This is a genomic window from Sphingobacterium faecium (assembly GCF_003054045.1).
Taxonomy (GTDB): Bacteria; Bacteroidota; Bacteroidia; order Sphingobacteriales; family Sphingobacteriaceae; genus Sphingobacterium; species Sphingobacterium faecium.
In genome coordinates, this window is sequence record NZ_QBKH01000004.1 from 461,373 (window position 1) to 563,141 (window position 101,769).

General features: G+C 36.4%; 94 protein-coding genes and 3 tRNA genes (1 of these 97 cut by a window edge). 45 read left to right on the forward strand and 52 right to left on the reverse strand.

Features of this window, described 5'->3' with window-relative positions; all coding sequences use genetic code 11:
* From C8N37_RS13625 to surE, 5 genes are all read right to left on the reverse strand, one after another.
* Window positions 1-235, reverse strand: partial view of an SPOR domain-containing protein gene (locus tag C8N37_RS13625; protein ID WP_108159389.1) — the 5' portion only. 224 nt of this gene lie to the left of the window's left edge; only the first 235 of its 459 coding nucleotides appear in the window; the start codon lies at window positions 233-235; its stop codon lies off the left edge, out of view.
* Window positions 236-258: 23 nt separating this feature from the next.
* Window positions 259-3,555, reverse strand: coding sequence for a preprotein translocase subunit SecA (gene secA, locus C8N37_RS13630; protein WP_108159390.1), 3,297 nt, complete (start codon window positions 3,553-3,555; stop codon window positions 259-261).
* Window positions 3,556-3,696: 141 nt separating this feature from the next.
* Window positions 3,697-4,569, reverse strand: a complete 873-nt coding sequence (locus C8N37_RS13635; protein WP_108159391.1) for a menaquinone biosynthesis family protein — start codon at window positions 4,567-4,569, stop codon at window positions 3,697-3,699.
* Window positions 4,566-4,826: a hypothetical protein gene (locus C8N37_RS13640; RefSeq protein WP_108159392.1), complete on the reverse strand. Its 261-nt coding sequence runs from the start codon at window positions 4,824-4,826 to the stop codon at window positions 4,566-4,568. Before C8N37_RS13640 ends, C8N37_RS13635 begins: the two co-directional genes overlap by 4 nt.
* 1 nt (window position 4,827) lies before the next feature.
* Entirely contained in the window at window positions 4,828-5,598 is a 771-nt protein-coding gene (gene surE, locus C8N37_RS13645) for a 5'/3'-nucleotidase SurE (protein WP_045754207.1), read from the reverse strand.
* A 397-nt stretch (window positions 5,599-5,995) separates the two neighbouring features.
* Between surE and C8N37_RS13650 the strand changes: the two genes are divergently transcribed.
* From C8N37_RS13650 to C8N37_RS13665, 4 genes are all read left to right on the forward strand, one after another.
* The gene (locus tag C8N37_RS13650; RefSeq protein ID WP_108159393.1) at window positions 5,996-6,907 is read left to right on the forward strand and encodes an AEC family transporter; all 912 of its coding nucleotides are present in this window, start codon (window positions 5,996-5,998) and stop codon (window positions 6,905-6,907) included.
* Between the two features lie 87 nt (window positions 6,908-6,994).
* Window positions 6,995-7,840 carry a 5-dehydro-4-deoxy-D-glucuronate isomerase gene (gene kduI / locus C8N37_RS13655; RefSeq protein WP_108159394.1) on the forward strand — a complete coding sequence of 282 codons (846 nt, stop codon included), beginning with the start codon at window positions 6,995-6,997 and terminating at the stop codon, window positions 7,838-7,840.
* Window positions 7,841-7,846: 6 nt separating this feature from the next.
* The gene (locus tag C8N37_RS13660; protein ID WP_108159395.1) at window positions 7,847-8,971 is read left to right on the forward strand and encodes a DUF4861 family protein; all 1,125 of its coding nucleotides are present in this window, start codon (window positions 7,847-7,849) and stop codon (window positions 8,969-8,971) included.
* Window positions 8,971-9,741 (forward strand): SDR family NAD(P)-dependent oxidoreductase, encoded by a 771-nt coding sequence (locus C8N37_RS13665; RefSeq protein ID WP_108159396.1) that lies wholly within the window; start codon window positions 8,971-8,973, stop codon window positions 9,739-9,741. Before C8N37_RS13660 ends, C8N37_RS13665 begins: the two co-directional genes overlap by 1 nt.
* A 38-nt stretch (window positions 9,742-9,779) precedes the next feature.
* Here the strand turns inward: C8N37_RS13665 and C8N37_RS13670 are convergent, their stop codons facing one another.
* Both C8N37_RS13670 and C8N37_RS13675 read right to left on the reverse strand, forming a co-directional pair.
* Window positions 9,780-10,601, reverse strand: coding sequence for a formylglycine-generating enzyme family protein (locus C8N37_RS13670; RefSeq protein WP_211322256.1), 822 nt, complete (start codon window positions 10,599-10,601; stop codon window positions 9,780-9,782).
* Complete coding sequence (locus C8N37_RS13675) at window positions 10,598-11,356, reverse strand: hypothetical protein (protein ID WP_146171072.1); 759 nt, start codon at window positions 11,354-11,356, stop codon at window positions 10,598-10,600. Before C8N37_RS13675 ends, C8N37_RS13670 begins: the two co-directional genes overlap by 4 nt.
* A gap of 173 nt (window positions 11,357-11,529) precedes the next feature.
* Between C8N37_RS13675 and C8N37_RS13680 the strand changes: the two genes are divergently transcribed.
* Window positions 11,530-12,057, forward strand: coding sequence for a DUF2314 domain-containing protein (locus C8N37_RS13680; RefSeq protein ID WP_108159398.1), 528 nt, complete (start codon window positions 11,530-11,532; stop codon window positions 12,055-12,057).
* A 38-nt stretch (window positions 12,058-12,095) separates the two neighbouring features.
* Here C8N37_RS13680 and nadD read toward each other — a convergent pair whose 3' ends face one another.
* The 7 genes from nadD to dnaN form a co-directional block, all read right to left on the reverse strand.
* A complete protein-coding gene (gene nadD / locus C8N37_RS13685) occupies window positions 12,096-12,671 on the reverse strand; it encodes a nicotinate (nicotinamide) nucleotide adenylyltransferase (RefSeq protein WP_108159399.1) in 576 nt (191 codons plus the stop codon).
* 2 nt (window positions 12,672-12,673) lie between these two features.
* Entirely contained in the window at window positions 12,674-13,243 is a 570-nt protein-coding gene (gmk, locus tag C8N37_RS13690; RefSeq protein WP_108159400.1) for a guanylate kinase, read from the reverse strand.
* A gap of 2 nt (window positions 13,244-13,245) precedes the next feature.
* Window positions 13,246-14,121 (reverse strand): YicC/YloC family endoribonuclease, encoded by an 876-nt coding sequence (locus C8N37_RS13695; protein ID WP_108159401.1) that lies wholly within the window; start codon window positions 14,119-14,121, stop codon window positions 13,246-13,248.
* Between the two features lie 58 nt (window positions 14,122-14,179).
* The gene (locus tag C8N37_RS13700) at window positions 14,180-14,749 is read right to left on the reverse strand and encodes a CAP domain-containing protein (RefSeq protein ID WP_108159402.1); all 570 of its coding nucleotides are present in this window, start codon (window positions 14,747-14,749) and stop codon (window positions 14,180-14,182) included.
* Between the two features lie 42 nt (window positions 14,750-14,791).
* A complete protein-coding gene (locus tag C8N37_RS13705) occupies window positions 14,792-15,439 on the reverse strand; it encodes a DedA family protein (RefSeq protein ID WP_108159403.1) in 648 nt (215 codons plus the stop codon).
* 111 nt (window positions 15,440-15,550) lie between these two features.
* Entirely contained in the window at window positions 15,551-16,210 is a 660-nt protein-coding gene (locus tag C8N37_RS13710; protein ID WP_108159404.1) for a DedA family protein, read from the reverse strand.
* Window positions 16,211-16,221: 11 nt separating this feature from the next.
* The gene (dnaN, locus tag C8N37_RS13715) at window positions 16,222-17,346 is read right to left on the reverse strand and encodes a DNA polymerase III subunit beta (RefSeq protein ID WP_045754195.1); all 1,125 of its coding nucleotides are present in this window, start codon (window positions 17,344-17,346) and stop codon (window positions 16,222-16,224) included.
* Between the two features lie 224 nt (window positions 17,347-17,570).
* Here dnaN and C8N37_RS13720 point away from each other — a divergent pair, with 224 nt between their 5' ends.
* The 6 genes from C8N37_RS13720 to C8N37_RS13745 all read left to right on the forward strand — a co-directional run bounded on the left by C8N37_RS13720 (window position 17,571) and on the right by C8N37_RS13745 (window position 22,772).
* Window positions 17,571-18,713, forward strand: a complete 1,143-nt coding sequence (locus C8N37_RS13720; RefSeq protein ID WP_108159405.1) for a DNA polymerase III subunit — start codon at window positions 17,571-17,573, stop codon at window positions 18,711-18,713.
* Window positions 18,714-18,719: 6 nt separating this feature from the next.
* Complete coding sequence (locus C8N37_RS13725; protein ID WP_108159406.1) at window positions 18,720-20,105, forward strand: PSP1 domain-containing protein; 1,386 nt, start codon at window positions 18,720-18,722, stop codon at window positions 20,103-20,105.
* Window positions 20,106-20,168: 63 nt separating this feature from the next.
* The gene (locus C8N37_RS13730; RefSeq protein ID WP_108159407.1) at window positions 20,169-20,633 is read left to right on the forward strand and encodes a gliding motility lipoprotein GldH; all 465 of its coding nucleotides are present in this window, start codon (window positions 20,169-20,171) and stop codon (window positions 20,631-20,633) included.
* 2 nt (window positions 20,634-20,635) lie between these two features.
* Complete coding sequence (gene lpxK, locus C8N37_RS13735; RefSeq protein ID WP_108159408.1) at window positions 20,636-21,691, forward strand: tetraacyldisaccharide 4'-kinase; 1,056 nt, start codon at window positions 20,636-20,638, stop codon at window positions 21,689-21,691.
* A 93-nt stretch (window positions 21,692-21,784) separates the two neighbouring features.
* The gene (locus C8N37_RS13740; RefSeq protein WP_146171073.1) at window positions 21,785-22,165 is read left to right on the forward strand and encodes a hypothetical protein; all 381 of its coding nucleotides are present in this window, start codon (window positions 21,785-21,787) and stop codon (window positions 22,163-22,165) included.
* 193 nt (window positions 22,166-22,358) lie between these two features.
* Window positions 22,359-22,772 (forward strand): hypothetical protein, encoded by a 414-nt coding sequence (locus tag C8N37_RS13745; RefSeq protein ID WP_108159410.1) that lies wholly within the window; start codon window positions 22,359-22,361, stop codon window positions 22,770-22,772.
* Between the two features lie 94 nt (window positions 22,773-22,866).
* On the opposite strand, the gene dnaA is transcribed toward C8N37_RS13745, so the two are convergent.
* A complete protein-coding gene (gene dnaA, locus C8N37_RS13750; RefSeq protein ID WP_038695013.1) occupies window positions 22,867-24,291 on the reverse strand; it encodes a chromosomal replication initiator protein DnaA in 1,425 nt (474 codons plus the stop codon).
* Window positions 24,292-24,725: 434 nt separating this feature from the next.
* Complete coding sequence (gene dxs, locus C8N37_RS13755; protein ID WP_108159411.1) at window positions 24,726-26,654, reverse strand: 1-deoxy-D-xylulose-5-phosphate synthase; 1,929 nt, start codon at window positions 26,652-26,654, stop codon at window positions 24,726-24,728.
* A gap of 167 nt (window positions 26,655-26,821) precedes the next feature.
* Between dxs and C8N37_RS13760 the strand changes: the two genes are divergently transcribed.
* Entirely contained in the window at window positions 26,822-27,613 is a 792-nt protein-coding gene (locus C8N37_RS13760; protein WP_108159412.1) for a segregation and condensation protein A, read from the forward strand.
* 55 nt (window positions 27,614-27,668) lie between these two features.
* Here C8N37_RS13760 and thiL read toward each other — a convergent pair whose 3' ends face one another.
* Together thiL and nadA are read right to left on the reverse strand one after the other, a co-directional pair.
* Window positions 27,669-28,715, reverse strand: coding sequence for a thiamine-phosphate kinase (gene thiL, locus C8N37_RS13765; RefSeq protein ID WP_108159413.1), 1,047 nt, complete (start codon window positions 28,713-28,715; stop codon window positions 27,669-27,671).
* Between the two features lie 19 nt (window positions 28,716-28,734).
* Complete coding sequence (gene nadA, locus C8N37_RS13770) at window positions 28,735-29,730, reverse strand: quinolinate synthase NadA (protein ID WP_108159414.1); 996 nt, start codon at window positions 29,728-29,730, stop codon at window positions 28,735-28,737.
* 1,913 nt (window positions 29,731-31,643) lie between these two features.
* On the opposite strand from nadA, the gene nadB reads away from it, so the two are divergent.
* Together nadB and C8N37_RS13780 are read left to right on the forward strand one after the other, a co-directional pair.
* On the forward strand, window positions 31,644-33,236 hold the full coding sequence (gene nadB, locus C8N37_RS13775) for an L-aspartate oxidase (RefSeq protein WP_108159415.1): 1,593 nt from the start codon (window positions 31,644-31,646) through the stop codon (window positions 33,234-33,236).
* 6 nt (window positions 33,237-33,242) lie between these two features.
* The gene (locus C8N37_RS13780) at window positions 33,243-33,752 is read left to right on the forward strand and encodes a gamma carbonic anhydrase family protein (protein ID WP_108159416.1); all 510 of its coding nucleotides are present in this window, start codon (window positions 33,243-33,245) and stop codon (window positions 33,750-33,752) included.
* Here C8N37_RS13780 and C8N37_RS13785 read toward each other — a convergent pair.
* The 4 genes from C8N37_RS13785 to apaG form a co-directional block, all read right to left on the reverse strand.
* On the reverse strand, window positions 33,749-35,323 hold the full coding sequence (locus tag C8N37_RS13785; RefSeq protein ID WP_244914432.1) for an Ig-like domain-containing domain: 1,575 nt from the start codon (window positions 35,321-35,323) through the stop codon (window positions 33,749-33,751). The two genes, C8N37_RS13780 and C8N37_RS13785, sit on opposite strands and share 4 nt — an antisense overlap.
* Window positions 35,324-35,509: 186 nt before the next feature.
* Entirely contained in the window at window positions 35,510-37,369 is a 1,860-nt protein-coding gene (gene mnmG, locus C8N37_RS13790; RefSeq protein ID WP_108159418.1) for a tRNA uridine-5-carboxymethylaminomethyl(34) synthesis enzyme MnmG, read from the reverse strand.
* Window positions 37,370-37,467: 98 nt separating this feature from the next.
* Window positions 37,468-39,327, reverse strand: a complete 1,860-nt coding sequence (locus tag C8N37_RS13795) for an ABC-F family ATP-binding cassette domain-containing protein (protein WP_108159419.1) — start codon at window positions 39,325-39,327, stop codon at window positions 37,468-37,470.
* Window positions 39,328-39,782: 455 nt separating this feature from the next.
* Window positions 39,783-40,169: a Co2+/Mg2+ efflux protein ApaG gene (gene apaG, locus C8N37_RS13800; RefSeq protein ID WP_045754833.1), complete on the reverse strand. Its 387-nt coding sequence runs from the start codon at window positions 40,167-40,169 to the stop codon at window positions 39,783-39,785.
* 126 nt (window positions 40,170-40,295) lie between these two features.
* On the opposite strand from apaG, the gene C8N37_RS13805 reads away from it, so the two are divergent.
* The 9 genes from C8N37_RS13805 (at window position 40,296) to C8N37_RS13845 (ending at window position 50,206) form a co-directional block, all read left to right on the forward strand.
* Window positions 40,296-41,003: an SAM-dependent methyltransferase gene (locus tag C8N37_RS13805; protein WP_108159420.1), complete on the forward strand. Its 708-nt coding sequence runs from the start codon at window positions 40,296-40,298 to the stop codon at window positions 41,001-41,003.
* A 558-nt stretch (window positions 41,004-41,561) separates the two neighbouring features.
* Window positions 41,562-42,062 (forward strand): hypothetical protein, encoded by a 501-nt coding sequence (locus C8N37_RS13810; protein WP_108159421.1) that lies wholly within the window; start codon window positions 41,562-41,564, stop codon window positions 42,060-42,062.
* Window positions 42,052-43,152, forward strand: coding sequence for a Nif3-like dinuclear metal center hexameric protein (locus C8N37_RS13815; RefSeq protein ID WP_108159422.1), 1,101 nt, complete (start codon window positions 42,052-42,054; stop codon window positions 43,150-43,152). Before C8N37_RS13810 ends, C8N37_RS13815 begins: the two co-directional genes overlap by 11 nt.
* On the forward strand, window positions 43,152-43,904 hold the full coding sequence (locus C8N37_RS13820; protein WP_108159423.1) for a zinc ribbon domain-containing protein: 753 nt from the start codon (window positions 43,152-43,154) through the stop codon (window positions 43,902-43,904). Before C8N37_RS13815 ends, C8N37_RS13820 begins: the two co-directional genes overlap by 1 nt.
* Before the next feature lie 151 nt (window positions 43,905-44,055).
* On the forward strand, window positions 44,056-47,367 hold the full coding sequence (locus C8N37_RS13825) for a S41 family peptidase (RefSeq protein WP_108159424.1): 3,312 nt from the start codon (window positions 44,056-44,058) through the stop codon (window positions 47,365-47,367).
* 233 nt (window positions 47,368-47,600) lie between these two features.
* Entirely contained in the window at window positions 47,601-48,530 is a 930-nt protein-coding gene (locus C8N37_RS13830; RefSeq protein ID WP_108159425.1) for a CPBP family intramembrane glutamic endopeptidase, read from the forward strand.
* Window positions 48,505-48,720 carry a putative signal transducing protein gene (locus tag C8N37_RS13835; RefSeq protein ID WP_108159426.1) on the forward strand — a complete coding sequence of 72 codons (216 nt, stop codon included), beginning with the start codon at window positions 48,505-48,507 and terminating at the stop codon, window positions 48,718-48,720. Before C8N37_RS13830 ends, C8N37_RS13835 begins: the two co-directional genes overlap by 26 nt.
* 1 nt (window position 48,721) lies before the next feature.
* Complete coding sequence (locus C8N37_RS13840) at window positions 48,722-49,522, forward strand: phosphatidate cytidylyltransferase (protein WP_108159427.1); 801 nt, start codon at window positions 48,722-48,724, stop codon at window positions 49,520-49,522.
* Between the two features lie 12 nt (window positions 49,523-49,534).
* Complete coding sequence (locus tag C8N37_RS13845) at window positions 49,535-50,206, forward strand: DUF2461 domain-containing protein (RefSeq protein ID WP_108159428.1); 672 nt, start codon at window positions 49,535-49,537, stop codon at window positions 50,204-50,206.
* Between the two features lie 2 nt (window positions 50,207-50,208).
* Here C8N37_RS13845 and C8N37_RS13850 read toward each other — a convergent pair whose 3' ends face one another.
* Window positions 50,209-51,405 (reverse strand): anhydro-N-acetylmuramic acid kinase, encoded by a 1,197-nt coding sequence (locus C8N37_RS13850; protein ID WP_108159429.1) that lies wholly within the window; start codon window positions 51,403-51,405, stop codon window positions 50,209-50,211.
* Between the two features lie 107 nt (window positions 51,406-51,512).
* Here C8N37_RS13850 and gcvH point away from each other — a divergent pair, with 107 nt between their 5' ends.
* Window positions 51,513-51,893, forward strand: coding sequence for a glycine cleavage system protein GcvH (gcvH, locus tag C8N37_RS13855; protein WP_108159430.1), 381 nt, complete (start codon window positions 51,513-51,515; stop codon window positions 51,891-51,893).
* A 62-nt stretch (window positions 51,894-51,955) separates the two neighbouring features.
* Here the strand turns inward: gcvH and C8N37_RS13860 are convergent, their stop codons facing one another.
* The 3 genes from C8N37_RS13860 to mqnB form a co-directional block, all read right to left on the reverse strand.
* On the reverse strand, window positions 51,956-52,699 hold the full coding sequence (locus C8N37_RS13860) for a DUF6263 family protein (RefSeq protein WP_108159431.1): 744 nt from the start codon (window positions 52,697-52,699) through the stop codon (window positions 51,956-51,958).
* Window positions 52,700-52,788: 89 nt separating this feature from the next.
* The gene (locus C8N37_RS13865) at window positions 52,789-53,775 is read right to left on the reverse strand and encodes a pyruvate dehydrogenase complex E1 component subunit beta (protein ID WP_045753152.1); all 987 of its coding nucleotides are present in this window, start codon (window positions 53,773-53,775) and stop codon (window positions 52,789-52,791) included.
* Between the two features lie 139 nt (window positions 53,776-53,914).
* Window positions 53,915-54,544: a futalosine hydrolase gene (gene mqnB, locus C8N37_RS13870; protein WP_108159432.1), complete on the reverse strand. Its 630-nt coding sequence runs from the start codon at window positions 54,542-54,544 to the stop codon at window positions 53,915-53,917.
* A gap of 106 nt (window positions 54,545-54,650) precedes the next feature.
* Here mqnB and C8N37_RS13875 point away from each other — a divergent pair, with 106 nt between their 5' ends.
* The 8 genes from C8N37_RS13875 (at window position 54,651) to C8N37_RS13910 (ending at window position 60,728) form a co-directional block, all read left to right on the forward strand.
* The gene (locus tag C8N37_RS13875; protein ID WP_108159433.1) at window positions 54,651-55,064 is read left to right on the forward strand and encodes a 6-pyruvoyl trahydropterin synthase family protein; all 414 of its coding nucleotides are present in this window, start codon (window positions 54,651-54,653) and stop codon (window positions 55,062-55,064) included.
* A gap of 27 nt (window positions 55,065-55,091) precedes the next feature.
* Window positions 55,092-55,721 carry a GTP cyclohydrolase I FolE gene (gene folE / locus C8N37_RS13880; RefSeq protein ID WP_045753149.1) on the forward strand — a complete coding sequence of 210 codons (630 nt, stop codon included), beginning with the start codon at window positions 55,092-55,094 and terminating at the stop codon, window positions 55,719-55,721.
* A 212-nt stretch (window positions 55,722-55,933) separates the two neighbouring features.
* Window positions 55,934-56,590 carry an O-methyltransferase gene (locus tag C8N37_RS13885; RefSeq protein ID WP_394342484.1) on the forward strand — a complete coding sequence of 219 codons (657 nt, stop codon included), beginning with the start codon at window positions 55,934-55,936 and terminating at the stop codon, window positions 56,588-56,590.
* A 22-nt stretch (window positions 56,591-56,612) separates the two neighbouring features.
* Window positions 56,613-57,140: a glucosaminidase domain-containing protein gene (locus C8N37_RS13890; protein ID WP_108159434.1), complete on the forward strand. Its 528-nt coding sequence runs from the start codon at window positions 56,613-56,615 to the stop codon at window positions 57,138-57,140.
* A gap of 13 nt (window positions 57,141-57,153) precedes the next feature.
* Complete coding sequence (locus C8N37_RS13895) at window positions 57,154-57,981, forward strand: glucosaminidase domain-containing protein (RefSeq protein ID WP_108159435.1); 828 nt, start codon at window positions 57,154-57,156, stop codon at window positions 57,979-57,981.
* 58 nt (window positions 57,982-58,039) lie between these two features.
* Entirely contained in the window at window positions 58,040-58,798 is a 759-nt protein-coding gene (locus tag C8N37_RS13900; RefSeq protein ID WP_108159436.1) for a hypothetical protein, read from the forward strand.
* 29 nt (window positions 58,799-58,827) lie between these two features.
* Entirely contained in the window at window positions 58,828-59,853 is a 1,026-nt protein-coding gene (locus C8N37_RS13905) for a DUF3078 domain-containing protein (protein WP_108159437.1), read from the forward strand.
* Window positions 59,854-59,933: 80 nt separating this feature from the next.
* Complete coding sequence (locus C8N37_RS13910) at window positions 59,934-60,728, forward strand: N-acetylmuramoyl-L-alanine amidase (RefSeq protein WP_244914428.1); 795 nt, start codon at window positions 59,934-59,936, stop codon at window positions 60,726-60,728.
* A gap of 1 nt (window position 60,729) precedes the next feature.
* Here the strand turns inward: C8N37_RS13910 and C8N37_RS13915 are convergent, their stop codons facing one another.
* The 6 genes from C8N37_RS13915 to C8N37_RS13940 form a co-directional block, all read right to left on the reverse strand.
* Window positions 60,730-62,430, reverse strand: a complete 1,701-nt coding sequence (locus C8N37_RS13915; RefSeq protein WP_108159439.1) for a sodium:solute symporter — start codon at window positions 62,428-62,430, stop codon at window positions 60,730-60,732.
* A gap of 105 nt (window positions 62,431-62,535) precedes the next feature.
* Complete coding sequence (locus C8N37_RS13920) at window positions 62,536-62,736, reverse strand: hypothetical protein (RefSeq protein ID WP_045753143.1); 201 nt, start codon at window positions 62,734-62,736, stop codon at window positions 62,536-62,538.
* A 13-nt stretch (window positions 62,737-62,749) separates the two neighbouring features.
* Window positions 62,750-65,203, reverse strand: a complete 2,454-nt coding sequence (locus C8N37_RS13925; RefSeq protein WP_108159440.1) for a PIG-L family deacetylase — start codon at window positions 65,201-65,203, stop codon at window positions 62,750-62,752.
* Window positions 65,204-65,501: 298 nt separating this feature from the next.
* A complete protein-coding gene (locus C8N37_RS13930) occupies window positions 65,502-65,756 on the reverse strand; it encodes a DUF6952 family protein (protein WP_021189266.1) in 255 nt (84 codons plus the stop codon).
* A complete protein-coding gene (locus tag C8N37_RS13935; RefSeq protein WP_108159441.1) occupies window positions 65,737-66,051 on the reverse strand; it encodes a thioredoxin family protein in 315 nt (104 codons plus the stop codon). Before C8N37_RS13935 ends, C8N37_RS13930 begins: the two co-directional genes overlap by 20 nt.
* 95 nt (window positions 66,052-66,146) lie before the next feature.
* Window positions 66,147-66,779, reverse strand: a complete 633-nt coding sequence (locus C8N37_RS13940; RefSeq protein ID WP_021189264.1) for a peroxiredoxin — start codon at window positions 66,777-66,779, stop codon at window positions 66,147-66,149.
* A 239-nt stretch (window positions 66,780-67,018) separates the two neighbouring features.
* On the opposite strand from C8N37_RS13940, the gene C8N37_RS13945 reads away from it, so the two are divergent.
* Window positions 67,019-67,099, forward strand: a tRNA-Tyr gene (locus tag C8N37_RS13945).
* 92 nt (window positions 67,100-67,191) lie between these two features.
* Window positions 67,192-67,263 (forward strand) — tRNA-Arg (locus C8N37_RS13950).
* Window positions 67,264-67,340: 77 nt separating this feature from the next.
* On the opposite strand, the gene C8N37_RS13955 is transcribed toward C8N37_RS13950, so the two are convergent.
* Entirely contained in the window at window positions 67,341-68,519 is a 1,179-nt protein-coding gene (locus tag C8N37_RS13955; protein WP_108159442.1) for an MFS transporter, read from the reverse strand.
* 254 nt (window positions 68,520-68,773) lie between these two features.
* On the opposite strand from C8N37_RS13955, the gene C8N37_RS13960 reads away from it, so the two are divergent.
* Window positions 68,774-71,956 carry a S41 family peptidase gene (locus C8N37_RS13960; RefSeq protein WP_108159443.1) on the forward strand — a complete coding sequence of 1,061 codons (3,183 nt, stop codon included), beginning with the start codon at window positions 68,774-68,776 and terminating at the stop codon, window positions 71,954-71,956.
* Between the two features lie 152 nt (window positions 71,957-72,108).
* Here C8N37_RS13960 and C8N37_RS13965 read toward each other — a convergent pair whose 3' ends face one another.
* The 11 genes from C8N37_RS13965 to C8N37_RS14015 form a co-directional block, all read right to left on the reverse strand.
* Window positions 72,109-72,702, reverse strand: a complete 594-nt coding sequence (locus tag C8N37_RS13965; RefSeq protein ID WP_108159444.1) for a LutC/YkgG family protein — start codon at window positions 72,700-72,702, stop codon at window positions 72,109-72,111.
* Complete coding sequence (locus C8N37_RS13970; RefSeq protein WP_108159445.1) at window positions 72,699-74,084, reverse strand: lactate utilization protein B; 1,386 nt, start codon at window positions 74,082-74,084, stop codon at window positions 72,699-72,701. The genes C8N37_RS13965 and C8N37_RS13970 overlap by 4 nt, the downstream gene beginning before the upstream one ends.
* Before the next feature lie 11 nt (window positions 74,085-74,095).
* The gene (locus C8N37_RS13975) at window positions 74,096-74,839 is read right to left on the reverse strand and encodes a (Fe-S)-binding protein (RefSeq protein ID WP_108159446.1); all 744 of its coding nucleotides are present in this window, start codon (window positions 74,837-74,839) and stop codon (window positions 74,096-74,098) included.
* A gap of 207 nt (window positions 74,840-75,046) precedes the next feature.
* Window positions 75,047-75,427, reverse strand: coding sequence for a hypothetical protein (locus C8N37_RS13980; RefSeq protein ID WP_108159447.1), 381 nt, complete (start codon window positions 75,425-75,427; stop codon window positions 75,047-75,049).
* Window positions 75,428-75,584: 157 nt separating this feature from the next.
* A complete protein-coding gene (gene bioA / locus C8N37_RS13985; protein ID WP_108159448.1) occupies window positions 75,585-76,853 on the reverse strand; it encodes an adenosylmethionine--8-amino-7-oxononanoate transaminase in 1,269 nt (422 codons plus the stop codon).
* A complete protein-coding gene (gene bioB / locus C8N37_RS13990; RefSeq protein WP_108159449.1) occupies window positions 76,838-77,830 on the reverse strand; it encodes a biotin synthase BioB in 993 nt (330 codons plus the stop codon). Before bioB ends, bioA begins: the two co-directional genes overlap by 16 nt.
* 16 nt (window positions 77,831-77,846) lie before the next feature.
* Window positions 77,847-78,458 (reverse strand): dethiobiotin synthase, encoded by a 612-nt coding sequence (bioD, locus tag C8N37_RS13995; protein WP_108159450.1) that lies wholly within the window; start codon window positions 78,456-78,458, stop codon window positions 77,847-77,849.
* Between the two features lie 62 nt (window positions 78,459-78,520).
* The gene (locus C8N37_RS14000) at window positions 78,521-79,627 is read right to left on the reverse strand and encodes an aminotransferase class I/II-fold pyridoxal phosphate-dependent enzyme (RefSeq protein WP_108159451.1); all 1,107 of its coding nucleotides are present in this window, start codon (window positions 79,625-79,627) and stop codon (window positions 78,521-78,523) included.
* Between the two features lie 9 nt (window positions 79,628-79,636).
* Window positions 79,637-80,245 carry a hypothetical protein gene (locus tag C8N37_RS14005; protein WP_211322257.1) on the reverse strand — a complete coding sequence of 203 codons (609 nt, stop codon included), beginning with the start codon at window positions 80,243-80,245 and terminating at the stop codon, window positions 79,637-79,639.
* Window positions 80,246-80,401: 156 nt separating this feature from the next.
* Window positions 80,402-81,496 carry a hypothetical protein gene (locus C8N37_RS14010; protein WP_108159452.1) on the reverse strand — a complete coding sequence of 365 codons (1,095 nt, stop codon included), beginning with the start codon at window positions 81,494-81,496 and terminating at the stop codon, window positions 80,402-80,404.
* 11 nt (window positions 81,497-81,507) lie between these two features.
* Complete coding sequence (locus C8N37_RS14015) at window positions 81,508-82,320, reverse strand: RNA polymerase sigma factor (protein WP_108159453.1); 813 nt, start codon at window positions 82,318-82,320, stop codon at window positions 81,508-81,510.
* A 1,559-nt stretch (window positions 82,321-83,879) separates the two neighbouring features.
* On the opposite strand from C8N37_RS14015, the gene C8N37_RS14020 reads away from it, so the two are divergent.
* The gene (locus C8N37_RS14020; protein WP_170114528.1) at window positions 83,880-84,356 is read left to right on the forward strand and encodes a helix-turn-helix domain-containing protein; all 477 of its coding nucleotides are present in this window, start codon (window positions 83,880-83,882) and stop codon (window positions 84,354-84,356) included.
* 35 nt (window positions 84,357-84,391) lie between these two features.
* Here C8N37_RS14020 and C8N37_RS14025 read toward each other — a convergent pair whose 3' ends face one another.
* The 4 genes from C8N37_RS14025 to C8N37_RS14040 form a co-directional block, all read right to left on the reverse strand.
* A complete protein-coding gene (locus C8N37_RS14025) occupies window positions 84,392-85,141 on the reverse strand; it encodes a LytR/AlgR family response regulator transcription factor (RefSeq protein WP_108159455.1) in 750 nt (249 codons plus the stop codon).
* Complete coding sequence (locus C8N37_RS14030; RefSeq protein WP_108159456.1) at window positions 85,138-86,184, reverse strand: sensor histidine kinase; 1,047 nt, start codon at window positions 86,182-86,184, stop codon at window positions 85,138-85,140. Before C8N37_RS14030 ends, C8N37_RS14025 begins: the two co-directional genes overlap by 4 nt.
* 10 nt (window positions 86,185-86,194) lie before the next feature.
* A complete protein-coding gene (locus tag C8N37_RS14035; protein ID WP_108159495.1) occupies window positions 86,195-86,812 on the reverse strand; it encodes a tetratricopeptide repeat protein in 618 nt (205 codons plus the stop codon).
* A gap of 95 nt (window positions 86,813-86,907) precedes the next feature.
* Entirely contained in the window at window positions 86,908-89,052 is a 2,145-nt protein-coding gene (locus tag C8N37_RS14040; protein ID WP_108159457.1) for a TonB-dependent receptor, read from the reverse strand.
* A 227-nt stretch (window positions 89,053-89,279) separates the two neighbouring features.
* Between C8N37_RS14040 and C8N37_RS14045 the strand changes: the two genes are divergently transcribed.
* The 8 genes from C8N37_RS14045 to C8N37_RS14080 all read left to right on the forward strand — a co-directional run bounded on the left by C8N37_RS14045 (window position 89,280) and on the right by C8N37_RS14080 (window position 96,490).
* Window positions 89,280-89,352 (forward strand) — tRNA-Lys (locus C8N37_RS14045).
* Between the two features lie 215 nt (window positions 89,353-89,567).
* Complete coding sequence (locus C8N37_RS14050; RefSeq protein ID WP_108159458.1) at window positions 89,568-90,866, forward strand: hypothetical protein; 1,299 nt, start codon at window positions 89,568-89,570, stop codon at window positions 90,864-90,866.
* A 263-nt stretch (window positions 90,867-91,129) separates the two neighbouring features.
* Window positions 91,130-91,606, forward strand: coding sequence for a hypothetical protein (locus C8N37_RS14055; protein ID WP_108159459.1), 477 nt, complete (start codon window positions 91,130-91,132; stop codon window positions 91,604-91,606).
* 8 nt (window positions 91,607-91,614) lie between these two features.
* Window positions 91,615-92,073, forward strand: coding sequence for a hypothetical protein (locus tag C8N37_RS14060; RefSeq protein WP_108159460.1), 459 nt, complete (start codon window positions 91,615-91,617; stop codon window positions 92,071-92,073).
* Window positions 92,074-92,161: 88 nt separating this feature from the next.
* Window positions 92,162-93,208, forward strand: a complete 1,047-nt coding sequence (locus C8N37_RS14065; RefSeq protein ID WP_108159461.1) for an aminotransferase class I/II-fold pyridoxal phosphate-dependent enzyme — start codon at window positions 92,162-92,164, stop codon at window positions 93,206-93,208.
* Between the two features lie 277 nt (window positions 93,209-93,485).
* A complete protein-coding gene (locus tag C8N37_RS14070) occupies window positions 93,486-93,770 on the forward strand; it encodes an HU family DNA-binding protein (protein ID WP_021189241.1) in 285 nt (94 codons plus the stop codon).
* An 18-nt stretch (window positions 93,771-93,788) separates the two neighbouring features.
* Window positions 93,789-94,619: a tetratricopeptide repeat protein gene (locus tag C8N37_RS14075; protein WP_108159462.1), complete on the forward strand. Its 831-nt coding sequence runs from the start codon at window positions 93,789-93,791 to the stop codon at window positions 94,617-94,619.
* A gap of 317 nt (window positions 94,620-94,936) precedes the next feature.
* Window positions 94,937-96,490 (forward strand): Rne/Rng family ribonuclease, encoded by a 1,554-nt coding sequence (locus C8N37_RS14080; RefSeq protein ID WP_094771799.1) that lies wholly within the window; start codon window positions 94,937-94,939, stop codon window positions 96,488-96,490.
* 60 nt (window positions 96,491-96,550) lie between these two features.
* Here C8N37_RS14080 and miaA read toward each other — a convergent pair whose 3' ends face one another.
* From miaA to C8N37_RS14095, 3 genes are read right to left on the reverse strand one after another with little or no spacing between them, the layout of a single operon-like run.
* Window positions 96,551-97,453 carry a tRNA (adenosine(37)-N6)-dimethylallyltransferase MiaA gene (gene miaA, locus C8N37_RS14085; RefSeq protein WP_244914429.1) on the reverse strand — a complete coding sequence of 301 codons (903 nt, stop codon included), beginning with the start codon at window positions 97,451-97,453 and terminating at the stop codon, window positions 96,551-96,553.
* Window positions 97,450-98,622, reverse strand: a complete 1,173-nt coding sequence (locus tag C8N37_RS14090) for a Gfo/Idh/MocA family protein (protein ID WP_108159463.1) — start codon at window positions 98,620-98,622, stop codon at window positions 97,450-97,452. Before C8N37_RS14090 ends, miaA begins: the two co-directional genes overlap by 4 nt.
* Before the next feature lie 56 nt (window positions 98,623-98,678).
* Window positions 98,679-99,314, reverse strand: coding sequence for a hypothetical protein (locus C8N37_RS14095; protein ID WP_146171074.1), 636 nt, complete (start codon window positions 99,312-99,314; stop codon window positions 98,679-98,681).
* Between the two features lie 245 nt (window positions 99,315-99,559).
* Here C8N37_RS14095 and def point away from each other — a divergent pair, with 245 nt between their 5' ends.
* Complete coding sequence (gene def, locus C8N37_RS14100) at window positions 99,560-100,141, forward strand: peptide deformylase (protein WP_108159465.1); 582 nt, start codon at window positions 99,560-99,562, stop codon at window positions 100,139-100,141.
* Window positions 100,142-100,179: 38 nt separating this feature from the next.
* Here the strand turns inward: def and C8N37_RS14105 are convergent, their stop codons facing one another.
* Complete coding sequence (locus C8N37_RS14105; protein WP_045755165.1) at window positions 100,180-100,791, reverse strand: trimeric intracellular cation channel family protein; 612 nt, start codon at window positions 100,789-100,791, stop codon at window positions 100,180-100,182.
* Window positions 100,792-101,769: the final 978 nt, after the last annotated feature.

Sequence of the window (101,769 nt, forward strand, 5' to 3'; positions counted from 1 at the left end):
GAACCCTAAAACCGCGCACGGTAGTGCGCGTAGCCGCACTGCGTACAGGTGCTTTAGTTGGAACTGCAACAGGTTTGCTTTCGATAGGATTGATACCCATATTTGCCCGATAATGTTGTAAAATTGTAATTAATGTATCTTTGACAATCACTACATTATCGTTTTTCTGCGCTTTCACTTTCAAAAAAGTACAAGCAACTAAAGCAAAAACAACTATCAATCCTTTCTTAAGCATTCTTTTATTATTTTAAATCCCGCCTAGCTATTAGCGCCATGGCAGTTTTTGTATTTCTTTCCTGAACCACAAGGACAATCATCATTGCGGCCAATTGCATTTTCATTACGAATAGGCTGTGTAGGTCCTAGGTCGCGTGTATCTACATCTTCAGCACTTACGCCTATTGGAGATTCTAATTCTGCTTTTGTCGCTTTCACCTGAACAGGAGGTGCCTGTACCAAACGCTCAGGGACACTTTGCATATTTTGTCCCGGAATCTCTCCTTTAAAAATAAAGCTGACGATATCCTTATTCATCACCGCTAACATCGATTTAAATAAGTTAAATGCCTCCATTTTATAGATAATGATCGGATCCTTTTGCTCGTAAACAGCATTTTGAACAGATTGTTTCAAGTCATCCATTTCACGTAAATGCTCTTTCCATGCTTCATCAATTAAAGCTAAAACAATTCCTTTTTCAAATGATTTGAAAACTTCTCTTCCGCCAGTTTCAATTGCTTTCTTCAAGTTTGTAGCAACTTGGATGCCACGAAGACCATCAGAGAAAGGAATAACAACATTTTCAACAACATTACCACGTTCTTCAAACACATTTTGCAAGACAGGCATCGTATGAGCCGCTACCGTGTTTAATTTAGTATGATATGCATTAATGATCTGCTCAAACAAACGATCGGTCAATGCTTCAATCTTTAAGTTGGTAAACTCCTCTTCCGAAATCTCTGGATTGACAGCAAACACACGGATCACCTCAATTTGAAAATCTTCATAAGAACCACCCTCTTTACCATCAACCACGATTTCTTCCACAACATCAAAAATCATGTTGTTCAAATCTACATCTAGACGTTCTCCGAATAAAGCATTTTTACGTTTTGTATAGATAACCGTACGTTGTGAGTTCATCACATCATCATACTCCAAAAGACGCTTACGAATACCAAAGTTGTTTTCTTCCACTTTACGTTGTGCACGTTCGATTGATTTGGTCAGCATGCTGTGTTGCATCACTTCACCTTCTTCAACTCCCATCTTAACCATGATGTTAGAGATACGCTCCGAAGCAAATAGACGCATCAAGTTATCTTCCAATGAAACGAAGAATTGCGATGATCCTGGATCCCCTTGACGACCAGCACGACCACGTAACTGACGGTCAACACGACGTGACTCGTGACGTTCTGTACCGATGATCGCTAGACCACCAGCAGCTTTAACTTCGTCCGTTAACTTAATATCCGTTCCACGACCAGCCATGTTTGTTGCAATCGTTACTTGACCAGGTTGACCTGCTTCAGCAACAATATCAGCTTCTTTCTGGTGTAGTTTTGCGTTTAATACATTATGTTTAACCTTACGCAACTGAAGCATTCGGCTCAATAATTCGGAAATCTCTACAGAAGTTGTACCCACCAACACAGGTCTTCCTGCTTCGGTCAATTTTTGAATTTCTTCTGCAACAGCATTGTATTTTTCACGAGCAGTACGGTAAATAAAATCTTGACGGTCATCACGTAAAGCAACGCGATTGGTCGGAATTTCGACAACGTCCAATTTATATATTTCCCAAAGCTCACCAGCCTCAGTAGAAGCTGTACCCGTCATACCTGCAAGCTTGTGGTACATCCGGAAGTAATTTTGTAAAGTAATGGTTGCATAAGTCTGTGTAGCATCTTCTACCTTCACATTCTCTTTAGCTTCAATCGCTTGGTGCAATCCATCTGAGTAACGACGACCATCCATGATACGTCCTGTTTGCTCATCTACAATTTTGACTTTTCCTTCGTCAACAATGTACTCAACATCATTTTCAAATAAAGTATATGCTTTTAATAATTGGTTGATCGAATGAATACGCTCCGCTTTGATCGAATAATCACGTAATAACTCCTCTTTACGAGTCGCTTTCTCTTCTAAAGGAATTTCAGCTTTTTCAATATCAGCAATTTCAGAACCGACATCTGGTAGGATAAAGAATGAAGGATCCTCTCCTGAAGCCGTGATTAATTCAATACCTTTTTCTGTTAATTCTACTTGATTGTTTTTCTCATCGATCACAAAGAATAATTCTGCATCAGCTTTAGGCATATTTTTATTCTGCTCTTGCATGTAGTAGTTTTCTACTTTTTGCAAAATCTGACGATGATTATCTTCACTTAAGTATTTAATTAAGGCTTTATTTTTAGGCAATCCGCGGTAAGCTCTAAATAAGGCCAAGCCACCTTTTTCTGGATCGATATCTCCAGCCTTAACCGCTTTCTTAGCTTCATTCAATACCGTGTTGATATAGGCTTTTTGTGCATTTACCAAACGTTCGATGCGCGGTTTTAATTGGTAGAATTCATGTTGATCACCACGAGGAATAGGACCTGAAATAATCAAAGGTGTACGAGCATCATCAATTAAAACTGAATCGACCTCATCCACCATCGCAAAATGCAGCTTACCTTGCACTAATGCTTCAGGAGTCTGCGTCATATTATCACGTAAATAATCGAAACCAAATTCGTTATTGGTACCATAGACGATATCAGAAGCATAAGCTTTACGTCTTTGTGGTGAGTTTGGTTGATGTTTATCAATACAATCTACACTTAAACCATGGAATTCGAATAATGGTGCATTCCACTCCGAGTCACGACGTGCTAGATAATCATTGACCGTTACAATATGTACACCATTACCTGCTAATGCATTTAAATAAGTCGGTAGCGTACCTACCAAAGTCTTACCTTCACCAGTAGCCATCTGCGCAATTTTACCTTGATGTAATACAATACCACCAATTAACTGCACATCATAATGTACCATGTTCCAAGTTACCTCAGTCCCCGCTGCTAACCACACATTTTTCCATGTCGCTTGATCACCTTGGATCACTACATTTTGTTTTTGTGCAGCGATTTCTCGATCAAAATCGGTTGCTTTAACGACTAATTGTTTATTTTCTGTCAGACGTCTTGATGTTTCTTTTACCACAGCAAATGCTTCAGGTAAAATATCCATTAAAACTTCTTCTAATTTTTTATCACGATCTTTGGATAACTTATCCACGTTTTCATATATCGCAGTTTTCTGCGACATATCCAAGTCATCAGCATCAGCTTCTGCCTTTAGAGTAGAGATCTCGGTATCAATATCTGCTAAATATCCTTTTATTCTATTTTTGAAATCAGCCGTTTTGCCACGCAATTCATCGTCAGTAAGTGACGAAAGCTGCTCGTATTCCGATTTGATTTTTTCTACAATTGGTTGAACTCCCTTAATATCTCGCTCGGATTTACTTCCAAATAATTTACTTAAAAATTTTAACATAATATTCTTTTCTATCTCAATTTATGACTTTCATTCAATAATGACTCCAAACTAAAATTGCAGACAAATTGACACTAATCGGGCAAATTTAGTTATTAGATATCATATCTAACATACGATATCTATATTTTTTACTCTTTTTTATGACAAAAATAAATTCTTGTCCGTTTTCGGGATAAAGCCCATATCCTGAGCCTTATTAAACATGATTTCAATTGCTGAACGTCCTTCTTTTCCAAGCGATACAGAATACTTATTGACATAAAGATCGATATGTTTATACATTACTTCAATACTCATCTCCTGCGCATGTGACTTTATAAACTCCAGACCTGATGTAGGATTAGCAAAAGCATATTCCACACTTGCTCGTAAAATACGATTCAGTTTTTCCTTAATATCGCCAGGAATACTTCTTTTCACTACAATACCGCCCAATGGAATAGGACAATTTGTCGTTTTCTCCCAATAATCTCCCAAATCAACCACTTTAAAAAGTCCCTTTTCTTGATAGGTGAACCGGTTTTCATGAATAATTAAGCCCAAATCGATATCACCAGCCAACAAAGCTCCTTCGATCTCTGAAAAGACAAGCTCTTTTTTATTCTTCAATTCGGGAAAAGCCAATCCTAATAAAAAATTAGCAGTCGTATACTTACCGGGATAGCCAACACTCAATTGTTGCAATGCAGTCGTAAGTGAGGCCTGAGCAGATAATTTGTCTTGAAGTTCTTTAGCCAAATGTTCATCTTTGGTAATTAACATCGGTCCAACTCCAAAGCCTAATGCGCTACCGGCATCCAAAAGCTCATAATCCTCTACTGCGTAGGCAAAAGCATGGTAACTCAATTTCGTTATGGCTAAGTCGCCCTTAAAAGCTCTTAGATTTAATGTTTCGACATCTTCATAAACAATGTCAAATTCTAATCCTTCTGTATCTATTTTATGATGAATAAGTGCATCAAAAATGAAGGTATCATTAGGACAGGGGGAAAAACCCAATGTCAATTTCATATGGATAATTTATGTGTGAGTATATAAAGTATTGTCGCTATACAAGTTGCAGCCAATACTCCTTTTGCTAAGGCTTCTTTCTCTCCTTTGAATAAAAAACGTATCGCCAATAAGTTGATAAATACCGCAACAGCATATATTAACATCGGCTTTTCAGCAATCGTTTTCTCAAAAAGTGTGGTATAAGTAGAAATTAAATAAGCGATTAAGGGTGCAATAGCACCCAATAGAATCCCTATGCCTAATTTTTTTTTCATATTAACTATCGAATGCCCAAGAATTTAATTGAGGGATGACGTGGTGAGCGGTCATATCAAACTGCGTTGGAACTATAGCTACATATCCTTTACTTAAGGCGTATGAATCTGTATCCTCGCCCCGATCTTCCAACTCAAATCTACCTGTCATCCAATAATAATCGCGATCTCTAGGATCGACACGCTCATCAAACTCTTCGACATAATGTCCACCTGCCTGACGACAGATTTTAATTCCTTTGGCTTCATCTTTAGGAAAATTGACATTTAATAAAGATCCTTTAGGAAGACCATTTGCCAGTACTTGTTTGGTAATCGAAAGGAGATAAGGTCTACAATGTGAAAAATCAGCATCGTAATCAAAATTATCCAAAGAAAATCCAATGGATGGAATTCCTTCAATCGCTCCCTCAACCGCAGCAGACATCGTACCCGAATATAATACATTGATGGAATGGTTTAATCCATGATTGATACCGGAGACACATACATCTGGTTTACGACCTTTAAATATCTTATTCACGGCGAGTTTAACACAATCGACCGGAGTTCCTGAACATTTATACATCTCAACACCATCATACAAGTCAATACGATCTAAACGCAAAGGTCGACCGATCGTAATGGCATGCCCCATACCCGATTGTGGACTATCAGGAGCGACGACAACCACATGTCCGATTTTTTGCATCTCTTCAATCAAAACTTTGATACCTGGCGCAGTAATGCCGTCATCATTCACGACCAGTATGGTTGGTTTTTTCTTTGTCATGACGCTAATTTAGGAAGAAAAAAAGAAAAGCATTGGTTTTTAAGACAATGCTTTTTCTTTTTATACATTAAAAAGACCTAAGCTCATTTTTTATTAAGGCTAACTGAAGGAGAGATAGGAAGCAGATTAGATATTAAGCCTGATTTTCAACAGATGTAAGCTAGATTTAGTACAGCATTTCTATAGCTTTACCTATAGGAACCCTATAGAAACCCTCTAGTATACCTCTATTAAAGCTTAATGATATATTAATATAATAATAATCTGAATACAATCTTATTCGTATAGTTCCTGAATCAAAAACAGGCAGATTTTTTATGATTAAAATCCCAAAAAAGCAACAAGTAAATTTCTGTTTTCAGTAACTTCGTCCGTTCATCCTGTTTTCCAATTCAAAATGGTCAATTTTATCCTTATCATATTCTGCATATGCACCGGAATGCTGTTTAAGCATTTCAAACTCATTCCTGAAAATGCCTCTAAAAGCATCAATATTTGGGTATTGTACATCGCCTTGCCTGCAGTATCTTTTAAATATATTCCACAGATCAGTTGGAGCACTCAACTGATATTTCCGGTGTTATCTCCGATAATAGTTGTTGCAGGAAGTTGGATATTTATGGAATTGTATTGTCGTTATAAAGGCTATAGCCAACGTTCTCGGAGTACCTTAGAATTATCTTCAGCGTATAGTAACACCTCTTTTATTGGGTTTCCATTGATCATTGCTTATTACGGGGAGCAAAACCTCAGCATTGCTATTATTTGTGATCAGGTCAATTTTATGCTTTTATCTACCGTAGGAATTATCTGTGCCATCAAAGGAGACCGCAGCAATAATGGAGGAATTAAAGTAAGTGCTTTATTAAAAAGGCTTGTCACATTTCCTCCTTTTATAGCGTGTATTCTCGCTCTTGTACTATCGCCATACGTTGACTTGAGTATAAGCGAACCTTTCTTTGATAAAATTGCACCCACAGTTGCACCCTTAGCCTTATTCTCTGTCGGTCTACAACTCCAGTTTAAGGGAATCAAACGGGAGATCTCCCAGATCTCCATGACGTTATTATATAAATTAATGTTGGCTCCTGCGCTGGTACTGCTAGCTGCTCTGTCGCTGGGTATTAAAGGAGACATCGCTCGCGTTAGTATCATGGAGGCAGCAATGCCTACCTTAATTACAGCAAGTATGGTCGTACAACAATTCAGATTAAACACCAAGCTAATCAACTTGATTATTGGCTTGGGAATTATCCTAAGTTTGTTTACAACTGCCCTCTGGTCTTATATCATTTCTATTTTCATTTAAATTTTTCCGATATCGATTGCGAAGATTATTGTGGCTTATGATCTATTAATGTCTTATTTTTAACATATTTCTTAAATACGCTAAAATATGAAAACGAATTATGAGTCGCGCTACGCAATTAGCCCTAATGAATGTAAAACACTTGACACCAAGTCTTTAAGAGAGAACTTTTTAATTGAAAATATTTTTGAAGCAGACCAGATCCATTTTACCTATTCACACTATGATCGTTACATGGCAGGAGGCGCCATGCCTATTGCTGAGAAACTAAAATTGGAAACGATACCTGCCCTATTGAAAGAGCCCTATTTCCTCAGCAGAAGAGAATTGGGGATCATCAATGTTGGAGCAGCTGGGCAAGTTGAAGTCGATGGAACCATCTACGATCTAGCGAATAAAGAAGCTTTATATATCGGTAAAGGAGTTGAAGAGGTGTATTTCAGTAGCAAAGATGCATCAAATCCTGCAAAATTTTACCTGAATTCAACACCTGCTCATCATGCTTTTCCGACGAAAAAAGTGACAAAAGAATTGGCGAATAAAATCGAGCTTGGCACTCTCGAAACAGCAAACCATAGAACAATCAACCAAATGCTTTTGAATAAGATTGTCGATACCTGTCAGCTGCAAATGGGAATGACAGAGCTCAAGCCAGGTTCTGTTTGGAATACGATGCCCGCTCATACGCATGACCGTCGTATGGAAGTTTACTTTTATTTTGAAGTTCCAGAAGGTCAAGCAGTCGCCCACTTTATGGGACCAGTAGAGGAGACCCGTCATATTTGGATGAAAAATGAAGAAGCTGTCATTTCTCCCCCTTGGTCTATACACTCAGGAGCTGGAACGAGTAATTATACGTTTATCTGGGGTATGGCGGGAGAAAATTTAGATTACGATGATATGGACAAGTCTGCAATAACTGATTTAAAATAAAAAGGAATGAGATCATTACTATCAGCTGTCTGTATACTTGGGACTACATCAAGCTTATTTGCTCAAAATACTAGCTCTTTAATTATTCAGAATCCATCAACTTTCGAAAGAAAAGAAGTCATTAGCATTCCTTTCGAAAATTTTAAAAAGCATTTTGAATTAAAGGATACTATTTTCTCGATTACAGATCAAGAATCAAAAAAACCACTCATATTCCAATTGGAAAAAAGAGGAAAATCAACACCACAAAATGTATTGATTGCTGTAGATATTGCTCCTAAAGGAAAAATAGAACTGACAGTTTCTTCCGCTATTCCATCAAAAACAGCGAATAAAGTTTTTGCTCGCTATGTTCCCGAACGAAAAGATGATTTTGCATGGGAAAACAATGTGGTTGCCTTCAGAGCTTATGGGAAAACATTGGAAGGTACTTCTGAAGATGCACAAGGGTTTGATTATTGGGCTAAACGTACTGATGAGTTAATTATTGACGAATGGTATAGAACTGGGGATTATCATGCAGACCACGGTAAAGGCCTAGATTACTACTCTGTCGGTCAAACCTTAGGTGTTGGAGACATGGCTCTCTATTTTGACCAACAAATTCAATATACCAAACACTATCGCAAATATGAAATTCTTGACAACGGGCCTATACGGGCTAGCTTCAAATTAATCTATGAGCCTCAAGAAATAAGTGGTCAAAAGATTGCCATAGAAAAAGAAATCTCCATCGATGCAGAAAGTCAATTGAGCAAAATTAATGTTTATATTCATAATACGACAGCTGCCACGACACCTATTGTTATCGGTATTACTAAACGAAAAGAAGCTAATCCAACTATTGCAATTGATAAAAAAGCAAATTTCTTCGCGTATTGGGAACCAGAACAAAATGGAAACATAACCGGCACTGCCTTGGTGTTACCTCACGTTAAGAAAGATTTTATTGACACTCCAAATCAGTTTTTATGGAGCGTAAAGGCAAAAAATAATCAACCGCTGACCTATTACATGGGAGCCGCATTTAACAAGGCGGGCAAAATCACATCCATGGATGCTTGGAAAACTTATTTAAAGCAGGCATCAGAACAAATTCAAAAACCTTTAACCATTAGCTACAAAAAATAATGTCTATACTACAATCATTTGATTTAACAGGTAAAGTTGCCCTGGTTACAGGGTGCAAAAGAGGAATTGGTAAAGCAATGGCTGAGGCATTAGCAGAAGCTGGTGCGGATATTATCGGTGTTTCAGCTTCGTTGGAACTTGATAACTCTGCTATTCAAAAATCGGTGGAATCTCTCGGTAGAAAATTTTACGCATACCAATGTGATTTTTCAAAGCGAAAGGATCTATACGCATTTATCACAAAGGTAAAAGAGCAACATCCTATTATTGATATATTGGTCAACAATGCGGGCAATATCTTGCGCAAACCAGCTGCTGAGCATCCGGATGAATACTGGGATGAGATCATCGAAATCAATCAGAATGCACCATTTATTTTGACTAGAGAAATAGGTAAAGATATGATTTCACGTGGAACAGGAAAAGTTATTTTCACCGCATCTTTACTTTCTTTTCAAGGGGGAATCAATGTGCCGGGATATGCCGCATCAAAAGGTGCAATTGCCTCAATGACAAAAGCTTTTGCCAATGAGTGGGCTTCTCTTGGTGTCAATGTTAATGCTATTGCACCAGGATACATTGCAACAGACAATACAGAAGCCTTACGAGATGATCCCGAAAGATCTGCTTCTATTTTAGGTCGTATTCCTGCTGCAAGATGGGGACAGCCTCAAGACTTCAAAGGACCTATCGTATTCTTAAGTTCTGAGGCGTCTAACTACGTACATGGAACCATACTTACCGTTGATGGTGGCTGGATGGGACGATAATAAAAATATGCAGAGAGGCTTTCCTCTGGTCAGTCTCTCTACTTTTTCTTCGCGACTCGAAGACCTAGATTACTAAAAGATGCATTGGGGTTGACCGAACCTATATATTGCGAATTGAAGGAAGCACAACTGTTTTTACTGCACCACCATGAGCCACCGCGCGCATGCGCTACTTTTCGCCCTTGATCTCGAACTAGAGATCCTTCGCAAAATTCAAAAACATTGCCGTATACATCATATAAACCCCATGGATTTGCTTTAAATGTTTTAACAGGTGAAGTATATAGAAAACCATCTGTCGTATCGGCGACTAAATGATTTCTTCCGTGCCATATATTAGCATAATCCATGATGTTATCTAACTCTACACCTTCAAAATATTTGGTTTGCGAGCCCGCTCTTGAAGCTACTTCCCATTCCTCTAATGATGGTAGACGAACTCCTGCCCATTCGCAATAGGCTAATGCATCACGATAGGATATGCAGGTAACGGGATGATTCATTTTATCTTCAATGCCCCCCCTACTTGTACCATTTGGAAATCGCCAATAGGCCGTACTATCCTGCAACCATCGAAATTCTGCTAACCCGGGCTCAAAGACCATGGCATTGTGAAATCGTTCTGCCAGCGTGATATAATCGGTCGACGCTACAAATGCCGCAAATGCTTCATTGGTTAATTCGGTCTCAGCAATTGAAAAGTGAGAAAGCGTAACTGCTCTCCTTGGGTTATCTAAACTGAGTGTATCGCCTAAGATATATGTACCTGCTTCTATATCAATAAACCTTTGCACTTGCGCAAATGAATGACTGGTGCAAATAACCATTCCAAGCAATAAAATCCAGAAGTTCTTGATCATTTCAAAGTCTTTTCTTTATAATAACGACTAGCGCGTTCACAGATTAAAACTTCATTTGCTTTATTATAATTCAGGAAGGAATAATAATTAGCATCAGGACCATATAATTTCTGGTAAGAAGTTGATTTCATAAACTCATCAAACTCTCCTCGTTTCATTAAAAGCATCAGTAAGGTCAATGCATCCTTATCTTGAGCTGTGCTTTTGATATAACTAATGATAAAGGGAATCATTTCCCAAGCATTCATTTCTAAGATTGCTTCTTTATAATTTACACCCATACGTTTACTCCGGACGACCGATTCTTGAATGAGTTTCATCACAGAATCGCGGTTTCCCATTAGAAAATCGGCTTGTCTTTGACTCCAGCTCGCTTCATTAAATCCTGTTTCCAATTGACTGAAAATCCTTTTTTGAATATCGTTTTGATATTCTGGAATAGCACAATTCTGTTGGCTAAGCTCTGCATGAATCATGACATAGGTAAACTTTTCTCTTAAACTTAATGATTTAAATTGTGTTGCACTTATAGCTTCTATACCACCGTCCGAACTGCCCAATGGATCTTCTTTAAATGTAATGGTTTCAATCATTTTTTTTACTTTGGCTAACCCATAAGGCGGTATAGTCATTTTAGTGCGCAATTCGTAACCTTTTTCATCTCTGCTATAAGAACTGCCATCAACCTCATTCGATTGAGCAAAGGCGTTTATAAAGCCAAATAATAAGATAAGTAATAGTACGTGAGTTCTCATCGTTTTTTCTTTAAAAATAATCAAAACTGTTGAATTAAATGTTTGTTGAAGATATGAATAAACGGTTAGAGGAAAACTGCTTACTGATGGCGGTATCATCGAGCACATATTTCAATTTTTTTTAAAATTTATTATCTTGGGTTTTCATCTTTAAAAAAATATAAATAAATAACATGATCCAACAATCAAAAAACAGATCGATTTCAAACAGCATTATCCTAATTTTAATATGTTCACTTTTCTTATCTTCTTGTCAAAACGGGATTAAAGAAAAGATCAAGAATGATGATATCATTGAGTTCCAAAAAGATGATGAAATCATGAATCAAGCTATCGCTGAAGCCAATAAGACTTTTAAAAATTTTGATGACGCATTTAAACAGCCTCAGGAAGGATATGAAAGTTTTGCTATTAAGGTGAAATTTGATACCGAAGATGGAGGTGGTGAACACATCTGGATTGGTGATTTAACTTCTGATGGGAAATCGTACAGTGGTACTGTAAATAATGAACCTCAATTGACAAAGGCCGTAAAATTTGGAGATCGAGTTACCATAGACCCTAAAACAATTTCTGACTGGATGTATTTGGATAAAGGAGTTTTACGAGGAGGTTATACGATTCGCGTGATGAAAAATAACCTGTCAGATGATGAAAAAAAAGCTTTTGACCAAGAGGTCGGTTTTATCATTGAAGATTAGTATTCATAAAAAAGAGCGAAACTGGGTTTCGCTCTTTTTTATGAATATAAGCCTTTTTTCTCGATAAAATCTAAGACTTTGTCTGGAGTATAAAATTTGATATTTTTACCTTCTTTGATCGATTTTCTTAGAAAAGTTGAAGATAGTTCCATCATAGGTGTCTGAGTCATCGTGATGGATGGATGCTCTTTCATGGTATTGCCACTATATCCTGGTCTTGGATAGACGTAGATGTGATAATCTCTTAATATGACATCACTGTTCTTCCATTTGGAAAAGGTTTCCAAGTTGTCCTCCCCCATAATCAAAACAAAATCATGTGAAGGATATTTCTCCGCTAGATGCGTTAAGGTATCAATGGTATAAGAGGGTTGCGGCAAACCAAACTCGATAGCACTCACTTTTAAGTTGTCGGTATCTTCTATCGCTAGATTGACCATCTCCAGCCGATCGTACATATTTCCTAGGCTTTCCTTCTTCTTAAACGGATTTTGTGGAGAAACCACAAACCATACCTCGTCCAATTCTGTATAATTAGCCATATAATTAGCAATTATTAAATGACCTACATGCACGGGATTAAAAGATCCAAAGAATAAACCAACTTTAGCCATGACTATTTGTTCAGAAATTCCATCACTAATTTTTCTGCCTCAACCACAGCGACGTCTAAGTCATAATTTTTTAATATGACATCGAATTTATCAGCATATGATAATTCTGATTCTGCTTTTGCAAATCGTTCCTGCAATTTTTCTTCTGAATCGGTTCCTCTTCCACGAAGACGTTCTTTTAATACTTCCAAAGATGGAGGTTGCACAAAAATAGATAAGGCTTCATCTGGAAACTTAGAACGTAATCGTAATCCACCGATCACATCAATATCAAAAATAACATGCTTACCTTTTGCCCAGATGCGTTCTACTTCCGAACGCAGTGTTCCATAAAAGGTGCCAGAGTACACTTCTTCAAATTCAATAAATTCTTGTTTGGCAATTTTATGCAAAAAGTCTTCTTTCGAAATAAAGTAATAATCTTTACCATCTATTTCTTCACCGCGAGGCTCTCGTGTACTTGCTGAAATGGAAAATTCCAACTTATCACCATGTTTACCTAATAAACTTTTTACTATTGTTGTTTTACCTGCGCCCGATGGTGCGGAGAATATAATTAACTTACCTGCCATTCCTATAATACGTTGAGCAATTGCTCTTTAATTTTTTCTAATTCTTCTTTCATTTTTACCACGATCTGCTGAATTCCAGCGTGATTTGCTTTTGATCCCAAAGTATTAATCTCTCTACCCATTTCCTGAGATATAAATCCAAGTTTCTTACCGTTGGAATCCGATGCGGTCAATGCTTTTTGAAAATAACGACAGTGTGAACGTAAACGTACTTTCTCTTCTGTGATATCTAATTTATCGATATAATAAATCAACTCCTGCTCAAAACGATTTTTATCTACGTTTTCCTTGCCTACTGTATCCTCCAGATAATGTCCGATACGTTCTCTGATTAAAGGAATACGATCCATCTCCACAGATTCGACTTCTGTTAAATAAGTTAAGATCAATTCAACACGATCAGTTAGGTCCTGCGATAATACTGCGCCTTCGTCTGCTCGGAAAAGATTAAAGTGGTCTACTGCGGCATAAAATGCTTCTAATAATAATTTTGATTCTTCTTCATCAACTTCATTATCATTATTGGCAATTACCTCCGGCATATTAAGAGCTAATTCGAAAAGAGAAACTTGTTTATCCCCCAATTCAAAAGCAATCTGTTGTAATTGTGTATAGTATTTTTTTAGCAAATCTGCATTTATAGTGGATGCTTTTGCTGTTTGATCAGTATATTCAACATTCACATACAGGTTTACCTTACCTCTTTCGATCAGTTTACTACACTCTGTACGTAATGTCAATTCCTTATCTGAAACCGCTTTGGGTAAGCGAAGATTCAATTCAAGAAATTTAGAATTCAAGGATTTAATCTCGACACTGTACTTAACTTTTCCATTGTCTTTTACAGCAGTGCCGTATCCTGTCATTGATTTTATCATATGCAAAGGTAAGAAACATTCCAATAATGCATAATATCAAGACTATAAATTGATTAATTTACCAATCATGCTTGGCAATAATGACACATAAATAGCTTTTTTGATTACCTTTCTTGCCTACTGTGACATAGCCAATACCAATATCATATAATGATGCATTCCAATCATCCATGCCCAATAAGTGTTTTCGATGATGATATCCGGGTGCTTCTTTACCAATGATGAGGCCTTTTATCGCTTCACTAGCACTTGGCCAATTCCAGGCGATAGATTCGAAATTATTTGCTTTTTTATTTTTCAGCCAGCTTGCATTTAAATCATAACCTGACTTTTGAATGTAATAATTGGGACCTATTCCGTCTGGATTGACGTGGTCAAAATAATTTCTTCTGGCCATGTCCTCGGCACGATCTTCCGCAACAGCAGCTAGCTTTTTATTCCAATTCAATGGTTTTCTGGTCACCTTATCCAAATTGAATAATCCGAGTTTCTTTTTATACCGTTCGGGATGCCGACGGATATCATTTAGAAGTTCAAATGCTGCTTTAGCCTGTTTTTTTTCAACTCGAACTTGCGCCGATGAAAAAGTAAACACGAAACTGAGAAAGATAAAAAGTAGATACTTCATACACATATTTAGATAAAGCAGACTCAAAAAAGGGTAATTGGTTTAGACCTTTATTGATTTTTTAGTCTTCCATACCTGTATAAGCATGGGAAACAGGCTAATAAAAATAATGACGAGTACTACGATCGAAAAATGGTTTTTAAAGAATGGAAGTTGACCAAAGAAATAGCCTGCGAATAGAAATAAGGTTACCCAGAGAAAACCCCCAAGCATATTATAAGTTCCAAATTGGGGATAGGGCATCTTACTTATCCCCGCAACAAATGGGGCGAATGTGCGTACAATCGGAACAAATCGTGCATAGATAATCGTTTTGGAACCGTGATTTAAATAGAAGGATTGAGTTCGCTCCAAATATTCGGGTTTAAAAATTTTAGATCCCGTTTTGAATACACGGAGCCCTAAATATTTTCCGATTTCATAATTGACAAAATCACCTAGAATAGCTGCAAATATCAAAAAAAGCCAAAATAAAAGTAATGATAAACCGCTCTCAGGAATGGCAATGATAGCCCCTAGAGCAAATAAGACAGAGTCTCCTGGCAAAAATGGAGCAACCACTAATCCTGTTTCTGCAAATACAATTAAAAATAAAACGAGATAGGTCCATCCTTCATACTCATGCACGATCTGCACTAAGTGTCTATCGATATGAAAAATAAAATCAACAATATTGGTCAAGATCTCCATACATCGAATTCTTTTGAATAAACTGCTAGGTATATATTACGGTATCTTTCTATCCAGTAATTGATCCGTTGCTACTATGATCATAATCGGGTATATAAAAAAAGGAAGCTTTTAAGCTTCCTTTTTCTTTTTAAATTTTTCTTTTACGACTTCAAAGACAATCGGTAGTATGGATAATAGAATAATCAATAATACCACTTTTGAAAAATTATCTCTAATAATCGGTATGTTTCCTAAGAAATAACCTGCTAATGTAATTCCAACTACCCAAAGAACTGCTCCAATAACATTATAGGTTATAAAAGTACCATAATGCATTCTGCCAATACCTCCGACAAATGGTGCTAAAGTTCTTACAATAGGTACAAAGCGTGCAATAACGATTGTCTTGCTTCCATACTTCTCATAGAATGCATGAGTTTTCTGAATCTGCTCATCCTTAATGACCTGTTTTCCAAAAAGTTTAAACTTGGTCATCTGCATACCAAAACGTTTCCCGATCGAGTAATTAAGCGAATCTCCCGATATCGCAGCTACCAATAGGATGACAATCATCAACCAAACATTCAATTCGTTGGGCTGTGCTGCAAGCATACCAGATGCAAAAAGTAAGGAATCTCCTGGTAAAAATGGCATTACGACTACTCCTGTTTCGACAAAAATAATCAAAAACAAAATGAGGTAAGTCCAAGTATTATAATCATTTACAATTTCTAGTAAATGTTTATCAATATGCAGAATAAAATCAATAATATGCGTTATAACTTCCAAAGCAATCTGAATTAACCTATGTTATTTAACATAACCGGCATAACCAGCATTAAAATATCTTCATTTTCTTCTGCTACTGCTGGAATTAATAATCCGGCACGGTTTGCTGTACTCATTTCGATCACAACTTCTTCACTCGCCAAATTATTCAACATCTCTACTAAAAATTTAGCGTTGAAACCAATCTCCATATCTTCTCCTTCAAACTGACAGCCTAAACGCTCATGAGCTTCGTTAGAAAAATCTAGATCTTCTGCTGAGATATTTAATTCGCTACCTGAGATTTTCAAACGTACTTGATGGGTCGTTTTATTGGCAAAAATAACGACACGACGTAGCGTATTTAAGAATAATAAACGATCAACAGTTAATTTGTTTGGATTCACTTGCGGAATGACAGCTTCATAATCTGGGTAACGCTCGTCAATCAAACGACAAATTAAATTGATGTTACCAAAACTGAAAAAGGCATTAGTAGAATTATATTCAATCGATACATTAATATCTTCAGATGGTAAAGAAGATTTCAGTAAGGATAACGCTTTTTTAGGAAGGATCAATGAAGCCGGTTTTTCTACACCTATATCAGATCTTCTATAACGAACTAATTTATGTGCATCTGTGGATACAAATGTAATCGCTTTATCTCCCAATTGAACTAAAACACCTGACATCGCGGGTCTCAATTCATCGTTACTGACAGCAAAGATGGTTTTACTGATTGCTTCTGCCAATATTGGAGCAGGCATGTTTACCGTATGAGCATTATCAATAACAGGAATTTTAGGGAAATCTTCAGGATTTTCACCACTCAACTTGTATTTACCATCACCAGCGCTTATTTCAATCGCTAATGTATTGTTGTCAACAAAAAAAGCAACAGGCTGATCCGGCAATGTTTTTAAAGTCTCGATTAAAATTTTAGAAGGCATCGCTACTTTTCCTTCTTCTTTAGCCTCAATTTGCAATGACGTAACCATGCTTGTTTGCAAATCTGTTGCAGAAATTGTTAACGTATTGTCTTTTATTTCAAAAAGAAAGTTCTCTAATATGGGTAGAACTGTACTACTACTTGAAGCGCCATTAATAGCTTGAAGTTGTTTTAATAAAATCGATGTGGATACTATAAATCTCATTTCCTAAAATTATGAATTATATCTGCAATATTACGCAAAAGAATCTACATTTTTTAATCAGCGGTATGCAAATCATGCAAAAGCGGCTTTCAAAACAAAATCAATATCAAAGACTCTAAATCATTGGATTTCAATAAAATTAATCCCATTTAAGCCAATTATATTTTGTTTATAAATAAATGCTGTCTATTATTTATTACATTTGTATAGACTAGCAGTAGTATATGCAATTTAAAGAAATAATTGGACATGATTTAGTTAAAGCACATCTGATCAGCACAGTTCGTGATAACCGTGTTAGTCATGCTCAACTATTTCTTGGCCCAGAAGGATCTGGTTCTTTAGCTTTGGCTTTGGCTTATGCGCAATTAATCAATTGCGAAAATAAATTAGAGGATGATAGTTGTGGTCAATGTGCTTCTTGTCGAAAATACAGTAAGCTTATCCACCCCGATTTACATTTTTCATATCCTTTCATTGCCAAGCATAAAGATGATCATGCTGCTACATTCATGGACAATTGGCGTAAGGCTTTTTTAAATAATCCTTATTTGGGTTTAGAAAATTGGCGACAACAACTTGATGCGGATAATAAGCAAGTTAATATCAATATTGCAGAAGCACATGAAATTATTAAAAAACTGAGTCTAAAATCTTTTGAAGCAGAATATAAGGTGCTAATTATGTGGCTCCCTGAATATTTAGAAAAAGAAGGCAATGCATTACTAAAACTGATTGAAGAACCACCGGAAAAAACATTGTTTCTTTTGGTTGCTGAAAATCAAGATAAAATATTAAATACCATTATTTCGAGAACGCAGCTTGTCAAAATCAATAAGTTGAGCCATCAGGCTATTACTTCTTATTTAACTGAAAGTAAGCATCTTGAAGAATCCGAAGCGAGAGAGATTGCTTTTATAGCAGATGGCAATGTCCAGGAAGCTATAAATATGATTGATCTACACACCAATAATCATTTTGAACTTTTGGTCAAATGGTTGCGTTTGGCCGTTCAAGATTCGGGCTTAAATATCATTAGCATTTGCGAGGATGAATTAGCTAAATTAGGTCGAGAGAATCAAAAAACTTTTTTGATGTATGCCATTAACATCATGCGTCAAATTGTTTTAATTAAACAAGACCTATCAAGCCTAGTATTCCTTCCTGCGCATGAACTTGATTTTGTCAACAAGTTTGCTACTCATTATACCCTTGAACAGATTGAAGAGACAATCAATTTGTTTGAAACAACACATTATAGTGTAGAAAGAAATGCAAATCCTAAAATATTATTTTTAGATTTATCTTTGCAATTAGTATTAATGTTTAAATACAAAACGTTTCCGAAAGGAACTCAATATATATAGAAAACTATGGGATGTGGCAGTTGCTCATCCGGCGGAGGTTGTGGAAGTACGACGACAGTGGGCGGTACTCCAGCAGGTTGCCAAAATAATGGCTCTTGCATGACTAGCGGATGTAATAAATTAGATGTATATGACTGGCTATCTGATATGGATATGCCATCCAACTATAAACCTTTTGACATTGTAGAAGTTCGATTTAAGGGATCGAGAAAGGATTTCTTTATCAATTCTGACAATTTATATTTAGAAATTGGTGAAATGGTTGCTGTAGAACCTACTACAGGCGGATATGATATAGGACATGTTTCTCTAACAGGAGAACTGGTTCGCTTACAATTGAAGAAAAACAATGTAAGTTTAGAAAGTGTAACCAAGAAAATTTATCGTAAACCTACAGAGTTAGATGTTGAAAAATTCAACATCGCAAAAGATTTGGAATGGGAAACCATGCATAAAGCTAGAAATTTGGCTTTGGAATTGGGTCTTTCTATGAAAATATCGGATGTGGATTATCAAGGCGATAAAACCAAGGCAACTTTCTATTATACGGCAGAGGGCCGTGTCGATTTCCGTGAATTAATCAAAAGAATGGCTGAATCATTCCGGATCCGGATTGAAATGAGGCAAATTGGTATGAGACAAGAAGCAAGTCGCCTCGGCGGAATAGGTTCTTGTGGTCGAGAATTGTGTTGTTCTACGTGGTTGACAGATTTCAAAACAGTCTCCACTTCGGCAGCAAGATATCAAAATCTATCGCTGAATACCTTAAAATTAGCAGGACAATGTGGCAAATTAAAATGCTGCTTAAACTACGAACTGGATAGCTATATGGATGCCCTAAAAGACATTCCAAATAATATAGACCGCATCGAAACAACCAAGGGTAATGCATATTTGCAAAAAACCGATATTTTCAAAAAAATGATGTGGTTTTCTTATCCTGGAGCAGAAAGCTGGATTGCCATACCGGTCGATCAAGTAAAAGAATTGATCGAGAAAAATAAACAGGGAATTAAAGTGGACGAATTGGTCACAACTATTGAAGTTGAGATCAAAGAAGAAAAAATTATTAATTACGATTACGAAAATGTGGTAGGACAAGATAGCCTGACACGTCTAGACGAAAAAAATAAAAGAAAACGTAATAGTAAAAGTAAAGCTAAGCCCAATAATCGGACAAGAGGTACTTCCGAACAAGTCGTAAAACCACAGGTAGTAAAAACCGAAAAACCTCAACAGAAGCAAGATAAAGCTCCTAAAGCAGCTGCTGCGGATAAAAATACGACAGCACCACAAAATAAAGAGGGAACAACAAATAGACCCAAAAGAAGATTCAATAAGAATCGAAATAACAGAAATAAGGGCAATAATTCGGCTCCTTCTACAGAATAATAAGTTTATGACAACAATTGGCGAGAAGTATGATTCTCGCCAATTTGATATACTTAAATAAGCATGAAAACATATACTTTTCTAATTGGTTGTATCCTATTATCTCTATTTGTGTCATGTGATTCCAATACAATTATTGATGAAAATGTAAGTATTCCTAAAAAAGCATGGGATCATACTAATAAACCAACCTTTAAAGTTCATATTACAGATATTTCTAAAAAGTATAATATGTGGTTAAATGTTCGACATACTGCAAATTATCCCTATGCTAATCTTTTTATTTTGGTATATGAGAAAGGCCCTCATACAAAGGAATATATTTTTAGAAAAGAGCTTAAATTAGCGCAATTAGATGGTAAATGGACTGGTAAGAGTGCTGGATCTCTCTATACCCAACAAAGTCTTATCCACAAAGATTATGTATTTCCTGATACTGGAGTATATCACTTCACTATTGAACAAAACATGCGTGACAATCCATTAATGGAAATTTCTGATGTAGGCTTGAATATTATAGGTCATTGATCATGAAGATTTTTCGTTTACTTTTATTTCCGTTCTCCATACTGTATGGGATGGTGATCTGGATTAGAAATAGATTATTTGATCTGCAGGTACTGAAATCTAAGTCTTATTCCATTCCAACGATTGTGGTCGGAAATCTGGCTATTGGAGGAACAGGGAAAAGTCCAATGACCGAATTTATCGTCAAACTCCTTCAAAATAAACTTCAGGTCGCTACTTTAAGCCGAGGATATGGTCGCAAAACTAAAGGCTTTAAATATGTTGAGGTATCATCAATGGTTGATGAAGTTGGTGACGAACCACTACAATTTAAAAATAAATTTCCAGACCTTACAGTAGCTGTTTGTGAAGATAGATGTTTTGGTGTGGAAACATTAATGAATAACCATGATGTCATCGTATTGGATGATGCTTTTCAACATCGCAAATTAAAACCCAAATTTTCGATCCTTTTATTTGAGTTCACCTCTTGTCTGCATCCTATGTTTGTATTGCCTATGGGTAATTTTAGAGACCTTTCAGGAGAATCCAGCAGGGCTAACATCATCGTGGTCACTAAAACACCATCTGATGCTACTCCAAAAGAAAAGGAGCTCATCAAAAAAAACTTAAGTAAAAAAAGTGGGATTACAGCGATCCTCTTTACTTCTATTGTGTATGGCAATGCTATTCCTATTACCAAACCATTAATTGAAATAAGCAGCACTACAGCCGTTTTATTAATCACTGGCATAGCTAACCCACAACCGTTAATAAAATACCTTAAACCTCTTGTAAAGTGTATTGAGCACCTTTCCTATTCCGATCACTATGCTTTTAAAACAAGTGATATTTTACTATTTAAACAAAGATTCGAACAAATAGCAAATGACACTAAAATAATCTTAACAACAGAAAAAGATGCACAACGACTTCGTCATCCCAAATTTTTAAATCTCTTACGAGACATTCCTGTTGCGTACATTCCTATAGAAATTGCTTTTGAAGATGAGCATAAACAACTATCATTTGAAAAAGAAATTATATCTATCTGTGACAGAAGTGTTAATGAATCTTAAATTTTAATAATTCTTAAACTTTGCTATTTAGTTTTTGTCTTCTTATTAGTTGTCGTTAAGTAGATGACAGCATAGGTAACTAATAAAAAAGATATGAAAAATTTAAAATCAGGTTTATTTGGCATATTGATGCTTCTTGCTACGGCAACAATAGCACAAGAAAAACAAGGTAATGGTGGATGGCAAAGGACACCTGAAGATCAAGCTAAAAATACCGTAGAACGATTAGATAAACAGTTAAAACTATCCCAAAGCCAAAAAGACTCCATCTATGTATATGCGCTAGATCTATCTAAAAAACAGCAAGAGCTATTCAAAAGTACGGATGACCGCAAAGCAGCATTTGAAAAGATTCAACCTATACGACTGAACACAGACGCAAAAATTAAATCGTTTTTAACTCCTGAACAAAGCAAATCCTATGACATCCTACAAAAGGAAATGCAAGAACGGAGACAGCAAAGACAAAAATAGCAGGTATTAGAGGAGAAGGGTTGGGCATATCGTCGAACCCTTTTTTGTTTTTATTAACTGTAAATGAGTTAGTTATTAATTATATTTTGTTAAAAATTTGTTAAAGTAACATATTTGATACAATAAGTGAGAGGGATTGAGAGTTTTAGTTGTAGAATTTAGTTATTGAATATTACATTAAAACATAGCAATCATGAAAAAATTATTTTTAACAGGAATCGGATTCTTCTTAGCATTGACTTTAACATTTGCACAACAAGTTACTCCAGAAGAACATGCTACTCAGGTAACAACCGAATTGACTCAAAAATTAAGTTTGACAGATGAGCAAAAAACTGCGGCTTACACCATTACTTTAGATCAAGCAAAAGCTGAATTTGCTTTACTGGGAGACACCAATGCAACTAAAGAAGTTTTGGTAGAACAAATCAATAAATTGCAAGCTGAGGCTGATGTAAAAGTTGATGCACTATTGACTGAAGATCAAAAAGAATTATTCAAAAAGGTAGTGGCAGAAAGACCTGCTAAGGTAATACCTGAAGTAGTTCCTCAACCAGTCAAAGAAGAAAAGAAAGAGAATACTGAAGAAACAAATAAGACACCATAATCATTAAGAACTTGTTCATAAACATTATCCATTTGGATAAAAAAAGGGATTCTAAATTAGAATCCCTTTTTTATTTGCTATGTAATAAGTGATATTAAGCTTTGAGTTTCTTCATGATATCATTTACATATGTTTTAAATTTCTTGTCTGTCTCGATTAAGTCTTCTACGGTCTGACATGCATAGATTACTGTCGAGTGATCTCTTCCTCCAAAGAATGAACCGATCGTTTTTAAGGATGATTTGGTATGGTTCTTAGCCAAATACATGGATATCTGCCTTGCCTGTACAATTTCTCTTTTACGGACTTTGGATTTAACCATTTCAACAGGAACTTCAAAATACTCACAAACAAGTTTTTGAATGAATTCCATCGATATTTCTTTATGGGTGTTCTTAACAAAATTCTTAAGCATTGATTTAGCTAAATTTAAATCAATCTCTTTTTTGTTTAATGTTGATTGTGCTAATAAAGAAACCATGGCACCTTCTAACTCACGAACACTATTGTCAATCTGATTAGCCACATACTCGACTACATTTTCAGGTAATTCAATACCATCAGAATACATTTTCTTTTTCAAAATTGCCATTCTTGTTTCCAAATCGGGAATTTGAATATCCGCAGATAAACCCCATTTGAAACGGCTCAATAAACGTTCTTCTAATCCTGCTAAATCTTTAGGAGCTTTATCAGATGTTAAGATGACTTGTTTTCCAGACTGATGTAAATGATTGAAAATATGGAAGAATATATCCTGAGTTTTCTCTTTACCAGCAAAATTATGTACATCATCCATGATGATAACATCCATTGCTTGATAAAAATTCACAAAGTCGTTAATCGTATTATTTTTTAATGAGTCTACAAATTGTTGACAAAACTTTTCACAAGAAACATAGATAACCAATTTATCCGGTAAGTTTCTTTTGATTTCATTTCCAATGGCTTGCGCTAAGTGTGTTTTTCCTAATCCTACTGCACCATATATCATCAATGGATTGAATGATGTACCTCCCGGTTTATTTGCTACAGCAAAGCCCGCAGATCGTGCTAGACGATTACACTCCCCCTCAATGAAATTATCAAAAGTATAATTCTGATTCAATTGTGGGTCAACTTGTAATTTTTTTAGTCCAGGAATCACAAATGGATTTTTGATATCCTTATTTAAAGATACAGGTACAGGAATAGATTGTTTCTTACCTTCTGCTCCATTGCCGTTAGATGGGATATTAGTCGTGTATGGAATAGATGCTGAAGACTTCTCCACTACAATATTGTATTCCAACCTACCTTGCTCACCTAAGAACTTTTTTACTGTCTTACGCAAGATGCCAACATAGTGTTCTTCCAACCACTCGTAAAAAAATAAACTAGGTACTTGAATAGTCAAAACGTCACCCTCCAAACGTACTGCTTTCACAGGCTCAAACCAGGTTTTAAAACTTTGCGCTGGTATATTGTCTTTGATTATTGCAAGACAATTATTCCAAACACTTGTACTCGTTTTTTCCATTCTAAAATTCTTAATAAGTTGATTTCCAATAAGCGACCAAAAAAATGTTGATAACTTTCTCTTAAGACGAAGATGACAAAAAAAAATCAGCTAAAAAACTAAAATTTAAAATTAATTTAAATTCATTATTAATCAGACACTTATGTTAAAAAATTCACTTTTTTTAACAAAAAATTTAGCCTAATTTTTTTTTATTAACATTCCAAATTTTTTATTACTTTTTTCTTTTTTCTGTAGTTTTTGGTCTATTTTTTACTCCATAATTCCTTCGGATCACTGGCTAATTAAGCAAAGATTGAATCAAGTTAAATCAATAGAATTGTTACCATGTATGTAACGACGTTTATAATAAGGAATCTTCCTAAAGTTAAACAAAAAAAGAGGAATCATAATATTATAATTCCTCTTTTATATTTTTTTATAGTACGAAGAACCTAGCTCACCATAGAGTCCGTCTTTATACCTTTTGCCAGCTTTCGACATTCTGTTACAATTGCTTCGGAATCATAATAGGCCATGTTCCACTGATTCTTCTGCTCGGCATGTTCGATGATCGTATCTGGAATACCTAATCGCACGACTTTACTGGTATACCGATGATCTGCCATAAATTCTAAAACAGCAGATCCGATCCCACCCTGCAGACAACCATCTTCTACCGTTATAATATGTTCAAATTTCTGAAAGACTTTATGTAACAGCTCTTCATCCAAAGGCTTAGCAAATCTTAAATCATAATGTGCAGGATGTATTCCTTCTTCTGACAATTTTAAAATCGCTTTGCTTGCTTCGTTACCGATGGCTCCAAATGTTAAAATGGCAACAGATTCACCCTCTTGAATCAATCTTCCTTTACCAATTTCAATTTCTTTGAAAGGTTTTTTCCAATCTACCATTACACCATTACCTCTCGGATAGCGGATAACAAAAGGACCTTTATCCTCCAATTGGGCAGTATACATCAAATTGCGCAACTCTTCCTCGTTCATGGGTGCAGAAACTGTCATATTGGGGATACATCGCATAAAAGCAATATCGTAAGCGCCGTGGTGCGTAGGACCATCTGCTCCTACTACTCCCGCACGATCCAAACAAAAAACAACGTTTAAATTTTGCAAGGCAACATCATGTATCACCTGATCAAATGCACGTTGCATAAAAGATGAATAGATATTACAGAAAGGCATGAGTCCTTGAGTTGCTAATCCAGCACTAAAGGTGACCGCATGCTGCTCGGCTATCCCAACATCAAATGAACGATCAGGAAAAGCTTTCATCATAATATTCATCGATGAGCCAGAAGGCATAGCAGGTGTAATGCCTACTATTTTAGCATTGGTTTCGGCCAATTCGACCAACGTATTACCAAATACATCTTGATATTTTGGTGCAGTTGGTTTATCCTGGATAGATTTTTTGATCTCACCTGTAATTTTATCAAATAAACCTGGTGCATGCCATGTGGTTTGATCCTTTTCTGCTAAAGCATATCCTTTTCCTTTAACCGTTACACAATGTAACAACTTGGGTCCAGGAATATGTCTAAGATCTTCTAATGTCTTAGCAAGCTTTTTGACATCATGACCATCAACAGGTCCAAAATATCTAAAATTTAAAGATTCAAATAAATTAGCATTCTTAAGCAAAGTTCCTTTTATGCTTTTTTCAAGCTTTTTAACCGCTCCTAAAGCATTAGGTCCCATTTCCGATATCTTAGATAGCACAGAAGCGATATCATCTCTAAAACGATTATAACGTTTGGAGGTTGTGATACTTGTTAAATACTCTTTCAATGCCCCAACATTGGGGTCAATAGACATACAGTTATCATTGAGAATAACCAAGAGATTTGATTTCTCGATCCCTGCATGGTTTAAAGCCTCAAACGCCATACCACCGGTCATAGCTCCATCCCCAATAATAGCAATATGTTGGCGGTCTTTTTCCCCTTTTATCTGAGATGCTACTGCCATTCCCAATGCTGCAGATATAGATGTAGACGAATGCCCTACACCAAATGCATCATATATGGATTCACCCCTTTTTGGAAATCCGGATATACCGTTAACAATTCTATTCGTATGAAAAGAATCTCTACGTCCTGTCAAGATCTTATGACCATAGGCTTGATGACCTACATCCCATATCAATTGATCATAGGGAGTATTCATGACATAATGTAATGCCACCGTCAATTCAACAACGCCCAAACTAGCTGCAAAGTGACCACCATTAACAGAAACTAAATCAATGATATATTGACGCAATTCCTGACTAACTTGCTCTAATTGGTCTTCCTTGAGTTTTTTAAGATCAGAGGGATCATTGATTTTACTTAATAAATCTCCAGCATCAAACTGCATAGTATTGCTAATTACTTTAAAATATGGATACAAAATAACAATTTATTTATCATAACTTGGGTATTAATAATACTTTTTGTCCTAGAATACTCAACAGTTGTAGAAGCTTTTAGTTTTAATAGTTAGAAATAAAAATGTTTGTATAATTATGTAATTTTGTTTTCGATATGCAAGTAGAAGAAGGATACGAAATAAAATTACCCCAGTTTGAAGGTCCCTTTGACCTCCTCTTATTTTTTATTGAAAGAGATGAATTGAATATTCATGAAATACCTATTTCCAAAATAACGGATGATTTTCTGTCCTACGTCAATCAGCTACAGGCTTTGGATATGGAGATGGCTAGTGAATTTATTTTTGTTGCTTCTACCTTAATGCGCATTAAAGCAAAAATGCTTCTCCCACGACCTGAATTGGATGATGATGAAAATGAAATTGATCCTAAGGAAGATTTGATTCAAAAATTGATTTTATACAAACAGTTTAAAGATACCTGTGAAGATTTAAAATTATTGGAAGATGAACGCTTCAAACTGTACAAACGAGGCAATATCAATTATGATATTAAATTGGCAAGACCTGTATCAAATCCTGGAGAAGAATTAAATAGTTTTGATTTATATAAATTGATGATGGTCTATGAACGTCTGATGTTTCAGTATAAAAACAGACCTCAAGAAGTCAAGCATACAGTCATAAGACATCCCTATACCATAGAGCAACAGAAAAAAGCGATTGCTGATCTTATAGAAATAAACAACCAATTGGATTTTCAATACATTCTTAGAAATTCTGAAAATAAAGTACAATTCGTATATAACTTCTTAGCGATACTCGAAATGTTGCAGCAAAAATTATTACAAATTGAAGTGGGTCTTGGTTACAATGAGTTCAGTATCCGAAAACGAAATGAAGATGAATTTGATTTCATAGATCTGGAGGAAGAATTAGCGGTTTAATAAAAGAGGAGATCTTGATCAAGATCTCCTCTTTTATTAAAATTCAATTTTATGATTAATCTTTAAAAGCATTCCAGCCTTGAGCGGTGATAGGATAAACTTTTCCTGATTTAGCAATCATTTGGCATCCTTCGCTCGGTTGTGTAATATGACCAATAATCGTAATATCCATGGATCCTTTTATTTTATCATAATCGGATTGTGGTATGGTAAATAACAATTCATAATCTTCACCACCATTGAGCGCACAAACTGTTGGATCAAGTCCAAATTCTCGTGCTGTTTCGTAAGTCATCGAATCCAACGGTATTTTTTCTTCATACAATTTACAACCTTTGTCCGAAGCCTCACAAATATGGATGATCTCCGAAGCTAGCCCATCCGATACATCGATCATCGCATTGGGTTTTACTCCGATCTCAGCAAGTAACTCGACAATATCTCTTCTAGCCTCAGGTTTCAATTGACGCTCAACAATATAATCTTTACCTTCCAAGTCAGGCTGTATATTAGGGTTCTCTAGGAAGATATTTTTTTCGCGCTCTAATAACTGTAGCCCTACATAAGCACCGCCTAGATCGCCTGAAACGCAGAGTAAATCTCCTTCTTGTGCTCCCGATCGATAAGCGATCTGATCTTCATCAGCAAAACCAATACTCGTTACAGAAATGACTAATCCTTGTACAGATGCAGAAGTATCTCCTCCGATCAGATCGACATTGTATTTTTTACAAGCAATCAATGCGCCCTGATAAATTTCTTCTACAGCTTCTAATGGGAATTTTGAAGATAGACCTATTGAAAATGTAATCTGTGAAGCCTTTCCATTCATGGCATAGATATCACTCAAATTGACTTGAACAGCTTTATAGCCTAAATGCTTTAACGGTACATAACGTAAATCAAAATGGATCCCTTCCAGTAACAGATCTGTTGATATTAAAGTTTTCTTATTCGAAAAATCTAAAACAGCAGCATCATCTCCAATTCCTTTAATCGTACTTGGTTCATTGATTTCGACAGCTTTAGTTAAATAAGAAATTAAACCAAACTCACCCAATTCACCTAAATTTGTTCTTTCTGTATTATCAAATTCTAACATATCTGTCTTTATTTTACTATTATAATCCCAATTGAGCGGATATTTCCAACATACGCTCAATAGGACGTTGTGCACGGGCGATCACAGATTCATCTAATGTGATTTCGGGGCTTTCATATTTTAAGCAATTATAAAGCTTCTCCAGTGTATTCAATTTCATATGCGGACAATCGTTACAAGCACAAGCGTTATTAGGAGGCGCAGGAATGAAAGTTTTGCCTGGACTAGCCTTTTGCATCTGATGGATAATTCCCGACTCTGTAGCGACGATGTAGGTGTTAGCTGGGTCATTGATTGTAAACTTCAACATGCCCGAGGTAGAACCAACATAATCGGCAGTAGCTAAAATATGATCCTCACATTCTGGATGTGCTATGAATTTCGCTTCCGGATGCTCTGCTCTTAAACGATCTATTTTATCTTGAGAAAATATTTCATGCACCATACATGCACCATTCCACAAAACAAGATCTCTTCCTGTTTTCTTTTTCACATATGCCCCTAGATTGCGATCTGGACCAAAAATGATCTTTTGATCTAAAGGAAGGCTTTCTACAATTTCTACAGCATTACTCGAAGTACATACAATATCTGAAAGCGCTTTCAATTCAGCTGTACAGTTGACATAGGTAATGACCAAATGATCGGGGTACTGTTCTTTAAACTTGGCAAATAGATGCGGCGGACATGAATCCGATAATGAACAACCAGCTTTTGCATCAGGTAGCAACACTTTTTTTGTTGGAGAAAGTATCTTCGCTGTTTCGGCCATAAAGTGTACACCGGCAAAGACAATCATATCAGCATCAGTTTTTGCAGCCTCTTGCGATAGTCCAAGACTATCACCAATGTAGTCAGCAATATCTTGTATCTCTGCTTCCTGATAATAATGTGCTAAAATAACGGCGTTTTTTTCTTGTTTTAGACGCTTGATCTCTTGTATGAGATCTAAGCTAGGATCAATGGGAGCATCAATATATCCCTTAGCCTCCATATCGTAATTTACTAAATCCATTAATTCTTCTTCTTAATTTGATTTACACTACAAAATTAAGAATACTTATTCAATAAATCTTTGTATTCAAAAATGATGTTTATAAATCCGATCGTAACTTACTGATAGTTAAAAATAGAATATTCATATTCAGCTAATTAACACACTTATCAACATTTCAATAAGCATGTATTTTACCCCATGTTAATAACCGCCTATTTTTAATCAAAAGATACAATGTAAATAAATGATTATAAGTGAATTAACATAGTTATCAACATTTCGTAAAAGGTGAATTTTAATACCTTCTAAAACTGTTAAAACACGCTATTCATGCTCGATGACAGTTAAATATTTAAGACAGTTATCCACATCATTTAAAATATCGAATTGTAAAGGGCTCAAATTTGAATTTAAAGGCTCTTAGAATCGAATATTTGAAAATATTAGTTTATGATTTTCAAATATTGAAATATTAATCGTTGTTAATAACAGATCCGCACCTATAGAAAGTAGCGAGGACATCAAAGAATAAGTGATAAAAAGTTATAAAATCTAATTTTTTAAAATTATACCTCCAAATCAATAGCACAAAGCTAAACTATTTTGATGCGATACAAATAAATTATTCGAAAAGTTATAAACAAAACTTTCAAATATTTAAATGTAAGCGACTTAAATTTTGATTTAAAGGCCGTATAAAATCGATAAAAACGGGATCGATGGATAAAATTTTAAAATTAAGATCCTAACCGAACTTAAATTTAAAATTTTAAAGCTTGAAGTAAATTATGAAGGATTGATAAATAAAATAATTTGGACATAAAATTCATTTTATCAATCATAAAAATAGTATTGAAAAGGATTTTAAAAATTTTAACCAGGAGATTTTGGTCGATCCAAAAAATCAATTAAAGTTCCTAACAAGGTCATTAAATGCCAAATGAAATTTAAAAATTCATTTATCGAACTGTAGAGGCTACAAATTCAGTATTAAAGGCATTGAGAATTGAATAAATCAAATTTTTTCTTAAAAATATCCAGTTATTGAATTGTAAGGAAGCTTATTTCAGTATATGAATGCTACTCACATGATCTTTATGATTAAAATGTTGAAAATAAACTGGATTAGAATAATTCAAAAAAAATTTAAAAATAAATATTTTAAAATATTCATATCTGACGGCCTTTATTCCAGGATAAAGGTTTGATCAAAACAAATTTCAAAACAGTATTTAAAAGTTAAGGGCTTTAAATTAAAAAATTAAATTTTCAAAAACGTAAATATCGCAGTATAAACCAGTCAAATAGCATTATAAGCCGTTTTTAACGGCATTATATCTCAGGAAAAAAAATAAAATAATATTTATCGCATTCTAAAAGGGTTTAAAATAACATTTATGAAAAATAAAGCCCCTGAGAATTGAATATTTGATTTTTGTTTCAATACTCAACCAACAATCAAATTCTCAAAGCCTCAAATTCAACTTGACAAAACTAAACAAAGAAAATCAAACGTATTCCACATTCTTTTTTTTTAATAAATAATAATCTTTTTTATATAAAAAGGTCTTATTGTTTATTAGTGTGTGGAAAATGGGGATAAAACAGTGAATTATTATTTTGATATGAAGATTTTATAAAGTTATTAACAATTTATTCACAATAAATTCATTTTAATCGCCTGATTTTTAATACTGTGATTTTTCGTTGATTTTATTTTCAATAAAAAAATGTGAATTGTTTGTGTGTTAATTTATGTGGATAAAGAGACGATTTTGTGCTAATAACTTTTAGAAATTTTGTTAGAAATAGGAGATATCAACATTAAAAAAAAAGTTATCATTTTTATTTAACCTTTTATTTACACGTTTTCCACATTTTTTGTTAATTTGAATAGTCAAAATGTGCTGGTCACATGCTAATTTTATTTTATGTCAGAAAGAAAGGTAGATTTCCTTGTAATTGGGTCTGGAATCGCGGGTTTAAGTTTTGCTTTAAAAGCGGCAGATCATGGTAAAGTATTGATTGTCACGAAGTCTAACGAGGATGAATCAAATACAAAATATGCGCAAGGAGGAGTAGCGGCAGTTGTGGATAAGTCTGATAGCTTTGAACAGCATATTGTTGATACTCAGATAGCTGGAGATGGATTATGTGATGTTGAAATTGTGGAAAACGTAGTGCGCGAAGCTCCGGAGCGTATCAATGAATTGATTTCGTATGGAACATCATTTGATAAATCTGATGCAGGCGTATATGATCTGGCAAAGGAGGGAGGGCACTCAGCTCATCGTATTTTACATTATAAAGATATTACCGGATATGAGATCGAAAGATCTTTACTGCAGAAAATTCATGAACATCCAAATATTGAAATGCTAACCCATTATTTTGCTATCGACCTGATCACACAGCATCATTTGGGTGAATTTGTTGATAAACAAAGAGAAGATATCAAATGTTATGGGATCTATGCTTTTAACACCAATACGCATCAAGTTGATAAGATATTAAGTAAAATTACGGTGATGGCATCGGGTGGTGCTGGACATATCTATGCGAGTACGACCAATCCAACCATAGCAACAGGCGATGGAATTGCGATGGTATATCGGGCAAAAGGGAAGGTGCGAAATATGGAATTTATGCAGTTTCATCCTACATCTTTATATAATCCAAGTGACTCGCCAGCCTTTTTGGTTTCGGAAGCAGTTCGTGGTTTTGGTGGTATTTTAAGACGTGTGAATGGTGAAGATTTCATGAAAGAATATGATGAGCGAGCATCACTAGCACCTCGGGATATAGTGGCAAGAGCAATCGATTCGGAGATGAAAAAATCGGGTATTGACTACGTTTATTTGGATATTACGCATCGAGAAAAGGCAGATATTATTAAACATTTTCCAAATATTTATGAAAAATGTCTATCAATAGGATTGGATATGAGTAAAGATTTTATTCCGGTTACACCTGCTGCCCACTATTTATGTGGTGGTATTTATGTGGATGACTATGGTAGAAGCAGCATAAGAAATCTGTATGCTTGTGGTGAATGTTCATCAACAGGTCTGCATGGTGCAAATCGGTTAGCATCCAATTCATTGCTAGAAGCTTTGGTATATGCACATCGTATCTATTTGGATTCGTCCAAAGCGGTATCGGATGCTGACTATGCGGTAGGCGTACCAGAATGGGATGATTCAAAAGCAAAGCTATCTAATGAAGATATTTTGGTCACACATAATTTGAGAGAATGTCAAAAAGTAATGAGTGATTATGTGGGAATTGTGAGATCTGATTTCAGATTAGAACGTGCACTTAATCGACTGCATTTATTGTACGGCGAGACAGAAGATTTTTACAGGCATACTAAATTGTCGGTTAAATTATGTGAATTGAGGAATGTAATACAGGTCGCATTTATTGTTACCAAGTCAGCCTTGCTGCGTAAAGAAAGTAGGGGACTTCATTTTACAACAGATTATCCGCATCATGCGGATACTTTAAAAGATACTATATTTTAGAACGATATGGCTTGTATATTACCAGTTAAGGGAATAAGTCCCAAGTATAAAGACAATTGCTTTATAGCGCCCAATTGTACGATTGTTGGTGATGTGGAGTTAGGTGAGCATTGTTCGGTATGGTTTAATGCGGTGATCAGAGGTGATGTCAATTTTATTCGTATTGGTGATTATACCAATATACAGGATGGAGTTGTCATTCACTGTACTTATCAAAAGGCTGGAACCACGATAGGTAATTATGTCAATATTGGTCATCAAGCTATGGTACATGGCTGTATTGTACATGATCATGTCCTGATCGGTATGGGGGCAATTGTAATGGATAATGCCGTAGTGGAAAGTCATGTAATTATTGCGGCAGGTGCAGTTGTATTGGAAAATACGATATGTGAATCGGGCCACTTATACGCAGGTGTGCCTGCTAAAAAAATAAAAGCGATAACTGAAGAACAAAGATTGATGTTACAACAGTTACCGCATAATTACGTTTTATATAGTTCCTGGTTTGACTAATTTATGTCATTCAGTTCTTGTAAACTGAACGTTTCATTTTGCTCCCAGTTTGCTCGTATTGTAAAGGTTTTGTTGAGATAAACAAGGGGTTCTGGTTGGGTCAATTTATAAACTTCTCCAGGATCCCAGATACCATTTTTGTTATCATCACGAATGATTCTTATCGTATATTTTCCTCCGGGAAACTCTTTATAACCTAATTTTCCGGTGGCATTATTTAAGATATCTCGTCGATATACTTTCTCCTTCTTTTCATCTATGAGTTCCACAATGTATTGTTTAGTGCTATCTATTGATGTAAAAGTAAACGTGATGTCACCATAATTATCGCTATCATCATAGGTAAGCGATAGCTTATGTTCCTTATTTTTTTCGCCAAAATAACCTTGCATAGCACCTTCTTCTAGTATGATTTGATAGTTCTTTTGCTTCCTCCAATTGTATCGAATATGGTAAATGTTGGCTACTGTACTATCCAACTGAAGTTGAAAATTGGTCTTCGATATACTGTCTTCTGTAAACTTAATTTTACTCTTATCGATGGTTTTAATAGGTGTAAGCGATGACAATGTCAGATGTTTGACACGGTCTACTTTTCCTGTTGAAGGCGATGTAATGGGTACAATAGACCGATCTAATTTGAGGTTGGTTTTTTTAATTAATATGGTATCCAGTACCGAATTACTTTCGGATAGTACAAATTTAAGCGAGTCTTTTTCTAAATTGCTGATATAGATGAAAGCAGAATCCTGCTTCTGTGAATAATTTACAATCTTAGTTTTATCGTTTTCTTCATCATTTAATAGGATAAGTTTGGGCTGTGTAACACCTCTATTAAATACTAAATGTATGCGACCTGTATTTTCAATTTTTTTATCGAGTACTCTAAATTTTGTTGGTGTCCCTTTGGATATTTGGAGATTGATATTACTAAGGTCTTTATCCAATACAATCGAATCCTTTAAAAATCCGATTAATTCATCAGGATTATTGTAGATACGGTCATTATTGGTTTCTTTTAATGCATAGATACGATAGGTGTTTGCTCTTAGATTACTGATTTTAAAATTACCTACAGTATCTGTTTGCGCAAAAATATTAGCTTTCTTTTTGCCAAAGATAGAATCTTGGCTTATTGGAATTAATAGTACCCTGACTTCTTTTTCCTTCTCTTTAGTCAATGCATTGGTTACATTACCAGATATCGATAATGAATCAATTTGATCTCCTGTAGCAAATACATAACTGTAATTGATGATCGGATTACTGGCATTATAATCGACAAGGCCTTTACCAAAATTGATGGTATAGGTGGTATTTTGCTCTAGCGAATCCGGTAACGTAATTTCCAGTATTTTCTTCTTTACTTTAAATTGTGGTAGCCTATCCATATCTGGAGAAATACTGATTTCCTTCTGCTGGTTGTTCAATTTGATATACTCATCCAACGTAATGCTTATTTTTTTCTCTTTAAAATTTTTAGAAAAATTGGCGGGAAATTCATTGAGCACAACAGGTGCTATCGAATCTTTTGGTCCCCCTGTGGGCTGTTTAATGCTGGCACATTGCACGGTGAGCAAAATCAGACTGGAAAACAAGCTTAAAAGCACTAACCTTGTTATTAAGGTGCTTTTAATGCTTTTTAAGCTTGTTTTATTTATTTTTGAATGTAGACTCATAAATGAAATAATAATACTTTATATCGCTTTATTTTACATTATTAATATTTTAACCACAAATAATTAATAATCAGTGTGTTATGACATGTGTACCATTAAAACACTGATATCCGATGGTGATACTCCTGATATTCTGGAAGCTTGACCTAGTGTTCTTGGTTTTACTTGAGCTAACTTTTGTCGCGCTTCTATAGATAATGAAACTAAAGATGAATAATCAAACTCTGGATTGATTTCACGATCCTCCATTTTTTTCATGCGATTAACAATCTCCATTTCTTTCTCAAAGTAGCTTTCATATTTGACCTTAATTTCCGCTTGCTCTATGGTCTCTTTGTCAAATTGGTTTAAGTATGATCCAAAATCTACATCCCCTTTTGCAAGATCATTAATATTGATTTGCGGTCTTCCCAATAGATTGACAAGTTTCGTTTTTTGAGAAATCAGGCTTGATCCTACTTCTTCAAGTATCGGATTCATTTTGTCTACTGTAGTTGAATTCTGTTTTAGATACTGAATAATGTTATCTGAGTTTTTGATTTTCTCATTCACTTTATTCAATCGTTCCTCTCCTACTAATCCAAGTTTGTGTGCTATTGGTGTAAGTCTAATATCAGCATTGTCTTGTCTTAATAGTAAACGGTGCTCAGCACGTGAAGTAAACATACGATAAGGTTCATCAGTTCCTTTCGTCACTAAATCATCAATAAGTACGCCGATGTAAGATTCAGATCTTTTTAAGATTAATTCCTTATCATCATTGATTCGTTGATGTGCATTGATACCTGCTATGAATCCTTGTGCGGCTGCTTCTTCATATCCAGTAGTCCCATTGATCTGCCCTGCAAAAAAGAGATGCTTTACAATAAGAGTTTCCAATGTTAGATCGAGTTGCATCGGTGGAAAGAAATCATACTCGATGGCATACCCAGGTCTGTACATTTTCGCATTTTCAAATCCTGGAATTAGTCTTAGCGCTTTTTGCTGTACATCTTCTGGCAATGAAGTAGAGAAACCATTTACGTAAATCTCGACAGTATTCCATCCCTCTGGTTCGACAAAGATCTGGTGTCTTTCGCGTTCTGCAAATCGGTTGATTTTATCTTCTATGGATGGACAGTAACGTGGACCTAAACCTTTAATTCTCCCTGTAAACATGGGCGACCTTTCGAATCCAGTCTTCAACATTTCATGTACTTTGTCATTAGTATAGGTGATCCAGCAACAACGTTGCTCTGTTGGTAAGGGTACATCAGTATAGGAAAATTTACCCCTATTATCATCACCCCATTGTTCTTCCATGAGTGCATAATTTAGACTGCGTCCATCGATTCTTGGAGGTGTACCGGTTTTCATTCTTCCCGATTCAAAACCTAATGATACCAATTGTTCTGTCAAACCTGTAGCAGCCTTCTCTCCTGTTCTACCGCCACCGAATTTCTTTTCTCCAATATGGATCACGCCATTTAGGAAAGTACCATTTGTCAAAACTACTGCATCAGCTTCTATTTCTATACCCAGAGAAGTAATGACGCCACACGCTTTACCATTTTTCACGATGACTTCTTTTACGGTATCTTGCCACATATCTAATGTGGGCAGTGCTTCCAATTGAAGTCTCCATTCTTCAGCAAAACGAATACGGTCATTTTGTGTTCTTGGGCTCCACATCGCTGGACCTTTTGACAGGTTCAACATTCTAAATTGAATAGTTGATTTATCTGCAATGATACCTGTATATCCACCCATCGCATCGATCTCTCTCACGATTTGTCCTTTTGCTACTCCACCTATTGCAGGGTTACAACTCATTTGAGCAATAACGCCCATATTCATGGTGATGAGAAGTACAGATGAACCTAAGTTTGCTGCTGCGGCAGCGGCCTCGCAGCCAGCATGACCAGCACCTACTACGACAACGTTATATTTTTTAAACATCTTATTTTATTTCAAAGTTCCACGTGAAACGTGAGAATCGACTATTCTATTTTTTTATTTTTTCCTATACGTTTCACGTGAAACGTATAGGACCTGTATTACATTAAATCCGCAAGATGCATCCATCTTTCTGATTTTGCATCTATATTATTCTGTATGTTTTCTATTTCTGATGCTATGTTAGAAAGTTCTACATGGTCTACCGTCTCCAGTAACAATTTATTCTTTGCTACTAGCGCGGCTTCTAGCTCTTGTATTTCTTTCTCTAATTTATCGTACTCCAATTGCTCTTTATACGAAAGCTTTTTCTTCTCCTCTTTTACTACTTCTTTCTTTTGAACTGGAATATCTTTTTTCTGCTTTTGATCTTTTAGTAATTGATCTTGTTCAGTTTTATAATCTGCATAGTTACCATTGTAGATGTCAATTTTCCCCTCACCTTCAAAGATGAACAATTGCTCTGTTAATTTGTCTAAGAGATACCTATCGTGAGATACTAAAATAAGTACTCCACTATAGTTCATTAGAAAATCTTCCAGTACATTTAAGGTATCGATATCAAGATCATTAGAAGGCTCATCCAGTATAAGAAAGTTTGGGTTCAACATCAAGACACGCATCAGTTGTAAACGCTTACGTTCGCCCCCACTTAGTTTATTGACAAACCCAAATTGCTTTTCGGGTGGAAATAAAAAGTGTGTTAATAATTGTGAAGCAGTGATCACTTCACCGTTGGCCATTTTAATATACTCGGCTACATTTTTAACCACATCTAATACGCGATCTCCTTCATTGACTTCCAAACCTCCCTGTTTGTAATAACCATAAACCGTAGTTTCTCCTACCGAAATATGACCACTAGTCGCATTTTCAATTTGGGTGATTAGATTTAGAAAAGTAGATTTACCAGTACCATTTTTTCCAGCCAAACCAATACGATCTCCTTTTTTGAAAACATATGAAAAATCACTAATGATTACTTTATCCCCATAGTTTTTAGAGATGTGCTCCAATTCTAAAATCTTTGACCCTTGTCGGCTGATCTTCATACTCAACTGAACAGAATCATTTGCTTTCTGAGCTTTTGATTTATCTTCAAGTTCGTAATATGCATCTATCCTTGATTTGGATTTGGTACCACGTGCTTTTGGTTGTCTTCTCATCCATTCCAATTCGCGACGTAAGAGATTTCTACTACGCTCAACCATCACGGCATCGATGGCTTCACGGTCGGACTTCTTTTCTAAGAAATAAGAATAATTACCTTTATAAGTAAACAGCTTGCCCCTATCCAATTCTCTAATTTCGGTACAGATATTATCCAAAAAGTATCTATCGTGTGTCACCAATAGCACTGTTTTATTTCCTGTTGTCAACAGTTTTTCTAACCATTCGATCGTTTCGATATCCAAATGATTGGTAGGCTCATCTAGAATATATACATCTGGCTCATCGATTAAAAGCTTAGCAAGTGCAAGTCGTTTACGTTGACCCCCTGAAAGACTTTTGATATCTTGATGAAAATCGACAATGTTAAGTCTATTTAAAATAGTCTTGATATTATATTCGTATTCCCAAGCATTTAATGTTGTGATCTTCTCTGTAAGTTCTTCCAATTTGTTCTGATCAATTTCTGGCATAGCCAAAAGCTCTTCGTAATCTCTGATCAGTCGTTGTTCTTCGTTGTCCGTGGAATAAATAAAATCGTTAATAGAAGTCAGTCCATCGTACTTTGGATCTTGATCCAAAAAACCGATTTTAATTCCTTTTTCTTTAACAACTTTTCCGGAGGTAGGTTCTAATTTGCCACCTAATATGGAGAGAAGGGTTGATTTTCCTGTTCCGTTGATTCCTACTAAGGCTACTCGATCCCCTTTAAGAAGTCCAAAATGTAAATCTTTAAAAAGCCATCTGTCATGAAATGAATGACTTACTTGTTCAGTTGCTAATATACTCACGTTAATTTCCTAATTTTCTTTGTTCAATAATTTTGCATACAAAATCTATATACTTGATTATCAGTATATTGACATTGAAATATAATCATACAGATACCTCTGTATGAAAAAAGTTATATATATATCCTCCAATATTCAAAAATACGAAGGGGGTAATAAATTATATGCAATAGTTAGCTTTATTGCTAACGTTATTATTTTATAAAGAGTAAATGATAAAACATCATTCAATTAAGAATTTTGGTACGTTGATCTCCTAACAACTGTATGCCTGACTATCCTGATATTGATTATCCATTGAAAAATAGGTAATGCAGAATACAGGCATTTATCGATTTGATTATTTATCATTAATCAAATCGATAAATGTACCATGCAAAAGTAAGTAATTTCCGCCTTTTTGTATGTAATCTTATGAGAAGATGTATAGAAGATGAAATGCAGGTGATATTGACCTAGTTCAATACATAGTTTGCGATCAAGTTGAATCTTGGTATATCCACCTTAAAGGTAGTTTCGTCTATCAATTTAACCATATTATAATGTCCTTCCATATAACCCATTTCACTTTTTAAATTGCAGCCAGATGTATACTGATGCATTTGTCCAGGTTCGATAATGGGTTGCTCACCAACAATACCATCTCCGTACACTTCATTATGATCTCCGATTGAATCGAAAATATTCCAATAGCGACTTATGAGCTGAATACTGTAATCACTTAAGTTTTCTATACTTATTTGATAAGCAAACATAAAATGATCTCTTTCTGGATTTGAATATTCGGGTTGAAAAATGCATTCAACCGAAATCTTTATTCCTTCTGTAATTTGAGTCGTCATATGAGTAATTTCTGCTTTGCAACTAAGTTACTAATAATGAGATTAAATACTCAAGAAATAAGAAGGTTTTACATTAAATTGAAAAACCATATCTGATATGGTGGACATTTTAGTAGGTTTGTAAATATGGAAAAAGGCACTTTATTTTTAATTCCAGTTCCACTTAGTGAACAAGCTTCGGCCAAATCATACACTTCTTATTTAGTGGAAACGATCAATAGCTTGGATGAATATATTGTGGAGAATGAAAAAACTGCACGTAAGTTTTTAAAACAAGCAGGCTTGAAAATTCCTCAGCAAGATTTGATAATATATGACTATGGTAAGCATGCTAGAGAAAAAGGAAATATTAAGGATTTCTTTACAGGTTTATTATCCGGTAAAAATGTAGGCTTGATGTCTGAAGCTGGCTGTCCTGGTGTTGCGGATCCTGGTGCTGATATTGTAGCAGAAGCTCACCGGATTGGTATTAAGGTCGTACCTTTGGTAGGGCCAAGTTCTATTTTGCTGGCGTTAATGTCTTCCGGATTTAGTGGTCAAAAATTTGCTTTTCAGGGTTATTTACCAATTGATAAGACTGATCGTACTAAAAGAATAAAGGAATTGGAACTTCAGGCATCAAAAGAAAATCAGACACAAATTTTTATTGAAACCCCGTTTCGAAATAATCAGTTACTGGCTGAGCTTTTGAAAACATGTAAGGGACAGACGAAACTGTGCATAGCATGTGATCTAACTGATGAACATGAATTTATTAAAACGATGACTGTGGAGCAGTGGAAAAAAAGATCAGATGATTTTCATAAAAGACCAGCTATTTTTTTAATGTATTAAGGGAAGCTCTCCCCTACCCTATTAGCATAATAAAGCACCTGATGTATAATAAAGTTGTTTTAATGGATTTTAATAGGTTTTCAAATAGTAAGTAAGTACTTATTTACCTCTGGTTTTCCACCATCAATGTGCTATACAGGTATTGAGTTTGCTTTTCAAATTAAAGCTGATTATTTTTATTGAGCTAAATTGGAATTTTATTGTTTAAAATATAATATTGATTATGAGGGAGATACTTATCTCTATATCGATATTCGTTTTAGTTTTTACTACAAAACTAACAGTATTTCAGATAAATGATTTTTTAATGATTCCTATTCACTGCCCCACCCTATATAGACAATGATGGATTATATTACGTTAGAAAAGGAAAATTGATTACTGATACCTATATGTTGACTATATATAGAGATGATCCAGGTAAGGATAATTTTATTTTTTCTTTGAACGAGACATGAAAAATAAAATTAATGTGATAGAAATAGCAACAGATCATAATCCACAGATAAAGAAATTAAAAGAATTGGTATATTTACTGCATCACGAGAACTAGTATAGATGAATCAAGCAGAATTACAAGAACAGCTCTTGAAAGAAATTTCAAAACCTGAGTTTATTTATACTGCAATTGCAGTTTTTGCCGTTCGTATTATTATTTGGTTATTTTTTGCCAATACGATGCGAAAAACATTAAAATTGGTTGCGACAGAAAACCAATGTATAAAACCCAATCAAGTATTTGGTGTGGCCATTCCGTTATTTAATATATATTGGAATTTTGAAGTAGCAAAGCGTTTAAGGGATTCTTTGATCAATGAATTTTTCGATCGTAAAATTGCTATTGATGAAGCGCCAACTTATAAAAAAGGATCACTCTATGGATGGATATACTTGGCAACTAATATACCTTTACCTGGCTTTATTTCTATTATTGCGGTAATTTTTCATTTTGTCACTTTGATTAATTATTGGGTGGATATCAATAATTATAAACGTATATTAGAGCAGCACAATACTTTTAGATCACAAGAAGAATTAGAAAAAGAACATGAAGATTAAGGAAGTTACCGCTTATTTGGAACAGATAGCTCCATTAGATTTGCAGGAGTCATATGACAATTCCGGTTTAATCGTGGGAGATCCCAATCAAGAAATTTCGAAAATATTAATTTCTTTGGATTGTACTGAAGCCGTTGTTGCAGATGCAATTGCAAAAGGATGTAATTTAATTATTTCCCATCACCCCATAGTCTTTAAGGGGTTGAAAAGATTTAATGGAAATAATTATGTCGAGCGCACCGTTATTAAAGCAATTCAACACGATATTGCTTTATATGCGATTCATACGAATTTGGATAATGTAACAGGAGGAGTTAATTCTAAGATTGCTTCCTTATTATCGCTTCAAAATCAAGCTATTTTAGAGCCAAAATCAAATCTTTTATATAAACTTGTCGTATATGTTCCGAGAAGCCATGTTGAATCGGTGAGGGAAGCGCTTTTTGAAGCAGGTGCCGGTCAGGTTGGGGCTAAATATGATCAATGTAGCTTTAACACTGCTGGTTATGGTACATTCAGACCTTTGGAAGATGCACAACCCGCCATTGGTGAAATAGGTCTTCAGGAGCGTGTTGAGGAGACGCGTATTGAGGTGGTCTATACTAAAGCTATCGAAAGAAAAGTATTGTTGGCGATGTATGAAGCACATCCTTACGAAGAGGTTGCTTATGATACACTAAAATTGGAAAATAAAAATCAAGAAGTTGGAGCAGGTGTTATCGGAAATTTAGAAAATCCGATATCGGAGTTAGATTTTTTGGCCTATTTAAAAAATAAATTAAATCTTGATGTCATTAGACATACCGCTTTACAGGGTAAAGCTGTTTCGCGCGTTGCTGTGTGTGGTGGTGCCGGTGGTTTTTTGTTAAATGCGGCTAAGCGTTCAGGAGCTGATTTTTTTGTAACCGCGGATTATAAATATCATGAGTTTTTTGATGCAGAAAATCAAATTGTGATTGCAGATATTGGTCATTATGAAAGCGAACAATTTACGCAAGAATTATTGTTCGATATAATTACAGAAAAATTTCCTAACTTTGCAGTCCTAATAACAGAAGTAGATACAAATCCTATAAAACACTATTGTTGATGGAACAAACCGTAGAACAAAAATTGAAAGCATTATGGTTATTACAGGCCATACATACTAAAGTAGATAAAATTCGCCAAATTAGAGGAGAATTACCTATCGAGGTTGCAGATCTTGAAGATGAAATTGCGGGCTTAGAAACACGTATCGAAAAGATCAGAACAGACTTAGATGAGTTAGAAGATTCGATCGTTAAGCGTAAAAACATGATTAAAGACGCTCAATTGGCTATCAAAAAATATGAAAGCCAACTGAACGAAGTAAAAAATAATCGTGAATATGATGCTATTTCGAAAGAAATTGAAATTCAAGGATTAGAAATACAAGTTTGTGAGAAAAGAATTAAAGAATTCGAATTCGAGATTCGTAATAAAACAGAAAACTACGATACTACAGTATCTAATTTAGATTATAGTAAAGGTGAGTTAGAAGGTAAAAAGAAAGAATTGGAAACAATTACTTCTGAAACTCAAAAAGACGAAGATGATTTGTTAGCTAAAGCTGAAAAAGCAGAAGAAAACATTGATGAGCGTTTGAATAAAGTATATTACCGTTTACGTAATTCATTTAAAAATGGTCTAGCAGTTGTTTCTATCGACCGCGATAGCTGTTCAGGTTGTCATAATAAGATTCCTGCACAATTGCAATCAGAAATTCGTCAACGCAAAAAAATCATTATCTGTGAGCACTGTGGACGTGTCTTAGTAGATGAAGGTGTTGTTTTGGAAATAGAACAAGATTACGGGTTTTAGTAGCCCATACATATCGATATTGAAGCCCCTTTTGAAAAATTGGGGCTTTTTTATTGCAACTTATTTGATATAAATAGTTTGTGTGTAGAAAATGATAAATTATTGATTATTTTTGCAATACAATAAAAAACCCTATTTTATTATTCAATATATGTTAAAACCTAAACTTAGATTTTTAGGATTAGTAATAGCTTTATCGGGTGCTTTTACAGTAGAAGCCCAAGAAACTTTATTATTAAGAAGTCCTAGTGTGAGTGCCGAACATGTTGCTTTTGTATATGGCGGCGATATTTGGATTTCGGATAAATCTGGAGCCAATCCAAGAAGATTAACCACAAACCCAGGCGTAGAACAAAATCCGATTTTCTCACCGGATGGCAAACAGATCGCTTTTACAGGAAATTATGATGGAAATACCGATGTTTATGTCCTGCCTATTCAAGGAGGTGAACCTAAGCGAATTACCTATCATCCTTCTTCTGATGTATTGAGAGGCTGGTTGAATAACAACGAGGTGTATTATACCACCACACGTGAGTATAACTATGCGCTAAGTCCGCGTTTATATACGTCATCGATTACAGGATTGACATTGGACAAAGCATTGCCTATGCCTGAAGCCTATCAAGGAAGTCCATCAAAAGATGGCCGATACTGGGCTTATATCAAAAATACCGATCCTACAGAACGTGATCGTGTCGCTTTTAAGCGGTATAGAGGTGGTGGTATGCCTTCAATTTGGATTTTTGATACTAAGACTAATCAAATCGAAATAATCCCTGGAGAGCGCTGTAATGACGTGAAGCCTGTGTGGTTAGGTGATCAAGTATATTTCTTATCTGACCGAGATAAAATTGTCAATATCTTTTCTTACGATGTGAAATCTAAGAAAGTGAATAAACTGACCAACTTCACCGATTACGATATCAGAACTTTAGCTGGAAATGGTTCCGAATTGACTTTCGAACAGGCAGGGAAGATCCATATTTTTAATATCAATAAGCAATCTTCAACAGCTTTACAGATTCATGTAAGCAGTGATGCACTTTATAAAAGACCGCATTATGATAATATGCGCGATGATATCCGCAATTTTATGATTTCTCCTACTGGTCAACGTGCGCTAATTGAAGCCCGTGGGGAGATTTTCTCCGTGCCAAAAGAAAAAGGTGAGGCACGCAATATTTCAAATTCACCAGGTGTACACGATCGTTTCCCAAGCTGGTCTCCGAATGGTAAGTGGATTTCTTATATTTCGAGTGAGAAAGGGAAATATGTACTGCAATTACGTGATCAATTAGGAAAAGATGAACCATTGATCTATACCTTGGGTGAATCAAATTTTTATTTTGAACCTACTTGGTCTCCAGACTCTAAAAAACTTTTTTATAATGATTCACATCTGAATTTATTCTACATCGATATCGATACGAAGAAAATAGTTCAGGTAGATGCAGATAAAGAAAGTGCGCAGACAGGTCGTGTCTTCAATCATTTTCAACCAAGCTGGTCTCCAGACTCAAAATGGATTTCTTATATAAAAACACTTCCAAATGCTGTTCCGGCGATGTTTTTGTATAACATAGATACCAAAAAGAGTACACAGATTACGGATGGAATGAGTGCTATTAGATCGACTTCGTTCAGCAGAGACGGCAAATATCTATTCTTTACAGCAAGTACCAATGTTGGATTGACCAATTCGGGTCTGCATATGTCTGCAACAGAACGTCGTGCTAACTATGAGGCATATGCCTTTATTCTATCGAGTAAAACACCTTCTATTTTCAAAAATGAAAGTGATGAAGAGACGATAAAAGATGATCAAACTGAAGGGGACAAGCCTAAGGAAGCAGAAAAGTCTGATAAGAAGAAGAAAGATGGCAAGAAAGATATTAAGAAAGAAGATACTAGTAAAGAAGCTGTGAAACCCGTAGTACAGCCAACAGAAATAGATTTTGATCGTATCAATAACCGTATTGTTGCTCTCCCACTTGGTGATGGTATAAACGGCATCAATGGATCTGTTGCTAATCAATTGACTTATGTGAAGAATGGGACACTATATGCCTATGATTTTGCAGAGCTGAAAGAGAAAGATCTTGTTGCTGGTATCCGTGGTTATGCGATCAGTGCCGATGGCAAGAAAATGATTATTCAGACAAGTGCAGGCATTAGTATAGTAACTGCGGGTCAAAAAGTGGCGACTCCAACAACTGGTGTATTAAAACTAGATAATATCAAGCAATTAGTGGATCCCGTTGCTGAGTGGAAGCAGATCTTTGATGAAGTATGGGCGATGCAGAAAGATTATTTCTACGTTGAAAACATGCACGGTGCAGATTGGAACGCCATTAAAACAAAGTACGAAAAGTTTTTACCATACGTCAGCCATCGCTCCGATTTGGGTTATTTACTCAATGAGATGATGGGTGAAATGGTTGTTGGACATAATTATATTTATCCAGGTGATCAACCTTCTGGTCCTTCAGTAAGTGTAGGGGTATTAGGTGCTGATTATAAGATTGAAAATGGATTTTATAAAATTGATAAAATCTTTACACGTTTAGATTGGAACCCATCGTTTAAAGCGCCTTTGTCAGAACCTGGGTTAAACATTACACCTGGCATGTATTTAGTAGCTGTCAATGGTATAGCTTTGACAGCAGATATGGACTTGTATGGCTTATTTGACAATACGGTTGGTAAACAGCTGAGCATTAAAGTCAATTCAAAGCCTAGTTTGGTTGGAGCTAAAGAATATGTCGTCAAGCCGATATCATTCTCTGATGAGATGAGCTTGAGAAGTGCTGAGTGGATGGAGCGCAATAGAAAACGTGTTGAAGACTTGAGTAAAGGACAGATTGCTTACATCTATATGCCTAATACCGGTGGTGAAGGATATACTGCTTTTAACCGTTACTATTTCTCTCAAATGGACAAAAAGGCGGTTCTGATTGATGAGCGCAATAATGGTGGTGGTTGGGTTGCCGATTACGTGATCGATTTATTATCCCGTGATTTAATAGCCGGATGGGGAATACGGGACGGAAAGGGATTCAATACGCCAGGTAATGGAATTTATGGACCGAAAGCCATGATTATCAATGAAAATGCAGGCTCTGGTGGTGATATGATGCCGTATATGTTCCGTCATAAAGGATTAGGAAAATTAGTCGGTCGTACTACTATGGGAATCTTAGTGGGTATCAGTGGTTATCCTCCTTTATTGGATGGGGGAAGAATTACTTCTCCAAACTTTGGTGTGTATGATCTAAAAGGTAGCTATATTATTGAAAACGAAGGTGTTGCTCCTGATATTTTTGTTGAACAAACACCAAAGGATCTCATCGAAGGTCGAGACCCTCAGTTGGAGAAAACAGTGCAAATCTTGTTGGAGGAAATGAAAACTTATCCTTATCAGAATTTGAAAAAACCTGCGGATCCGATTCGTGTCAATTAATCTATTTATAAGAGTAAATATAGAAGCCAGTTTCATGCAATAATGAAACTGGCTTCTTTTTTATAAACTTCTGTGCTCAAGCACCTATATCTCGATCAATTAGCATCTGGATAGTATAGGTTTTATTTTAATGTTGAGAGCAAAGAAATGCTTCTAAAACCGATAGCTTTTGGGAGAATTTGAGGTTATAAAATTAAATGTAATATCTTTATGAAATAAATTATTTGCGATACATGGAAGAATTAGGGATAAAAATAAAGCCTGGGAAATCGTTATTTAGGCTATTGTTATACATGATGGTTTTGGGTGTAAGTATCCAATTGGTACTAATGGGGCTGGTTCTATTGGTTATGAAGATGATGAATCCGGATAGCCCTCTCAGTTTTACGTTCTTTCAAGAAAATACAGATGCACTTAAGGGCATGCTTCTGATCAGTAGTATAACCACATTTATTTTACCTGCATGGGTGTTATATCGCTCAGAATCTGGCGTGAATCCTTACTTTGAGCGGGTTAGAGATATTTCATTAGTCCAGTACCTACTCGTCTTCGCATCTATGTTGTGCTTCATTCCGATGATGTCCTTAATTTCGTATTGGAATGAATCTATGCAATTGCCACCTAGTCTAGAAGGCATACAACAATGGATGAGAGCTAGTGAGGATAGTGCCGCTGTCATGACTAAGCAGATCGTAGAAGAGTCTACCTGGGTAGGTTTATTTATCAATCTAATCATCTTGGCGGTCGTACCTGCAATCGGTGAAGAAATGGTGTTTAGAGGTTGTCTTCAACATATTTTTGGACGCTGGATAACAAATAAGCATGTGGTCATATGGTTAGTGGCTATTATCTTTAGTGCATTTCATATGCAGTTCTTCGGATTCTTTCCAAGATTGCTACTTGGTGCTTTTTTTGGTTATCTTTATGTTTGGAGTAAAAACATATATTTACCGATTTTTGGACACTTTGTTAATAATGCAAGTGCCACGATAACAGCGTTCTATTATACTAGAAAAGGAATCTCTTTTGAACAAATGAATGTCTTTGAGCAAGAACCATTTTGGGTTTATGTTGCAAGCTTAATATTTACTGTTATTTTTGTGGTGTTATATTATCGTTCAACTAAAAAAATACCACATGGAGCAAGATTGGAAGAAGATTAAAGACTATACTAATGCAATAGAAGCTGAAATCGTCAAACAAATGTTAGAAGAAAGCGGCATACCAGCGATCGTATTGAATAAACAAGATTCCTCTTATCTGGTGTTTGGTAAGATTGAGCTCTATGTCAATCAACAAGATGAAGAGCAAGCCTTAATGCTGATTGATTCAACGGTAGAGAAAGAAGATTAAGATGAAAACTAGAGCTATTACAGGTTTTTTCTTTATCGTGGTTATGGTTGGCGCGATGCTTTTGGGGGCAGAAGTCTTTCTGGGATTCTTTACTTTATTAAGTGCTTGGTGCTTATTTGAATTTTATGGGATAGTGTGTTCCGAAGACCGAAAACCGAACAAATTTCTGGGGATATTAACCACATCTACATTATTTATAACGACTGCATGCTATAGTTTAGGTTGGTTAGAGGCTAAATTTATTTTGTTGTTCATTCCAGTTCTTTTAGCGATCTATATACATGCACTTTATCAAAAAAGGGACTTTCCTTTTAATGATATTGGCTTTACGATTTTAGGAATTCTATATGTCGGATTTCCCTTCTATTGTTTTACAAGATTAGGTTATATTACTGGTGATTTTAACCACTTTTTGCCTTTAGGGTTTATGATTCTACTATGGACAAGTGATACCGGAGCTTATTTGGCAGGCAGGTCTTTAGGAAAGCATAAGCTATTTGAACGCATTTCGCCTAAAAAAACTTGGGAAGGATTTTTGGGCGGCATTATATTAGCGGTGTTAGTCTCCCTGTGTTTAGCGTATTATTTTCAAACGATACCACAATGGCAATGGATAGTAACCGCTGTTATTATTGGAGTATTTGGCACATTGGGCGATTTGGTAGAATCGATGCTGAAGAGAAGCTTAAATGTCAAAGATTCAGGAAATATATTACCAGGTCATGGTGGTTTTTTAGATCGATTTGATGGTCTATTAATAGCTGGACCTTTGGTTTATTTATTTTTGTATTTAGCAAATTAGGAGTATATATTTATGGCACATATCAATCAAAATACCTTTACGTTTTTAAAAGATTTACAAAATAACAATACTCGGGAGTGGTTTGCAGAAGAAAAGGAACGCTACGAAGCTGCGTTAGCTGATGTACGTCTGTTTGTAGCAGATTTGATTATTGAATTATCTAAATTTGATCCCCATATCACGACAGATATTCAAGCCAATAAATGTTTATTCCGCATTTACCGTGATACCCGTTTTTCAAAAGATAAAACCCCGTATAAAAATTGGTTTGGAGCAGGTATTTCCAAAGATGGCCGTAAATTAGATGGTCCGGAGTATTATATTCATATATCCCCAGAAAACTCATTTATTGCTTGCGGATACTGGCGTCCAGAGAAGAAACATCTAGATGCTATCCGTCAGGAAATCGACTATAACGGGGATAAATTTAACCGTATTGTTGCCGAATTGAAGGAGGTAGGCGGTCTTGAATTAGAAACTGAAGATAAACTCAAACGTCCCCCTGCTGGCTATGACGCGGATCACGCTGCAATTGAATTTTTGAAGTTAAAAAGCTTTGTTGCTCACAAGGCTTTGTCTAATACTGATTTAACGGATAAAAAAGCATTGGATAATATCATTGCATGCTATAAGACGATGCTTCCATTGAAGCAGTATCTGCATGAAGCGATCGATAATGATTAACCTTATTCAGGAAGACTAATTTTACCCATACAGACCGCAGGTGAGTCTTTTATTTGACTCACATGGTCTGGATTACCAACTAATGTTTCATTGGCCAATAGGGCAAACAGGACTGCTTCTTTAGCATCAGGATCCATGCCGAGATCAGCAAATGAATCGACTTGATGATGCGGCAATCCTGCTTTAATTTTATCGACCAATAAGGGGTTGTGCAAACCTCCACCACTGATGTAGATGTGTACCTGACTGAGATTTTCCGATTGTTTCTGGATGGCAGCGACGGTACATGTTGCTGTAAATTGATTCAATGTAGCCATAATGTCCTCAGGACTAGCACTAAGACTATCGGATTTCATTTGGCAACTTTTCAAGTAGTCTAGATTAAATAATTCAGGACCAGTAGTTTTGGGAAATTCATCTTGCAAAAAGGGTTCTTTCAGAAGTTGGTCAATCAAGGATTTAATGACTTTACCTTTTTTTGCAATTTCTGCATCTTTATCCATTTCGACGTGAAATGACTCTTTCGCAAATTGATTCATGATGGTATTTCCAGGACCAATATCCGTTGCAAAAGCTTTTTGATCACTACCTTGGTTTGGAATAAATGTATAATTTGCGATTCCTCCAATATTTAATAAAAAACGATTTTCTATAGGGTGCGAAAAAAGTAAATAGTCACCGTATGCTGCTAAAGGAGCACCTTCACCACCGGCAGCAATGTGTTTTTGTCTAAAATCAGAAATGGTAATTATGCCTGTTTTTACAGCGATATGGTCTCCATCCCCTATTTGAAGGGTGCTATTAGGCATGGTTGTATCTTTTGTAAGACTTTGTGGCGCATGGTAGACCGTCTGACCATGGCTCGCAATACAGTCAATAGCGTCTTTGGATATTCCCCACTTTTGGAGAGCCTGATTGATAAGTTGCGCATGCACATGACCAATATAGGCATTCAGCCCACTTAATAGTTGCTGATCAATTGATCTTTTTGCAAATATACCTCTAATATGCGTTCTAAACTCATCGTCGTAATCCATGGTTATAAAATTTTCTAAGCTTACGACAGTAGATTTACCACTATTACTAATTTTACAGAGCGCAATATCTAGCCCATCTAATGACGTTCCAGACATCAGGCCGATAATAAAACGACTATCTTTTTTTGCAATTTTGTAAAGTTTTTCAATCATTGAGTTCATACGTTAAAAGTAGGAACAAAATAGCATACAATGCACAAGATTTTTGTGATATCAATATATTTTGTAACTTCATGGCGTAATTAAATAGAAGATTAAAAAAAAGTAAAATGAATTTTCCAGCTGAATTAAAATACACTAAAGATCACGAATGGATTCGTGTTGAAGGTGATGAGGCCGTTATTGGTATTACTGATTTCGCGCAACGTGAGTTAGGCGATATCGTATTTGTAGATATCAACACAATTGGTGAAGAAGTAGCTGCAAACGAAATTTTTGGAACGATCGAAGCTGTAAAAACTGTTTCCGATTTATTCATTCCAGTTACCGCTACAGTTTTATCTATTAACGAAGCAATCGATGCTTCACCAGAATTAGTAAACTCAGATCCGTATGGAGAAGGTTGGATTATTCGTATTAAATTGAATAATGCAGCTGATGTTGATGCTTTATTAACTGCTGATCAATATAAAGAAGAGATTAACGCGTAATTTTAAAACTTACGTTCAATAAAACCAGGAAAGAGCCGTCAACAAACGTCTCTTTCTTGGTTTTACAGGATTTCTATTTTACTCGTGACATCAATATCATCTTTTTTGACTTTTGTTTCAATAGTCGCTGATTTTAGATAATGCGTTTTGGGGTTTAACAGGTATTGTCCTATTACGGAGCCAATGGATTCTCCTTCAGCATTGATATGACCTTCAGTAGTGATGGCAATACCATCAGCTGATATGCTTTTAAGTGTATATGTTTGTTCGATTGGACCTAAGGCTTTATTATTTGAGGTTGCTTTCCATTGTTCGCCAACTTTTAACTCCTTGCTTGGATATTCAAAAGAAGCTTCCTTTAACATATTCGGGTCGAAAAGATCATTACCATCAGGAGCATCTTCTACATCTTTTACTTTTCCATCTAAACTCATGACAGCTACCACTGGATTATCCAGCATGGTTTTAACTTTTTCATGGATTTGTTTTGAAAATTCATTAGCATCTGGATTTTTTGAATCATAATTGATGGTCATCATGCCCGCATCCATAGCCATGATCATCTCCGTAAATTTAGTTGAATACGTTACTGTGCTATCTGTCGCTGCTGTATTTGTCGTTACGGATAGCATAGTCGCATCAATCATGGTACTTTGCGCTCCTGCATTGACATCTATCGTCATGTGCAATTTTTGTGTAATTGGATTATTAAGATCTGGTTTTAGCTTGAGTAATACTTTGTCTTGAGCAGTGGAGGTCGTAATCATGAAGAACGACAAAAATGCAAGTGATAGGATTTTGATCATGTAAAATTAGTTAGTATAATAAACCCTAAATTAAAAAAGTCCTTTGGTATTACCAAAGGACTTTTTTAATTTAAGACATATAAATGCTTTTATTTTTTGATGTAGGCAACTTCTTTTACAGCTTTTACAACTTTAGCTACACTTGGAAGTGCTGCTTCAATTAATGTTGCTGCATATGGAAGAGGTACGTCTGCTGCTGTAATACGCACGATCGGAGCATCTAAGTAATCAAATGCATTGCGTTGTACAGCATATGTAATTTCAGATGAAATTGATGCTAAAGGCCAAGCTTCTTCTACAATCACCAAACGATTGGTTTTCTTAACAGACTCAATAATCGTTGGGTAATCAATAGGACGTACAGAGCGTAAGTCAATTACTTCCACATTGATACCTTCCTTTGTCAATTCTTCAACTGCAGGTAATACAACACGTGGAACCATTTTACCAAAAGAAACGATGGTTACATCAGCACCTTCTTTTACTACATTAGCTTTACCAATTGGTAAGTAATATTCTTCTTCAGGCACATGACCTTTATCACCGTACATAACCTCAGATTCCATAAAAATAACTGGATCTGGATCGATGATAGCAGATTTTAATAAACCTTTTGCATCATATGGATTTGAAGGAACAACAACTTTTAATCCTGGAGTATTCGCATACCAGTTCTCAAAATTTTGAGAGTGCTGTGCACCAAGTTGGCCAGCGTTACCAGTTGGACCACGGAATACCATTGGAATAGAGAATTGACCTCCACTCATTGAACGAATCTTTGCAGCGGCATTGATAATTTGGTCAATAGCAACTAAAGAAAAGTTAAATGTCATGAATTCAACGATTGGTTTTAAACCATTCATCGCAGCACCTACTGCGATACCAGCAAAACCTAATTCTGCGATAGGTGTATCTATCACACGTTTAGCTCCGAATTCATCCAGCATACCTTGGCTTACTTTATAAGCACCATTGTATTCTGCAACTTCTTCTCCTAATAAAAATATTGTTTCGTCTTTACGCATTTCTTCGTTCATCGCTTCACGAAGTGCTTCTCTGAATTGTATCTCTCTCATCAGTTGTAAAATAGTGTCAAATTTTAGATTACAAATCTACTATTTATTATTGATATTTTGAAGGTCAATACGCCTTAAATATCTGCTTTTATGTCATTTTTTAATAACAGGATGGCGAAAACAGGAATAAAATTGAAATTTAAACTCGATATATTTCCGATAAAATTTGGAAAAGAACCGCATTACTATTCTGGATAGCGAGTGGTATGTTCCACGTGGCACGATTGCGTTTTTCTACATAATTGGATATTCCGCGAATCTGAATGGTTTGGGTTTGCGTTTCTGTAGCGGCTAAAAATACAGCTGCGCCCTCCATAGATTCTATGCATGCGTCGGGTACTTGATTCAATAATTTTACGATCTCGCTCGTATTTCCATGTACCTTATTGACGGTGATTCCTAGTCCGCTAGGTAGATTATGAACTAATTGCCGTGTTGCTGAATTTTGTAACGCAGGGTAATGCGCGGTGCCAAAGCCAAGTTCATCAATGGAAATAAATTGTTCATCATTTTCAGCACCAAGTTCCGAAAACAATTCACGATCTACAGAAACGACAGCGCCGATAGGCAATGAACGATTAAAACAACCTCCTATTCCTATATTAATAAGGAGATCGTACTTATTGTGCGCAAGATGTTTGCCCAACTGATATGCCGTTTGTATCATCCCAACCTGACTGATCAAGTAGTGGGTATGTGGATAATGATCGATGCGATCGATATAAGGCTGAATTTCGAAAGTTGTTGCCGCGACTATGAGTGTTTTCATATCATATAACCTTTGTACAATATTACTTAATAATTTACGCAAATGTGATGGTAATCATTTTCTTGAAAGCGATATTTTGCTTGTAAACATGTATCTTTGTATTATTATGGTATATATCACTCGTCGTGAGCGCTTTTGCGCTGCACATAAGCTTTATCGAGAAGATTGGAGTATTGAAAAAAACGAAAATGTTTTCGGCAACTGTTCTAATGTTAACTGGCATGGTCATAACTATGATTTGTTTGTAACGGTCAAAGGTGACGTAAATCCAACAACAGGTTTTCTGATTGACTTAAAATTGATGAAAACCATTATTCTAGAACATGTTGTCAATAAGGTTGATCATAAAAATATTAATCTTGATGTCGATTTTATGAAAGATAAAATGGCATCTACAGAAAATATTGCGATCGCAATATTTGAAGTCTTACAACCATTATTCGAAGCAGAGCACGTGCAATTGCACAGTATCCGTCTGCATGAAACTGAAAATAATTACGTCGAATATTTTGGCGATTAATCTTATACACTAATTTATTTAATAACTATGAGTAATCACTCATTTGAAGAGGAAGAGTTAGACGGCTACGTTAAAATTGATCAATATAATCAAGATAAAGTTGATCGTATTGCAGCTCATTATACAGATATTTTAGAATCTCTAGGCGAAAATCCTAATCGTGAAGGATTAATCAAAACACCAGAGCGTGTAGCAAAAGCATTGCAGTTTTTAACACATGGCTATGATATTGATCCGGCAAAAGTATTGCAAGGAGCTATGTTTGAAGAAGACTATAGCCAAATGGTTGTCGTAAAAGATATTGAAGTATATTCTATGTGCGAGCACCATATGTTACCATTCTTTGGTAAAGCTCATATTGCTTATATTCCAAATGGTCATATCGTAGGTTTGAGCAAAATACCAAGAGTCGTTGATATTTTTGCACGAAGACTTCAAGTACAAGAGCGTTTGACAAATGAGATTCGTGATTGTATCCAAGAAACTTTGGGAGCTAAGGGCGTTGCGGTCGTGATCGAATGTAAGCATATGTGTATGGCGATGCGAGGTATTCAGAAACAAAATTCTGTAACCACGACATCGGCTTTTACTGGAGCTTTTCAAAATGATGTAACACGTTCAGAATTCTTAAAATTGATAACGGCAAACTTGACGTAATTCAATAAATAATATAAAAGTTTTAAGTCGAATCTTTACCGTAAGATTCGACTTTTTTTTCGTTTAAATTCCAGATTTTCTAAAAATTTATAAATTTTGAAAAGTGTTTCTATCGCTCATATGAGCAGATGTGTTTTTTCGTGTAACATTTGATGAAATATTAATTTGCTTAAAATCAATGTGTTGTGTTTTAATTTTTCTAAATATAAATCATGTTCAGTAAATTTGTTGTTATGGACATTTGTAATGAGCATTTAGAATCCTACTTAGAGCATACATGTGACGATGAAAATTCGTTGCTAAAAAGTATCAATAGGGAGACCTATTTGAAGGAAACAATGCCCCATATGTTGTCTGGACATTACCAAGGAAGAGTGCTTGCTATGTTGAGTAAATTGGCCGCTCCTCATACTATTTTAGAGATTGGTACGTTTACTGGATACGCTACACTTTGCCTGGCAGAAGGCTTGTCAAAAGAGGGTATCATACATACAATTGATGTCAATGCTGAGCAAGAAGAACGGGTACAGGGTTATTTTGACCGATCTCCTTTTGCATCACAAGTTAAGTATCATATTGGAGATGCAGCTACAGTAATCCCGACGATCGAAGGTCGCTTTGATCTCGTTTTTATAGATGCTGATAAGAAACGTAATCATTACTATTACGAATTAATTTTAGATAGAGTCCCGTCTGGAGGACTGATTTTAATCGATAATGTCTTGTGGAAAGGCAAAGTATTAGATGAAAATCCAGACAATCAAACAAAGCAAATCATAGATTTGAATGAACAATTAGCTCAGGACCAGCGCATCGAAAAGGTTTTATTGCCCATTCGAGATGGACTTTTTGTATTACGCAAAAAGTGATTAGTGGACTAAATGATTCTTTATGAATTTTAAAACATTAAAAAACTATGTTGCTGTATTAATTTTGGTCGTCAGTAGTTATGCTACTGTATCCGCTCAAAGCAATCAATTTTATATTGATAAATACAGCCCCGTAGCACAAGAGATGATGCAAGAACATGGTGTTCCAGCATCGGTAATTTTAGCTATTGCAATGCATGAAAGTGCACATGGAAATAGTAAGATTGCGAAAAATTTAAATAATCACTTCGGTATTAAAGGAAAAAATAATAGCAAAGTGATTAATTCAGCATATAAAGGTTATAAATCAGTACTTGATTCTTATAATGACTTTATATCGTTGGTTAAACGAAAGAAAACCACGACTCCCCTATTTGAGGAAGATCGAGGACAAAATTACAAAGCTTGGGTAGGCGCATTAGCAAAAGCGGGATATTCAAGAACTAAAGATTGGTCTTCGAAGATTATCAAAACAATCGAAATGTATGATTTAGATAATTTTGATAAAAATCCAGCCCCGATATCTAGGAAACTCACCGCTTCGAAGTAATTCTGCTCATACGATGAAAAAATTTGCTTTTATCCTACTTGCCCTTACTGTTTTTTTTAGTTCATGCTCATCCAAAAAAAACGCCGTTTATAAAAGTAAAAATCATACCGGTACTCCCTCTTCCAATCTTCCTAGTAAAACCAGACCTGCTGTTTCAGGAAATGCTTATGTTGAAAAATACAAAGATATTGCGATTTCAGAAATGAACAAGTATGGTATTCCTGCGAGTATCAAACTTGCTCAGGCCTTACTGGAGTCTGGCAATGGAAATAGTTATTTAGCAACACAGGCTAATAATCATTTTGGAATCAAATGTGGTGGGGTGTGGAAAGGAAAATCCATTACTCGTCCTGACGATCGCTTTGATGATTGTTTTCGTGTATACGAAAGTCCTGAACAATCATTTCGGGATCATTCGGAGTTTTTGTTGCGCAAACGATATTCGGATTTGTTCTTACTTAATAAAAATGATTATAAGGGTTGGGCCAAAGGACTAAAAGCGGCAGGATATGCCACGAATCCACGGTATCCGGACTTATTGATCGATATGATTGAACGATATGAACTCTATCAATACGATCGTGTGGAAACGCGTGTAGAGAAAGAGAAAAGAGAAGTTGTTGTTGAACGGGAGATTGTGCACAATGCAGTTGAAGCTCCTGTGGTACAAACAGAGCAAATCAAGAGTCCTGTCGCGATGCGCATTCATGAAGTACAAGGAAAGGATACCCTATATTCTTTGAGTAAGCTGTATGGCATCTCTGTGGATCAGATTAAAGCGTTGAATGGTCTAACGGATACGAATTTATCTATAGGTCAGCTTTTGGTGATTTCGAAGTAAAACATCAAAAGATGTTAAATATTTCACATTTGCGAAGCTAAAACGTAGTTTTACAGGAGTGAAGACTCTGAAAAATATCGTTATACTCCTTCTTTTTTTTGCGATAGCACCCAATGCTGTTGCGCAAAAGAAAATTGAAGGTATTGTTTCCGATTTCCACACGAAACAAAGAATTTCCAAAGTAACGATCCGTAATGTCAGGACCAACGAAGAGGTTTATAATAATACGAAAGGTGAATTTTCTATCTTAGCAGAAAAAGGTGATGCCTTGATCGCCACCTCACGCGAATACTTCCCAGATACTGTAGTGGTCAGTATGTCTCCCGTTATCTTATTTCATCTGAAACGGGAATCGATATATATTGACGAAGTTTCTGTGGTAGCAAAAAAGGATCCAGATGAAATATTAAAAAAAGCAAAATACGACTATGAAAAAGCCTTTAGATTGTCTGAATCAGGAGATTTATTTTCAGTCGGGCAAAATGGAGCCGGCTTGAGTATCAATTCCATTTATAGTCTTTTTAGTAGAGAAGCTAAGAATGCGAAAAGATTAAAAAAATTGATTGAGAATGATTATAAAGACAATGTGATCGAGTATAAATTTTCAACACAATTGGTGAGTCGTACAACAGGGCTTAGTGGTGAAGAATTGGATAAATTTAGAAGAATTTTTAAACCGAGCTACTTTTTTATCATCAGTTGCACACAATATGAACTGACAAATTATATCAAAGATTGCTATGAAAAGTATCAAAAAAATCCTTCTCGATATTTTATTGAGCCATTACCAACAATAAATCCTATTTTAGTACCTTAAAATTAAGAAAAGAAAAAGAGTCGCTTGATATGAAGTTACAATCCTTATTTGCCTTATTAATTCTTGGTGTATCGTGCAGTACAGTTCGAGCTCAGGTTTTGAAAGACCTTAGAGTAAAGCCAGATTCAGTTATTTCGGAGAATAAACAAGAAAATGTCTCCTTAAAGAACATAAGACCTATTGTTCCTAAGTTAGAATTAGAAGTTGATTATTGGAAACATTGGACCAGTTTTGGAGTCAATATCAATCAAGCAGCATTCAATGATAATTGGAAAGGTGGTGGTGTCGGATCAACAGCGGTAGGCTTAATTGCTAACCATAAATCGGACTATACCAGAGATAATTTCAACTTTGTTACCGAGGTGGATTTGCGTTATGGTAAAATTAAAAATAAGAGTCAAATTGCAAAGAAAAATAATGACCGTATTTTTTGGGATAATAAACTGTCCTATAAATTGTCTCCGAAATGGGCTCTGTATACCTCATTGACATTTGAATCGCAATTTGATGATGGATTTAAATATAAGACAGAGAACGGTAGAGATACGATTGATTATATCGAAAATGCGTTTATGGCACCGGCATATATTACGGAATCTCTGGGTTTTGAGTATAAGCCAAGTCCTTCCTATTCGATTCGTTTTGGTACCGGTACGGCACGTCAAACTCTGATTCTTGATAATCGTATTAAGCCCTTAACTATCGAGCAATATAGTCAGAAATATCCTGACCGTACACCACTTGAGAAGGATCAAGTAAAATATGGTGTTGATGGAGGTAAAACTGTTCAAAACGATCTCGCTTTTCAGATAACTGGAAATATGGATAAAAATTTTACAGATAGATTGAATGTGAAAGCACGTTATAATTTATTTGCCAATTATAAAAAATTAAATGATCCTTCACATCGTTTGGATGTAACGGTTACGGCTAAAGTTTCTAGAGCGATCAATGTAAACTTAAACGGAATTATGGTTTACGATTCAGATGTTATTTCAAGAGTTCAGTTAAGTGAATCGCTAGCTTTAGGATTAGTCTATAAGTTACCGAGATAATGTTGGCAAGAAAATACTTTTGCTGGTATGCTTTATTCTATTGCTTTTTATTCCTAACGGGGTGTAAGAGCAAATCGAGTGTGGTCAAAAAAGGACCTGCTGAGCAGGTCATACCTGTCAAGATCGATACGATCATCAAGACGGTGATCGTGCATGATACGGTTCCCAAGCTAAGTATAGGAGAGCATAAGGTATGGACCTTAGGGAAAATGGGGTCGCATGCTGGTATGCGACAAGAGACGGCTATCCATTATGATATCCGTAAACCTAACTATGTTATTATCCATCATACTGCACAAAATAGCCTGGATCAGACCATTAGGACTTTTCAAGTGGAGCATACTAAGGTCAGCTCTCATTATGTGATAGGGCGCGATGGTGTCATTGTACAGATGCTCAATGATTATGTCCGGGGATGGCATGCCGGTCTTTCAAAGTGGGGTACGATTACTGATCTGAATTCGATTTCGATTGGAATAGAATTGGACAACAATGGCAGAGAAGCATTTCCTGATGAGCAGATAGCAGCACTTTTGGTTGTTTTAGATACATTAAAAACAAACTATGGTATCCCAACAGCCAATTTTATAGGACATGCTGATATTGCTCCAGCTCGTAAAAATGATCCCAGTGTATTTTTTCCATGGAAAAAATTGGCAGATCGAGGTTTTGGTATTTGGTATAATCCCGCTGAACTTGTCACTGCTCCAGATACGTTCAATCCCATTGATGCCCTGAAAATTATTGGTTATGATACATCCAATTTAAAAGCGGCAATAATTGCCTTTAAGAGAAAGTTTGTGATCAATGATGTGAGCCCTGAACTGACGGTCTATGATAAAAGTATCCTATACAATTTATATTTAAAATATTAAGCTATTCTATGGAATGGCTTTTTTTTCGATCTAACTTTTTCATCAGGTAAGCCAGAATCATAACAGCAAGACAACCGATCACATTGAGCCACAAAAAGGCAATGACATCCATTTTCCAGATTATAAAAATAATGACTTCCGACAGTATTGCGGCGTAAAATACGGCCTTCCCTCCTATCTTTTTCATATAGAATGCTACGATAAAGATACCAAGTATGGTTCCATAAAATAAGGATCCTAATATGTTCACTGCCTCGAGGAGATTGCCCAGTTTACTTGCGTAAAGTGCGACAGCAATTGAAAAGATACCCCAAAATAGAGTGAACATGCGGGACCAAAAAAGATCCTGTTGAGTAGTCGATTGTTTATTGATAAATCGTTTATAAATATCCACAGTACTTGTAGAAGCTAAGGAGTTGATGGCACTCGCTGTCGAACCCATGGATGCAAGAAAGATGACAGCGATCAATAAGCCAATTAAGCCTTTAGGAAACGTATTGTTGACAAAGGATAAGAAGATATAGTTGTTGTCATTTGTTTCCGCTGTGGGGTTATTTTTCTTGATTAATCCAATGACTTCTGTTCGAATATCATCGAGTTGTTCATTTGAATGCTTTAATGCTGCACGGGTTTCATCAATGGTTGATTGGTCATCGAGGTCGATCGCTTTTGTTAACCTATCGATGGTTGTTCGTTTCTCATTGCTCAGCAAGATCTGTTGCTTTTCCAGATCCTGATAGGAGCTATTATATTCACTCTGTTTTAATTTATCGATCTCAGCTTGATTGAAAAATATAGGTGGCGTATGGTATTGATAATAAACAAAAACGAGTACTCCAATAAGCAGAATACAAAATTGCATTGGAATTTTCAATAAACCATTCATGAGTAGGCCTAGTCGGCTTTCTTTGATGGAAGATCCGGTCAAATAACGGCCTACTTGACTTTGGTCTGTGCCAAAATAAGATAGCTGTAAGAAAAAACCACCAATAATACCTGTCCAAACGGTATACTGATTATTCAGATCAAATGTGAAGTCTATTGCATTTGTTTTCCCGGATTTTCCTGCGATATGGAGCGCTTTATACAGTCCGATATCGGATGGTAATAATTTGACCACCAGTATTCCGGCGACCAGTAATGCACCAAATATAATACTCATCTGGATCAATTGTGTGTGCGAAACAGCTTTAGTACCTCCATAGGTCGTATAGATAACGACAACAGTTCCTATTAATAAGGTCGTGATCGGAAGGTTAATATGTAAGATGCTGGCGATGATCAGTGCTGGAGCAAAAATGCTGATACCTGTTGATATGCCTCTTTGGATTAAGAATAAGAAGGCGGTTAATCCACGAGTTCGAATATCAAATCGTTTTTCCAAAAACTCATAGGCAGTATATACACGCAGTTTATGAAAGATGGGGACAAAGGTGATACACAGTACAATCATAGCCAAAGGAAGACCAAAATAAAACTGTACGAAACTCATACCCGAACTATATGCCAGACCAGGGGCAGAAAGAAAGGTGATGGCACTTGCTTGAGTTGCCATCACCGAAAGCCCGACATGATACCACGGCAAAGATTGATTGCCTAGTAGATATCCGTCAATATTTTTGATTCCTCTACTTTTGTACATACCATACAGTACGATGACTAAAAGTGTCAGAATAAGAACTATCCAATCGATCGTACTCATGAAAAATAATTCGTGAATAGATAAAGGAATAGTATGACCACAAGTAGGCTACACGCAACTAAAATATAAAAGCGCTTCCATTTTTGTGTTAAGGGAGTCTGTTCCCTATCTGTCATGTGGCTTTTGAGCGTAAAGGTAGCTATTGAAGAAAACTGCAATTACTAAACCAACAACAGCTCCTCCTATGATACTTAAAAATGTCTCGTTTGCAGTGAATGAAATTAAAGCTCCAAATATGACACCGATTAATACGATTAATCCTTTTGGATTAGGTGCACATGCGCTGTTTTCAACTTGATTTTCCATTGTAATGTCTATTTTATTTTGATTTTGATAACAAATTTACAAATAATCTGTAAGCTCCGGGAACTCCAGCTGGCAATTGTCTGAAAAATGACAATGATGTATATACAAATCTACCACTTCCATAGTTAGCAATCAAGAGTGATCCGTTATGAAGAGGTTCATTTTTATCTTGTACCTGAATCGGAGTTTGATACCGACTATCGATGTCTTCAGCAAAGTATAATCCTCTTTCTTGTATCCAATGGTCAAAATCTGATACCGTGATTTTATTTGGGTAATTGAAAATCGGGTTTTGTGCATCAAAATGGACCACCGCAAGTTCTTCCGTTACCCTACTATTACCGATACGGAATGGGTAAGGGCCAAATTGATTGGATAATAATTTATTACTTACATTATATTGCTCCAACACAGTGCCCCCATTTTTGACATATTCGTTTAGTTTGGGGCTTATCTGGGCCATCGTTTTCAATACATTAAAAGCTCTGATGCCGACAATAATCGCATCGTACTGCTGTAAGTTTTGCTGTAAAATCTGGGATTCAGACAATATATCGACAGATATGCCAATTGCTTTGAGCGATTCTGGTATCAAATCTCCCGCTCCGACCAGATAACCAACCTTTTTAATCGGCACTTGCAACTGCAGATTGCTGACCTTTACTGCCAGATCTGGAAACCAAGTAATCGTTGGGATATGATCATACTGGATTTCACGATCGATCTTAACCTTTTCATGCGTATCAAAACGAAAGGATAGGGTATCCAATCGTGTCTCTTTTGTTTGAGCTTGAATCGTGAATTCTTTGCTGATGTGTTGAAGATTGTCCGAAAATTCTAATGTAAACACCTCTGGTGTTATTTTCCAGTTCTTATTGATGACTGAAGAAACTGTTTTCGTTATGTTTTTCGTGTTGCTTCCATTATCAAAAGTCAAGGTAAGCTTCTGTGGAGTGCTGTTTTGACTGAGTACTACAGTTTGGTTTGTCGATGCGGTGACAGCAGGAGCAATCACAATTGGATCGTAGATTTCACCCCTCACAGGATCTGTAAATTTGTACTGTATAGGCTTTTTATAAGTTAGAGAGTTTCCATTGATAAGCAATTCATAGGTCACAGATGGATGATCTGGATTCTCTGGTTCTCCAGTTTTATTAAAGTCTGAAAATTGAAATCTACCGATTAGAGCTGGCTCGTTTAGCCAATAGGGCTGGGTAGTTGTCGTAGCGTTAAAAGAATCAGGAAAGCTCGTTAGTGAATTATTTTCCAGCCTTTGGTTGATAGCTTGTTCATTTATTTTTTTCAGTTGTACATAAGCAATATCTGCTCTTACAATAAGTTGATTGTTGACCTTAATCTGATCACCAACAGCAAAGTGTGCTCGATCTGCTAAGCTTTCAATTCGTATTCCAGCACAAGCAAGTATCAAATCTTTGATTTCATTTGTTTTTTGCACTTTCCAATAGGGATCATCGATCGTCTGGATGAGATTGAATACTTCAAATAATTGAGGTAATGATCTTTCAGGAAAGTTGAGTTGGTAAGAAGCATTTATTTCTTTGATTTTACCACTTATGATTTTGCCTTTACCTATTCTAGACCACGATTGATCGATTCCTTCGAAGATGTCTTTTTGAGCAGGTTTTCCAGCAATAAATTCAAAATATTCTGTTGATTTCCCAACTTGAGCAGCACTACCAAATCCTTGGCTTTTATGAGAAGATCGGCTTTCCGCAGCAATCTCACCATAAGATTTTCCGATTAATGGATTATATTGTCCAATTTCGACCTGTAGTTGATTTTCGTTTATCGTATTCTGGTTGCCGAAATTATAGGTATTCCAAAGTAATCGAGTTGCTTGCCATGGTTTTACTTGCTTGAGTTGCTCAGGGAAACGAGTTGGATCTGCAGCAGCTAAAAAGGCTTCATGTGCAAGGATTGCTGATGCTTGATGATGGCCGTGTCCGCCTCTTGCATCGGGAGGGAATCGCGTGATAATGATATCAGGTCTGAATTTTCGAATGATCCAGACGGCTTCTCTAAGGACCTGTTCTTTATCCCAAAAATTAAATGTTTCTTCCGAAGTTTTGGAAAATCCAAAATCAAATGCTGAGGTAAAGAATTGCTCACCTTGATCGATTCTTCTTGCTGCTAAGAGTTCTTGGGTTCTGATCAAACCGAGTTCTATCCCCTGTTCTGTACCAATTAAATTTTGACCGCCATCTCCTCTAGTTAGAGAAAGATAACCTGTTTTATAGTGTTTCTCTTGTGCCAGCCAAGAGATTAATTTTGTGTTTTCATCGTCAGGATGAGCTGCAAAATATAAGACAGAGCCTAGAACATCCAATCTTTCTAATTTTGATTTGATAGAAGCACTATTCCAACTAGTCGTTGCTTTTTGAGCATGAGCATGCTGGAATAGTCCTAAGAAAAGAAGAATGTGGGTAAATAGAATTGATTTTAGCATAGTTTAAAGGTAATTATATTGTGGTTAAATAAAAAACGGAAATTCTGTGGGGAGAATTTCCGTTTCTAACAATTAAAATATTTTCTTAAAATCTACCCTTTAAAAGTTTGTTTTTTGAGGATAGTCAATTCTTTAAGTGGTAACCTTTATTACCGCTAAAGATAGTATAATCTTTATTGCAGTTTAGCATTAATTTAGAACAAGTTTTCCACAAAAATCAGCTTATAAACATTTGTCTATTAAAAAGTAGCGCCTTAGTTGTTGAAAGATGTATTGCTAAATGCAATAAAACATTAATTTATTTATCGATAGAACCTAGTACACGCTTCATAAACATGTTCATCGCGTCCTTTTTACTGTTTCCTTCTTTAATCAATTTATCCACTTCTACAGCACCATAAAGATTCGATATCAATTCGCCAATTACATCTAGCTCTTCATCTTTTAAAGGAGCTTCAACTAAAGATTCCAACGTTTCGATTGTTTCTAAGACATAATCAACGTCGTTCTGTTCGATAAACTCGGTGATATGTTTAATTACTGGAAGCTTCATTGAATAAGTCGATTAAGGCGTCAAATTTATTTGTTTGCACTTGATTTACTAATTTACCGTTTTTAAAAGCTGCAAAAGTTGGCAAATTACTGACATTTGCTAGCTTTCTAGATTCAGGAAATTTTTCAGCATCAGCGATAACAAAAGTTACATTTTCATTTTCTGTTGCCAATTTTTTGAATTTTGGTTTCATAATTTTGCAGTTACCACACCAAGTTGCTGCATATTGAACCATTACAATATCATTATTGTCTACAATTTCTTGTAAATTATCGTTTTCTAATTCTTGTACCATGATTTTGTTGTTTATTTATTGAGAAAGATGAATAAACAAAGGGGAAATGGGATTATCCCCTTTGTCAAAAGACTGAATGTCGTCTTTTTTATGGTTTAGTTACCAGCTAAATAGCTAGCTACACCGTCACGAGTCGCATGCATAGCTTCTTTTCCTTCTTCCCAGTTTGCAGGACATACTTCACCGAAATTTTGAACGTGTGCATAAGCATCGATCAAACGTAAATATTCTTTCACGTTACGACCTAATGGCATATCGTTTACAGATTCGTGGAATACGCGACCTGTTTCATCGATTAAGTAAGTCGCTCTGTAAGAAACTGCAGAACCTTCTACCAATGTACCGTACTCAGGGTGCTCTACTTCTTTAATATCTAAAATACCTAATACTGAAGATAAATTGCGTGTAGTATCTGCTAAAATTGGGTATGTTACACCTTCGATACCACCGTTATCTTTAGCTGTATTTAACCAAGCGAAGTGAACTTCATTTGTGTCACAAGATGCACCGATAACGATTGTATTACGTTTTTCAAATTCTGGTAAAGCTTCTTGGAAAGCATGTAATTCTGTTGGGCAAACAAAAGTGAAATCTTTTGGGTACCAAAACAATACTACTTTTTTACCTTCTTGAACTGCTTTTTCGAAAACGTTAATTTGTAAATTATCGCCTAAATAATCGATTGCATCTACAGTGATGCTTGGAAAACTTTTACCTGTGAAACTCATAATATATCTTTCTTTTTTTGTTGCTACAAAGATACCTCAAAATTGGTTAATAAAGAATCGATTTTATCAATGAGCTATCGTTAAAATCTATTTTTACATTGAGGGTACAATCAATTTTGTCGATATATTTTTTATAAATAAATTTTGCATATATCAGACAAAATTCTACCTTTGTAGCGTTCCATAAGGAAATTGAGATTCAATAAATCTTAATACTTTATAAGTCAACAAATTATACTGGGGGGGTTCCAGAGCGGTCAAATGGGACGGACTGTAAATCCGTTACTTCGGTTTCGAAGGTTCGAATCCTTCTCCCCCCACAGTATTTTTTCTCTCCTCTATTTTCATCAATATTTTAACGAATAAGTTTGGGATTAAGCAATATATTTGAAATATTTGCATAAGATTTGTCGGCCCTGTAGTTCAACGGATAGAATAGATGTTTCCTAAACATTAGATAGCAGTTCGATTCTGCTTGGGGCTACAAAATAATACATGCGAGATCATGAAGTGATCTCGCATGTATTATTTATACTCAGATACTATCTCGTCAATATCCTGTTAACCTTCCCTAAATACTTTTAGCTTACTTGCCATAACAAACATCATGATGCCGAAGAAAGAAAATACGCCATAAGAATAGCGTAAACTTGTCAGCTCTGCAATATATCCAATCAGAGGCGGCCCCATTAGAAAGCCCAAAAAGCTGATGCTCGATACCATCGCTAACGCTACTCCCGAAGGGACATTTTTGTTTTGTCCAGCGACACTATATACCGTTGGTACATTACAAGCAACACCTATACCGACCATCATAAAGGCTAGTGTACAGACATAGAAGTCCGGGAAAAGCACCGAGATCATCATGCCCGAAAACATCAGAATACCACTAATTTGTAAAGTCCGTTTTCGTCCCAGCCGACTGATAACAGCGTCGCCAATAAATCGACCTAATGCCATCATCACCATAAAGGAAGCATAACCCACGATAATAAACTGTTCGGGAGCATGAACGATCTCCTTAAAATAGACACCACTCCAGTCAAACATCGCACCCTCTGTTGCCATGCTAAAAAATCCAATGATGCCCAATTGTACTAAGCTACTTTCTGGTTTCGAGAAAAAAGAGGTCTTTTTAGTTTGAGCCGCTTTTCCAGGAACCAGGTACCGATAGTTGATCGTCGTATTGATGACTATTAATATAAAAATAATCATAAAATGAGGGATGGTATCGACAGCAATGTTCATGGTGAGTAAGCCAATGAGTGCCCCTGTAAATCCAGCAATGCTCCATGCGCCGTGAAAAGATGACATGATTGATTTTTTAAAAATTTTTTCAGCAGCTACACCTTGTGTGTTGACCGCGATATTGCACATATTGCCAATCACACCAAATAAAAATAAAACAGCTCCTAATTCCCATGCATTTCGGGCAAATCCTACCAAACAAAGTACTAAAGCATAGATAATGGCTACAATACGTAATACCTTGGCACTGCCATATGTGGTCACTAGTTTTCCTGATAATGCCATCGTCACCAATTGTCCCACCGGTAGCATCAATAAAATGGTCCCCAATTGTCCTTCAGTAAGATCTAAACGCTCTTTGATAATGGGAATACGACTTGCCCAAGAGGCAAAGGCTAGACCTTGGCAAAAATAAAATAGAGATACGGCAATCCGAATGCGATTGCGTTTTTGATAAAGCTCTTCTTCAGAGTAGGTTAGGGTTGAGTCCATTGTTGAGATTATGATTGACCAAAGTTACATGTAAGAAATTAAAATTCAGGTTTCTTTTCTTATTTCAAAATTAAACCCGGTTTAATTTACAGCAAGTGGTACCGACGATCAGTTTTTGATACAACACGATGTTTTTAAAACAGTTTTAGAAAAGGGTGTCATTTCTTAATCAGTCGATTGATTGTTTATTGTTTTTTAACAAGTTCTTAAGTAACTTTATACAGTCATATCATCCATTAACCACCTATAAAAGTATGATTAGAAAATTATTGTTGGGTACTTGTCTTACCCTTTGTGGAACTGCGCTTACGTTTGCACAGCAACAACCCACTTTTTTGTCGCATCCGACTTTAAGTCCCGATGGAAAAATCCTTGTTTTTAGTTTTGAAGGCGATCTATGGAAAGTTGAAAGCGAGGGCGGAGTTGCTGTCAGGCTAACCGGCATGGAAGGTAACGAAATTAATCCGAGGATATCACCTGATGGAAAACAGCTTGCTTTTTCTGGGAATCAGAATGGAAATATGGATGTTTATGTCATGCCCTTAGCAGGTGGTGATATCCGTCAACTCACCTATCATGAAGGGGCAGATGAAATAGACAGTTGGAGTTGGGACAGCAAAACGCTCTATTTTACTTCTAGCCGTTATAATCGAATGAGTAGTTATCAAGTTGCGGCAACAGGCGGTACGGCAAAACGCTTATTTCCACATTATTTCAATTATATCAGCCAAGTGGTGGAGACTCCATCAGGTGAATTGTTGTTCAATGACAGTTGGGAGGGCTACAGTTCTGCAAATCGGAAGCGATATAAAGGAGCCTTCAATCCGGATATAAAATCATATAACCCCAAGACAAAAGCATTTAAGCAATATACCGATTATAACGGTAAGGACTTTTGGCCTACTGTAGATCAGCATGGAAAGATCTATTTTGTTTCCGATCAAGGAAATGCAGAATATAACCTTTACCAGCTCATCAATGATAAGCCAACAGCATTGACCTCATTTAAAGAGTCTATTAAAAGGCCTGCTGTGGCTGCCAATGGAAAAACGATTGTCTTTGAAAAAGGTTATCAGCTGTTTCTCTATGATGTGGCATCTAAGAAAGTGATGCAACCCAATATTGCATTAAGTAGAAATCAGCTGTTGGGAAAAAGCAAAGAATTTAATGTCAATGGCAATATCAGCTATTTTGATGTTGCGATGGATGGAAAGAAAATGGCTTTTGTGTCTAGAGGTGAACTTTTTGTTTCGGACAGCGAAGGGAAGTTTATCCGTCAGATGCCGAGTCAAGGACAGCGCATTATGGAAGTAAAGTGGTTGAAAGATAATAAAACCTTACTTTATAGTCAGACCTATCAAGGATATCTGAACTGGTATACGCGTAGTGCGGATGGTACGGGTGAAGTCAAACAATTGACCCAAGATCTTCGAAACAATAGAGAGATTACATTTAATGCGGACAAATCGCAAGCAGTCTACTTAAGCGGAAGGGACGAGGTTAGGGTATTGGACTTAACGAGTCTGAAAAGTAAAATAGTTGTTAAGGATGAGCTGTGGGCTTTCCAAAATTCATCTCCATCCTTCTCTCCAGATGGGAAATATGTTTTATTTACGGCTATACGCAATTTTGAACAAGATATATTTGTTCATCAGCTCGCGTCAGACCAGACAATCAATTTGACCAATACAGGTGTGTCAGAAACCTCTCCTTATTGGTCTCCAGACGGAAAATATATCTATTTTGCGAGTAACCGTACAAAACCAGCTTTCCCTACAGGAATGCAAAATTCGAGTATTTTCCGCATGGCACTGGAAAATTTTGATGAACCATATCGAAATAATAAATTCAACGAACTATTTAGTCCGCCGGTAAAAAAGGATACCATTGCGGACAAAAAGACTGATGATCGATCAAAGAGTAAGGATAAAAAAGAAGAAAAAGCCATAGATACTCATACAGCAAGTGATAAAAAAGTCCTGGTGACCATTGATTTAAATGGTTTAAGAGAACGTATCGAACAAGTGAACCCAGCTTTCGGAACACAGTCCGATCCGATCACCGTTCAAAAAGGGGAAAAGAATTATGTTTTCTTCTCATCCAACCACGAAGGTAAATACAGTTTGTACAGAACGATTTATGAACCATTTGAAACGACCAAAACAGAGAAGGTGATCGAAAGTGGGATCAGTCAATTTACAGAAGCTAATGGTAAATATTTTATCCTCAATAAAGGCACTATACAAAAATATAACCTCGAGCAAAATAAACTTGATGCCCTAAATATCAATTTCAAATTTAACCGTGATCTAGAAAATGAGTTTAAACAAATGTTCTATGAGACTTGGGCTGGATTGGAGGAAAACTTCTATGATAGCACTTTTCACGGTATCGATTGGGAAGTGATGAAAAAGAAGTATGAACCTTATCTGACAGGGGTTAATAACCGCAGCGATCTACGAATTTTACTCAATGATATGTTGGGTGAGTTAAATTCCTCACATCTTGGCTTTAGTTCAATGGGAGCAGAAGAACGCAAGCCATTTGGATTTGTGACCAATGAAATAGGCGTTCTGTTTAATCAGGAAAACCCTTATCAAGTCGAGCATATAGTCGATCATAGTCCGGCTTCACGAAAAGGTGTAGATCTAAAAGAAGGGGATGAAATAATCGCAGTCAATGGCAATAAGGTCGATCCAAAGATCGATCGTGATGTCTATTTTACATGGCCATCACTGGTTGAGGAAGTGCAATTAACCATTAAGCGTGCAGGAAAAGAGATCATGGTCAATATCCGTCCTTTGACAAGTACAGCATTTAAAGATCTTATCTATGATGAGTGGATAAAAAGCAATCGTGGTAAAGTGGATGCATGGAGTAAAAATAGGATCGCTTATTCGCATATGAAAAATATGGGCGGACCGGAATTACAACGTTTTTTAATTGATATGGCGGAACAAGAAAATAATAAAGAAGGTATTATTTTAGATTTGCGTTACAATACCGGAGGCAATGTACATGATGAAGTCTTGCGTTTTCTATCGCAAAGACCTTACCTGCAATGGCAATATCGAGGAGGTAAAATGGCTCCACAAAGTAACTTTGCGCCAGCGTCAAAACCCATTGTACTGTTGATCAACGAGCAGTCTTTGAGTGATGCAGAGATGACAGCAGCTGGATTTAAAGAATTAAAGTTGGGTAAGATCATCGGAAATGAAACGTATCGCTGGATCATCTTTACTTCAGCAAAGGGATTGGTAGACGGATCTAATTATCGCTTACCTGCTTGGGGCTGTTATACTTTAGATGGCAAAGATCTGGAGTATACCGGTGTAGCGCCAGATATTTTTGTACATAATACCATCTCTGATCGATCTAATGATCAAGATCCGCAGTTAGAAAGAGCTGTGCAAGAAATATTGAAAGATTTAAAATAAGAATAACAAACGAAAAAGACCAGATTTCATATCCATAATCTGGTCTTTTTCGTTTTATGATCCTACCAAGAAGGTGGTGAGTTTATCCAATCGTAACCTTTCATGATTCAAGCTGGTGATAACAGGAATAATCAAAAAGGATAAAATAATGACTATATTTGTTGTTTTAAAAAGAAAACGGTCAGACTGCGTGCTCCTTGGGCACCGCGGACCAGATAAGCACCGATGTCTGCCGTAGCAGAGGGGCCCATGACAAAACATCCATAAGTGGAAGCCTGAAAATCAATTTTACGATAGGCAGTATGCATATTTTCCGTGATTAAATCAGGGTCCAGTAAAATGGCAAGATGCTGAGAAAGAAAACCCAAAGAATTTACTTGCAACGAATTTTCTGTTAACCATATCATACCCATTTCTGCGACACCAAACTCAGCTCTAATGATCCCTAAGTCTACGTCCTCCAATTCCCGTGGGTGGGCGATATCGTGGATTGATTTGCTTCCCTCCCATTCCGAAGTTGCAGAACAAGTGACTCGTGTATCTGGCAGTTTTTGCTGCATGATTTCCTTTGCCTCATCAATACTGCCAACATCATAGCTTTCTCCTCCAGAAAGACCAAGATTTACGATAAATTTATCTTTTAGATTTGCACCTTGTTTTTCATAGGTTGGTATCTCTGGGTAATCCACCTTTTGAGCAGGAAGATTCTGCCGTATAGCCGCTAATAATTCTTCTAGTGAACTCATTTTTTCAATCTATTTTTAATATACCAATCCCGAAAAGTTTCTTTTTTGATTTCTGGCAATTCGCGATGTTTACCCCAAGCATTTAGCTTTTTATGGTACAATAACCAATTTGGGGTCAGTTTCATTCCATAGTAAGCAGCTTTCTCTGCCAATCGGAATAATTTTGGATTCGCAAACACTTTCTCTACCGCGCCAAAAGCATAGTGAAGTGTTTTAGAGGATTCATTTATGTTGACCATGCGCTGCCTCCACAGTCCGATTTGCTCTGCAATATTGATACGCACAGGGCATACCTCAGAACAAGAGCCGCATAACGAGGAGTGGAATGGAAGTTCGCTGAATTTGGATTCATCAAAGGTCGGGTCGATAATAATGCCAATAGGTCCTGAATAAGTTGCGCCATAGGCAAGTCCCCCACTGCGGCGATACACCGGGCAGGTATTCATACAGGCGCCACAGCGGATGCATTTTAAAGATCGCCAAAAATCTTCCATACCAAGACGACGGCTTCTGCCATTGTCCGTGAGTACGATATGCATTTCGGTACCCGATTCGCGAGGTCCCATAAAATGAGAGGTGTAACGGGTCGCGGGAGTACCCAGCGCACTTCGAGATAAGAGTCGGATAAATAAACCCAGATCTTTTGTCTTAGGTAGGATTTTTTCGATCCCAATACTTGCAATATGCAGCGGTGGGATACTTGCGGTCAGGTCAGCATTACCTTCATTGGTGCAGACAACAAAAGCTCCAGTTTCGGCAATAGCAAAATTTGCACCAGTCAAGCCTGCATGGGCTTCCAGAAATTTGGGACGTGCATTATTGCGCATTGCTTCGGTCAATTGCTTTGGATCATCTTCGTTGGGATCTGTACCAATTGTTCGTGCAAAAAGTTCGGCAACATCAGCTGTTGTTTTATGGATAGCGGGCATGACGATGTGACTTGGCATTTCTCCGGAGAGTTGTTGAATGCGCTCTCCCAAGTCCGTTTCGATCAACTCGATCCCTCTAGCCTCGAGAAAAGCGCCCATATCACATTCTTCCTGCAACATGGATTTACTTTTTACGATTTTAGTCGCATGGTGACTTTTTAGAATATCATAAACAGTTTGATTGTGCTCGATGTCATCCTTTGCAAAATGAACGGTTACCCCACGTTTAGTCGCTTCGGTCACAAACTGTTGGACATAGTGGTCTAAGTGTGTCAAGGTGTGCTCTTTGATCTGGGAAGCCAGATCACGCATCTGTTCCCATTCAGGAATACCAGAAGCTGCGGTATCCCGTTTCATCCGGGCGTTCCAAAGGTTTTTATCATGAGTCGGCTGATGGATGTCATCCATATAGATGAAATCTGCCGCATTCTGGTCAACTTTAACTTTACTCATCTTAGTTTATATTAAAAAGGACCGTTATTCAGTACTTGTGCGATATGTACAAATTTTAAAGGTGCCTTTTGACGCTTGGCAATACCCTCTTGATGCATCAAGCAAGACATGTCCGGAGAAACAATACAAGTCACTTCATGTTGCATATAATCAGCGACTTTATCTTGCCCCATTTTAACACTCACGGCTTCATCTGTTACGCAAAACGTACCCCCAAAACCACAGCACTCGTCAGGACGGGTGATCCGTTCAATCGTTACGCCTTCTACCTTACTTAATAAATCCTCTGTTTTATTGAAGTATGGTTCCTGCCATTCCGATCTGGACTGTATATGTAGGCCACGTATAGCGCTACAACTATTGTGTACAGCTACCTTATGATTATAAGTCGCCCACGGAAATTCCTTGACTTGCAAGATATCGGTCAAAAATTCGACCAGTTCGTAAGTGTTTTTACGCACATGCTCTACTTTTTTAGTCTGTGGAATAGCATCAAAATGCATGCGAACATGCTTTACACAGCTTCCTGCCGGACCAACGATGTAATCGAAATTTTCAAAATTATCACAGAAGAGTTGTTCTGAAGAAGCTGCATTTTTTTGATCACCTTCATTTCCCATAGGTTGACCACAGCAGGTTTGATTTAAAGGTACGACTACGTCTACTCCAAGGCGTTCCAATAATTCTAATGTTGCAATACCGACTTCAGGATAGATTGCATCTATATAACAAGGAATAAATAATCCTACACGCATATTGTTGATTTAGATTGATGGGCTAAGTTTACAAATAAAATTCGAAAATACTGTTCTTGACTGTGATGGTATAGCAATAAAATTACGATAACGATATATTTTACAGACAAGATCGGGATGCCTTTTATCATTCTTGTGTTCTGCTAAAAAACAAAATCTACGGAATATTTATTCCGTAGATTTTGTTTTTCCAATTATTTTTGTTTCTTATTTTTTCTGAGCTAAGAGTGCTTTGAGAACTGCGATCGTTTCATTTTTTGCTTCGATTGTTTCTTTCAGTGCCAAGATCGTTTCTTGCTGTCCCGAGTTTTCTGAATATGTCGCCGAGGTTAATTGTGTTATTTCGTTTGACGATACATATAGCTGATTGCTCGTTCCAATTAAGTATTCCGTATTGATTGAATTGTATGAAATTTTCATATCATGAATATGTTGAACACTCACCTTCTTGCGTTCAGTTTTAAGATCATTGATCCCAACTTTAGTTTCGTTGATTAATTTACCGAGCTCTACGTATGTTTTTAATTCGCCTTTTTTCTTTAAATCCTCGAATAAGAGAAAGAAACGTTCGTTGTATGAAATTGACATTTTGTATGAATTGTTTTTACTATTGTTTTTTGATAGATGATATAATCATACTATCTTTGAATTTAGCATGTGCAAACATACATTTTATGTGTCGATCTGGTACGATAAAAGTGAACTTATTGTCAATGAAATTGCATACAGAGGATCAAATACGCTATTAGAGCTGCAGTGCATCTATGATCACGGTGTAGATATAATCAAGATCCTCATCGCTTATGCAATAAGGAGGAACCAGATAAATAATATTACCCAACGGCCTTATTAAGATACCTCTGCTTAAAAAATAAGGGTATAAGATCTCACTTAAAGCACTAAAATAAGACGTTTTTTCATCCTGCCGTAGCTCGATTGCCAAGATAGTTCCCGTTTGCCTAACGTTTTTCACCTTTGATTCAAGGACCGTATGAGCAAGAAAGGTCTGATGCTTCTGTTCAATAGCTGTTATTCGCTCCCATGTCTCCTTTTTTAATAAGAGTTCCATACTTGCCAAGGCTGCAGCACAAGCTAAAGGGCTTGCTGTAAAGGAATGACCATGAAACAGAGCCTTTTTTTTATCATCTGCATAAAAAGCATCATAAATAATCGATGAGCAAGTGGTCAGCCCTAGGGGCATAGTCCCTCCCGTCAGTCCTTTTGAAAAACACATCACATCTGGATATTCGGTTAGGTGATCTGCGGCAAACCATTTTCCAGTGCGACCAAAACCGACAAAGATCTCATCTTGAATCATTAGAACACCTTTCTGACGGCAATAGCTCATTAAATTGCTCAGATCATCGGGCTTGTGCATGAGCATACCTGCAGCGCCCTGTATCAAAGGTTCGTAAATGAAACATGCGATGTCATCGACATGTTTGTCGATTTCTTCGAATAAAGATGTCATATTGTCGCTAGTCGGTACATCGATAAAAATAACATCAAACAGTAGATGTCCAAATGGCTCTGTCCATACCCCACGTGCACTCACCGACATGGCACCAAATGTATCACCATGATAAGCATTTTGAAAGGCTAGGATTTTTGATTTCTTATGCCCCTTGTTAGCGTGGTATTGTATGCACATTTTTAGTGCAACCTCTACCGCTGTTGATCCGTTATCCGTGTAGAATACTTTTTCTTGATTGCTCGGAAGTAGTTTTAATAAATTTTCGGCTAGCTGTATGGCGGGTTCATGCGTGAACCCTGCAAATATCACCTGTTCAAGTGTATGGAGTTGCCGGTAGACACGATCTGCTATATAGGGATGGGCGTGACCATGTAGCGTCACCCACCAAGATGAGACAGCATCGATATAGCGCTTGCCGTCGTTGTCGTAGAGGTAAGTTCCTTCAGCACGGACGATAGGTACGATCGCTGATGCCCCTTTCATTTGTGTATAGGGATGCCAATTGACTTTTTGATCTCGTGCTCTTAAATCGTCGTGCATGACTCCTCCTTGACTCCTTTTACTAGTGGTTTAAGTCCCAGTGTTTGGAACATCTTCATATCCTGAGACACACCTGGGTTAGGAGTGACCAATAGTGTTTCTTGTTCACCCGTAAAAATAGAATTTGCTCCAGCCATAAAACACCATGCCTGTTCCGTTTCGTTCATCTCAACGCGCCCTGCACTGAGTCTTACCATAGCCATAGGCATGACGATACGAGCCGTCGCAATCATCCTGACCATATCCCAGATGTCGACCTTTGGATTATTTTCTAAAGGAGTACCCTTTACGCGAGCTAGTGCATTGACAGGGACGGATTCGGGATGCTTGGGCATTGTTGCTAAGGTTAATAGCATGGAGATACGGTCTTTGTGAGACTCTCCTAATCCAATGATACCTCCAGAACAAACGGTGATGCCTGCTTTGCGGACATGGTTGATGGTATTGATCCGATTGTCAAATGTACGGGTCGAAATAATCTCGTCATAATAGTGTTCTGAGGTATCCAAATTGTGATTATAAGCATATAAACCAGCTTCTTGTAAACGTAATGCTTGCTGTTGGGTCAACATGCCTAGCGTACAGCACACTTCTAGCCCCAGTGCATTGACTCCCTTTACCATATCAATAATTCTGTCAAAATCGCGGTTGTCACGCACTTCTCTCCAGGCAGCGGCCATGCAAAATCGAGTGGAACCATTCTTTTTTGCCTTTTTAGCATGATCGATTACGGTTTCTGTCGGTAAGAGCGCCTGTACATGGATGTCAGTATGGTAGCGCGCAGCTTGACCACAATACGAGCAGTCTTCAGGGCAGCCTCCGGTCTTGACAGACAGTAAGGTGCACACTTGTACTTCTGCAGGATTGTGAAATTCACGGTGGACCGTAGCGGCTTGGTATACAAGCTCCATGAGGGGCTGATCATAGATTTGCTGTATTTCTTCTTTGGTCCAGTTGTTTCTGATCTTTGTTTTCATGTTGTGTTCGTGTGTGTTAAAGAGTTAAATCATGGGCAAGATTCCTGATGGCCTGTGCCGTTACTGCGCTTAAATGCGGTATATGGATCACCCGAGTATCGGCTGGTATGTGCTGGACAATCACCCTTTTTGAATCGGGGTCGATGCCACCATTAAATAGGACATATTTCAAATGCAGGTTTCGTTGTTTTATGGCATTGATCGATAGCAAGGTATGATTGATGCAACCGAGATAGTCTTTGACTACTAGGGCAACAGGAACTGCAAATGATTGTATTAAATCAATCATAAAATGGTTGTCATTAATCGGGACAAACAAGCCTCCCGCACCTTCTATGACCAGATGATTGTCTGTTGTCGGGACTTCAAAGTCCGCTAGAGCAATGCTGACCGCTTCTAGTGCTGCCGATTTATGTGGCGATGCTGCAAGCTTTAGTTTATACCTTTCGCTGTGTATGACCACATCGCCTTGTAGCAGATCATAGATGCGCATACTGTCTGTTGCATGCAGCTCTCCAGATTGAACAGGTTTCCAATAGTCCGCTTTCAAATATTGTGTCAATACAGCAGCACATATTGTTTTCCCGATTTCTGTCCCGATTCCGGTGATAAATAGTTGTTCTTTCATAGCTATTTAAAATGTCATTTTTCTTTTACTAAAAATAATAGTAACCTGCTGTTTTGCTCACTTCACAATGATAGGTTTTCTTGTATAAGAGATGCCAGCAATCGGATATCTTCTTTCGTATTAAACGTATGAAGGCATATCCGCAGACGCTCTTGTCCCAATCTTACTGTTGGAGAAAAAACCGCGTAGGTCTGTAGGCCTTTGTGCAATAGGACGTCTCTTAATTGCAAGAGTTGCTCAATATTTTTTACAGCAAGTGCTTGAATAGGACTTTCTTTTGCAGATAGAATAGGGAGACCCTGTGATCGAAAAAACTGAATATTTTGTTGGAGCTGATCAGCTAAAGATGGATGATTAAGGATATACTGATACCCCATTTTTAGCTGCATCCATGTCAGATCTGTTGGTGCTGTACTGTAAATAAAAGGTGACCCAAAATTGATCAAGTAAGATTTGACAATATGTTTGCATAGGACTGCAGCTCCATGAGACCCCATTGCTTTACCATAGGTAATCAGAGTCGCAAAAACGTTATTTTGTAAACCCAATCGATGTACCAATCCGTACCCAAATACTCCAAAAGCGTGTGCTTCATCGACGATTAAAGAAGCACCATATTTTTCAGTTAAGTTTGTTATTTCTTTTAGCGGAGCGAAATCGCCTTCCATAGAATACAGGCTTTCAATAGCGACGTAGCAGATTCCTTGTGTACGTTTGAGCTTATCTTCGAGATCTTGAAGATTATTGTGTTTGAATTTCCACTTTGTTGCGGTGGACATCATGCACCCATCATGTACAGAACGATGGATATACTCATCCACAATAACGGTTTCTCCCTTTTGTGGAAGGCACGAAAATAAGCTGAGGTTAGCGATATAGCCCGAAGGGAATAGTAGTGCAGACTCTGTTTGATGGGTTCGAGCAAGGAAAGCTTCTGTTTCAAATGCGACTTGGCTATGGCCGCTGATGAGTCTAGATCCTGTACTCCCCCCGATTAAAGTTGGATCTTCTTGTATCGCTTGTAAAACTTCTGCATGAAAGTCTTGGTCTTGAGCCATGCCCAGATAATCATTGCTAAAAAAGTCAGTCGCCTTACCGGTAATTTTTAGCTCTCTTAGAAATCCTGATTCCGATCTTTTCATCAATCGGGTCTCCAATAAACGATACATCTTCCTTTTTTAATTTATGTACGTGCCAATTGCCGAAATCCATTCATTATACAACACCTGCTCTATCGCTTGTATATCCTCAGCATAGCGTTTCCAATGAGGTGAAAACAGTTGAAGCTGAGCAGTCATTTCTTCCAGATGCCCCTCTTCTTCTACAATAATGGATTTAACCATTACTTTGCTTTGCTCTAGGTCAAGTGTATGTTGATAGATGGGATAGAGTTGATCAGCACGAACTTCAATAGCGTAAGTCACAAAGAGGTAAGCCGCATATTTAAGCGCTGTACCGCTAAGATTAAAAGTTTCTTTGAGGTACCGGCAAGATTTAATGTCCAATTGATGCAGATATTGTTTGGTATATCGTGGAGCTATTAAATACTTGTCGTCGTAAGTTGTACAGAGGTCGGTGCTTAATTTCCCAATCTGTTTTTTAAGGTAGTAGGCATGTCTATGTTCTTCAGCGGCATGTTTGAGCTGAATGATACCTACTTTTGTGGGGTGTTCACATTGTGATATTTTTCTAGCACCAGCATTTTCCATAAATGATAGTGTGTTCAACCACTTAGCGTGAAGCTGATCTTGTTGGACAATACGTCGGAGTACATGGTGAATATCCATAGCTTTAATTTTGAAACAAAGGTATTGCCCTTGTATACACGCAGTATGTGCCAGTTTTGATTTTTGACCTAGTCCGGTTGTAAAATCCAATAAAAGATATATTACAGCATAAATCTAAATTTTTAAATTTTTATTATTGATAGTCATGGATTTATGTTATTCAATGATCACATTAATTCCTGCCATTTTTGCTTTGTATTTTATCTTTTCAATGAGACCATAGTAGCTCCAATTGCGTAGTAAAAACTCATCCTCTTTGGCTAATTCTTCTTTGTTGGATTGATTGACTAAGAGCAATGTTCCTGCTTGCGATTTGATGCATATGTCGATCAGTTTGCGGCTGTATAGGTGCAGTCTACTATCCACATAGTTTTTTTCCTTCTCCTGATAATGATCGAGACTCTTAAGTTTTCTTTTTCTTCCATTTCCACCCTTATTATAAGTGGATGCCTTCTGTAGTCGATGTCTAGCCGCCTGTATCGCCATCCGTCGGTATAGAAACTCCTCTTTTGTTCCGATCTGATAGTTGTCTCTATCAATCGCTACAGAAATAGGGTGCTCAACCGATAATGATGCTTCGGCTATGATATGTGTATTAAGGATATGATCTTTTTTGGGTATTTCTAGTGCAAGGAGAAGAAATATCTTTCCTTTAACCATCTTAATAGAACTTGCACAGACCTTGATCTGTCCGATCAATGCACGTTGCAGAAGCACCCGTTTATCTGTTCTATCCTTTCCTAAATAAGTACGGAAGGGGATTTTAAAGAGGTTAAGTTTAAAATCTCGGCTTTGTTCATCATGACTTAGTTTAAGCGATCGAGAAGAAAAGGGAATAGGCATATCTTTCTTGTAATTGCGCAGGGAGCGCTGCCCTTTCCAATATGCTAAACGGTCAGATTGAAAATTTTTGATCAAAGAAGTATTGACTTTCGATAAAATATCGGTTGGAATCTGTCCTTTAAAATAGCTGGAGAGAAGCCGGTAAGTGGTATTCATACGTGAAGTATTTAATATCCCCTTTTCATCGTTGCTGCTGTCGGTTAATTTCACTTTAACATCTGTTTTGAGGTAGATCAGATCCTTTAAATTTTCTTGTACATATTGATGCGTAAGAACTAGATTCGCGCCCCGATAGACAATATTTTGCCATTCGAATAATTTGTTGAAATATTCATTACGTTTTTCTTTATCATCGCAATCAATAAAAATTTGAATTTTGCGGGTTAGTATCGTCGTGTCAACGGCCATTATGTTTTATTTTAAGCAATTTGTTTACTAGGTTTGATTTTACTGTGCGCTTCTACAAATAGTTTTTTAACGGTAGTAGGATTCAACTGTAACTGTTGCGATATTTGTTCAAAAGACAGCTGCAGTTCGTAGCGCATGTGAAATATTTCGGATTGTTCATCCGTAAGTTTTCCTTGTATGACTATCTTTGAGCTTTTGCGTACCTGACTTATTTTTTGGTTACTGTTTAAGATCGAGCGAAGCGTATTGATTGTTTTTTCAACCTGTATATTGACTTCATAGTCCGAGATGCCACCCAGATAATAAGCTATTCGTTCATAATTGAAACTGTATTGTAGACAAAGTCTAATAAAGAGTTGTTGTTCGATGTGTAAAGAGGGTAGCAAGGTGTTGATTTTTTGTAGTTTATCTTTATTCTCCTCCTCTAAATTTTCCAGATAGATCAAGTCTTCGACACATTCGTCCTCCAGCTCATAGCCGCCCATAAATTCTTGATAATTTTTGATTGCATCCAACTGCAAAAGGCTGCGGTAAAAACGATTTCTAGATTTGCTGTAGTATGCTTGGACTGCAGTGCGAATCTGGGTTTTTAGGAACTGAAAAATATCTGCTTCACTAGATACATTTTCTCGAAATAACCACAGGCGTAAAAAAGCTTCCTGTGTGATACTCTCTGCAATGCAAGTATCAGGTATCGCACGATTGGCGCGACCATAGAAATAAGCATAGAAGGAATCGTAGAAAAAGTTTAGTCCTTTCTCTATGCCCTTGTTTAGATCAATAAGCTGATTACTGGTGTTTTTTTTAATGTAAAGTTTGTTCATATTTCGATCTCTAATTGGTTTAAGATTTTACAAACAACTTAGTGAAGCTCCTGTACGGGTGAATTTCTATGGGTTGAAGCGGTATAAGTTGAGTGATTTATGAATAAGCAAATTGGTATTGATATGAGAATCGTCGACTGATTTTTTTTAAAGACCTAGTTTAAAGTCCTTTTAATTTTGAAGTGCCAATATAAAGGCTATTTAACTCAAAATTCAATGTTGTAATGACATTTCAAGATCGCTATGAAGTAGTAAATTGCGAAATTGAGCTTTATTCAAATTTAATGGAATAATTGAATTCTTGTCAGATCATTAGTGAGTGGTTATTGCCCTCACCCTGCGGCTGTACAAGCAGCCTCAACACGTATGTTCTAAAATAAGATCCAGATATCTCATGTGCACACAATCGCTAACTTTCTATACTTATAATTCCATACTGAGCAATTGGATATTTTTCTTTTCAAGAGCTAGCAGATGAAGCGGTAACAGGTAAGGGCATGTGCTCTAGCCCTACCTTGCTACCGTGCTTATTAACCAGAAGGTTAAGTTTGCAATATGGTTAAATAATCAATTCTATCTTTCATCTATAAAATTGTATATATCCAGTTTGTTTTAAAAAAAGCTACATCGCATTATTCGATAAGTATAAAAGTCCTTTGTTGTATATACCAATGAACGGATACATTTAACAAAGATGGAAGGCTTTTATTAAAAGTATAATTAGGGTATTTAATGAGGCGCTTATACGCTCATCTTACGGCTATACAAGTCGCCTCGATGCCGATGCTGCAGGAGTTTTGCACGCATGCGACTTATTGTTTTTCATGGTAGATGAATGCATCATGTATAGGTGTCAAGTATAATGAATGTGCATCATCAAAAATGTAATGGTAAGCAATCAGATTTTAGATCCTTATAAATGAAAATCATCGTCGTCATTATTTATGTTTAATCACTGATTAAACATAAACATAATTGTGTATCGCTTCAAAATTTGGGGTCATAAACAAGACCAAAATGAGTAGACCCAAATTGTATGTTTACCAACGTGATTTGAAAAACACAAAATAGGATCAAAATTCATGATCAGCCTCTATAAAATGTAGGGTATACCTATAAGTTCTCGTGTATATAGGTATACTACTCAATTTTTGACCGGTTCAATTTAAAGTATTTAGTGAGTGGTGAGTCCCCCACCTTACGGCTCCACAAGAAGCCTCGATCTTTATCAATACCAGGATGTCAAAGAACTTGTAAATGAAGGATGTCAATTCATCCGAAAAAATAACGGATGATGTTTTTACACAAGCAAAATCACCATTCTATATTCTTAATTTTAATGGATCCTAGACTTTCATGATGATCGTTTATGGATTATAATTGGTAACGTGAGCCTTAGGGTAATCATGTTATGTACTTTTTAATATCATAATCCTAAGCCTATTACATTTCTTTCAATGCTTTTACTGATACAAATATAATACTAATTATTTTTAATGCAAATAAATTTAACTTTTTATTTGTGTTTTATTTGCGCAAATAATTATTCTATTTGTTACGTGTCAAGTAATAATGAAAATATTATCCTAGATATTGGGATCCGGTTCCGTATGCGTAGAGACGAGTTGCGTTACTCGCAAAGAGATGTCGCACAGATGACGGGTCTTACCACCAATACCATTGCTGCGGTGGAAAAAGGAAAGGGTACTACGATTTACAATTTTTTATCGATCTGTGGTGCATTAAAAATTCATCCCAAATCAATTTTTGAAAAAGAAATTGATTTAAAGCCATTGTATGATATTGAGCCAGAATCTAAACGACGCATTGAAATAACACAAAAACTGGATGATCTGGTTTATAATTCCGACTTTTTTGACACCCAGAGACGTGTCTCAGAAGTACTAGCCAAACTGAAATCAGATAAAAATGACAGTAACAAATTTTCGGTTTACTTAACGGAATATTGTAAACATGGAATCTTAGAATATCAAAAAGCCGGCAACTTTAAGCTGTACAGCAAAAAACTAAAATAAAGGTAATTAAATAGGATGTCAAGCCTATAGATTTATTATCGATCTAACCATTTTTTAAAATCATTCACTTTTTCTCGGCTCACAATCATCTCTGTTTTTTGATCATGATGTAAATAAACACGCAGTCTTGAATTGCTGTGAATGGCGATTTCTTTAATATGTTTGATGTTGATCAACTGACTTCGATTGATACGGAAGAAGAGGTTTGGATCTAAGAGTTGTTCTACTTGATCTAAGCTTAGGTCTAGCAAATAATCGTGCTGATCCGAGCAACGACAATAAGTCCCTTTGTTCGCACTATAAAAACAACTTATAGAGCTCGTTTCGATGATTTTAATAGACGAACCTATTTTAATACTAAATCGCTCTTTATAGCGCTTGACCTCATTGCTCAACAGTGATTTTATTTGAGCGAAATCGAAGGTCGGGCGGGACTGAAATTGTTGTAAGAATTTATTGAAGGCAAATACCAACTCCTCATCGATTATAGGTTTTAATAAATAATCAATACTATTTAACTTAAAAGCTTTGAGTACAAACTCATCATATGCGGTTGTGAAAATCAATGCTGAGTCAACAGTTTGTCCTTCAAATATTTCAAAAGATAGGCCGTCGGATAGCTGAATATCCATCAAAATGAGATCTGGATGAACATGCGTTACAAACCATTCTTTCGCTTCTTTTACGGTATGTAACATGTTTTGAATGGGATAACCCATTTTTTCAATCTTGCGCTTCAGTAAACGTGCAGAGGGTAATTCGTCTTCAATAATGATGATGTTCATAATACTTGATTTCCTTTTTTTATTAATGGTAGCGCAACAATAAAATGATCAGCTGTCTTCGTAATTGTCACCGGATGTCTGGTCAATAAGGCGTATCGATCTATGATATTCTTCAGCCCTATTCCCATGCCACTTATACTTTCTTTTTCCTGCAAATTGTTTTGGATAATGAGCTTATTGTCTTCTTTATATATATTGATATGCAATAGGTTATGAAGACTAAGGCTGTTGTGCTTGATTGCATTTTCAATTAAAAGCTGTAACGCCAACGGTACGACTTGTTCATCCTCTTGAATATCTCCATCATTAATATGAATCGCTAACGATCCTTCAAAACGGATCGCTAAGAGATTTAAAAATATGCGCGCGAAACTGATTTCTTGGCTAGCTTCAACAAGACTTTTATCTTTTTGTTCTAGTACATAGCGATAGATTCTAGATAGTGACGTCGTAAAATTGACCGCTTTCTGGGGATCTTCTTCGATTAAACTTGTGAGTACATTCAGACTGTTAAATAAGAAGTGAGGGTCTAATTGATTTTTTAAAGATTCAAATTGAGCATTGGCTGACTTCGTGAGTGCGGTCTGTTTCTTGAGCTGACTTTCTTTAAAAGCTTTATAAAAATAGAAACTGAATATTAAAAGCGAGACAATAATACTGATCAATATCATATTGAAATAAGTCCCAATATGTTGTTTGGCTATAAAATCGACTAAAGACTGATCGATCGTAATTTTCATGATAGAAAACCTGATGATAAAAACGACAATCGTGGTCAATACTGCAGTTGTTGGTATAAATAATAATATTCTTTTGGCATACTGCGCACTCTCTGGAAATACTTGACAGATCTGGCGGTATAAAAAGGCATTTCCAATATAGAGGAAAAAGCCAGTTAAAAATCCAGATAACATACCCTTAGACAAGACGAAAGATCTTAAATCGAAATTAGGATCAGATGCAAAGTTAACAGCGGTAATGACAGCACTAATGATGAGCGTAATGATCAGGGCATTTATACATAGCGTTTTAAAAGGTTTCATCTTTTACTATTTACTGACCGCAGTTTTGAACAATGTGCTCCGCTCTTTCTTTACCCCATGTTGGAGCAAAAGGAAGAGTTGGTTTATGGGTCTCAAACAAATTTAATGCTTTCTTCACAGCTTCGCACTCTTTGCTGGTATCTTGTTTAAAATATTTTTTGCTTCCGATTTGAAACTCCGCAAGTCCTAATACCGCACGGGGATTGTTGGGATCCAATTGGATTGCCTTTTCATACAAAGCATAGATGGTAGGTGCTAAGGTCTGAGATTTAGTCATGGGATCTGTCGTTAGTTCTGCAACCAGGTTCATTGCTTTTAAAGTTAACCATTCCGAATTACGGTCTTGGCTGCTGTTGTTAAGGATAATTTTCGTGTTTTCAATTAGCTTTAATTTTTCCTCCTGATCTGAAGTAGCAAAGGCTGCAGTTGTCCCGATGAGTGCTTGATAATAAAGTGCAATCCAATTTTCAGGCTCTGCTTGTGCAATCCGTTCAAATTGTGCTGCTGCTTCAGTTGTTTTTCCAGATTTCCAAAGGGCTAAACCCTGGATCATTCCTTTCTCATACGGGGATTGCGCATAGGTAGTAACGGAGAATAGGACAAAAAATGCAATTATTAAAGTTTTCATATTCATATTGTTTTATAATACCAAATTTCATTATTTATCTAAATCCCGAAGATTTTAAAGTGCTCAATTGTTGTTTTTAATGGACGAACTGTCGATTATAAGTTGTCCAATTGATTTTCCTTTTTATTTGATGATAGGGTCCAGAAAAATCCGACAAAAACAAATCTTTTAGCACTAGGCGTAATCGCAATACGATTGTAAATGCCTTGTTGATTAGGATGATCGGCATATTGATATCCGTAGATGGGACTACTGCCCAATAGATTATTGACAGATATGTGAATGATCTTTTGCTGCGATATGAGATAGGACCAGTTGGCAGAAAGTGTGTTGTAGGCATCTGTCTTGCGCTGTGTGTAAGAGGGCAGATTAGGATCATGGTAACTCCTTCCGGAAAGATAATTGTTTGTTAAACTGACTTGAGAGTGCAAGGCATTGATCCAATATTTTGCTACTACCGATAGGGTGTGTTTGAATACATAAGAAGGGGTAACGGAAAATGGGGCATCAGTTTCATTACGTTTGGAATCTGTGTAAGCATAGGATATCCAATATTGTAAGTTTTTGATCGACCTATTATCTCTAAAAAACAGATCCATACCCTGCGCATAACCTGTTCCAGTATTTGTGAATATACTGCTGCTATTGATGCGCGGGGTATCGTACTTGATCAGATGATCGTATGTTTTTCTGTAAGCCTCAAGACGGAGTGTCCTCCCTTTTTTTTCGTAATAATAATTGAGGATGTAATGATGTGCTTGTTGCCATTTTATTTGCTGATCATAGATTAGAATCTCTTGTGATCCCTGTTGATGAAAATCACCATAAGTAAAAGAAAGCTGGTTGTAAGGATTGATGAGATAGCCTAAAGAAAACCTCGGTTCCAAGAGAAATGGTTCAGCAGTGCTTGAAGTCGCCCGAATGCCTAATTTTGCAATAAGGTAGTTATTCATGGCATAGGTGGTTTCAGTGTAAAGAGCGGCTATTGAAGATGCTGATGAGACTTCTTTTCGGGTACTCGGGCTTGTAAAATCCTGTGTAAAATCAGTGTAAAAATAGTCGATTCCAAAAATGCTTTTTATCCGGTTGTTCCATGATTTAGTGAACTTTTCTTTCACATGGATAGCGATCTCTTGATGTGGCATACCCATGCTGTTTGCTTGTAGTTTTTCATTTAAATAACCCATACCGATACCTGATTGCATATCCCATCGGCCACCGAGATTTTGTTGGTAATCGGTATTGAAATAACTATTGTATGCCTTTTTTTTGATCGCTATAGGATGAGTATAGTTGCTATTTTTCTGATATAGGCCCATATCTTCAAAATTGAATGCTGCATAGGTGCTGATAAATCCGGTTTTTAATTTTTGTCGGTAGATGAGTTCTCCAGAAGCATTTTCATAGGGCTTCGTCCAATCGATGTTGGGTGTGATTATTTTACTGTAAGGCTTGAGGTTGGTGTAAGAAGTATTGAAAGTAAGGGATTTTGTTTTCCAGTCTTGTGTATTACTCAGACCTGCCCCAACAGTAGAGATGGAAATCTCGGTTTTGTTGGGTTCAATTTGATTCGCAGTATTGAGAATCAGTACACTGGAAAGGGCATTACCATATTCAGCAGAGTAGCCTCCGGTAGAAAAATTGACCCCTTTAAAAAGAAACGGTGAGAATCGGCCTCTTACAGGAACATCATTGGGAGAAGACGTATAAGGCTGCGGTACTCGAATACCATTGATGTAGGTCTGTGTCTCTGCTGCACTTCCTCCATGAACCATCAATCTTCCATTTTCTCCTGCTACCTGCGCACCGGGAAGTGTTGCTAGTGCTCCAAAAATATTACCCATACTCCCTGCCGTGGTGACAATGTCCAACGGGGTCATCACGGTATTTTTGACCTTATCTCCTGCCTGCAATAGACCTGCCTGGATAACCACTTCATCCAATTGCTTTGCTTGCTCTTGGAGTTGTATCTGCAGCGGCTTGTTGTGCGAGAGATCGTGGGGTATCGATTTAGATTCACGTCCTATTGCAGTAATTTTTAAAAGTTGATTTCCAACTTCGTACGTCATAAATGAAAAATTACCCAGCGTGTCTGTTGTGCCGCCATCATATGTTCCTACAATGAAAATATTGGCGTATTGCACCGCTTTTTTATTGCTGTCTGTGACTTTTCCATTGATTTTTATTTGAGCGGAAACTTGTATAGAACAAAAGAGGATGATGGATAGGATGTACTTCATGATTTTTCTAATTTGATATGAAAATCTGAAGGTTTGACAAGAAGAGCAAATAAGAATGGATCAGTTGTTGGATTATCGGGATGAGCTGTTTATTGAGAGATATGAACGGAATTTGATCAGATAGGGATGCTAATAGGCAGAGGTAAAACCTACTGACCCTATTTGATTGTTTTTTTCTTTTTTTGTTTGATATAAAAAAAATCTAAGTTACATTTGAGTATAGACATGACTTTGTAGCTCAGCTGGTAGAGCAATTGACTCTTAATCAATGGGTCGAGGGTTCGAGCCCCTCCGAGGTCACTTGATATAGAAAAGCTTTTCCATTTGGAGAAGCTTTTTTTATAGGACATAATTGAAGGAATCAAACCTGAAAACCAATATAAAGGTTTTTGCATCTTGCTAGAAGACTATAGGTTTGGTTGAATCTGATCATTATAGTACTCGTCCAAGACACTTTTATAAATTTTTATTAAATTTATCATTTTAAATCAAACCTACAACTTTCTTAATTAAGTATGAAGAAGCTAATCTGTTTTACATTACTATTTATTTTGGTATGTTCCACTTATGCTCAAAACCAAGTCAAAGAAGAGTCTATCCGCTTATTTTTTAATGAACTCAAGGCAGCATCAGATGGAGCGAAACAATTATGGAATCAAGATCTGTATGGTCCTACCCTATTGATTGATCCCAGTACCCGAAAAATATATGCAAATGAATCGGATAACATGGGAATTCTAAAGCCTGCTGGCGACATTTATATGGGAATATTACCTGATGAGATCAATATTTCCAACACGGCTTTGGACTGGAACGGTAAACGTTGGGCGATGATCATGCTACCTCTTCCAGAAAATAAAGATGACCGCGTCAACCTGCTTGCGCATGAGTCATTTCATCGCATACAGCCTGATCTGGGATTTGCACTGCACAATGCAGATAATAAACATCTTGACGAAATGGAAGGAAGGATAAGTCTTCGACTTGAAATGGAGGCTTTGAAAAAAGCACTTCGTTCATCAGGTCAAGATGAAATAAAAAAACACTTGACGAATGCGTTGTTTTTTAGGAAATATCGTTACAAACAATTTGCAGAAGGTGCAGTAAATGAAAATCTGCTGGAGATGAATGAGGGAATTGCGGAGTATACAGGAATAATTGTGACCAGTAGACAGGATGAACAAACAAAATCCTATTTAATTAATGGTATGGAGCGTTTACTGAAAAACCGAACTTTTGTGCGCTCATTTGCCTATCAAACTATTCCTTCTTATGGCTACATACTTTATAAAAAGGATAATGAATGGAATAAGCAGATTAACGCTAATACAGATTTAACAGCCTTTTTTATCAAAAAATTCGAACTTAAAATCCCAAATCCAACACAACAGATTTTCAAAAAATTAGCAACAGCTTATAATGGGAAGATCATCTTTGAAGAAGAGACAACTAGAGACATCGGAAACAAAAGAGTAGTAAAGGCGTACAAAGAAAAATTTGTCGAATCGCCTCATTTTGAAATAAAGTTTGAAAGCATGAATTACTCTTTTGACCCCAGGACCATTATTCCTATTGGACAATATGGTACGTACTATCCTACAACTCGAATCACAGATAATTGGGGTATTCTTACTGTTGAAAAAGGAGGATTGATCAGTGCTGACTGGGGAAAAATTTCACTTTCTATTCCGATTTCGATTGAAAAGAATCTAATTAAGGGGGATGGATGGATACTTGAGCTTCGCGATCAATATACCATTGAGATAGATGAACAAAAAAGAAATTATTATTTGAAAAAAGTCGTCCAATATTAAGTTTTTTAATCCATTTTAACTCAGCATGTACGGTTTCAAAGGAAACGCTTACCTATTGATTGGTATAATACTGTCAAAAGAATTGTGTCTTGATTGGTTTTGGAATGGATTCTTTTGTTTTATGAATTTTGTGGGAGCAGATCGCTATGTGGGGTACAAAAATGTAAAATGAGCTGTTGTTTTTTGTGGCTCAAGCAAAACGTTTTTAGACATTAATTGTTCTGATGATATTGATTAATGTTTATACTTCGTATTTTAGCTACATGAATATAAAAAGATTGACCATCATTTTTATTGGATTATTATCATGTTTTGGAGTATTTGCACAAAATAACCCACTACCAGCGCATAATAATTGGATATTTGGACCTTCTGTAGGTTATCAATACCAAAGTGGAAGTTTCTTGAAAGCCTCTGCTTGGGGATTATTTGCACCTAATGAAACGCAATATATGAAAATTGATGCAGGAGCAAATTTTACTTGGATGGGTGGCAAGATAACAGTTATCCCTGAATTGGGATTTACTTATTATGTCAATGACTTTATTTTACTCCCTTTTGTAAAAGCTGAATTGACACCCTATACGGTAACGCCCAAGGTTGGAATTAGCCTATTCTCTCTTATTGATTTTGGTGTAGGCTATGGCTTTGATTACCATACAAAAAAAGATTTTAAGCAGATTAAAGGTGTCAATTTATCTTTAGGTGTCAATATTCCCTTAAACTTTCATCTTTATTAAGCGTGACTATGAAGAAATTTGTTATTAAAGTGATTGGTGTTGCTTTATTCAGTATTTGTCTACAGGCGAAAGCGCAGGAAACCTTATATGGTCCTACGGTGAGTTACCAATACCAAAAAGGGAGTGCTATAAAAACTGGGGGCTATTTTGCATTCGCTTTTTTAGGCGAAAATATTTTGAAAACGGATGTAACAGCTAATTTCACCTGGACCCAGAGCAAGTTTGCTGTAATTCCTGAACTTGCTGTTTCCTTCTATCCACAGTCTTGGGTAGTTGCACCCTTTGTGCGGACAGAAATCACCCCGTATACCTTAACTCCAAAGGTGGGAATCTCGTTGGCGACTATTTTAGATCTGGATTTTGGATATGGATTTTCGACTGCTGATAAACAAGATTACCGTCCAATCAAGGGATTTACAGCTTCTCTACGTTTTAACATTCCACTCAACTACAAACTCAATATGTAGTTTTCCGTTTATCCATGATAATGGATAAACTAGCAAGTATCGCTACTTTCAATCCTAGCGATTTATATTTAAAGTGAAAGATTAAATAATGAAAGATTTTACGCATTTGCACCAACCGACAGGTCGGCTGATTCACGATCATGAAAAGGATTATCTTTTTTTTGGAGGAACAGCATACTTAGGACTGTTGGTCAATGAAGCATACATTGATTTATATAAAGAAGGTTTATCCAAGTACGGACTAAATAATGGAACCTCCCGCAATAATAACATACAACTTGATATTTTTGATTTGGCGGAGCATCGTGCTGCAAGTCGATTTGGTTTTGATGGCGCACTTCTAGTATCCAGTGGTTATTTGGCTGCGCAGATGGTTGTAAAATCCCTTTCTAATGGAAGAAAACTTCTATATGCTCCTCATAGTCATCCTGCGCTCTGGTTGGATACAAATCCGAACGTGGATGGAAATATGGACTCGTGGCTTCGCGAAATGGTACAAAAGATCAATGATACGAATGAGGATGATGAATTTGTTATCGTCAGTAACGCCATGGATAATTTGACTCCAGAACATTATGATTTCAGTCCATTATTAGCCATAAATCCAGATAAAAAGGTGATTTTGTTAGTCGATGATTCGCATGGAATTGGAGTGGTTCGTGCCAACAGCACTTCTATTGATCTATCCATATTTGATGATTCTGCAATTGAAGTTGTTGTTATTGCTTCATTGGCAAAAGGTTTGGGTACCGATGCAGGAATGATCTTGTCGTCCAATAAATGGATTGCAAGATTTCGGAAATCACCCTTTTTTACTGGCGCCTCCCCCGCTTCTCCCGCTTCGATGTATGCTTTTACACATTCGCAAGATATTTACATGTCCGAATTTGAAAAGCTTCAGCAGAATATCGAAATTTTCGCAAATTTAATTGGTGATCGTTTGAGCCATATCTCCAAATTTGCCGTTTTTAGTTCCAAAGATCCCGAGTTATATCAAAAATTAGTGCACAATGGATATCTCATCTCAAGTTTTCCATATCCTTTGGAAACTGACCCTCCTTTGAATCGAATCGTATTGAGTAGCCTACATCTGGAGGACGATTTAAAAAAATTAGCCCAGATAATTTGTACTTAAAAATAAAGTCATGGGCTTATCATTTGTTTCACGTGGAATGATAAAAATAAAATTAAAGGTTTGATATTCAGTAATAAAGTGTATTTTTGTGATTCTTTGAAAAATGAGTTTAGTGATGTAAAATGGCTAAGCTGTTGTAAATGATCTCCTTTAGAATAATTTTAAAATAAAAAAAATGGTTAAATTATTTCCAAACGTCATTTTAAAGAGATACTTTTGCAACCCCAAAGTATATTTGGTTAAAGGTTGAGAAATAAATAATTACAGTAAAATTGATATGACTAAAGCAGAAATTATTGCAGAAATCTCTAACAAAACTGGCTTAGAGAAGGTAGATGTTCAAGAAACCGTAGAGGCATTCTTCAAAGTGGTTAAAAACGCAATGGTGGGTGGAGAAAATGTATACGTAAGAGGTTTTGGTAGCTTTGTTGTTAAAAAAAGAGCTGAAAAAACTGCTAGAAACATTTCTAAAAATACAGCGATCATCATCCCTGAACATTTCGTTCCTAGCTTCAAACCAGCAAAAGTATTTGTTGAGAAAGTAAAAAACGGCAATAAATAATCTTAAAAACAGATTAAAATGGCGAAAACCAAACAGATTATAGTAGTAGGCGTGGTTGCAGCATTAGTTGCGGTACTATTTGCACAACCTATCAAAGGTTTGGTAAACGAGAAGGAGGAATCTGCTGAAACACAGCAACCTTCTTCTGAAATTAATTTGGAGAACATATCGTTAATGACAAAACAAGGATTAGATGCAAATTTAATCAAAGATATTTCCGATATTGAGACCCAAATTACAAAGTCATCTGGAGAAGAGAAGGTTTCTTTACTTCAAAAGTTGGCGGTAAAGTGGGACGATTTGGCAAAACCAGCTCCTCAAGGGTTCATTTACGAAGAGATGGCTAAAATTTCTCCGAAATATGAATACTGGTTGAAAGCAGGAAATTCATATCGTACTGCTTACACAAATTTACAAGACTCTACTTTAGCTCAAGCTTTGACTCAAAATGCAATTCGTTCATACGAAGCTGCTTTGAAATTAAACGCTGCTAGTTTAGAAGCGAAAACAGGATTGGGAGCTGCAATGGTCTCGGGTACAAATAACCCAATGGCTGGAATTGCTTTACTTCGTGAAGTGGTTCAGGCAGATCCAAAAAATGTAGAAGCAAACAAAACTTTGGGATTGTTTTCATTACAATCTCGCCAGTTTGATAAAGCGATTGATCGTTTCAAAACAGTTATTGAATTGAAACCAGATGCGGAATCTTACTTTTATTTAGCCACAGGCTATGAAAATATTGGGATGAAAAGTGAGGCGGTTGCTGCTTTTAAACAAAGTAAACAATTAGCTGCTGACCCTTCCCTTTCACAATTTATCGATCGTAAGATCGCTGAGTTGAGTAAGTAATTAATTTAGTTTATAATCATTTAAAAAAAATTAGCTATGCCAAGCGGAAAAAAAAGAAAAAGACACAAAATGGCTACTCACAAACGTAAAAAACGTTTAAGAAAAAATAGACACAAGAAAAAATAGTCTTTCTTGTATAAGACTTCTATAGTTTATTGCAGCATGAAAATAACGCAATTTTAGTATGGAAGTTTGATAATCTACACGTAATTTATTGCGTGTAGATTGTTTTTTTTTATAAAAAACGTTCTTTAAGGTTTAATCAGATACAATAGAATTAGCAGGGTATGCTAATCTGTATCGTAAATATGTAGCTGTTGGTAAAGGAATTAATTATTGATTCTACTCCTGAGAAAGGAGTTACTATTGCTTTGCTACAAGATAAGCAGCTTGTTGAACTAAATAGGGAAACGGTTAACAATAATTTTTCAGTTGGAGATATTTATCTTGGGCGAATCAAAAAAATTATGCCGGGATTAAATGCAGCATTTGTAGACGTAGGTTACGAAAAAGATGCTTTTCTCCACTATTTGGACTTAGGTCCTCAGGTTCAATCTTTGCTAAAACTTACTCGGATAGTAAAGAATGGCAGTTATCAAGAGAAACTGCTAAATAGTCTAAAACTTGAAAAGGACATCGATAAGGCTGGTAAGATATCTGATATCTTAAGCAAAAACATGCTTTTACCAGTTCAAATCGCAAAAGAACCAATATCAACAAAAGGACCTCGATTGAGCTCCGATCTATCTATTGCAGGTAGATTTGTCGTACTGGTACCTTTTTCAAGCGCGGTTTCCATATCCAAGCGAATCAAAGGAAGTAATGAGCGTACACGTCTCAAGAAGATTGTCGAAGGAATAAAACCTCCAAACTTTGGAGTTATTATCCGTACGGTATCGGAAGGAAAAGGTGTAGATGAATTACAGAAGGATTTATTGGATTTAATCTCTAAGTGGGAAATATTTACCAAGCGACTTCGGACAGCTGAACCTCCTCAAAAAGTATTGGGTGAAATGGATAGAGCCTCTACCATCTTACGCGATCTATTGACAGATGAATTTACACATATTCATGTAAATGATCCTGTGATATATGAAGAGACAAAATCTTATGTCCAAGACATCTCTCCTGATTTAGAAAAAATTGTAAAACTTTATAAACATAAAGAACCAATTTTTGACCATTTTGGAGTAGAGAAACAAATTAAAGCTGCTTTTGGAAAAACTGTTACACTACAAGGTGGTGCTTATCTCGTAATCGAGCATACTGAAGCACTTCACGTCGTTGATGTCAACAGTGGTAATCGTTCTGCTAATAAAGAGAACCAAGAGGATAATGCGCTCCTGGTTAATATGGAAGCTGCAAAAGAAATTGCGCGTCAATTGCGCTTAAGAGATATGGGGGGTATCGTTGTTATCGATTTTATCGATATGCATAAACCTACTCATCGTAAAGAGTTATACAGCTTTTTGAAAGATTGTATGGCAACGGATCGCGCCAGACACACCATACTACCTCCAAGTAAATTTGGACTAGTACAGATTACGCGTCAACGTGTTAGACCAGAAATGAATATTGTTACAAACGAGAAATGTCCCGCTTGTGATGGTACTGGTGAAATCCGATCAAGTATTGTCTTAATGGACGATATTGAAAATAATTTAAGTTTTATTCTACAAGAACAAAATGAAAAAGGAATATCACTATGTGTACATCCTTATATTGCCGCTTTTATTAAATCGGGCTTTATTTCAAAAAGAATAAAATGGTTTTTGAAGTTTCAAAAATGGATCAAAGTTGTTCCTGTCACTTCATATTATTTAACGGAATTCCACTTCTTTAATGCTAAAGACGAGGAAATCAAGTTATAATCGAAAGAAATTAAAAAGGGTTGATCCGCAAGGTCAACCCTTTTTCTATTCATAACAATCCTAATCTATCCAATTGATCGTAATGCCATCTTTTTCCATTTTGCGGAAATAAGTCATCTGCCGTTTGGCATATCGATGTATTTCTGTCTCCAATTTCTTATAAAAATCAGCATAGTTTAACTCGCCCAAAAGATATTTAGAAACATACTTATATTCTAGACCATAATATTGGAGTTCTGCATGACTAATACCTGAAACTAATAATCCTTCTACTTCTGCTATAAGCCCTTCCTGTATACGCTGTTTTAGCCGGTTGGATATTTTCTCCCTTCTTAGTATGACATCCGGATTTAATCCAATAACCAATGAATCTAGATTTTTATTATTCATGGGCGCTAATGAATGATGTTTTAGCCATTCTAGAATTTCTATTCCACGGATGATTCTTTTTTTTGTTGAGAGGTCTAAATAAAGATCTGGTGGCTTTTGGTATTTTGATAATCGAGCAAGCAGCTCTTGCTGATCAAATTGATATAGCGCTTCTTTAAATCCTGGCTCACTTGGTATCTGAGCATACTTGTTACCTTGAAGGACACTTTGAATATAAAGTCCTGTTCCTCCGCATAAAATAATACGCTTTTCCTGAAACATCAAAGATTCATAAACGCGTTGAAAATCTTCAATAAATTGACCTAAATGATATTTTTCTCCAGGCTCGCAGATATTAATAAGATGATGTGGAATATGGTCATACTCGGAAAGATCTTTACCAGTTCCGATATCCATACGGCGGTATACCTGACGGGAGTCAGCGCTAATGATTTCAGCATTTAATTCTTTCGCTATTTTGACCGCTAAGGCTGTCTTTCCAGAAGCTGTAGGGCCTAAAATCACAATTACTTTCTCCTTGGGCAATGTGGAAAGAGCCAAAGGAGAAAGTAATGTTTGTTGTTTATCTATCACACAACAAATTTAGTCCATTTTTCAGAACCATTATTGTTATTGACAACATTTTCTATAAAAGCCATACCGCGTACACCTTCGTGCACCTGAGGGAAATCTTGCATTTCTGCAGTTGGAGTATTGCCTTCTAATTTTGCAGAAACGGTTTGAGCAAAATTACGGTAAATATTACCAAACGATTCTAGCAATCCTTCTGGATGGCCTGCAGGGATACGGGTATTGTGACCTGTAAATGAACTCAATTGATTTGGACTGTTGTAGCTATTTCCTGTACGGAATACTTGACGTGGCTCACCTAACATTTTTATGATTAAGTTATTAGGATCTTCATTTGCCCATTCCAAACCGCCATGCTCACCATAGATCCGGATTCTTAATGCATTCTCTTCTCCGGCAGCAATCTGTGATGCCCAAAGCATGCCTTTGGCTCCATCTTCAAAACGTAATAAAACAGAACCATCATCATCCAAATGTCTACCTTCTACAAAAGTAGTTAAGTCAGCACATAATTCGGTGATTTTTAATCCTGAAATATATTCTGCAAGGTGAGCAGCATGTACACCGATATCACCCATTGCTAACGATTTTCCTGATTTTGCAGGATCAGCGCGCCATGCAGCACCAGCATTCCCTTCACGTTCGGTCAGTTTACTCAACCATCCTTGAGGATATTCGACAACGATTTTTCGAATTTTACCGAAATGACCTGCTTTTACCATAGCTTTAGCTTGTTTTACCATTGGGTAACCCGAGTAAGTATGTGTTAAGCAAAGTGTTTTGTTTGTGCTTTTTACAATATCTTCCAAAGATTTCGCTTCCTCTAATGTCAGTGTCATTGGTTTCTCAATAACGACATTGAATCCATTTTCTAAAGCCATCTTAGCTGGCGGATAGTGCATGAAATTAGGAGTAACGATTGTTAGGAAATCCATGCGTTCTCCTTCCGGAAGTTGACTTTCTTTTAAAATCATCTCCTCATAATTTGCATAACAACGGTTTTCTGGAATGAATAAATCTTCTGCAGACTGTTTGTTGATTTCAGGGTTGATACTGAATGAACCACATACAAGTTCGATTTTACCATCCATATTTGCTGCAATACGGTGTACGGCGCCAATGAAAGCATCATTGCCACCTCCGACCATACCCATTCGTAGTTTTCTCTTCATGTGATATATTTTAATTTTTTCTGTTTAGATTAATTGACAAGATACAAAAAATGATTTTATTTTATAAATAGAATCATCTTAAGGCTACCTAAATTTTCCTTCAAATAGCCATTTGGAAATTCCTTTTGTAAATTTTGGTATTGTTCGTCATCACGAATTAAAGTTCTAGAGGTACCATTTACCCAAAATTTGAGCGGATCAAGTTCAGATTTTTTGACGAAGCCAATTTTTTCCAATGTCGACTCTTGACTCCAGTCTTTATCCGTGTATGTCATAATATCTTGAGGATTGAAATCAGTCACAAAAGCCTTGATTAATTTGCTGATCCCTCCTACTACATTATAACCAAGTTTATTGCAGAAACGTATTAATTCAAATGAACGGTAATTTTCAATATGTAATTCAGGCATCTTCCTCCCGCCACTAAATACAGCTAAGGAAATAAGTTCACCATCTAAAAACAAGCCATAGCGATATTTTCCGGGCATTGCCCCTTGTAGGTGATTTTCTTCTAAAAATGCGATCGTATTTTTCTTATCGACACGAGCAACAACAGTTTTTCGAGCGTAAGCCTTTTTATGATGGAGTGCTAAAGCCAGGATTCTTTTTACAATGATATCATATTTACTGCGCAACATATCTTCATCAATATGAACTATTTTTTCATTGTGTTCGCAGATTCTTTTTGTCATATTAGATCCATACAGATGAATGGCAAAAGGAAGGTCCCCACCTGTTATTTTGGTAAATAAAGGCGATTTTTGAGATATTAAAATCTCAGAATCGAAGTTCTTTTGTAGTACATCACAAAAGCTTGTTAATATTTGATGGTATGGATCTATCATTTCGGATAACAAAAATATGATTTATTGCAAACAAAGTGTGGTTTTCGATTGAATTTTAATGCTTACCTTTGTTCTTCAAAAAAAATAAAAGTATGAAACTTCCAATTGTGGCTTACGGAGATTCAGTATTACGTAAGGTAGCAGATGAAATAGATGAAGATTATCCAAACTTGAAGCAGTTGATTGCTGATATGTTTGAAACCATGTATGCAGCAAATGGTGTGGGGCTTGCTGCCCCACAGGTAGGTTTACCTATTCGTCTTTTTGTAATCGATGCAACTCCATTTGCAGAAGATGTTGAAGAAGAAAAAGAGATATTACGATCTTTTAAAAAGGTATTTATCAATCCGATCATGGTTGAAGAAACGGGCGAAAAATGGGCTTTTAGCGAAGGTTGTTTAAGCATTCCAGATATTAATGAAGATGTAATGAGGCATCCGAATATTAAGATTAATTATTTGGATGAGAATTTTGAGGAACATGAGATTGACTTGACGGGCTTAGCTGCACGTGTTGTACAACATGAATATGATCACATCGAAGGTAAATTATTTACTGATAAATTGTCAACGCTAAAGAAAACAATGTTGAAAGGTAAATTGGATACCATTTCTAAAGGTATGATTCGCGTAGGATATAAAATGAAATTCCCTCTCCAAAAGAAAAAGCGCTAATTAATATTAACGCTTTTTCTTTTATTCGCTAATGCTCTTTATCCACCCACTATAGGTAGAGAGAATTTATATTTTACTGCTAGGATGCGCACTACAAATACTAAAAGTGCACTCAAAAATGCATTTATGCTTTCATTTACGCCGAAAAAAGGCAGCGTGACAAAAAGGATAGCTCCCGATAAACAAGCCGTTGCGTATATTTCTTTTCTAAAAATTAACGGATTTTCATTCATCAGTGTATCACGTATTACTCCTCCCATCACGGCTGAAAACATACCCAATATCACCGCTGCAATCGTAGAGCTTTCGTAAGTTAATGACTTTTGTACACCAACGATCGTAAAAAAGGCAATACCCATAGCATCGAAAAGAGTCAAAGTTCGAGAAAATTTATCCAGTTGATCATTGAGTATAGCAGAAAGAAAAACGCCTATTAATATAGCAATTAAGTAATTGCCATCATCAACCCAAATAGGTCGAAGGTTTAGAAAAACATCTCTTAAAGACCCTCCTCCTATAGCGGTAACGAAACCGGTAAAGGTTGCTCCGAAAATATCAATTTTTCTACGATTTGCGGCCATAGCTCCTGAAATAGCAAAGAGCATCGTACCTAATAAATCAGTATAATATATATAATCGGTACCTGTCATTTATCCGCATTGAATGATTTAACTATTTGTCTGTAAAGTTATGATTTTTTATAAAAAAAATATGTTTGTCATGTTATAGTCGATTTTCCATTTAAGTTATTAATAATCAATACAGTATAGCTGTCTTGATTTTATGTTCTATACTTTTTTTTCTCTACTTATCTATAATGCACGCGATATCTGATTATTTATCGAGTTTATATATGTTATACTCTACTGGGGAGTAATTATATCTATAATAGAAAAGGTATTGCGGTATTCTACAAAATTATATCAAATGATATATGGATTCCTTCCTTAGAAGTCATACCAATTTCGTACCAAATCCTGACCAACTTCGTATTTAATACGGGTATAGTAGGGGGATAACAGGGGGTTTATAGGGGGTTAGTAGGGGTATACCCCTACTAACCCCCTATAAACCCTAAGTAATAGCTGGCATATTCCCCGTTTAATAGTTAAGTTAGTATGTAGTTGGTCAGAATTTGTCTCTAGGATCTGGTATATATTAATAAAGTAACGCAGTGACCGAGTGACGCAGTGATGTAGAGACGGAGTAAAGCAGTAACATAATAAAAGGGTAACGCAGTGATCGAGTAACCAAGTGACGGAGTAACGCAGTTACGGAATAAATGATTAAAGAAGTAACCAGGTAACATAGTAACGAAGTAACCGAGTAACGCAGTATTCGTCAGATGATCTAATATCTGGACAAGGTGACGGGCGTGTCCGCACAAAGATGATCCCAGACAAATTAACATATGATCCATACCAAAAGGTAATCCATATCCGACCCTGCATGATCATCAGGTGGCATCTGGATAAATTATCGCTCACATTTCTAGCCCTTTATCGTGTTATGGTAAACTATTTCCGTAAAAGGTTAGGAAGTGAAGGATAAAAGTTCCTATCTTTGCACCACTCCGCAAGGGAGGAACGGCTGATCCGAAAGGGGAAGCACTGAAAAAAGAAGGGTTT

Excerpts from the sequence above, each read along its gene's own strand:
- dxs (WP_108159411.1), bottom strand. The coding sequence starts at position 26,654 with ATGCAGTTTGATGCTGGAGATTTATTAAGTAAAATCAATGATCCCTCT.
- dnaN (WP_045754195.1), bottom strand. The coding sequence starts at position 17,346 with ATGAGATTTATAGTATCCACATCGATTTTATTAAAACAACTTCAAGCT.
- C8N37_RS13815 (WP_108159422.1), top strand. The coding sequence starts at position 42,052 with ATGAAGATTAAGGAAGTTACCGCTTATTTGGAACAGATAGCTCCATTA.
- C8N37_RS13830 (WP_108159425.1), top strand. The coding sequence starts at position 47,601 with ATGGAAGAATTAGGGATAAAAATAAAGCCTGGGAAATCGTTATTTAGG.
- C8N37_RS13865 (WP_045753152.1), bottom strand. The coding sequence starts at position 53,775 with ATGAGAGAGATACAATTCAGAGAAGCACTTCGTGAAGCGATGAACGAA.
- C8N37_RS13980 (WP_108159447.1), bottom strand. The coding sequence starts at position 75,427 with ATGTCAATTTCATACAACGAACGTTTCTTTCTCTTATTCGAGGATTTA.
- C8N37_RS14000 (WP_108159451.1), bottom strand. The coding sequence starts at position 79,627 with ATGTATCGTTTATTGGAGACCCGATTGATGAAAAGATCGGAATCAGGA.
- C8N37_RS13925 (WP_108159440.1), bottom strand. The coding sequence starts at position 65,203 with ATGCTAAAATCAATTCTATTTACCCACATTCTTCTTTTCTTAGGACTA.
- folE (WP_045753149.1), top strand. The coding sequence starts at position 55,092 with ATGAGTAATCACTCATTTGAAGAGGAAGAGTTAGACGGCTACGTTAAA.
- C8N37_RS13680 (WP_108159398.1), top strand. The coding sequence starts at position 11,530 with ATGATCCAACAATCAAAAAACAGATCGATTTCAAACAGCATTATCCTA.
- C8N37_RS13810 (WP_108159421.1), top strand. The coding sequence starts at position 41,562 with ATGAATCAAGCAGAATTACAAGAACAGCTCTTGAAAGAAATTTCAAAA.
- bioA (WP_108159448.1), bottom strand. The coding sequence starts at position 76,853 with ATGCACGACGATTTAAGAGCACGAGATCAAAAAGTCAATTGGCATCCC.
- C8N37_RS13670 (WP_211322256.1), bottom strand. The coding sequence starts at position 10,601 with ATGATCAAGAACTTCTGGATTTTATTGCTTGGAATGGTTATTTGCACC.
- C8N37_RS13635 (WP_108159391.1), bottom strand. The coding sequence starts at position 4,569 with ATGAAATTGACATTGGGTTTTTCCCCCTGTCCTAATGATACCTTCATT.
- lpxK (WP_108159408.1), top strand. The coding sequence starts at position 20,636 with ATGAAGATTTTTCGTTTACTTTTATTTCCGTTCTCCATACTGTATGGG.
- C8N37_RS13820 (WP_108159423.1), top strand. The coding sequence starts at position 43,152 with ATGGAACAAACCGTAGAACAAAAATTGAAAGCATTATGGTTATTACAG.
- C8N37_RS13920 (WP_045753143.1), bottom strand. The coding sequence starts at position 62,736 with ATGGAAAATCAAGTTGAAAACAGCGCATGTGCACCTAATCCAAAAGGA.
- mnmG (WP_108159418.1), bottom strand. The coding sequence starts at position 37,369 with ATGTTTAAAAAATATAACGTTGTCGTAGTAGGTGCTGGTCATGCTGGC.
- C8N37_RS13930 (WP_021189266.1), bottom strand. The coding sequence starts at position 65,756 with ATGAAGCTTCCAGTAATTAAACATATCACCGAGTTTATCGAACAGAAC.
- C8N37_RS13960 (WP_108159443.1), top strand. The coding sequence starts at position 68,774 with ATGATTAGAAAATTATTGTTGGGTACTTGTCTTACCCTTTGTGGAACT.
- C8N37_RS13700 (WP_108159402.1), bottom strand. The coding sequence starts at position 14,749 with ATGAAGTATCTACTTTTTATCTTTCTCAGTTTCGTGTTTACTTTTTCA.
- C8N37_RS14060 (WP_108159460.1), top strand. The coding sequence starts at position 91,615 with ATGAAGAAATTTGTTATTAAAGTGATTGGTGTTGCTTTATTCAGTATT.
- kduI (WP_108159394.1), top strand. The coding sequence starts at position 6,995 with ATGAAAACGAATTATGAGTCGCGCTACGCAATTAGCCCTAATGAATGT.
- C8N37_RS14105 (WP_045755165.1), bottom strand. The coding sequence starts at position 100,791 with ATGACAGGTACCGATTATATATATTATACTGATTTATTAGGTACGATG.
- C8N37_RS14075 (WP_108159462.1), top strand. The coding sequence starts at position 93,789 with ATGGCGAAAACCAAACAGATTATAGTAGTAGGCGTGGTTGCAGCATTA.
- C8N37_RS13695 (WP_108159401.1), bottom strand. The coding sequence starts at position 14,121 with ATGATAAAATCAATGACAGGATACGGCACTGCTGTAAAAGACAATGGA.
- C8N37_RS14070 (WP_021189241.1), top strand. The coding sequence starts at position 93,486 with ATGACTAAAGCAGAAATTATTGCAGAAATCTCTAACAAAACTGGCTTA.
- C8N37_RS13955 (WP_108159442.1), bottom strand. The coding sequence starts at position 68,519 with ATGGACTCAACCCTAACCTACTCTGAAGAAGAGCTTTATCAAAAACGC.
- C8N37_RS13840 (WP_108159427.1), top strand. The coding sequence starts at position 48,722 with ATGAAAACTAGAGCTATTACAGGTTTTTTCTTTATCGTGGTTATGGTT.
- def (WP_108159465.1), top strand. The coding sequence starts at position 99,560 with ATGAAACTTCCAATTGTGGCTTACGGAGATTCAGTATTACGTAAGGTA.
- C8N37_RS14010 (WP_108159452.1), bottom strand. The coding sequence starts at position 81,496 with ATGGCCGTTGACACGACGATACTAACCCGCAAAATTCAAATTTTTATT.
- C8N37_RS13940 (WP_021189264.1), bottom strand. The coding sequence starts at position 66,779 with ATGAGTTTCACAGGTAAAAGTTTTCCAAGCATCACTGTAGATGCAATC.
- gmk (WP_108159400.1), bottom strand. The coding sequence starts at position 13,243 with ATGGCAGGTAAGTTAATTATATTCTCCGCACCATCGGGCGCAGGTAAA.
- C8N37_RS13875 (WP_108159433.1), top strand. The coding sequence starts at position 54,651 with ATGGTATATATCACTCGTCGTGAGCGCTTTTGCGCTGCACATAAGCTT.
- C8N37_RS13860 (WP_108159431.1), bottom strand. The coding sequence starts at position 52,699 with ATGATCAAAATCCTATCACTTGCATTTTTGTCGTTCTTCATGATTACG.
- bioD (WP_108159450.1), bottom strand. The coding sequence starts at position 78,458 with ATGAAAGAACAACTATTTATCACCGGAATCGGGACAGAAATCGGGAAA.
- C8N37_RS13935 (WP_108159441.1), bottom strand. The coding sequence starts at position 66,051 with ATGGTACAAGAATTAGAAAACGATAATTTACAAGAAATTGTAGACAAT.
- dnaA (WP_038695013.1), bottom strand. The coding sequence starts at position 24,291 with ATGGAAAAAACGAGTACAAGTGTTTGGAATAATTGTCTTGCAATAATC.
- C8N37_RS14025 (WP_108159455.1), bottom strand. The coding sequence starts at position 85,141 with ATGAACATCATCATTATTGAAGACGAATTACCCTCTGCACGTTTACTG.
- C8N37_RS13915 (WP_108159439.1), bottom strand. The coding sequence starts at position 62,430 with ATGAGTACGATCGATTGGATAGTTCTTATTCTGACACTTTTAGTCATC.
- nadB (WP_108159415.1), top strand. The coding sequence starts at position 31,644 with ATGTCAGAAAGAAAGGTAGATTTCCTTGTAATTGGGTCTGGAATCGCG.
- C8N37_RS13705 (WP_108159403.1), bottom strand. The coding sequence starts at position 15,439 with ATGGAGATCTTGACCAATATTGTTGATTTTATTTTTCATATCGATAGA.
- C8N37_RS13725 (WP_108159406.1), top strand. The coding sequence starts at position 18,720 with ATGGGATGTGGCAGTTGCTCATCCGGCGGAGGTTGTGGAAGTACGACG.
- C8N37_RS13845 (WP_108159428.1), top strand. The coding sequence starts at position 49,535 with ATGGCACATATCAATCAAAATACCTTTACGTTTTTAAAAGATTTACAA.
- gcvH (WP_108159430.1), top strand. The coding sequence starts at position 51,513 with ATGAATTTTCCAGCTGAATTAAAATACACTAAAGATCACGAATGGATT.
- C8N37_RS14055 (WP_108159459.1), top strand. The coding sequence starts at position 91,130 with ATGAATATAAAAAGATTGACCATCATTTTTATTGGATTATTATCATGT.
- C8N37_RS13640 (WP_108159392.1), bottom strand. The coding sequence starts at position 4,826 with ATGAAAAAAAAATTAGGCATAGGGATTCTATTGGGTGCTATTGCACCC.
- C8N37_RS13745 (WP_108159410.1), top strand. The coding sequence starts at position 22,359 with ATGAAAAAATTATTTTTAACAGGAATCGGATTCTTCTTAGCATTGACT.
- C8N37_RS14040 (WP_108159457.1), bottom strand. The coding sequence starts at position 89,052 with ATGAAGTACATCCTATCCATCATCCTCTTTTGTTCTATACAAGTTTCC.
- C8N37_RS13660 (WP_108159395.1), top strand. The coding sequence starts at position 7,847 with ATGAGATCATTACTATCAGCTGTCTGTATACTTGGGACTACATCAAGC.
- thiL (WP_108159413.1), bottom strand. The coding sequence starts at position 28,715 with ATGTTAGAATTTGATAATACAGAAAGAACAAATTTAGGTGAATTGGGT.
- C8N37_RS13835 (WP_108159426.1), top strand. The coding sequence starts at position 48,505 with ATGGAGCAAGATTGGAAGAAGATTAAAGACTATACTAATGCAATAGAA.
- nadA (WP_108159414.1), bottom strand. The coding sequence starts at position 29,730 with ATGGATTTAGTAAATTACGATATGGAGGCTAAGGGATATATTGATGCT.
- secA (WP_108159390.1), bottom strand. The coding sequence starts at position 3,555 with ATGTTAAAATTTTTAAGTAAATTATTTGGAAGTAAATCCGAGCGAGAT.
- apaG (WP_045754833.1), bottom strand. The coding sequence starts at position 40,169 with ATGACGACTCAAATTACAGAAGGAATAAAGATTTCGGTTGAATGCATT.
- bioB (WP_108159449.1), bottom strand. The coding sequence starts at position 77,830 with ATGAAAACAAAGATCAGAAACAACTGGACCAAAGAAGAAATACAGCAA.
- mqnB (WP_108159432.1), bottom strand. The coding sequence starts at position 54,544 with ATGAAAACACTCATAGTCGCGGCAACAACTTTCGAAATTCAGCCTTAT.
- surE (WP_045754207.1), bottom strand. The coding sequence starts at position 5,598 with ATGACAAAGAAAAAACCAACCATACTGGTCGTGAATGATGACGGCATT.
- C8N37_RS13720 (WP_108159405.1), top strand. The coding sequence starts at position 17,571 with ATGCAATTTAAAGAAATAATTGGACATGATTTAGTTAAAGCACATCTG.
- C8N37_RS14005 (WP_211322257.1), bottom strand. The coding sequence starts at position 80,245 with ATGGATATTCACCATGTACTCCGACGTATTGTCCAACAAGATCAGCTT.
- C8N37_RS13895 (WP_108159435.1), top strand. The coding sequence starts at position 57,154 with ATGAAAAAATTTGCTTTTATCCTACTTGCCCTTACTGTTTTTTTTAGT.
- C8N37_RS14095 (WP_146171074.1), bottom strand. The coding sequence starts at position 99,314 with ATGACAAAAAGAATCTGCGAACACAATGAAAAAATAGTTCATATTGAT.
- C8N37_RS13675 (WP_146171072.1), bottom strand. The coding sequence starts at position 11,356 with ATGAGAACTCACGTACTATTACTTATCTTATTATTTGGCTTTATAAAC.
- C8N37_RS13885 (WP_394342484.1), top strand. The coding sequence starts at position 55,934 with ATGTTCAGTAAATTTGTTGTTATGGACATTTGTAATGAGCATTTAGAA.
- C8N37_RS13650 (WP_108159393.1), top strand. The coding sequence starts at position 5,996 with ATGGTCAATTTTATCCTTATCATATTCTGCATATGCACCGGAATGCTG.
- C8N37_RS14035 (WP_108159495.1), bottom strand. The coding sequence starts at position 86,812 with ATGAAAACTTTAATAATTGCATTTTTTGTCCTATTCTCCGTTACTACC.
- C8N37_RS13975 (WP_108159446.1), bottom strand. The coding sequence starts at position 74,839 with ATGCGTGTAGGATTATTTATTCCTTGTTATATAGATGCAATCTATCCT.
- C8N37_RS14030 (WP_108159456.1), bottom strand. The coding sequence starts at position 86,184 with ATGAAACCTTTTAAAACGCTATGTATAAATGCCCTGATCATTACGCTC.
- C8N37_RS13805 (WP_108159420.1), top strand. The coding sequence starts at position 40,296 with ATGGAAAAAGGCACTTTATTTTTAATTCCAGTTCCACTTAGTGAACAA.
- C8N37_RS14050 (WP_108159458.1), top strand. The coding sequence starts at position 89,568 with ATGAAGAAGCTAATCTGTTTTACATTACTATTTATTTTGGTATGTTCC.
- C8N37_RS14065 (WP_108159461.1), top strand. The coding sequence starts at position 92,162 with ATGAAAGATTTTACGCATTTGCACCAACCGACAGGTCGGCTGATTCAC.
- nadD (WP_108159399.1), bottom strand. The coding sequence starts at position 12,671 with ATGGCTAAAGTTGGTTTATTCTTTGGATCTTTTAATCCCGTGCATGTA.
- C8N37_RS13965 (WP_108159444.1), bottom strand. The coding sequence starts at position 72,702 with ATGAGTTCACTAGAAGAATTATTAGCGGCTATACGGCAGAATCTTCCT.
- C8N37_RS13970 (WP_108159445.1), bottom strand. The coding sequence starts at position 74,084 with ATGAGTAAAGTTAAAGTTGACCAGAATGCGGCAGATTTCATCTATATG.
- C8N37_RS13825 (WP_108159424.1), top strand. The coding sequence starts at position 44,056 with ATGTTAAAACCTAAACTTAGATTTTTAGGATTAGTAATAGCTTTATCG.
- C8N37_RS13890 (WP_108159434.1), top strand. The coding sequence starts at position 56,613 with ATGAATTTTAAAACATTAAAAAACTATGTTGCTGTATTAATTTTGGTC.
- C8N37_RS13730 (WP_108159407.1), top strand. The coding sequence starts at position 20,169 with ATGAAAACATATACTTTTCTAATTGGTTGTATCCTATTATCTCTATTT.
- C8N37_RS14090 (WP_108159463.1), bottom strand. The coding sequence starts at position 98,622 with ATGAAGAGAAAACTACGAATGGGTATGGTCGGAGGTGGCAATGATGCT.
- C8N37_RS14015 (WP_108159453.1), bottom strand. The coding sequence starts at position 82,320 with ATGAACAAACTTTACATTAAAAAAAACACCAGTAATCAGCTTATTGAT.
- C8N37_RS13665 (WP_108159396.1), top strand. The coding sequence starts at position 8,971 with ATGTCTATACTACAATCATTTGATTTAACAGGTAAAGTTGCCCTGGTT.
- C8N37_RS13760 (WP_108159412.1), top strand. The coding sequence starts at position 26,822 with ATGCAAGTAGAAGAAGGATACGAAATAAAATTACCCCAGTTTGAAGGT.
- C8N37_RS13780 (WP_108159416.1), top strand. The coding sequence starts at position 33,243 with ATGGCTTGTATATTACCAGTTAAGGGAATAAGTCCCAAGTATAAAGAC.
- C8N37_RS13740 (WP_146171073.1), top strand. The coding sequence starts at position 21,785 with ATGAAAAATTTAAAATCAGGTTTATTTGGCATATTGATGCTTCTTGCT.
- C8N37_RS13850 (WP_108159429.1), bottom strand. The coding sequence starts at position 51,405 with ATGAACTCAATGATTGAAAAACTTTACAAAATTGCAAAAAAAGATAGT.
- C8N37_RS13905 (WP_108159437.1), top strand. The coding sequence starts at position 58,828 with ATGAAGTTACAATCCTTATTTGCCTTATTAATTCTTGGTGTATCGTGC.